This window comes from Leptospira kanakyensis (assembly GCF_004769235.1).
In the GTDB taxonomy this organism is placed as follows: Bacteria; Spirochaetota; Leptospiria; order Leptospirales; family Leptospiraceae; genus Leptospira_A; species Leptospira_A kanakyensis.
Map to the genome: position 1 here is coordinate 57,041 of NZ_RQFG01000016.1, position 115,343 is coordinate 172,383.

Consider the following 115,343-nt stretch of genomic DNA (forward strand, 5'->3'; position numbering starts at 1 on the left):
GAGATATTTTAGGCCTTTTGTTGAAAAAAGAGGCCATAAAATGCTTGCCTGAATCTACATATCAAGATTTCTTGATATGTAGATATCTTGGTTATGGCAGCAGAAACCCTTTTCCAATCTAGGCCTTCCGGCCACTTGCTCGTTGCCTCCAAGGCCATTTCCGATGAAACTCGGATTCGGATCCTCCACATCCTCAGTTTTGGGGCTTTTTCTGTGAATGAAGTGGTGGAAATTCTCGGGATGGGACAATCTCGGATCTCCCGCCATTTAAAAATTCTAACGGAAGCGGGGCTCATTTCCTCGCGTAGAGAAGGAAGTTTGGTTTATAGTTTCCTCCCGGAAGAAGATGAATCCGATCTTAAATTTCCTTTAGAGCTCACCAAACTATTGTTATCATACAAAGAAGATCTACCTTCCAGAGAAAGGGACCAAAAAATGGTACACCAAATTCTGGAAAACAGAGAAAGGAAATCCAAGTCCTTCTTTGATGGGGTCGCAGAAAGTTGGGAAAAATTACAAGAAGAGACACTCCATCCCAAACTGTATAGGTCTTGGATTTTACAAGAACTACCCTTATGTGAAAATATTTTGGATTTGGGTTGTGGACCAGGAGGTCTTATCCCTTTTCTTCTCAACAAATCCAAACATGTGATTGGAGTGGATAACTCCTCCAAGATGATTGAAAATGCATCCTCACATTACGGAAAAAATCCGAGTGTGAGCCTCATCCAAACTCCTATGGAACATTTACCACTAGCAACTCATTCTTGTGATGCGGTTGTTGCATCCATGGTAATGCACCATATTTCCCATCCACCTACTGTACTCGAAGAAGTGGCGAGGGTATTAAAACCAGGTGGGGTTTTGTGTATTGTGGATTTAGCAAAACACAATGCAGAATTTATGCGGGATAATTTTGCTGACCTCTGGCTCGGATTTGAACCAGAATTATTTGAGTCATGGTTATCCAATGCAGGTTTTCGCGTCGGGTCAATGAATGAGATCCAAACAGAATCAAGTTTTAAAATTTTAACTATCAAAGCAACAAAGGAATAAGGAGGACACTATGTCCACAGCAACTGAAACAAAATCGGAAAGATTGCCATTTAAAGTGAAGGATATCTCTCTTGCAGAATGGGGAAGAGAAGAGATCATTTTGGCAGAAAAAGAAATGCCGGGCCTTATGGCTCTACGTAAAGAATTCGGAACTTCTAAACCACTGAAAGGTGCTAGAATTTGCGGATCTCTTCACATGACAATTCAAACAGCGGTTTTAATTGAAACCTTGGCTGCATTAGGTGCTGACATTCGTTGGTCCTCTTGTAACATTTTTTCAACACAAGACCATGCAGCAGCAGCCATTGCAAAAGCAGGAATCCCTGTATTTGCTTGGAAAGGCGAAACAGAAGAAGAATACTGGTGGTGTATTGAACAAACACTATTTTTTGACGGTGGAAAAGGACCAAACATGATCCTTGATGACGGTCATGATCTAACTCACTACATCCATGAAAAATACCCACAACTTCTAGCAGACATCAAAGGTGTTTCTGAAGAAACAACTACAGGTGTGATTGCACTTCATAAAAAATTGAAAGCCGGAACTTTGAAAATCCCTGCAATCAACGTAAATGACTCTGTAACAAAATCAAAATTTGATAACCTTTACGGTTGCCGTGAGTCACTCGCTGACGGAATCAAACGTGCAACAGACGTGATGCTCGCTGGTAAAGTAGCACTTGTTTGTGGATACGGGGATGTAGGAAAAGGTTCTGCTGCTTCTCTTCGTAACTTTGGTGCACGAGTGATCGTAACTGAAATTGATCCAATTTGTGCTCTTCAAGCGGTTATGGAAGGATACCAAGTTCTTCGTGTAGAAGATGTGATTGAGAACGCAGACATCATTGTGACTGCTACTGGAAATGATGATATCATTTCACTCGAACACATGAAAGCGATGAAAGACGGTGCGATCCTTTGTAACATTGGTCACTTCGATACAGAAATTCAAATGTCTCGTTTGAATGCCGAAAAAGATGTAATCAAAAAAGAAATCAAACCACAGGTTGATAAATACACTTTCCCTAATGGAAGATCGATCATCGTTCTTGCAGAAGGCCGATTGGTAAACCTTGGTTGTGCAACTGGTCACCCATCATTTGTAATGTCTAGTTCTTTCACAAACCAAGTTTTGGCTCAAATCGAACTTTACACAACAAAATATGAGTTAGGTGTTTACCGCCTTCCAAAACATTTGGATGAAAAAGTAGCGGCACTTCATTTGGAGCAGTTGGGAGTTCGTTTGACAAAACTCTCTCAAAAACAAGCTGATTATATCAGTGTTCCACTCGAAGGTCCGTACAAACCAGACCACTACCGATACTAAAAAAATCGCCCTTTTTGATAAAATTCAAGAAGGGCAATGGAGTTTCTCATGGCTTATGTTGTAACTGAAATTTGCGTTGATTGTAAATACACGAGTTGTGCAGCAGTTTGCCCGGTGGAAGCTTTTCACGAAGCTCCGGACACTCTGTACATTGATCCAGACACTTGTATTGATTGTAATGCTTGTCAATATGAATGCCCGATTGATGCGATTTTTCCTGACTATGATGTTCCGGAAAAACACAAACCTTCGATTGAAGTGAATGCAAAAGAAGCAACCAAATTCCCGGTCATTGTTACCACTAAACCACCTCTCAAAGGTGCAAAGTGTTCCGATCCGAGTAAATAATTGATTTTAAAGGTATGTGGTCTTTTGGCCATATACTCTTTTCCCTATATACTGATATAATAATATGAAATTTGAATATACCAATCCTTCTGCAAAATCCCTTTTGAAATTAATAAACGAGAGGATTCTCGTTTTAGATGGTGCTATGGGTACCATGATCCAAAGACATTCTTTGGAGGAAGACGATTTTCGTGGAGATCGTTTTAAGGATTGGCCTTGTTCCATTAAAGGAAACAACGACGTCCTTGCCATCACTCGTCCCGATATCATTGAATCTGTCCACTTGGAATATTTGGAAGCCGGTGCCGATATCATTGAAACCAATACCTTTAGTTCGAACATTGTTTCTCAAGCGGACTACCAAATGGAATCGGCAGTCCGTGATTTAAACCTCGCTGCTGTCTCTTGTGCCAAAAATGCCGTAGCCAAATACAAAGAAAAAACAGGGAAAACAGATGTGTTCATTGCGGGTTCGATTGGGCCAACGGTAAAAACGGCCTCCCTTTCGCCAGATGTGAATAATCCCGCATTTCGTGCTGTCACCTTTGATGAGTTAGTTGACTGTTTTTATGAACAAGTATCGGCACTTCTCGATGGTGGTGTGGATTTACTTTTACCTGAAACAAATATTGATACATTAAACTTAAAAGCATGTATTTATGCGATTGAGAAAGTTTTTGAAGAACGTAAAATTAGAATTCCCGTTGTCCTTTCTGTCACCATTACGGATGCTTCGGGGCGAACTCTCTCTGGCCAAACTGGGGAAGCTTTTTATGTTTCCATCAAACATGCTAAGGCACTGGCTGTGGGAATCAATTGTGCGCTTGGTGCTGGTGAGATGCGTCCTTATATCGAGGAACTTTCTCGTGTGGCTGATTGTTACGTATCTTGTTATCCGAATGCGGGTCTTCCGAATGCTTTCGGTGGGTATGACCAAACTCCAGAAGAGTTTGGTGGTTGGATGAAAAATTTTGCCGAAGCAGGTTTCTTAAATATAGTTGGTGGTTGTTGTGGGACCACACCAGCGCATATCCGAGCAGCCAAAGAAGCAGTGTCTACCATCGCTCCTCGTCCTTTAAAAGAACAACCCAAAATCAGTACGTTTGCAGGTCTTGAACCTTTGAAACTTACGAAAGACCAAGGGTTCATCAACGTAGGAGAAAGAAATAACGTCACTGGTTCTCCTAAATTCAAAAAACTCATCTTAGAGGGAAATTTTGAAGAAGCGGTGCAAGTGGCCTTACAACAAGTCCAAGCCGGTGCCAACGTCATTGATATCAACTTTGATGAAGCTCTCCTTGACGGCGAAGCCTCAATGACTAAGTTTTTGAACTTAATTGCAGGGGAACCAGACATTGCACGAGTTCCGTTTATGGTGGATTCTTCCAAGTGGTCTGTATTACTTGCGGGTCTCAAATGCATCCAAGGAAAACCCATTGTCAACTCCATCTCTTTGAAAGAAGGGGAAGAGGCATTTTTGGATCATGCACGCACCATCCAAAGATTCGGAGCCGCAGCGATTGTCATGGCTTTCGACGAACAAGGACAGGCGGCAACCAAAGAAGACAAAGTTCGAATTTGTAAACGTGCTTATGACCTACTTGTTGAAAAATTAGATTTTGATCCAACGGACATTATCTTTGATCCAAACATCCTCACTGTTGCCACAGGAATCGAAGAACATAATAACTATGCGATGGATTTTATTGAAGCCACTCGCGAAATCAAACAAATCTGTCCAGGTGCGAAAGTATCAGGTGGACTCAGTAATATTTCTTTTTCTTTTCGTGGAAACAATCCCGTAAGAGAGGCAATGCACTCCGTATTCTTATACCACGCCATCCAAGCAGGTATGGATATGGCCATTGTCAACGCAGGGATGTTAGAAGTATATGAACAGATCCCAAAAGATCTTTTGGAACTTGTGGAAGATGTCATTCTCAACCGTAGACCAGATGCGACGGAACGGATGATTGAGGCAGCGGCAAGTTTTCATGGAGAAGCCAAGGTCCAAAAGAAGGATGATGTGTGGAGGAGTGGATCTGTAGAAGAGCGCCTAACGCACGCTTTAGTGAAAGGGATTGATGAATTTGTTACCCAAGATACAGAAGAAGCACGCACTAGTTTTGCTAGACCTCTCGAAGTGATCGAAGGGCCACTGATGAATGGAATGAAGGTGGTAGGGGAACTATTTGGTGCCGGAAAGATGTTTCTTCCGCAAGTAGTAAAAAGTGCAAGGGTAATGAAAAAAGCCGTGGCTTACTTACTCCCTTTTATGGAAGAAGAAAAACGAAATCAAAAAGATGAAAGTAAACAAGCCAAGTTCCTCATTGCAACTGTGAAGGGAGATGTCCACGATATTGGAAAAAATATTGTGGGAGTCGTTCTTGCGTGTAACAACTATGAGGTGATTGATCTTGGAGTGATGGTTCCTTGTGAAAAAATTTTAGAAACTGCCAAAAAAGAGAATGTGGCGGCCATTGGTCTATCGGGTCTTATCACACCGTCGCTTGATGAAATGGTGTATGTGGCCAAAGAGATGGAACGCCAAGGATTCCAAGTTCCACTTCTTATTGGTGGGGCCACAACTTCCCCCGCACATACCGCAGTGAAAATTGCCGAGCAGTATTCCAAACCTGTCCTTCATGTGATGGATGCTTCCCGTGTTGTGAATGTGATGAATAGTGCTCTCAATCCACAAACAGCAGTGGATTATGCAAAACAGGTAGTAGAAGAACAATCAAGAATTCGTGAAGAATTTTATTCCAGGGAAAACGAAAGAAATATTTTGCCAATTGAGGATGCAATTAAAAACAAATTTTCTGCGGATTGGGATTCTTATACTCCACCTAAACCAAGTTTTACGGGAGTACAAAAAATTGACGACGTGAGTTTGAAGGATTTACTCTCTTATATTGACTGGTCTCCTTTCTTTTTGGCTTGGGAATTAAAAGGCCGATACCCTCAAATCCTCAAAGACCCAGTGATAGGAAAAGAAGCCACATCTCTTTTTAATGATGCCCAAATCATCTTAAAAGAAATGTTGGAAAATCCAAATCTCAAACCGAGGGCGGTTGTCGGAATGTTCCCTGCTGTTTCTCATGGGGAAGTGGTAGAAATTTTTGAAGATGATTCCAAAACCAAATCTTTGGGAACGTATCCAATGTTACGCCAACAGACAGTGAAAATGACAACCCAACCTAACTATAGTTTGGCTGATTTTGTCGCTCCCCAAGATAAAAAGAAAAATGACTATATTGGATATTTTGCCGTAACGGCCGGTCATGGAATTGAAGAATTGGCAAGAACCTATGAAGCCAAACAAGATGATTACAATGCCATCTTGGTAAAAGCGCTTGCGGATAGGTTTGCAGAAGCGTTTGCGGAATACATGCACCATAGAATGCGAGAAGAATGGGGATTTGGAAGGACTGAAAATCTTTCGAGAGAAGATATGATCCGAGAAAAGTACCGTGGGATTCGTCCAGCTCCTGGTTATCCCGCTTGTCCTGACCATACAGAAAAAAAGAAAATTTGGAAACTATTGGATGTGGAAAAAAATGCAGGCATCCAACTCACCGAATCCTGTGCCATGTGGCCGGCAAGTAGTGTGAGTGGGTATTATTTTTCCCACCCAGAATCTCGTTATTTTGCCATTGGAAAAATCAACGAAGACCAAGTGGTGAATTACGCCAAGGATAAAGAAATGGAAATTTCTGAAGTAGAACGTTGGTTGTCACCAATTCTCAACTATGATCCTTCGCGTAAGTCTAAATCTTAAAAGGGTGTTTCCCATCTTTTAGGAGGATCAAGTGAGTTTCATTCTAAACAACCACAACCATGGATGGAAGTCTGTCGCCAAAGGAACGCTTGGTGATGGGTTTCCTTTTCATTCTAAACTTGCGACTTGGCTAGAAGAATATACAAATATTCCCAAAGAAACGGAACTTGAAATTTTAGAAGTGAGTTGTGGGGAAGCCAATTGTCCAACCGAAGAAACGATGATTGTTTGGAAAAATCATGAATTTCGAATCTCGAGGAAAAAAGAACAGATTTCAAAGATGGATGTAGATTTGTCCTGGAAACGATTTGTCAGCAAAGGATAATCAAAAAGGGAATCCTTTATTTACGTTTGGTTTTGCCCTTTTGCTCTAAAACATTGCTTCCGTTGTCGATTTTTATCCCTTAGTGCGAATCTGCGACAGTCGCATAAATCACATAAACTTGTGTGATAGTAGAATGTTTTATATTTACAATAGTGTAAAATTATATGAATCAATTTGATAACTTTTTAAATCACTTAGTGAATACGATCCAAGGGGATCCCCAAGTCCTTGCGGTTTGTGTGGCTGGTTCATTTATACAAAATGAATTAGATGAGTATTCCGACCTTGATATCGTTTTAGTTGTTGAAGAGAACTCTTTCCAGACGTTCGAAGAAATGAATCAACTAGCAAACTCTCTCGGAAATTTACTCAGCTCATTTACAGGTGAACATGTTGGTGAAAAAAAGTTACTAATCTGTTTGTTTGATTCTCCTTTACTCCACGTTGATTTGAAATTCGTGAGTTTGGCTGATTTTCATTTCAGAGTAGAAAATCCTGTGATAATCTATGATAAATCGAATCTAATTCCTGATGTTTATAAAAATTCGTTACCTCAATGGCCAAAGTTCGATTTCCAATGGGTTGAAGATAGATTTTGGGTCTGGATCCATTATGCAGCCACTAAAATTGGGCGTGGTGAATTGTTTGAAGCTATCGATTTCCTTTCTTTTTTACGCACTAGTGTAATAGGGCCTATGTTTCATATTAAATATGATCAAAATCCAAGAGGTGTTAGAAAACTCGAGTTGATACTTTCTTCTCAGGAACTTAAAAATCTAAAAAAAACTTATCCTTCCTTTGAAAAACATTCAATCATTAAAGCCTTTCAGGATGTATCCAATATGTATGTTTATTTGAGAGATTTATTAATCAGTGATTTAAAACTGAGAAATGAAACAAAAGAAAGAAGCCTCGATTTTTTGTTTTCGTTAAGTAAAGAGATCATTAATGAATAAAATATTATTAGAGGTGATCCCAAGAGATGTTCCAACATTACTTGGTGAAGTAAGTTATGTTAAAAATAATTTTAGTCAAATCTCTGGGATTAATATTCCGGACTTACTAAGATTTGAAACTAGAAGCTGGGTTGCCGCATCAAAGATTCAAGATATTTTTCCAAATGTAATTCCTCACCTACGAGCAATTGACTTTGATTTAGATCATTGTGATCGTATCATTGAATTTCTTCAAAAACATAGTATATCTTCTGTAGTGGTCATCAAGGGAGATCCACCTACGGATATGTCCAGAAAAGTTTACCAGACAACTTCGACCAAACTGATCAAAAAATTAAAAAAAGAAATGAGTTCGCTAAAAGTCTATGCGGCTGTTGACCAATACCGTAGTGGGATCAAAGATGAGTTTGATTACATCGAAATGAAAATAGATGCAGGGGCCGATGGATTTTTAACACAGCCATTTTTTGACTTACGATTGATTGATATTTTTACTGAGAAACTTCGCGGAAAGGAGGTTTACATTGGAATCAGTCCAGTGACCAACGAAAAATCGCAAAGTTATTGGGAATCAAGGAATCGAGCTTATTTTCCGAGGGATTTTCAACTGACAATGGATTGGAATGTAAAATTTGCAAAAGAAGTAATTGGTTATTGTTCTCAATATGATTTTAATACGTATTTGATGCCCATTAGAATTAATATTGAAGTTTATTTAAGTGAAAATGGAATGAAGCTTATTCTTAATTATTATGATTTTTAGGATTTTTTCCTGCACAAGGGATCGTAGCGGAAATCCTTTCCTGAATAGGAAGGTGATCGATACAAAAATGATATTGGAAAGATTGCAGCGGAGAGCCCGGTCGGTGATAAGTCCAAATTTTGGTACTTAAAAAAATTCGATGTGCCCAAAGCAGAAGAGAGAAAAATAAGCCTATGAAAAACCAAATTCAGTTTTTAAAAAACAATCCCAGATATATTTTTTTAATCGATGGTCTAGGTGCCATCCTTTCGGGAGTATTACTTTCTCTCGTTTTACCTTTGTTTGTGGGTTTACTTGGGATGCCAATCAATACCCTTTACATTCTTTCGATTTTACCTTTTGTTTATGCCGTTTATTCTTTGTTATGTTATTTTTTGAATCCTTTTCAATGGAAGTTTTATTTACGTGTGATTGCGGCTGCAAACTTTTTTTACTGTGTCTTCACTATGTTTTATCTAGTTTTGAATTTGGAACAAACCACAGTGATTTGTGAAATCTATTTTGTTTTGGAAATGATTGTTGTGGTGAGTTTAGCCAGCTTTGAATGGAAGTTGACGAAAAGTTAACTAAGAGTTAATCAATTCAATTTGAGTGAGAGGAAGCTGCAACGGGCATATAATACTTGAGACCTAAGTTTCCTTGGATCTCTGGAGCCCAAAGTTCGTCCAAAGTGCGACCAGCTTCTCTTGCGTTGAGCGGAACACGAACCATACCTTCAAAAGTTAAGTTACTATTGGAAATACTGATTCCCGGTGTGATGTAAACTTGTCTTCCTACGAAGTTGGTTCTGGAAGGTTCCTGCGCGCGAATCGATGTATTGAGTCTGCTGTTGATATCGTTATCAAATCTATGTAGTTCTGAAAGTTGTAAAAAAAGTTCCCAACGAGAATTTTTGATAAAAGAAAACAAGTTTCGATTGAGTCTGTATTTGATTCGTACCTTTGACTCGGCAACATCTACATAAGCAGAAGCACCTTGGTTCATTGACATTCCCATACTGAGTCCTAAGTCAAAGGTAAATCCATTTCGGTAATATACATAAGTGACATTGGGTTGGTAAGAAAGGATGGCCGAGTTCATTCTCTCTGGCCTTACATCAAAGTTACCCTCTGGATTGCGGTAAGGATTGGTTGTAGAAAAAGGAATGACCGAAGAAAAAATTTGAATTCCAGCAATGGGATCATCAGATTTGGGAAGTTTGCCATCATTACCAAGTTCCAATTCCTTAGGGAAACGAAACGGAATGAGGATCGCCAAATTACCGTTATGTGAGCCGCCAACTTGGAATAAAGAAGCTTTTGGGTCTGAAAAGGAATAACTCGAAAAGAAGGGCAGACCTTGTGCAAAAAGACTGTAACTCGCGATTGTGACGAGAAGGGTAAGTAATACTGTCTTTTTAAGCATCTAAAAGCATTTCTGCCTGATTTTCCTTAGTTTGGCAATGAAATTTGCTTTCTTCTCACTCTTTTTTTGTTATAAGTTTGATCAATGAATGAAAATGATACCAAGGTTGAACAATTTGGTCCCTGCACCATTCCAAACCCAGCAGGGTATGACTACTGGACGGAAGACAACTCCGTCGTTCTTTTCCAAACGATATTTTCAGGCCCTGCCGACGCTAAAAAAACCGTAGAAACAAGTCCCGTATTCTTTGAACAAGCTGGCCCTAAAGAAAATATCTATTTTCGCCCAGAAGAAGTCACTGCAGGCATTGTGACTTGCGGTGGACTTTGCCCTGGAATCAACGATGTCATCCGTGCTCTAGTGATGGAGCTCCATTACCGGTACAAAGTGCCCCGTATTTTGGGTTTTCCTTTTGGGTATGAAGGTCTGGTAAAAAAATTCGGGCACAGACCAGTGGAACTCACTCCTGATAAGGTGGCCCATATCATGAACTTCGGTGGCTCCATTCTCGGATCTTCTCGAGGGAACCAAAATATTGGAGATATGGTGGATACATTATTCCTCTACGGAGTGAAGATGTTGTTTTGTATTGGTGGGGACGGAACCTTACGCGGGGCCCAGGCCATCCAAGAGGAAGTGAGAAAACGAAAGGAAGATATCGCCATCGTTGGAATTCCCAAAACCATCGATAACGATATCAACTATGTGCAAAAGACTTTTGGATTCTCGACTGCTTTTAGTAAGGCGGTGGAAGCTGTGAACTGCGCTCATGAAGAGGCAAAGGGAGCACCTAGTGGAGTCGGCCTAGTGAAACTCATGGGTCGCCATTCCGGATTTATCGCCGTCAATTCGGCTCTTGCTTCGAAAAATGTAAATTTTGTCCTCATCCCAGAACTTGATTTTGATTTAGAAGGAGACGGTGCCTTTTTAACCGTTCTCAAAGAACGAGTGCAGAAGCGGGGTCACGCCGTTGTGATTTTGGCAGAAGGAGCCGGACAAAAGTTCTTTGAAGACAAAGGCGAAAAAGATCAATCGGGTAACAAGAAGTTGGCGGATATTGGAATTTTTATCAAAGATAAAATTACCGAGTATTTCAAAAAAGAAGGTGTGACTCTGAATCTAAAATACATCGATCCGAGTTATATCATTCGGTCTGTTCCTGCCAATGCCGAAGACTCTGTGTTCTGTGGTTTCCTTGCTCAAAATGCCGTCCATGCTGCTTTTGCTGGCCGGACAGGGTGTGTGGTAGGAATTTGGAACAATGTGTTTACGGTCATGCCGATCTCCCTGGCGATTGCGGAGAGAAAAGTGTTACGTCCCGAAAGGAGTACTCTCTGGCGGGCACTCCTTGCTTCGACAGGACAACCAAATTCAATGAAGGCGAAAGGCTAGAACGTATTGTTAGATTTTTTTAGCCAAAGGAAATGGATTTAAGGTCTAAAGACTAAGATGAAACAAAAGAGGAACATTCTCAAAACAAACCAAAAGTTTGTTTCTTGGATTTTATTTTTCTCTTTTGTCTTTGTTTTTTTCTGTTCTGCAGGAATAGTCAATTGTCCGAAAATTGGTTTTGACAGCGCAAGGAATGATGTAGAAGTTCAGAGTGATTTTACCTTCCCTTGCCATAATCCCTCTGATGGTGAAGAAAATTCAAATCAGACAAATCCTTGTCAGTGTTTAGAAGATTCCAAAAGCCAAGAGGTTTCTAACCAGCTCACACTTTCAAAATTACTACAAATCAGTTTTTATATTTTATTTTATACGCCTTCCGTTGAACCAATTTTGGTTTTATCGGAAAATCAAAAACACTGGAAATCGTTTTTAGTTTTTGAAGCTGATTTCCCGAACCAACAAAAAACCATAAAGTTACTCATTTAAACTCTAGTTTTTTTAAATAGAAAACAAAGGAGTTTAAAAATGAGGACTTATTATATTAATACATTAAGATATACTATTATTTTGTATCATTTACTTGTTTTACCTGTTTTTGCAGAAGGAAATGATAGAATTGATGAAAAAATTTACGCGATTCTGAAGAAACATCCTGAAGTATCACTGAAATTTTTGGAGGCAAAAGAAAAAGAATTTAGATCAAAACATGCTGATGTTTACCCCGATCCAAAAATTGGGTTTGCTTACAGATCTTATCCTTACCGTTCCGGGTTTGATACGGAGCGAACCAAACCGGACACTCCAGGTATGACGGGAAAAGAATATACGATTTCCCAAGAGATTCCATTCCCAGGAAAACTCAATTTAGAAAAACAAATATTGAAATCGGAATCTGAATTGGATTATTGGAGCGGGGTCTGGCTACAAAATGAGTTTATCAAAACATACTTTGAATTGGTGTTATCGCGAACTGCCATAGAAAAGGAATTAGTCGATTTATTTAAGATTGAAAAACAACTTGTTACCAAAGGAAAGTTGGAACAGACACAATACATTGCCGACAAATTTAGTTTATCCAATGCTTTAAAAACAAAAAATACACTGGAAAAAATAAAAGATAGGATCATTGAAAAAAATATTACCGTAAAAGAAATAAAACAATCGTTAGAGTTTTTTGAAAACCACGGTGGCTTTTCCGAAATTAATGAAGAAGAAATCATTCAATACCTTTCTGCAAAAGAAAAGTCTTTCGAAAACGATTTGTCGACTCAATCACTTGCAAAACTTCCTTTGATTCAGTATGCAGAGGTTAATCAGTCGAAAGCCATCCAAGAATCAAAAAAAGATGAAATTTTGCATCTCCCCGATTTTGAAATTTTTGTTAGTTATATGCAGCGCAGGCGGAAACCTTTTCTCTTAGATAGTGGGCCTCTTAACGTTTCTATTATGGACAATCCAGAATTTTCTGGAGATTTGTGGAGTGCTGGTGTTACGGTTCGAGTGCCTGTATGGTCTCTATCAAAAGTAGATGAACTCAATCAATCCAATTCATTTAGAATCGAAAGGTTACAAAAGGAAAAAGAAAGAGAGAAAATCCGTTTAAAGTCTGAATACCAATCAACGTTGGAAACATGGAAAGGAAATCAACTGAGATTGGAAAATTTCAAAAACCACTTACTCCCAACCTTAGAAAAAAATATCAAAACATCTCTCTCTTCTTATTCGAAAGGGGAAGGGGTTCTCGGTGAAAGTTATGAATTCATCACAGATTCTTTGGAGATGCAGTCACAATTACATCAAATCGAGTTTAGACGATGGGTTTCTGTAATAAAACTATTGCAACTAACCAATCATTTGATCCCCGAAGGAGGAGAATATGAAAATTAAGATGAATCGAATTTTAGTCACATGCCTGGTATTTGTTTTCTTTATTATATCCTGTTCGCAAGAGACGCACAACCATAAAGATATTTTTACTTGCCCCATGCATCCACAAATTGAGTTGGATCATCCAGGTGAATGCCCTATTTGCGGAATGCAATTGATTAAGAAAGAAGATCCTATGTTAGAACCGAGCCACGAAAACCATTCGGAAGAAGTTTCTAAAGGATTGAATCTCTCTCTAGGCCAACAGTCGTTAATGAATTTGGATACAATCCGTGTCACAAAAGGTGATATCACTAGGAACATCAATTTAAGTGGGCAGGTAGCTTTTGATCCGGAAATTTTTTCAACAGTTAATGAATATAAATCCGTTGGATCTGAAAATGAATGGGGGAAGATAATTCGAGAAGGGATTCGACTCAAATTCACCAAATTAGGGTTAAGTGATAGTCAGATACAATATATCCTTTCTAAAAATCCAAATTTATTTTTGACAGGCAGGTTTGGAAACACTGCCTTACTGGTATTTCAAATCTATGAAAACGATGTAGATCATTTAAAAGTGGGGAAACTCGTCGAAGTATCGAATGCAGCGGAAACAAACTTTCCTATCAAAGCAAAAATCGTTGCAATTGGAAATTTAATTAATCAAGAGACGAGAACTTTGTCAGTTTGGTGCGAAGTCATAGATCCCAATCACCAATGGAAACCTCAAATGTATGTGCAAGGAAACTTTGGAATTCAAAAAAACAATGTTTTGAGAATTCCAAAGGAATCTATTTTCCCAACTGGCAAATATGATTTGGTATATCTTAAAATAGGAACAAATCAATTTTCGCCAAAAAAAATCAAACTAGGTTTTAACTCTTCGGATTGGGCTGAGGTAACGGAAGGTCTTGAAGAAGATGATGAGATAGTTTCCAAGGCCAATTTTCTTTTGGATTCTGAATCAAAATTAAAGTTAAGTGGAGATAAAAATGATCAGCACAATCATTAAATTTTCAGCAAGCAATCGCTATTTGATCATTTTTATATCACTCTTTTTGGTGGTATTATCACTATTTGCAATGAAAAATATACCTTTGGATGCTCTTCCTGATATGTCAGATACTCAGGTAATCATTTATTCTAAATGGGATAGGAGTCCTGATATTATTGAAGACCAAGTAACATACCCAATCGTAAGATCATTATTAGGTGCTCCCAAAGTAAAAGCAATTCGAGGGTTTTCTGATTTTGGTTATTCTTTTGTTTATGTAATCTTTGAAGATGGGACTGATTTGTATTGGGCAAGGTCTCGGGTAAATGAATATCTATCACAATTACAGACGAATCTTCCCGCCGGTGTTAATTTAAGTTTAGGCCCTGATGCCACTGGTGTGGGTTGGATTTATCAATACGCATTAGTTGATGAGTCAGGTAAAATGGATTTGGCTGAGATTCGATCATTCCAGGATTTTAAATTAAAATATCTTTTTAACTCCATTCCAGGTGTGGCAGAAGTTGCGAGTGTTGGAGGATTTAAAAAACAATACCAAATTCAAATAGACCCTCTCAAACTGCAAATCTTTGGTATTGATATGGACCGTGTCATTGATACCGTTCGAAAATCCAATGATGACGTTGGCGCTAGACTTCTTGAAATTGGCGGTGCGGAGTATATGATTCGTGTTCGTGGGTATGTTCAGTCGAAGGAAGATATTGAACAGATATCACTCGGTGCAAACGAATCAGGAACTCCCGTTTATTTATCGCAAGTGGCAAAGGTAGTCGATGGTCCTGATCTTAGACGTGGTGTGGGTGATTGGAATGGAGAGGGGGATCAAGTATCCGGAATTGTGATTATGAGGCATGGAGAAAATGCCTTAAAAGTCATAGAGTCCATTGAAGCAAAAATTAAATCTATGGAATTTTCTTTGCCAAAAGGATTAAAAATTGTTCCGGTATATGATCGTTCGATCCTGATCAAAGAAACAATTCAATTACTCAAAGAAAAATTGACGGAAGAAATCATCGTTGTTTCACTCATCATTTTGGTTTTTCTTTGGCACATACCTTCTGCCATTGTTCCTATTCTGACAATTCCAATCGCTGTGATCCTTTCTTTTTTACCAATGTATTTGGCAGACATAGGATCGAATTTAATGTCTTTGGCGGGGATCGCACTTTCTATTGGTGTTCTTGTCGATGGAGCCATTGTTGAAGTAGAGAATGCATATAAAAAATTAGAAGAATGGGAGTCTTCCGGGAGAGTTGGTGATTTTCATGCGATTCGATTGGAAGCACTTTTAGAAGTAGGACCATCCGTATTTTTTTCTCTTCTAATCATTGCCGTGGCTTTTTTTCCCATTTTTACCTTGGTTGATCAAGAAGGAAAATTGTTTAGGCCTCTTGCCATTTCAAAAAACCTAACAATGGCAATTGCAGCCCTTCTTGCCATTACTGTCGATCCTGCTTTTCGAATGTTATTTACTAGGATGGATCCATTTACAAAATTCACACCGGTTATAAATTCTATTCTGACACATATTTTTGTTGGTAAATATTATTCAGAAAATAACCATCCCATTAGCAAAAGGTTATATTCTTTCTATGAACCAATTGTTAAAAAAGTTTTAATCTATCCAAAGTTTACCATAATATTCGCGATTGGTTTGTTTGTATTAACAATCCCCGTTTATTTTAAGTTAGGAACTGAATTTTTACCTCCACTCAATGAAGGTTCTATTCTTTATATGCCTACCACTTTACCAGGAATTAGTATCGGTGAGGCGGAAAGGGTTTTAAAACTTATGGACCAAAGGTTGTCTAGTTTCCCCGAAGTAAAATCAGTTTATGGCAAAGCCGGAAGGGCGGATACTTCTACTGATCCTTCCCCAATTTCGATGTTTGAAATTGTCATTACATTGAAACCGGAGAAAGAATGGAGGCCAGGCATTACCAAAGAAGACCTTGTCCGAGAGATGAACGAGAAACTTACGATTCCTGGGTTCTCCAATGCATGGACTCAACCGATTCGAGCGCGTATCGATATGTTATCAACGGGAATTCGAACACCTATAGGGATTAAGATATTAGGCGAAAACCTGGAAGAAATTCAAGAAGTGGGAATCCATATTGAAAATGTACTTAAAAATATAAAGGGTGTGCGTTCCATCTTTGCGGAAAGAACTTCGGGAGGTTATTATATCGATATAAAAATTAAACGTGAGTTAGTAGCCAAATACGGACTCACCGTTGAAGGCATTCAAAAAACGATTCTTTCTGCTTTGGGTGGGGAAACCATTTCTACAACGATTGAAAAAAGAGAAAGGTATTCGATTCAAATTCGTTATCCAAGAGAGTATAGGGATAGTATGGAAATGATCTCAAAGGTTTTGATTCCTATACAGAAAGGTGCACACATTCCTTTAAGTTATCTTGCATCCATTGAATATAATATAGGGCCAACAATGATCCGAGACGAAAATGGGTTTTTAACCGGGTATGTTTATTTAGATACAACAGAAAGTGATTTGCTCGGTTTTGTGGAGAGAATGAAAACGATCGTTGTATCCGAAATTGATTTGCCTAAAGGTATTTTCTTAGAATGGAGTGGGCAATATGAGAATATCATTCGAGTTCGAAACCGAATGTTGATCGTCGTTCCCATCACCTTAATGTTGATTTTCTTTTTATTGTATATAAATACAAAATCAATCATCAAAACGGGAATTGTTTTAACTGCGGTTCCTTTTTCTATGATCGGAGCGTTTTGGCTTCTATTTGTTTTGGATTATCAAATCTCTGTAGCAGTTTGGGTTGGGATTATCGCATTACTTGGGCTAGATGCCGAAACGGGTGTGTTTATGTTAATGTATTTAGATCTTTCTTATGAAAAACATAAAAAATCAAATCGTCTGAAAACAATTGCCGATTTGAAATTAGCCATTATCGAAGGTGCGGTTCATAGAGTTCGTCCAAAAATGATGACAGTGCTTTCTGGATTTATAGGATTGCTACCAATCATGTGGGCCAATGGTTCTGGATCGGATTTGATGAAAAGAATTACAGCTCCTATGGTCGGAGGACTTGCGACAAGTTTTGCCTTAGAACTTGTAGTTTATCCTGCGATCTATTTTCTTTGGAAGAGGGAAGAACTCAACAAAGAAGGTCAGATTTTTTAAAAGTTAAAAGATATTTAAAATTGAAGGCGAAAGGCTGATCGCTCGGATCAGCTATTCTCTACTTTTTTCTGAAACTTGAGGATATTGTCCCTGATCTCTTCTTCTTTTTTATGGAGTTCTTTTAGAAACTCGGTATCCAAAATCATTTCTGGTTTTTTGATGAATTTACTTTCATCATAATTATCAATCTCATACAACAGATCTTCGATATTGGATTCTACTTTCACAAGACTTTGGATGGACTCCACTACCTTTTTGTTAACAAACAAAATTTCTTTGAATCGTAAAATGTAATGTTGGAATCTATTGTCGCGAATCATCGCTTGGCGTTGCATTTCTTTTACGATTTCGCGTTCTTTCAGAACTTCTTTTTTTTCCACAAGGATTTGGTTTTTAAAAATACGAATTAGATTTTCTGTTTCTAATTTATAATTTTCAAAACTACTGTTGTGATTGTTTTGTAAGTCTTCCATTTGTTTGCGAAATTCTTTTTCTCGCAAACGGTCTTGTTCTTTACGAAGTTTGTCAGATGTTTGTAACGCGTTTTTGACACGTGTTTCGATGACAGCATCTAACATGGCTTTGTGCAGTTTGTCCAAACGAAGGAACACTGCAATGGCATATAGAATGCGTTTCATAAAAACTCCTTTATTACTAGTTTAGACGAATAATAAAGAGAGAAAGGTCATCATGTGGCTCTGCTTCTCCCACAAATTCACTCACTTTTTGTAGAATGGCTTGCCTAATCACTTCAGGTGGATCGTTGATATGAGATAAGATAACAGATTCCAATCTTTCTTCTGAAAAAAGTTCTTCTTTCATATTCATGGCTTCTGTGACACCATCTGTATACAATACCAACAAATCACCTGGTAAATACGTCACAGTATGTTCGGAGAACTCACAGTTCCCAATCCCCATTGGTTGACCTTTGCCAGAAAGGTGTTGGATTTTATGGTGTTTTTTGCGATAGATGATTTGTAAATTATGACCTGCAGAAGAATAAGTTAATTCTTTTTTTGTCATATTGATACGTACGAGCATCGCTGTGACAAACATAAGAAAACCAGATTTATCTTGTAAGATTTGGTTGGCGTTGAAGAGAGCTTCGCTTGTGGATGTGGTTTTCGAAACTTCTTGTTGTAATACCGTTTTGGAGAACTCCATAAAAAGTGCGGCAGGAGTTCCTTTTCCCGATACATCCGCAATGATCACGGAAACTTCATCTTTCCCATGAACCACCATATCATAGAAGTCCCCACCAATTTCTCTGGATGCTTGGTAGTATGTATCAAATTCTAAAAGGGAATATTGTTTGGGGATGATAGGCAGGGAATGTTTTTGGATCATCGCAGCTACTTGCATATCACGGTCTATGTTTTTTAAACGTTCACTTTGTATCTTTACTTGTAGGGCAGTGTATGCTTCCCCAACTTGGTTGGTAAGAGTGCGTAGAATCCGAATGTCCATCTCATCAAACCTTGTGCGAGATGTTTTGTCAGACACAACTAGAGAACCTAACCATTCTTTGTTTTTTAGAATGGGGAAAAGGATCATACTGTGTTGGAATAAACCTTTGTGAGTGAGTTGGATCCCCTGCGGTGAATTGGCTGTAATGATTTTGTATCCTTTGAACATCCAATCTGCTTTGTCTGCAAATAATAAAACTTCTACATCTTCGTCATGGATTTGGTCAGAAAACCCTTTGGATTTTGATCTAGGGAGGCCTCTTTTTTCAATCTTTTCAAAGTTAAGCGAAACCCGGTCCACTTGCAAAACTTCGGAAATGGTTTTGACTGCTAGATCCATAAATTCATCAGAACTTTGGATGTTGGCAAGGGCTTGAGAAATTTTAAATAAACCATTCAGTTCGTTTGCTCGTAAGTTAAGACTATCAATGAGAAGTCGATTTTTTACGGCAATGGCTGCTAGGTTAGAAAGATATTTTAAGATTTTGATATCGTTATTATTGAAATCACGATTGTCGAGGGAATTTACCGCTTCGAGTACACCTTGTACTTCGCCTTGGGCAATCATGGGAACACAAAGTAGGTTTCTTGTGACATATCCTACTTTTTGATCGATGGCTTTAAAAATCCGAGGGTCATTCGTTGCATCGTTCACAATTTCTGGTTTGAGAGTTTCGAGAACCATTCCTGCAATCCCTTTTCCCCTAGGAACTGTTAGGTGAGCAAGTGATTCTTCTTTTAAACCACTGGTTGTATTAAAAACTAACTGATCATTTTCTTTATCATAAAGGAGTAGGGAGGAACCTTCTGTCTGTAGAACATCCCGGGTGATTCCCATAATTTCACTGAGGAGTGTGTCCAAATCTTCGTGCGAATTGATTCGGCTAGTAATGTCTGAAATCAGACCTAATGTCAGTAGTTTAGTAGGCATCCGAATCTATCCTTGTTCGATCAAACTTCCAATCCCTTGGTTCGTCAATATTTCAATTAAGACGGAATGAGCAACTCGTCCGTCAATGATGTGGGCTCTTTTGACTCCGGAGTCAATGGCTCGCAAACAACACTCTACTTTTGGTATCATGCCACCTGAGATCTGTCCAGTTTTTATATGTCCATGGATGTCTGCTTTTTTGAGACCTGTTACCAACTTTCCATCAATGAGAATGCCTGGAGTGTCTGTGAGTAAAATGAGTTTATCTGCATGGAGTGCTTCGGCAATGGCACCAGCCATAGTGTCCGCATTGATATTTAGAGTTTGTCCATCTTTTGACATGGCTACTGGTGAGATGATCGGGATAAAACCTTCACGTTGTAAGGTGAGTAAAATATTGGGATCCACTTCTGTCACTTCGCCCACAAGACCTAAGTCTACTTTTTGAACTTTACCATCTTCTCCTTCCACTTCCATCAGATACTTTTCAGCGATGGCAAGCCCCCCATCCTTTCCTGATAGACCAACTGGTTTTCCACCTTTTTCTTGGATGAGAGAAACAATTTGTTTGTTCACTTTTCCTGTAAGAACCATCTCCACCACTTCCATGGTAGCTTCATCAGTGACCCTATGGCCACGAATGAACTGGGTATTGAGGTTGAGAGACTTGATCAGAGCATTGATTTCCGGTCCACCACCGTGAACCACAACAGGATTGATTCCCAAATATTTAAGTAGTACAATATCTTCAGCAAAAGATGCTTTTAATTCTTCTTCCACCATGGCAGCGCCGCCATATTTGATGACAATGGTTTTCCCAGAATATTTGATCAAATACGGAAGAGCTTCCAAGATATGATTGATTTTTTCAGAATGGTGGTTCATAAAAGTCCTCATTTATGATAATGAAATTTAAAGCCGCCGCAGTGCAAGTCACAAGTACAGCAAGAATCTCAAATAACCTAACTAAGTGTAGGCAACTTGTAGAAGAGGCAGCGAGAGCCGGTGCCAAAGTCATTGGCCTTCCCGAAAACTTTTCCTTTATGGGGAGTGAATCGGAGAAAAAAAATCTTCTGGGTCAAATCGAAAAAGAGACAAATGCCTTTTTACAAGAAACCTCAAAAGACCTAGGAATTTTTCTACTTGGAGGAGGTTTCCCCACAAAGGCACCTACAGGAAAGGTGTACAATACCGCTGTCATTACAAATCCCAATGGAGAAGAAGTATTTCGTTATCATAAGGCCCATCTCTTCAATGCAGTTGTCGGAGACGGATTCAATTATAGCGAATCCAATTCCACAGAAAGTGGAGGTAAGGTTCCTGATGTAGTTCCAACTGAATATGGAAAAATTTCTTCTGCAATTTGTTACGATATCCGATTCCCAGAACTCTTTCGTTCTTTGTCAGAGAAGGGAGTGGAACTTTGTTTTTTGCCAGCAGCTTTTACCGTTCCTACGGGCGAAGCCCATTGGCATGTATTACTTCGGGCAAGAGCCATTGAAAATTTTATGTATGTAATCGCACCAGGGCAAACAGGAACCCATGACCCACATGGAAACCGCAAAACTTTTGGCCATTCCCTCATCATTTCTCCTTGGGGAGAAATTTTAGATGAGATAGACAAAGAAGAAGGATTTGTTATCGCTGAAATCGACTTACAAAAGTTAAGCGAAATTCGAAACCAACTCCCCAGTTTAAACCATCGTCTATTCTAGAAAAATGATTTCTTTGTCGAAGAAACCTTTTTCATAAGAATGAAATCTTTCATAACTTTCTCTGCTGCTTTTTGTTTTTCCATGTGTACAAAATGTCCGCATTCAGAAAATAAAACCGCTTTGACATGAGGAGTGGTTCTCTCGAGTTCCATCACATGTTTGCCTGGAATGATAGGATCCTCTTCTCCTCGCATAATTAGAGTGGGAACTTGGTTTCCAAAAACAATGGGCCGAATGTCAGTTCTGTCTAACATTTCTAGGATCATTAAAATTTGTCTTGGATTCAAACATTCAAATTGAGGGTTATAGTCTTTTAGGAATTGTTTGATGTCTTCACGAGCATGGAAGGCAGAAGAATCATACACTCCATAAGAAAATCCAATTTGTAAGGCTTTGGGAAGGGACTTACCCAACTTAAATCCAAAGTCAAAAAAACTCCCCAGGTTGGCCCTAAGTCCCACCACCCCAATTTTCAAAATTCCAGGAACGGGCCCATGGACAAAAGGAGCGATGGAGATCACTTGTTTGATCCTTTGTGGAAATAAAGAAGCAATCGCAAGCACCGCCATCCCACCAGTGGAATGACCCACAAGTGTGATGTCTTTTTCACCAGCAGAGGCCCAAATTCCTTGTGCTTGTGTTTCTAAAAAATCTTGGAGGGTAAGTCCTTTTTTTTGATCAAAAATTTCTGCTGGATAATGACCCACTAAGTCTAGTTCGATGACATCTCCTAATTGGCGAAAAAAAGGAATGTTGAGACCCCAATACCCCGCAGCAGAACACCAACCACCAATTAGAACAATCGTTTCTTTGGCTTTGGAATTGAGAGACTTGTGTTTAACGTATGTTAGTCTATGATTTTTCCAATTATAAATTTGTCTTTCTGACATAAGATCCTCTAGTCTTCAATGATACGAGGGAAAGATCCCAAAATTCTTGTGACCACTTCGTAGTTGATGGTTCCTGTCCAAGCCGCATGGTCGTCTGCCGAAATCATTTCATTTCCTGACTTACCCAAAATTACTACATCGTCTCCCAGTTTTGCATCAGGGATATGAGTGATATCAAGCATAGTCATATTCATACAAATCCGACCTAATATTTTTGCCCTTTCCCCACGAATGAGCATATACCCCTGATTCGAAAGTTTCCGATCTAGCCCTTCATAATATCCGACGGGTACAACTGCCAATTTTGTATCGTGTGTGGTTTTATAAGTGGATCCATACCCAATAAAAGTACCTTGGTTTAGGTTTTGGATGTGTTGGATTTGAGTTTTCCAACTGAGGGCCGGTTTTAACATCCCCACATCTTTTTTCATGAGTGAAAGTGAGAGTTTGGTTTCAAGACTTGGCCAAAGCCCATAAAGAGATATTCCTACACGAACCAAATCCATCCTTGCTTCCGAAAATAACATGGCCGATGCAGAGGAAGCACAGTGACAAATAAGATCGATGAACCCGTGTTTAGCGAATGTATCTATGGTTTCTTGAAACCTACTGAGTTGTAACATAGAGTAACTATGTTCTGTAAAATCTTCTGTGCTAGCAAAGTGAGTGGCAATTCCCGCGAGTGGGAGTTTTTTTTCAAAAATTTCTTTGGCTAAAACTTCAGCAGTGTTTGTTGGAATTCCTAAACGAGACATTCCCGTATCGACTTTCAAATGGATTTTGGGAGTGGGAGAAAGTTTGGATAAAATTTCGATTTCTTCGATCCGAGAGACCATCACCCAAAAGTTTTCGTCTGCCAAAGATTCCTTTCTTTCTTTTAGATCGGGAATACTTCCCATGATGAGGATGGTGGCTTTTGGGAATACACGTCGGATGGACAAAGCTTCTTCTAAAGAGTTGACTCCTAAATAGTCGGCACCGGCATCAAGGGCGATGGAGGCCGTGGCAAGGAGCCCGTGCCCATAGGCATTGGATTTGATGATGGCGGTAAACTTGGTTTTTGGCCCAATCAGTTTGCGAAATAGGGCGATATTATGGCTAAACGCCGAACGAGAGAGGTAAATCCGAGAAGAGAGCACTGTCCCATTTTTTTTTACTTTTCTCTTCTGTCGCTTCAGATATTTCTATTTTTGAATGCTCTCCCAACACACTGAACTTCCGTCTTTCCCTCCTTTTGATTCTTGGAAAGGGATCTCCCAGTATTTCCCCGTACAGAACGATTCTGTTTGGTTGAATTATTGTGGAACCACACCTGTTTCCACTTATGCCATCCAGATGATGAATCTCTACTTCCAGGAATATGCAAGGTTTGGGATTTTTGCCCCGAGTTTTGCGGAACCGGCAATCAAATCTGCCATCCGCGGATACATTGCAGAAATTTTACATTGTGATCCATCAGAGATAGGAATTGTGCATAACACTAGTGAGGGGATCAATCTTTACTCCCATAGCATCCAAATCCCAAAAGGAAAACGAATCCTTGTTTTAGAAAACGAATATCCAAGTAACGTGTATCCTTGGGAACATTGGAAAGAAAAAGGTGTGGGATTAGATTTTATCCCCGTCGGCAAAACTCCCGATGAATTTTTAACGAACCTCAAAAACGAATTGGAAAAAGGAGATGTGTATATCCTTAGCCTATCGCCTGTTCATTGGTGTACGGGAGTAGTTTTTGATATGGAAGCCGTTTCCAAACTTTGTGAAACTCATTCCACAAAACTAGTGATTGACGGAAGCCAAGCGGTAGGTCATATCCCTTTGGATTTTGGAAAACTGAAAGTTGCTTTTTGTGCCTTTGCCGCGTGGAAGTGGTTACTTGGTCCGTTGGGTTTGGGCGTTGTGTATTTATCCAAAGAAGAATCCAAAGGATTCAAACTGATCTTCAAAGGCCAAGCCAGTGTGGTGAATGATTCCAGTTATTTTCCATATCGGGATGAATGGAAACCCGCCGCCGACCAATTTGAACAAAGTACAATCAACTTCAATGATTGGATTTATTTTTATGCATCTCTAAAGATGTTGTCGACTCTTGGTTTCTCTCGGGTGAGGGAACGGATTTACCAAGTGGCGGGGATGTTTAAGGATGCCCTTCACGATCTTGGTTTTACTTTAGAATCGGATGCATTTCCCAATGTCAAAACGGGAATCCTTGCCATCACAGGCCATAAAGATCCTTCCAAGTTCCAACCGGAAGCCATTCAGGCCTTTTTAAAACAAAGAAAAATTACAGCTGCGGTGCGACTGGGACGACTCCGAATGGCTCCTCATATTGCGATTGAAGAAGAACATGTGGCCCGAGTGAAAGAAACCTTAAAAGAATACCTAAGTCAAAGTTAGGTGGAAGGGTTTATTCGATTCCTATATGGTTACTAAAATTTCTAAACTGATTGTGACTGCTTTTCCGGTTGTGCTTCTTTTGGTTTCCGCCATTGGATTTGTGTTTCCTGAAAAAATCATTTGGTTTAAAGGTCCTTGGATCACTTATAGCCTCGGTGCCATTATGCTTGGGATGGGACTCACGCTGGAAGCAGAGGATTTTATCCGGATTTTAAAACAACCAAAGCCGATTCTTATTGGAACTATATTGCAATATACGATTATGCCAATACTTGGATATTCTCTAGGGTTTTTGTTCCAACTCCCCGAGGCCTATGCTGTTGGCCTCATCCTTGTTTCTTGTTGTCCTGGTGGGACCGCATCCAATGTGATTACATTTTTGTCCAAAGCGGACGTCCCTCTCAGCGTAACCTTAACATCTGTCTCAACAATCCTAGGAATCCTCGTGACTCCCTTTCTCATTTCTGTTCTCATTGGCAGTCGTTTGGAAATTGATAGGTGGGGTCTTGTATTAACTACCTTCCAAGTGATCTTAGTCCCTGTTGGATTGGGATTATTTTTGAAATCAATTTTCCCAAAACTCACAAAGGAGATTCAAGATTTTTTTCCCGTACTTTCTGTACTGTTGATTGCGATGATTGTTGCTTCGATCATTGCCAGTGGGAAAGATACCATCCTCCATTCGGACTTCCGTATCTTTTTTGCGGTCATCCTTTTACACTTAGGTGGGTTTGGACTGGGTGGGATGTTTAGCTGGTATCTGACAAAAAATGCAAAAACGTCCAAAACCATTTCGATTGAAGTCGGGATGCAAAATTCAGGGCTCGGGGCAGTGCTTGCGAGGACACATTTTCTCGATCCGAGCACCGCAATTCCTAGTGCTTTATCGAGTTTGACCCATTCCCTTTTGGGGAGTTTGTTTGCGACCTATTTCAGAAGGGAATTAAAAAAACCAGCTATTGTCGATTGACTATATATGGGGTCGGTACGTCATGGCATAAATTATGAGAGAAATCATAAAACTAACCTGTGTCCCATGTGCGATTCCTGGGCGGTCAAATTACTTCCAGACTAAAAACAAGAAGACAAAGTCGGAAAAACTTGTGACTAAAAAATATTGCAAATTTTGCAAATCTCATACGGATCACAAGGAATCCAAAGTCTAAGGATTAAGATGCCGAAACCAGCTGCAAAATCTTCATCAGCAGAGAAGGGAGTGGACAAAAAGTTCATCGAAGAGGTGCGTGAGCTCCTCCAAGAGAAAAAAGAATCCCTCCTGATCAAACTCAACCAGTGGGAAGACACCAGTTCTCCTTCTGGCTTGAAAGAGATGGGAGATATTGCAGACATTGCATCCGAACTCAATTCAGAAGCCCTAACTTCTGTGTTGACTGAAAACGAAATTGAAACTCTGCGCGAGATTGAACTGGCGCTAGAAAAAATAGAAAACGGAACCTATGGGATCTGCGAAGGAACGAAGAAAAAAATTCCAATCGCAAGACTCAAAGCCATTCCGTGGACAAGATTTACTGTAGAATTTGCAGAGCAAATGGCTAAAAGCCGTAACCGTGCTGGTGGATACCGTATGGATTCATTATCTGCTTATCCTGCGACTGGAATGGACGTGGATTCTCTCGATTAAGAGAAAATCCCTTATTCTTTAGAAACAAGATCCCAATTCAAATCCACACAGTCCGAATTCTCCCGATTCCCTTAAATTTACAATTGATTCACTGAGCTTAAGCTCTAAACTCCTTCTATCGTGAGTTTTCTAGGCCGCTTTCGTTCTTTACCCATTTCCGATCTCCTTTTCTTTTTTTTCTGTACCTTCTCTGTTTGGAGCCTCCATCGGTATGTGGAACCAGTTCCTGGTAACCATTTCTATCCTTCCTTTCTTTTGCAATTTGCCTTTGGATTTTTTCCACAAATGTACCAGAGAAAATGGGGAAGGATTTTTACAGCTCTTGGAGTTTTTACTTTTTTACGTCTGCCTTATCTTTCCGGTCTTCCCATGGTTGGTTCCTACCAGCTTGTTGGTTTGTTTCTCGGATCCATTCTGGGGATCTGGACGAGAGAGTTCATCCTTGTCCTTCTTGGGAGGAATGAAACAGCCCTCCCCAAACAATCGGAACAAATCCTTAGGGATTGGATGATTCGTAATCCCACTGGGAAATCCAATCTCCCCATTTGGTATTCGACCTATTTTGGGTTTATTTTCTTTCTTTGTCTTTTAACAGTACTTTGTCTTTTCCAATACCAAGGTCTAGGGCTTGTGACTGGACTTGGAATCCAAGAGTATTTGTATTTTCCTTCTCTTTCTTCTAGAGAAGCTATGGGACTTTCTTGTAAAATCCTAGTTCCCACTTCGTTTGTGATTTTATATCTATTTTCCGAAGAACGGTCTATGCCAACTCCGTCTAAGGATAGTTTGTCGGAACAACTCCGGTTCGGATTGTTTTTAGGATTGGGAATCAATTTACTTGTGATGAGCATCCAATCCATTTGGAGTTTGGATTTTTTTTCAGAAGGAACTTTAGAAAGTGTGAAGGTTGGGCGTAGTACTGGACTTTTTCAAGATTCTGGATCGGCTTCTTGGATTCTTCCTGTATTGTCTCTACTTTGGATTTCCAAACTCATTCAGAATTGGCGTAAGTCCAAGGAAAGGTTCAGTTTGGTTCTGGCGGTCCTTTCTTTTTTATTTGTGACTTGGTTAGGACTGAGACAGGGAAAGGCATTTTGGGTGGTTTGGAGCATTTCGATAACCATTGGACTCATCCATCTAACCACTGATTTGTGGATCATTTCAATCACTAAAAAAAGAATCACTCGTATGGGTTTGTATTTACTCATTCCAATTTTGGGTTTTTTGACTTTATACGGCTTGAGTTTTATACAAAAAGATTGGGATCTCATTGCCTTATCAAAACGTTTTATGGATGCGGTTCCCGTTTGGAGAAAGGAACCTTATTTAGCTTTCGAAAAAATGGATCTGACTCGTGCAGAACTTTTGACCATTTGTATGGAAGGGATCAAAACCAATTTGTGGCTTGGGAATGGAATAGGATCTTTTCCACTAGCTCTCCTTGATCCATTTCGGGTAGGAACCAAAACTTCGATTGCTATGATTGATTTCCCACCTAACTTCTTTTTGTGGTTGGTTTATGATTTAGGGATTTTAGGGAGTTTTGTTTTTTTCTTTTTTATCTCTCTCTTTTTATGGGAGAGGGGACTTTGGAAACAATGTTTACTCCTTGTTTTGCCCTTTTTATTCGGGGTTCAAATCCAAAACTCAGATGGGGCTTTCCTTTGTTTTTATTTAGTTTTACTCGGAGAAAAAGGAACGGGATTTTCCGCTACTTTTGATAAGTTTAGAAAAACTATTTGGTTTTCTCCCTTACTCCTTATCCTTTCCTTGGGCCTTCCTTTAAATTACGCATTGTTTTATTCGCAGAGGTACTGGGATTTAGGAATTGGATCTGAATTTCGGAAAAACCAATTACGAGAATACCAAGTAGCAGCGACTCTTCCTCCAAGATCACCTAACTTTGAATATGAGTTTCATGGAAAGGTTTGGGAATGGAAACTTTCTGAATTTGGATCGGCAAGGTCAGGGCGAATTTTTTTAGAAACCACAGACAAAAGTCCAGTTGTAGAAGTATTGTTTTTGAATTCTGATAAAAATATCATTAAACAAGAGTTATTTGAAGAAACAAAGTATGGATATTCCTGGTCTGGAGAATGTCCAAAGGGTGCATCCTTTCTCCGATTAAAATCTAGATCTAGGTTAGAATTTCGATTGCCCCGATCTCAGTTTGATGGGAACAACCGAATCCAATTTTAATACCTTTTTTAAATTTAAACTAACCTTCGGATGTATAAATCCTTAGTAATTTTGGCGACGGTTTTCCCGTCTTCACCAACCACTTCGGTTTCATAGGTTCGAATGGTTTTTTTCTCTTTTTTCAAAAGTTCTTTTAAGTTTGCAAACTCACTATCTGGAATATGGAAGGTAGCGGTGACAGTTCCTTCTCCGGGTTTCACAAAATCAATTTTTGCTCCCTTATCCCAAACCATATAATCTTTACCCAAATTCATCATCAGTAAAAACATAAAAAACGGATCACACATAGAATAAAGAGATCCTCCGAAATGAGTCCCCACATAATTTGTGTTTGATAAAATGAGTGGCATAGAAACTACCATTGTATTTTGATCCACAAGTTTCGGTAAGATGTTGGCACCTTCATAAGGTTTGAACATTCGGAATGCCTGTTCAAACCCATAAGTTTGTTCTAAAAATTGCCATAAAGGATGTACTTTGTATTCCAGAAGGATTTCTCTGTGTCTCATAAATCCAGTTGAAAACAATAGAACGATTGGTCTACTATTTATTCTATTGGTTTTTGATCCAAAAAAACTGATTCACTGTCGTATTCCTGACTACATAGTTTTGTTATGGTAGGATAGTCGATTTTCCCGTTGGGTAATCTGGGCATGGAATGATTTGTTAGAACTAATTTTGGGATATGGCTTTCTGGTAAATCCTTTCGCATCCGAATGAGAACCTCCTCGGGTGTTAGGTTTGTCGAACCAAAAACACCAATTGTATCTCCTGATTCACCTGAAATACAAACACAAACAAATTCACCTGGTAAAGACAAACCAAGGATTTCTGATTCGATCCTGTCTAATGAAACTCGTTTCCCTTTATGTTTGATGATTCGGTCTTTTCTCCCTAAAAGATACCATCCCAGTTCTGAACCATTACCTAAATCATTTGTCGCATAAAATTCGTTTGGTGGTATCCTGAATTTGACCCAACCGTTTTCTTCCAAAAGGAAAAACTGATTTGATAAATAAGGGCTACGGATCTGGAGTTCTGATTCCTCGATTCCTTCTTCTTGAAAGAATTTTGTTTCTACATCATTTAAAATCTGAAACCGATTTTGGCGGAGTGGGTCGCGGTAACCGATGGCACCGGTTTCAGTGGATCCATAAATTTCCAAAACAGAAATCCCTCCTTTGTCTCGAAGGGTTCGTGCTAAAGGAACGGGAAATTTCATTCCAGAAACGATGGCATTTTTGGGGAGAGGGGAATGGGCATCCACTGCTTTTTGCAACTGGGGTGCGGATGTGATCCAGAGATAGGTTTCTTTACTGGGTTTTTCGATATGAATCGGAATACCCAGTCGTTTGGGAATCAAATACCCCCACAAAAGGCCGTAGAGATGGCAGAAGGGCACAGAAACAAACACTCCCGCTTTCTTTGTTCCTTGGAAAAGGGACTGGACTAAGTTATCTTTTGTCCAAAAGGAAATTTCGGATTCGATTTCAGACCATTCCTTCCAAACCATTTTTGGGACTCCTGTTGACCCTGAGGTCACGAGGCAAAAAGACTTTTTGGAATCTAAGACAGGGAGTGGGTATTTATGGAGATGGTTTTCTAAGACGGTTCCTTTCCAGAGTGGATCGACTAGGATGGGTTGGTTCGATTCTAAATCGAGTTCAAAGTTTCCAGATAGAAAATACTCGGAGTCAGCAAAACGAAGGACAGAAGCCATAAAACAAAAAATCCTCCCCCCAGGATTTGGAGGAAGGATTTCTTTTAAGGTAGGCCTATCTATTTTTAAGCGGCTTGTTGTTTTCCTAGTCTTTTCTTCATTAAGAACCCAAGAGCAGCTCCTATGACGATCAAACTTGCAGATACCTCTAAAGCATTTTTCTGAACTGCTTTGATGAGGTAGGCAGAAAACCCATTGTCAACATAGAAGTCACTCACTCGGACTACGTAGGATGGACGGTTGGGAGCTGGGATTTGGTCTACATGTAGATACCAATCTTTATGAGCCACACCGTTTGAGTTCATCCAAGCGTTGAAGAAAATGTAACCAGAAGTAGACGGTTTGCGAATGTCGGCACCTTCTGTTGGGTGGTTAAAAATTCCCGGAACAATGATGGCCCATGGGAATCCTTTGCTGTCTAGGAAAGAATCTTTACCAGCACTGTTTGTGAAGTAACCAGGACGATAGATTTGTCTAAACACTCCATCTGTCTTTTGGTTGATGGCAAGGAAATAATTCAAATGCCCACCCACTAGGTTTTTGGTTTGGTTCAAATCCACTGGTTCTTCAAATGTAATGGTAATATTTGCTGTCACACCACGAACAAAGTCATTGATAGTGAATGTAGTTCCAGCACTTGGAGCGTTTTTACTTCCAAATAATGTTTTGTCAGAACTTGGAAGGATAAGAACTCCACGTTTAAGTTGTGCAGATGTTAAAGTTCCACCAGTACAGTCTCCTGTAGCGTTAGCAGTATACTTGGGTGCAGCAGCACAACCATTCCATGGGTTTCCAGTTCCGTTTACATAACTTACTTGAACGGTTGCATTGGTTGGAACATTCAATGAAAGTCTAAGTTCATGATTGTATCCAGCACCTTTTGCAACGTGGGTATATGTTCCACGAATCACCTTAACTTTGTTTGCTGGTGTTTTGTCCATCTCAGTAGTAAACACTGTTGAGTGGTCGTTTAGGTCTGCATCACCTGCAGAAGGAAACATGTCTTCAAATGCGATTGTGTATCTACCAGAACGTGCAGTGGTAGCAAGACTTGGATCTTCTGGGAATTCATCATAAATATTGGCAATTCCGTCGCAATCAGTATCAACTGCTTGCACACAACCATTCACTGGTTGGAAGTTTGTTGTGTCTACATTGACAACAGGAGCAACCACTACAGTTCCTGAACCGCCAGCAGCAGGTTGTTGCACCGGAGCTGTTCCATTCAGTTCCACCACTTCTCCAGTGGTTGGATTCACACCAATCACACTGATTTCTACAGTTGTGACAGTCGGAGGAACACTAATGGGAATGGTTACCGATCCGTTGGAGTCAGTAGTTCCTACGCCAACCACATTCGGTTGTCCCGTAGTTGTTGTTTCTGTCACAGTGACTGGTGCGTTAGCCACAGGGCCTGATTCATTTCCAACCACAACAGTGACAGGAACAGTCACATTGGTTTCAAAATTAAAATTACCACCATTGGTTTGGTCTACAACCACAACTGTTGTTTCATTCACAACCGTAGTTGGTGTAGGAGCCGGAGTTGTGACAACCGGTGCCGGAGTTGGCTCTGGAGTTGTTGTAGTTTCCGGCGTAGTTGTTGTTGGTTCTGGTGACGTTGTCGAAGTTTGGTCTCCGCTTGTAGCACCATCGGTTGGTGTGGTTTCCGCCGGAGCCGTGATTTGGCTTGGGTCTGTGGTTTCGAGTCCCACTACTGTAAAGGTGCCTTCGCCTTTGCTTGTTTCCGTTGTTTGTGCGGTTCCATCACCGAGTCCCAAAAATGGGAGAAGTAATAAACCTTTCTTTTTATTGGAGCAATCCAATAAAACAAGGGGAATTGTTAAAAGAACTAACCATCGTTTCATGTTGAGATATCCTACCTGTATAGGGAATTGAACGACAAAATATGAAAAAAAGCAACGGCGATTTAAAATAATTTAGGGAAATCCATTGGATTTTTTGGGGAATGTACGAACAGAGTTTAAAAAAAATGAACAAATTGCCCGCAAAATCAGACATAAAGGCATTTTTATATTCTAGGATTCTTTTTTTGCTACGTGAGCCACTGCATTCCCAAATACAAAATTTTGGAACCGTACATTCTGAAACCCAACTTCTTTTAAAATTTCTGCGAGGGTCTCTTGGTCTGGGTAGGCTTTAGATGAATGAGGGAGGTAATCAAACATCTCATTCTCCTTTCCATAGAGTAAATACCCGAATATAGGCACTATTTTGAAAAAGTAAAAATCAGCGAAGTATTTCAAGAATTTGGGTCGCACTCGTCCCACATCCAAATTCACAAACACTCCATCTTTCTTTAGCACTCGTTTGATCTCATTTAAACATTTTTTGATATCGGATACGTTACGAAGGCCAAAACCCATTGTTACCAGATCAAAACTCCCATCGGCAAACTGGCTAAGGTTCATGGCATCTCCCAGAAGGAGTTTCACCCTGGGGTTTTCCGGAATCTTGTGGATGGCAAAAGACAACATCTTTTCCGAAAAATCGAGACCTACTACCTGTTCTAGGTTTGGATCTTGGGAAAGGCGTAGCGTAATGTCTCCTGTCCCACAGCAAAGGTCCAGGGCGGATTTGGCCAAAGGAACACTCTTTTTGGCCTCTCTGACCACCCAATCCTTCCAAATTCTGTGTAAGAAAAAACTATTCCAGTCGTTGAACCTATCGTAGGCTCTGGCAATTCCATCAAAATTCGTTCTTACATATTCCGGTTTCTTTTCTTGGGATGGCAGTTGGTATTGGTTCATAGAGGTCGATACATCCATGAATTGGACATTTTCAATTCCCGCAATTTTGATTTTTATTCTTCTTTTTTGTTTTTCACTCACATCCTTCTATTTTTTCTTTCGAATCGTTCTTGGACTTAAAAAATTAGAAGGAAAACAATTTCGGTCGGAAGTTTTTCCGAAAGAGCCAACAGAACAAGAATTGGAATTATTTTTTTCTCCACTGGAAAGAACCATCCAATGGTTGCCGACACTCGCATCTCTTGCCATGCTTCTCGGATTACTTGGAACGGTGATTGGAATTAATTCTGCCTTTGGTGCAATGGAAGCCCAAGGGAAAGTGAGTTTAGAAGTACTCGCAGGTGGAATCAAAGATGCACTGAACACAACAATTGCCGGTCTTTTGGTTGCGATTCCCTCTTTGTACTTTCATAGATTTGCAGAAAACAAAATCCGCCACATTTCGGAACTACTAGTCAAAGATTTTTCGAATCCACAATGAAACTTCGTAAATCTAGTTCTTATTCTTCCATTGACATTAGTAGTTTGATAGATGTACTTTTTATCCTACTCATCTTTTTAATGTTAGCAGTTCGGTTTACAGAGACAACTTCAACCTTACAACTTGACCTTCCTAAAACCAAAACGGAATCCATTGGAGAGGAATCACCTAAGTTTAAAATCCAAATCAACCAATTAGGAATTGTTTATATTGATGGGAAGGAAACCACAAAAGAATCTCTAACAAATCTAATTACGGAAAACGAAGATGGAAAATCTAGGATTGTTTTAGAAGTGGACCAAAAGGTGGAGTTTGGGGTTTTTGTTTTGGTAACAGATTTATTAAAATCGAAAGGGTATCAAAAAATAGACATTGTCACTCAAAAGGATTAGAGGTTTGTAATAAATCGATTAAAAATTTATATTTTTTGTTTTGAACTTTTTGTTCTAATATTTTTTTTCCTTTGTCTTCTGTTTGAATTGCGTTTAAAACTTCCGTTAGTTGGCCAAAGTTTTGTATCCTAATCAATTTTAAAATTTCCTTTTTTAGTTCAGGAGAGGAAAAATTCAAAAAACTTTGAACAATTTCTGCTTCCGATTCTTCTTGTTTAGCCGTTTGAATGATTTCGTTTGTATGGATAGGTCCTAGTTTTGATTTTTGTTTTAAACTTTCAGGAACTTCTTGTAACCGTGTCAATGGAATCTCAAAAGAAAATTCAGAACCAGCTCCCACAGAACTTTTTACGTGTATGGTTCCTCCTAAAAATTCAACTAGTTGTTGGCAGATGGAAAGACCAAGTCCTGTTCCTTCTTTATAAGAACTTCCTTGTTCTGTTTGTTGGAAAGCTTCAAAAATAGAATGTAATTGGTCACCTGGAATTCCAATTCCAGAATCTTTTACAATGAATCTAACTGTATCAAAAGATTGTTCTGGGTTACTTTCTATTTTGATTTCTAAACTGACAGAACCTTGGTTTGTAAACTTTAAGGCATTCCCAAGTAAATTAACAAGAATTTGGCGAATTTTCTGTAAATCGGCTTCATAAAAAGAGGAAGATATATTTTCAGCTCCAATGAGTTCTAAACTAATTGATTTTTCAGAAAAACGATAAGAAAACATAGAGAACAAAGTGTCCCAAAGTTGGACAAGGGAAAATTGTTCTCTTGATTCTGTCATCTTACCTGCTTCAATTTTTGCTAAATCCAAAATATCATTGATCATACCGAGTAAGTGCACTCCATTATCATAAAGAGAATTAACATACCCTTTTAAATGGCCCGGAAGGATTGGATCTTTTTCTAAAATTTGCGAAAATCCAATCACAGCATGGAGGGGAGTTCTTAGTTCATGTGTGATTTTTGAGAAAAAAACCGATTTTGAGCGGTTTGCTTTGATGGCAGCTTCCACTGCTTTCTGGAGTCTTTTGTTTTGGAGTTGGATTTTTTGCGAGTAGTCGTTTAACTTGTCTTCTGCGATTTTACGATCAGTAATATCGAATACAGTGGATTTACTAATGATAAAGTTCCCATCTTTGTCAAAAGTGGCAGTAGAATTTAAACTAATAAAAAATGTAGTTTTGTCTTTTCTCACAAACTCCAATTCAACACCAGTTAAATTTTCGTTAGGAAAAGAATTGGTTATGAGTCTGTATTTGTCTTGGCTACTTTCTGTCATTAAATCATTAAATTTAAAATTCCCAACAACTTCTTCTCTGGCATAACCTAACCAGTCTAATTCTGTATCATTGATAGAAACAATGATATTGTCTTTGTCGAGTGAATGATACCCACACGGAGCATTGTTATATAGATCCAAAATCCTTTCATAGGATTTCATCAAATTTTCTTCGGCAATTTTACGATTGGTGATATCATTCCCAATGGATAATACTTCGTAAGGGTATCCAAATTCATTTTTTAAAATTCGGTTGGACCAAGTAACGGTTCTTTTGTCACTTTCTCCAATAAAAACATCATACTCTTGGCGGATATTTTGTTCTGGTCTATGAAAGATATTCCATAATCGAGATTTTACTTCGTTAGATTTTTCTAATGGGATTTGAAATAAATCTAATACCACATCTTTACCTTCTGCTAGGTCCTTTGTGGTTTGAAAAAATTCTTCCGCATAGGGATTGATGGAATGGATTTTAAAATCAGGACTCCAACGAATGATGATGGAGTTTGCTGTATCGTAGATATCTTGGTATTGTTTTTCTTTTTCTCTGATGGTACGTTCAATTTCCTCAGAGTTACTTAAATTTTTTCTGAAAAGGATTAACCTAAGTTTTTTTTCCCTTAAATAGGCATGATAATAATAGTAAGTGAGTAATAACAATCCAAAGGTGAAGAGGGTTATTACGATTCCAGTGATCATTTAATTTCCAAAAGTAACATTGTCATGTCATCGGCAACTTTGCCACCAGAAAAACTCAAAACTTCCTTTTGAACAGATTCCAAAAACTCCTGAGAGGAAAGATGAATCCTGGATTCAATCAGCGTTTGAAATTTTTGATCTCCTAAATATTCTTCTTTATCATTAGGAACTTCAAACATTCCATCAGAAAATAAAAACAATCGATCTCCCGCCTTTAAAAAAATATCTTCATTTTCTGTATTGAGTTGGTCGGGAAACATCATCAGACAAAATCCTTTGGTTCCTAGTTTGATTATGTTTTTATCTCGGAGTAGGAACATATTATGATGTCCGGCCATGGAGTAGGAGAGCAAATTTTCTTCAGCTTTGTATCTTAAATAAATGGCACTAATGAAATGTGTACTGATGAGAGGGGTGAGGGTGTTGTGAATCCAAAATAGGCTTTCACTTGGTGACAAAAAGGATTTGTCCATGGTTTTGAATGTGATGATGGCCATTAGGGAAACCATGGCCGCTGCAATTCCATGCCCTGTTACATCTCCAAATAAAATATCCAAATCACCAGAAGGTAACAGATCGTAGGTGATGAGGTCACCTCCTACAAGTTCCATAGGTTTGTAAGAGGTATAAATTTGGTAAAGAGGCGAGGGAGGGAACTGGAATGTAACTAAATTTTCTTGGTTGGATTTTGCTAGTTCCAAATCTTTCTGGATGGCTTGCAAAAGATCGATCCTTTCTTTCTCTAAGGTTTTGATTTTGATATGAGTCCTTATCCTGGCAAGGATTTCTGATTCTTGAAAAGGTTTCGTAATGTAATCAACAGCTCCTGTTTCCAAACCTTTGACAATGTCACTAGTTTCGTTGAGTGCAGATAAAAAAAGGATGGGAGTGTTTTTTGACCTATCTGTAGCAAGCAGTCGTTTTGCGACATCAAGACCACTGAGCCCCGGTAACAAAATATCAAGTAAAATTAAATCAAAATCTAAGGCTTCTGCGAGTTCTAAAGCATATTCACCATCATAGGCAACCGCCACTTCATACCCTTGGCCAAGTAAAATATGAGTAATAATTTCAATATTTGTTTCGTTATCATCAACAACCAAAATTTTTGCTGCTTGTTTTGTCTGCACAATTCATGAAGGATTGAGAGTAAAAAACATTTGGCAAGAGATTTTTGGTATCGTTTGATTCTAAGAGACAAGAGAAATGAAAAAGATCATCCATATTGATATGGACGCATTTTATGCTTCTGTAGAACAAAGAGACTTTCCGGAAATGCGTGGAAAACCAGTAGTTGTTGGTGGATCTCCGCATTCACGGGGAGTCGTATGCGCCGCCAGTTATGAAGCAAGAAAATTTGGAGTTCGTTCTGCCATTCCTTGTTTCCAAGCATTTAAACTTTGTCCGGAAGCCATTTTCACTCCACCCCGATTTGAAGTTTATAAATCGATCTCAAAAGAAATTCGTTCTATATTCTTAGAGTATACTGATTTGGTAGAACCTTTGTCACTAGATGAAGCTTATTTGGATGTAACTTCGAATAAATTAGAAATTCCATTAGCAAGCACTATCGCCAAAGAAATTAGGAAAAAAATCTTTGAGAACACTGGGCTTACTTGTTCTGCAGGAGTCGCTCAAAATAAATTTTTAGCCAAAATGGCTTCCGAAAAAAATAAACCTAACGGACTTTATGTGGTTCTCCCTGGTGAGGAAGAAAAGTTTTTAAACGATATCCCCTTATATAACTTTCATGGGATTGGGAAAAAAACTTTTGAACGTTTATCCCAATTAGGATTTACCAAGGGGTCAGATCTCCGAAAGGCAGAGGAGTCCTATCTTGTCAGAGAGTTTGGAAAAATGGGAGCTGTGTTTTACCGCATGGCACGGGGAGTGGATGATCGGGAAGTGATTCCATTTCGTGATCCCAAATCCATTGGAGTGGAAACAACCTTTTCTCATGATTCAGAAGATTTTGCTTATTTACTGCTCACATTAGAAAATTTGTCCAAGGAATTAGAAATGCGGATGGGTCGTAAAAACAAACAAGGAAAAACACTGACCTTAAAAATCAAATTTGAAGATTTTACTGTAAAACAAAAATCTATTTCATCCGAATCTGTTTTCTACTTGGCAGACAATCTTTTCCAACAATCCTCGAATCTATTGGCCACAGTATGGAAGGAAAATATCGAACCATCTAGGAAAATCAGACTTCTTGGGATTTCTGTGACCAACTTTTCTACAGATACAATCAGTAAGGACCAACCTTCACTCTTCGGTTAAACTATGTTAGATAATGAAAATGATTTAGAATCTCTCGGACCATTAAAGGTACTTCGCGTCAAAGGAGACCCTGACGCACCAACAGTTGTGTTGTTTCATGGTTATGGGGCAAGTGCCTTTGATTTATATCCCATTCACGAAGTTTTAGTCACAGACCAAAAATTCAATTGGGTTTTCCCACATGGACATTTGAGTGTTCCACTGATGCCAGGTTATTCCGGTCGTGCTTGGTTTCCGATTGATATGGCAGCCTTGGAAGAAGCAATCCGTAAAAATGATTTTAGAAATTTCGCAGATAAAGACCCCGAAGGTATGGATGTCGCTAGACAAGCCGCTTATTTGATGTTAGATGCTATTGGAGTGCCCTGGAACCAACTTATTTTAGGTGGGTTTTCACAAGGTGCCATGCTTGCGACAGACCTCACTCTCCGAAAAGAGGAACTTTCTAAGGGGCTTATGATTCTTTCCGGCGCTTTAGTGAATGAATCTTTATGGAAAGAATTGGCTCCGAAAAAATCGCTTTTACGTTTTTTTCAATCACATGGTGAGTTTGATCCTATACTTGGTTATGCGAATGCTAAAAAACTCGAAAAATTACTTCGTAGTTCTGGACTTCTTGGTGAATTTATAGCTTTTAATGGTGGCCATGAAATCCCAGCACCCGTCATCCAAGGTGTCAGTCGATATTTGAATAGTTTATCGTAAATTTTTTATCAGATAGAATCCAGTTTGGATCTGTCTAATCAAACGGGTGGTTGTGATGAAACATTTTTTTCTTGTTTTCCTTTGTGTTGGTTTATGGCAAGGGGCTTCTGCCCAAGGGTTCGATCATAAACATAGTGTCTGGGACTCGATTCTTAAAAAGAATGTAAAAAACGGATTTGTTTCTTATAAAGGAATTCAGTCGGAAGAAGGTTCCTTTAAACAATATTTAGAATCTCTTTCGAAAGTGACCGAGGCCCAATACCAAGGTTTTAACGAAAAAGAAAAAATTAGTTTTTTAATCAACGCATACAATGCCTTCACAGTAAAACTCATTTTGGACCATTATCCGATTGAGAGTATTACAGAAATTGGATCTCCGTTTTCTAAAATCAATTTAGCAAGGGGCATCCCTTGGAAAAAAGAATTTTATTCTCTACTTGGGAAATCCAGACATCTTGATTGGATCGAACATGAAAAGTTAAGAAAGGATTTTAACGAACCAAGAATCCATTTTGCCATTGTTTGTGCCTCCATTGGTTGTCCTAACTTAGCTTCGGAAGCATACACAGCGGTTAATTTAGAAAAACAACTGCAATCAGCCAAACTCGGATTCTTAAAAAATCCAAAAAAGAACTCTTACGATAAAACAACGAACACTTTGTACTTAAGTAAAATCTTCAATTGGTTCCAAACAGATTTTACTAAAAAAACCACTCTCATTCAATATTTGCAAGATGGGTTTGAAGAAACAATCAAACCAGATGCAAAAATTGTGTATAATGAATACAACTGGGATCTAAACGAATTAAAATAGAAAATTGATTCAAAGTAGGGGAGTTTGGTTTTTCCTACTTTGGTGATTTTAAAATAGAACGCACAATAAAGTTTTTATCGATTTAAAAATGCTTAAACTAACTCAAATTCGTAAGTGATTTTTGCGGTTTTTTCAAGTGTTTTGGCAACAGAACAATACTTTTCTAAACTAAGATCAATCGCACGTTTTACTTGTTCTTCTTTAAATTCACCCGCGATTTTAAACTTCAAATGGATGTTTTTAAAGAGATTGGCTTCTTCTACTTTTTCTCTATCAGCATCTACTTCTACGGAATAGTCTTTCACTTCGATTCTATGTTTAGCTAAAATCATCAGAACATCAATGCTACTGCATCCAGCAAGTCCCATAATCAAAAGTTCCATGGGTCTTGGACCAGAATTTTTTCCACCAATTTCAGGGGAGGCATCGATACGAATGGAATTACCAGATTCATTCTTTGCTTCTAAAACGTAAGGAGATTCGATTCGATTCAGTTTGATATTCATAAGTATAAAATAGGCGGGTGCGAGAACCCGCCAAGTGTAAAAATTACTTATTTGGTTGTGGAGTGTAACGTAAATAAGGTTTGATGGTTTTAAATCCTTTTGGGAATTTTTTCTTCGCATCTTCATCAGAAACAGAAGGAACGATGATTGTGTCTTCGCCGTCTTTCCAGTTCGCAGGAGTAGCAACGCTAAACTGAGAAGTGAGTTGTAAAGAGTCAATCACACGTAAAAGTTCGTCAAAGTTTCTTCCAGTAGACGCAGGGTAAGTAAGAGTTAACTTTACTTTTTTGTCAGGTCCGACAACAAATACAGAACGAACCGTAGTGGTTTCACTTGCGTTAGGGTGGATCATATCATAAAGATTAGATACTTTACGGTCCGCATCAGCAATGATAGGATAATTGACTGTTGTACCTTGAGTTTCGTTGATATCAGAGATCCAACCTTTGTGGCTGTCCACAGGATCAACAGAAAGTGCGATCACTTTCACATTTCGTTTTTCGAACTCTGGTTTGATTTTTGCTACATATCCGAGTTCTGTTGTACAAACTGGAGTGTAGTCTTTCGGGTGAGAAAATAAAATCCCCCATCCTTGTCCTAAAAATTCATGAAAGTCAATTTTGCCTTCAGAGGTTTCCGCTTGGAAATTCGGTGCTTCGTCGCCTAAACGTAGTGCCATGGTTTTTCTCCTGTAAGATCAGTTATTCCAATTCTAAAATTCTTGTCCAAAAAGGCAAGAATTTGTTATACTTTATTGGATGAAATTTCCATTTTATTGAAATATTTCGCAGATTTCTTACTTTTTAGTCCGCGTAAAGGCCCCATCCCAGTCCGGATCCGGTGGAGTTTCGAGGTAGTACTGGCATCTTTCCCAAAGGAGTTTGCAGGCTTCGTCACCGTTTGTGGTGAGAAGGGTGTAGAATTTTTTACCTGCTTCCTCAAACTTGCGGTTCAAATAGGAGAAAAGGGCGGATTCATAAGCCTCAACGAATTGCTGGTCTTCCTCGTTTTCTTCTCCTTTTTTCGCACGAACTTCGTAGAGAGTGACTGGTTTTGTTTTTCCCTTTACTCGCACAATGTCTAGTTTCCTTGTGAAAAAATGATCTTTGATTTCATCCTGAACAAACTCAGAAACCAAAATACAAACTCCATAATCTTTTCCAGCGGCTTCGAGTCTTGCAGCCAAGTTGACTGTATCACCCATCATGGTGTATGATGCCAATGCATCGGTTCCCATAAATCCCACTTTCGCATAACCCATATTAAGCCCTATTCGGAACTTCATCGTATGTGCTTCTGGGATGTATTTATTTTCTTCTTTCCATTCTTTTTTTAGAACTTCTAGTTTATCCCGCATTTCTACACTCGCAGAAACTGCTTTTAAACAATGATTTTCTACATCGAGTGGGGCATTAAAAACGCCGACAATCGCATCCCCAATGTATTTGTCCAAAACCCCATCATGGTGTTTGAGGATGATGGTCATGGCTGATAAGTATTCGTTTAATAAATTCGCGAGTTCTTTTGAATTTAGTTTTTCTGAGATGGCACTAAAACCTGCGATATCGGAAAAAAATGCAGTGATGATTTTTTCACTTCCTTGTTTTAGTTTTTCTAAATCTTTGAGTGCTTCTCCCACAACCACTGGGTCCACCATACTTCCAAGAACCCCGCGCATTTTTTCACGATCTTTTAAACCCGAAACCATTTGGTTGAGTGCAACAGTTAGGTTCCCAAATTCATCATTGCCGCCATCGTCAAAATGAACATGGAGATTCCCTTGGCCCACATCTTCGGCACTTCTGATGATCTTTCTAATTTTTTGAACCACAACACCGGAGATAAAAATCGCAAATACAATTGCCACGAGACAGATCGTAATGGCAGTGAATACAATTTGATTTCGATTGTCTTTGATCGCACGAATCCCGTCTGTTCTATCGACTAAGGTGCGGATGAGGCCAGAAAAGTTATCACGTAACACTAAGTTTGGAACATTCTCTGATTCCAAAAGATGAGTCCCATCTAACTTCCACATAATTTCTTCGGATTCACTTCGGGAATGGCCAAAACTTCCATCCGGGAAAAGTTTTTTCAATTCTTTTGTTGGGGTTTCTTGTTCAGCAGAACTAATCCATTTACGAATGGCCCTCCAACGATTCCTTTGTGTTTCTCTGGCATCTGGATCTTGGTAATAACGTTCGTATTCGGTGGGATCTGTTTTGAATTTCATCAAAATCCAATCTTCCAAAGTTACATCTCGTAAACTTCGTAAAGCCTCAATTTTTTCCCAGTTTTCTGCTGCAATTGGATAGTTTGTGGTTACTTCATCAAAGATTTTATCTCTTTCATCAATGAGTTCGTTATATGATTTATAAAAACTTGTGAAGAGTTTGTCCTTAGCCGGTGGGATAGGCGGTTTTGCGTTTTTTAAAGTTTGAATCCGTTCTCGTAGTTTTGGAATGAGAATGTTTAGCTCATTGGTGATACGATAATCTTCCTTAATGACTTCTCGATAATCCCCTAAGCTAGATTTAACACTACTTAGGTTAAATGCTCTTTTTGTCGAATTCTGATGACGGAATAGGGGAGAGTGGAGGGCTTGGATTTCTCTCTCTTGCCATTCGTAAACATATTGTTTTTCGTTTTCATCTAAAGAGGAAATATCATCCGAAAGACGTTGGAAAGATTCCACAAGACTTTCTTCCATTTGATCAAACTGATCAATTTTTGCCAAAGGAGAAGTGTTGTCTATGATTTGTGTATCAAAAGAAGCAAGAGAGGTTTCTCCTTGGATCATGGCAGAAAGAGGAAAGGTTTGGATTCTAAAGAGTTGAGTGTCAAGACCCAGTTCTTCTAGTTTTCTTTTTTTGGAATCAGCATAGAACTTGGCAATGAAAAGATCCAATTGTGATTTATGATTTCGAATTTCTTTTTTTAGATTTTTAACATTGGTGTCCCAACTGGCTTTTTCCTCTGGGTTTTCAGGAGGAGTTTGTTTTTGGGCTTCTAAATATTTTTCTTCTCCCAAAACATAAGAAGAGGCAAGGTGAACCAGAGTGTTCCATTCTCTTTCACTGATGTTTCTGTTGGATGCTTCCCGAAGTTGTTGGCGTATTTCTTTTTCTAAAACATCTACATCATCTTTTGTGAGATAAACGGAAAAAAAAGTATCTACTTTCTTAACTACTTTGGATGTTCCGAGCGATCCAAATAAATTGGTTTGGAATCCAAATACCGAAACAGTTTTCTTTTTTGTAACAACTTTGGCAGTTCTGTATTTTTTTAATTCAACACGTTGCCTTTCGATTCTTAACTTAAATTCTTCAATTCGGATTAAGTTTTGCGATATATTCTCAATCTCCATAACCAAACTAGCGATAAAGTTTTTGGAAACGGCTGCTTGTTTTTCATAACTTTCGGACAGGATTGCCGTTTGTTGGCGGACAGTGATGATGGAAAGTAATAGGATGGTTAGGGCAATTAGGGTGCCCGTAAACCAAGCAAGTTTGGCTCTAATTCCTTCGGAAAGAATTTTCCAGACTAAAGTGAGTCCAGATCGGATCATTTTGAAGAATTCCATAGGGATGGATGAAACATGGAACTATGAGTTTCCAAGGCAAGGTTTTTTGTATTTCATTTTGTACTTTGTTAGGCGAAAAAGGATTTGATTTTGACCTTGGATGGTTCTTTCAATTTTGCTTGCTATTTTCCTATGTATCGGTATGGTTTTTGTAGCAAATGTCCATCAATCGTTTTGATTTACTCGCCATCGGGGGCGGTCCTGCCGCACAAAAAGCTGCTATCCAAGCAAGCAAAATGGGAAAAAAAGCAGCCATCATTGAAAAAGACCCTTACTTGGGTGGTGGTTGTGTTCATTACGGAACCATCCCTTCCAAATCTTTACAAGAAACAAGCCGCTTCTACCGGAACTTAAAGTTGTCCAAACTTCATGGACTCCAATCTCCGCAAACGGCAACACTCACTTTGCAAGAGCTTATGTTTCGCGCATCCACAGTCATTGAAAAAGAAGAGGATGTGACTCGAGAACAAATGATTGAAAATCGTGTGACAACCCTAACTGGTTGGGGACAAATCATCGATGCCCATCATGTAGAAGTGACAGACTCTGCTGGTAGAAAAAAAGTCTACGAAACAGAAAATATCCTAATTGCTACAGGGAGTAGTCCACGTAGACCCGCAAACGAAAACATTCCTTTTGAAGATGGATTGGTTTATGATAGCGATGGGCTCTTTGCCATGAAAAAGATGCCTACCTCTCTCGCAGTGGTGGGAGCAGGGATCATTGGTTCCGAATATGCTACTATTTTTTCTCATATTGGAGTGCAAGTTCATCTCTTTGATTCGCAGAGCCGGATTCTTGGATTTTTGGATGAAGACGTATCCAATGAAATGACTCGGATCATGCAACAATCAGGGATATCCATCCATGTTGATTCTTCGATTACAAATTATAAAAAACTTCCCAATGAAGATGGGTATGAACTCACAACTAACAAAGGTGAAGTGGTTCGTGTCAACCAGGTTCTAATTTCTCGGGGTCGATTGGGGAATGTTGACAATTTAGGATTAGAATCTGTTGGAATCATTCCCAATGACAGAAAACAAATTTTAGTGAACGAAAACTACCAAACCAATGTTTCCAATATTTATGCCTGTGGTGATGTGATTGGATTCCCCAGTTTGGCCTCCGTGTCTATGTACCAAGGTGCCTATGTCGCAAAGCATATGTTTGGTCATCCATCAGTTCCAGTGGATGCAGAAGAATTTCCTATTGGAATTTATACATTACCAGAAATCGCAACCATTGGACCTACAGAAGAAGCACTCAAAGCTCGAGGGGTTTCTTATGGAGTGGGTATGGCAAAGTTTGATACCATCACTCGTGCCCAAATCAGTGGAGACCAAGTAGGACTTTTAAAAATCCTTTTTGACAAACAATCCAGACGAGTTTTGGGTGTTCACATCATTTCGGACAAGGCAACGGAACTCATTGCCCTTGGACAGTGTGTGGTAAATCTCAAGGCACCCATTGAGTACTTCACCGAACACATTTTTAATTACCCAACAATGATTGGGGCTTATAAAAATGCCGCGAATGACGCCCTTTTAAGAGAAAAATAATCTTGGTTTCCATGAGAATCTGACCTATCCCGGTTGTTTACTTTTATAGAGAGGAACGGGATTTTACTTGTCAGAGACTCGGTTTTACCAACACATACAAGATTGTGTCAGACAAAGCTGTCTCTATGAGTCAAATTTATGAAAGAAGCCATAAACGTATTTATGACTTCCTCTACAAGTACACTCAAAATGCGGACACGGCGATGGATTTGATGCAAGATAGCTTCTTAAGTTTCCATAAGCACTACGGCGATGCCGGTCTCTCGGAAGAGAAGTCCGTCATGGTTTTATATACGATTGCTCGCAATTTGTCGATTAATTATGCTAAAAAGTTTTCTACCACAAGAGAGATTGTTTCTGATGAAATCGAATTTCATAGCCACAATCCTAAATTGGAAACAAAAGCCGAATATCAGGACTTAGAAGACAGGCTCTATTCTTTTTTAGTGGAGTTGTCGGAAGAGGAACGTTCTGCTCTGTTACTTAAAAATGTGGAAGGATTTCAGCTGGTGCAAATCGCTGAAGTTTTGGGTGTTTCGGTTTCTACGGCTTCTCGTTTGGTCATTAGGGCCACGGAGAAGGTGTTAGCAATTGCTAAGAGAGAGAATCTGGTACCGGATTAAATCAATGAACGAATTTGATAAGCAACATACAATCGCTAAATGGGAAGAACTCTTACGAAAACCTTCAAAGGTGACTGAGTCCAGAGAATTTCCATCTTGGGAAGTTGTCTCCAAACGAAACATCCAATTCGAGTACAATCCTAAGTCAGTTTCCAATTCCAATGTAGTATCTTTTTTTCGCAAACCATTAGGCCTTGCTGTTGTGGGGGGATCTGTTCTCTCGCTTGCTGCTACAATATTTTTGTTTTTTTTACTGAATCCAAATTCCTCAAAAACAAACGGAACCGATCTAGCAAATGTATCTAATGCTAAATCATCGAAAGAAATCAGTTCTCCTCTAAAAGTCATCGTTTCTTCTATTAAAGGAAAGGTTTCTGTCCTCCCCGAAGGAAGTTCTAATCCAGTGCCACTCGTCAAAAGTTATCAATTGGCTTCGGGGGACGTTGTCATTACCGAAGGATCCGCACAGATTGATTTGGATTTTGAAACAGGATCTTGGATGCGAATCACTCCAAATTCAGAAGTGGTTATCGACTTAATTGAAAAAACAAACGAAGCCCAATCACAAAAGTTTTCTGTTAAAAAAGGCAAGTTATTTGCCTCTGTTTCGAAACTATCGAAAGACAGCCAATTTGTTGTCCAAGCCGGCGAGCACCTTACGCAAGTTAGAGGGACTGTTTTTAGTGTCCAATTTGATGGAACCACTGAGTTGGTTGCTGTAAGAGAAGGTTCTGTTGCCGTAGGAGATTTAGTTCTATCAGCAAAACAACAAACGGCTGTCAAACTAGGGGAACCGGTGGCCGCTACTGCCTCACCAGTCAATTCGAAAGAAGAAAAGGAACTCAAAGCCTTCCAAACCCAAACTGTCCTTGCTCGTGAGTCAAAACTGTATGAAGAACATGCAAGATTAGAACTAGTACGATTGGAAGATGGAACCGAATACAGAGGTGTGATCCTTGGACAATCAGAAACTCATCTCCACTTCAAAGGATTGGAAGGACTTATCGAAATCCCGATCCAAAAGATTTTAGAAACAGAAAAAATCCGTTAATCTTTATAAGTTTTTGACAATTTTGTCTTTTTCTGAGAAGGTCTTCCCTAACACCCTAGGGGAATACCTTAAAAGAAATCATGTCTCAGAATCACAAAAAAACCTTTCGCTTTCACTATCTTATCGATAAAGAATTCCAGTTAAAGTTTTTAGCTCATTATTCTCTTTTGTTTATCTCTGGAGTTCTTGTGACTTTAGGTTTTCTTTATTGGTTGAATCAATCTAAATACGATGGTGGTGCAGTATTTCGACTCCGCCAAGATGCACAAACTGTGTTTTGGAAAGTGGAAAATGAAGATGCAGATCCAGGCGAAGCGAAAGAGAAATTTGTGCCTCGTGAAATTTACCTACCTAACTACGACCATCAATTGAATATGTATACCATTCAATTTGATGCAGTGGTCACACTGTCTGTATTGTATTTACTTTTAATCACAGTGTTTTCTGTTTTTAAATCTCATAAAATGGCAGGTCCTGTTTTTAGTATCAAACGTTCCTTACAAAGGATGGCATCTGGCGAACCCATTGAAACCATTCGCATTCGTAAGGGAGATGAATTTCAGGAACTTGTGGAAGTGCTGAATGAAGTCATCCAAAAACGAGTTGCTGATAGCGGGAAGAAGTAAGCATAATTTAACTATGTCGCATTGCCCCGGAAGAGCCCCCGCCCTGATTGGGTGGTGGAGGTGGGCCTTGTGGGCTTTCTTTCCCAAAAACTACACCTAGCAGAATTCTCCCAATCTTTCAATCCGGTCTCTAGATCCTCCATTTTTTCTTCTTATTTGTTCGTGTTTTGCACTTGGATTCTTATCACAATCCACTTTGTGAATTCTATTCTTTCTTTTGGAAAACCAACCAACCCAAGTAACTCATTGGTAGATAAGCACCAACTAAGTCTAGGGCAATAAACCAAAGGGGAGAAGGTAACATCAGAATGTTGATGGTTCCACCAATAAGGAAAAAAATTCCAACTACAAATGAAGAAAGTAGAGCATGAGAGGTCACAAACCGAGAAACAAATCCAGACCCAACCAAGGTGCCGAGTGCATGGGCCAAAAATGGAAATAGAAAATGTTTGGGTTCGAATCGATGGATGGATGCTTTTAAACCTTCCATTGTGGTAACATCAGCTCCTTCTGGGGGCGGAATGATTTTCCCACTAACCATGATGATTCCCATATTCACGATACTTCCTAAGACGATACCAAGTAAAACAAAAACTATAATTTTCAAAACCTTGATCATTGACTTACCCTTGTAATGGATTAGAGAAAGACTTGATTTTATACTAAACGACATTCTTTGTAAATCTAGTTTTTGCGATTTGAATTCTGAATCAGCAAAATAAGTAGTTACCATTTTATTGCATACAACAGAAAAAATAATAAAAATTTATAAAGTAATAACAAGCGCTACATTTCAATTATTGCATCTCCATCTATTTTATATCAAAAACAACTAAAAAAGTGCGCAATGTTTTTGACACTGAATTTTAAATTTCATTGACCAGGTGAATTATATAATTTCAAACTAATCATAGTTTGCTGACTATAACGTCGCCTCCGTTAGGTTGTACGTCGTATTTGAAGCATTCAAAATTAATTTATTTAAGGGTTATATGAGAATAATTAAAGTTTTGTTTATCGTAGGTGCATTGGCTTTGGTTTTAAATTGTGAGAAAAAAAAAGAAACAGCATGCGCTGAAGATATCGTTTGTTCCTATCTACTAGTAAATTCTACTGTAAAAGGTAATATAAACATTACTGCTTCAACAGGTGCACTGAGCAATGCAACAAATTATAATGTCGCAGTGTATAGTGCTGCTAATTGTGAAGGAACGGCAGCAACATCTACCCAATTCAGTAACACTGGGCTTCAAAGTACTTATCTAATGGGGTTTCCGTCAAATACGCAATATTCTGTCAGGGCATTCACTAACAATAATAGCTTGTCTATTTGTTCTTCTTCATTTTCTTTCAACATTGATAAGCAAACCTATAACTGCCAAATCGGTTCCACTGCTATCACTTGTAATTAAGTTATAGGTCGTAAAAATTGATAAGGAGAACGGCATCCATTTTCTATTGATGAATTCATTTGAAAGGAGATACGTTTCCCTTTAAGATTAAGTATCGGATGGTTTAGTTCTTTAGAAGATCTTGATTCATCCGATACCGTTTTGCCACCGATCGTAGCGGAAATCCTTTCGCATCGCGAAAGATTGGAGCGTAGAGCGGGATCGCTTTTCGCCAAAAATTTTCACTCTTAGATCCAATTGGCGAGGCACATCCGAATCCATCCGGCGGTTGTTTCTTTGTAGATTATTTTGATTTGAGATACTATCTATTTTGAGGCAATATGTAACTTCCCATAATTGATCTTATGTCGCATAACAGATGATACGCTATTGTATAGAAAGGCACATCGGTAACACTTTAGATCACATCCTCAAGATAACTTTCCTAAGCAATTGTTTCATAATCATGATCTACAAAAAAATAGATGAGTTTCGATCCAGATGGACCAGGATTTTCACTACAATGGATGGTTTATGGAACTACGAAATTTAAAGTTGCTACCTGTGCCATATGTAACTTCATTTCGTTCCGCAGGTTTTTTTCTTAATGTCTTCACATAAATAAGAACCTACCAGTCGTTCGGCGTCACATTGGAATTTGGCTGCTGCTTTTGTCTCGGAAGAACCCGAGACACCGGATGCGGACTCTGCGCAATAAGTATACGACTGGTACACCACTAGAGAACATGCTAAATAATCCAAATCTGCCCGTTCACAAGCTTCATAGGAAGAGCTGGTCTTGGAACAATGGGATAGGAAAAGGACGGGAATGAGTAGAAATAATATCGAAAGGCGCACTGTCCGTTAGACAGATAGGAGGCGGTTTTAGTTTTAGCTTTTTCTCGAGTCTTTGCGATTAAAGTTTGGTATTGTATTTTTGCATGATTTGGTTTCTTTCAATGTATCGAATCTTCCCAAACCCGGAGGCCTTCTTTTCCATTGTTGGAAGCCCGGGATCATTTTTTAAAACCAAAAGGTAACTTCGATCGCGAATAATTAGAGGTTCTAGTTTGGTGATCCCAAACTCACCAAAAAGAGTTCTCAATTCTTCGATTGTGACTCCCTCTTCCGTTGCAAATAAGTATTCACCTTCTTTGAACATAGAGCCCTTTTCTTGTATCGGTTTCATTGGTTGGTTTTGTTTTGGTTCACCAAACAAGGTGCAGCCTGTGGTTAAGGCTGCAATCAGGATCCCGCAAATACCAATCTTATTGTAAAACAGCGGTAACTCCAGTGACTTGTTTGAGGTGTTTGATGGATGCATTAGCATTGATGGCTTTGCCATATCTTGTGGTTCCAGTCAGCGCAGTTTCAGTCACCCCACCTTCGATGAGCTTCGTGATCACATCTTGGTAGGTAAAACTTTGGTTATAGGAACGAATGAGGGCCGCAACTCCGGCTGCGTTTGGAGTTGCCATGGAAGTTCCGTTTAGATTGGTATATGCATTGTTTGTAGGTTTCCATGTGTAAATAGAGATTTCAGTAGCCAATGCGCCACCATTATTAACGCTACCATCGGATGTAAATCTATATCCAACTGAACATGTTGAAGATCCGGCGCACTGTTTTAAAATTGCAGACTCTGTGCTACGGAAAGAATATTCACTTGAATCCCTTCTACAAAATTTATCCATATACACGCCACGCAAACTATCAAATAATGATATTGCCGTTCCCCCTCCAGTAAATGGGTTACCAGCGGTCGGTGAATGATACATTTCAGTGTAATCATAACAAGTAGTTGAATCATACCCTTCACCGTCAGAAATCAACACTTGGTGCAGCAATACGTTTGTCGCAGCACTATCAATAGTAAAGTTTTTATAAACAACTCGGTTTGAAAAAGCTGGCATTGCTGTTGGATTTGCATAAGGAGCCGTAAAATTCCAACCAATCACTGAACAATCGTTAGGAAGATATAATCCGGATAGAGTCAAAGGACTTCCACTGATGGAAAAAGAACATGTATGATAGGTAAAAGGATTTCCACTGACACCAACGTTCACCCAATCATTTGCATAGGAGGTAGGAGTCTCTGCTACTGTTGTTTCAACCCCATATCCACTATAGATATTAGTTCCTGGAGCTCCAAAATCAGCAGAGCGGCTAGCAACGGTTGCATTACTATCATAGTTTGAAAAATTTGCGAGCGCATGCTTTTGGTCAAGGGCAGAGATACAAATTAAATTCAAATTTGTGTTTTCACAAGGATAAGCAGCTCCGTCAGTGTTTAGATTTTTACCATCATTTCCTGCAGCAACGACTACTAAAACATCATTGGTTCTGGCAAACTCGATTGCAGAGTTAATTGTGGAACTATAACTAGAACCGCCGAGACTCATATTGATGACTTTGGCACCGTTACGAACTGCAAAGTAGATTCCATTGGCGATATTATCGTTGGTTCCCCCGCCGAGTCCAAGAACGCGGACAGCCATGATTTTTGCCGATTGACAAACACCTGAAATTCCAACGTTATTATTTCCTACTGCTCCAATCGTCATAGCAACATGGGTTCCATGACCTTCTTCATCACGAGGGTTGTTGTCCCCGCTGGCAAAATCATAACCGTGGTTAGGGCATCCACCACCAATGGCGGTTCCATTTTGGTTCACACAGCCGCCGGATCCATTCCACATATTGCCAACTAAATCTTCATGAGTGTAAGTCACACCAGTATCCAGAACTGCTACTATTGTATTATTGCAACTAGTCGTCACATCCCAGGCACCGAGAACATTCATATCTTTACCAGATGTTCCCGGATTGCTTGAATTTGCCGTATAACTTGGAGAAGTTATTGCCTGGCCTGAATTGTTGTGTCCCCAAAGTTGAGGAAACCCCGGATCATTTGGTGCGGAAGCCTGTTTATAATATAAATACCTAGGTTCTACGGACTCAACATTCGGATCTTTTTTGATCCTAGCTAAACCTTGTTCCATTGTTTCCGATTCAGCTAATTTTGCTGTAGTAAAATGACCTTTTAAGTTTATTACCCCAGTGTTAGCTGCTAACTTAGAAGTTTGGTGGACAAGCTCCGAATCAGGGACTTGTTTTTTAAAAGTAATGACTACTTCGCCAGGAAGATAAGGTAGTTTCTCCCCTGATTTGGATTTAGAACCTAGTGCGTCAAAATTGAATGTTGACTGATTCAATTTCCAGATTGGTTCAGAAATCAGGATATTTGTAACAACTAACATCGTTACTACGATCAGAGTTTTTGAGAGCGTTTTTTTGTTAAAATTCATATGATTCAATCCTTTCCTATGTGCTCGGAACATTTACTGCTGAAGTTTGAGCTGAAGGGGTTCCTCCAGTCGTGTTGTATTTACCGTAGGAATATACTTTGAAATACCAGTTCCCAAAGTTTGGTACAGAGATAACCTTAGAATTTGGAGTTGTACCCCCAGCGTTAGGAACATCGGCACAAATTACTGAGGTTCCATTGTGAACTGCTGTAAATCCAGATGTTTGGCTATAACAAACTTTGTAACCTCCATCCGTATCATTGGCAGTCTTTTCATTGGTAGCAGTCCAACTTACTAAAACATCTGCGCCTGTTTTCCCAGTACCAGATACATTTAGGTCAGCACTTGATGCCGCACCATTATTTCCATTTGTTGTGGCAACACGTACCACTGCAGCCCTTGCTCCAGTGGCAGAAGGGGCAAACTGGATAGTAAATGTTCCAGAAGCACCAGCTGCAAGTGTCGCACCAGCACTAAATGCACTGATTGTAAAGTCACCCGTGTGACCACTGGGTTTAGAAAGAGTTATCCCTGTCATAGTAGCAGTTCCCGTATTACTAATGGTTACGGTTTTTGTAGAAGAAGTTAAGGTAGGCCATACAACACCGAAAGTTGGAATCGATCCACCTGAGGTAAAACTACTCGAGTTATGCGATATCGAGATTGTAGGAACGGGTTTAGGTGTTCCAGTACCTGTTGCTGTAAATAAGAAAGCAGATGCTCCATCGTATGCGACGGCGATATTGGATGTTTTTGAACCAGTGCTTGATGGGGAAAACTGAATCGTAAACGTAGCGCTGGCATTGGCAGCAATAGTTGCAGGGAATCCTGCAAGATTCAATACGAATTGTGAATCACTGCTAGTTACAGCGGGGCTATCTAAAGTTGCAGTAGCACTCCCTGTATTGGAAACTGTAAATGTCACGGCACTTCCCGAAGAATCTACTTCAACAGAGCCTAAACCATAGCTACCATTAGATGAAATGTCAGTAGCTCCAACAGAAACTGCCAATCGAGGAGCAGCCGGTCCAGCTGTCCCTGTTAGGTTCATTTGAAAAGAACCTACGGCGGCATCGCTGGATTGAATCTTGATAGTGGCTGTTTTTACTCCGGTCGTTGTCGGTTTAAAATTTAAGGTAAATGTAACAGAGGCACCTGCTTCTAATGTTGACTTTGATGGTTGAGTGATCGAAAATTGTGCTGCATCGGTCCCAGAAAGAACCACAATATTTGGCGATCCAGGTAATGAAATAGAAGCAGTTCCGCTATTTTTAATCGTAACGGTTCCCGTTTTACCAGCAGCCGTGTTAATGGGTTCAGAACCTAAATCTAGCGTGGCACCGCTTTCTCGGCTAACGCCATTGTAAACGATTTCCAATTTGGGAGCTGGGACGTCACCACCGCCACCGCCCATTCCGAGAAGAGCAAAAGCAGCGCCACCGCCCCCTCCACCACCGCCAGGGCAACCAATGGATGTTAAAGATATAAGTGTTAATAATATTAGAAAATTTAGTTTTTGATTCATGGGTAAAGAACGCATATTTTTTTACCTACGCTAAAACTGAATCCAATTCTTTCAATCGTACCGCAGGTTTTTTATTTCTGGAAAACCGCTAAAAGTGTTTTTGTTAGCTTTTTAGAACGTTAATTCCGGTTTTACGGAATTTTTTTTAAAAAATCGTGGACCAAGATCAAAAAAAATGACCTAACGCGAGTTTGCAGTCCGCTCTTAGTCCTCTTCGGGAGGGCTTACCACACCATTTTTAGGGATTTCCTTGCGGTGACGAATGTCATCTTCACACTCCAAATGCCTGTAAGACGAGAGAGATGGAATTATTTTGTCCGTAATTTCGCTATGATCGAGATCGTATTCCCAGTATTTGGTGAGGTTCCCTTGCCAATCATAAGGAACTATTTTTTGAAAAACAAACTCACGATCGGCGATCCCCTGCACATGGTGGATTTCTAATTTTAGATTCCCTCTAAAAAAATGAGGAATGGGAAAAAAATACAAACATCCAACCAGTAAGGTTTCTTCCTTGTACTTTGTTTTTGTAGAAAGAGGTAAAAAGAAAGGTTCTTTTGATTCTGCAAGTGGGAGAGGATGAATTCTTAATGATTGTTTGGTGCTTCCAGACAAGTTTTCAAAAGCTAAAGTGACGGAAATTTCCTCCACAAGCCCAATGGTTTTATCCTTACCACGAACCAATCTTAAAACCAAATAACTTTCTCTATCAGAGAGAGATGTGGGAGAGAATGCGGGATCCTTTCTATCATTTTGTTTCAGATATATACAATGGACGCAGAAAAGAAGGATAAAGGCAAAAATTGGTTTCGATTCTTTTCCCGAAGTTCTGGATTGCGTTTTGATTCGAACCATGTTAAAATCAACTATGGTATATTACTTAATTCTCACAACCATTCCTGTAGCCATCATATCCGGTTTTTGTATCCATTGGTATACATTGCAGGGAGAAGCAAATCCTCTCAAACGACTCGAACACTCACGTGGGATTTATCTGGGTTTTTCCTTTCAAATTTTACTTTTTGCTTGGTTGTTATTCCAATTGGGACATGCCAGATTTTCCTATCCGCTCTATGCCATAGGATTTTCTTTTTTAGGAGATTGGTTTAATCTCCAATTCCCTATTGCCAAAAAACAAATGGAGGATCCAGTTCTTGGCGGAATCTTCAGTTTTGCCATTGCCCAAGTTTTCTTTTTGTTATCATTTTGGAAATTGGTCAGTTGGAATGAAATCTACACTGGAATTTTGCCTTACGCGATTACAGGAACTTTACTCGTCCTACCAGCCGTTATCTTCTATTTTAGAGTTTATAACCCAAATCGATCAAAATGGGTGATGGTTTCTGCGTTTATCTATGGCCTTGTTCTTTGTTTTTTTGTTTCTCTCTGCATTAACGCCTATTTCACGTTTGGTGGAGTTTGGATTTATTTAGCCATTGGAGCAGGATTTTTCCTACTTTCTGATGCCGTGATGGGAGAAACAACGATCAATGGAACCAGACACCCAAAATGGGAATTCCAAGTTCCTTGGGTCACCTACCTAATTGCACAAAGTTTTTTACTCGTAGGTTTCTTTTTAGTTTCTCATACAAGGCATCTAGGTTAATTTAAAAATTTCACTTAGATACATTCGGTAAATCATTGTTTGGTGCAAACACTTTAGCCTGTTCCCAAGCAATGATCATTCGTTTCCGGTGCGGATCCCACCTGTAACCACCAAATAAACCTGAGGTTTGGATCACGCGGTGGCAAGGGATGAGGTAAGCGATAGGATTTTTACCGATAGCTGTCCCTACTGCTCTCCCAGCAGATGTTTGTCCAATCGAAGTCGCAATGTCTCCATAGGTACAAAGTGTACCTAAAGGGATTTTTAATAAGGATCTCCATACTTTGAGTTGGAATTCGGTTCCATATACATATAGGGGAATCGGTGATTCGGGAATGACAAGTCGCTGGAAATAATCCTTTAGTTTTTGATGGTAAGCAGATTCACCTTCCTTCCAAACGGCAAAGGGGAATTCCGCTTTGGTTTCTAAAATTCCCTTTTCACCTGAATCTAAAAATTGAAGGGATTGGATTCCTCTTTCGGAGGAAACAAGAAGGATATCGCCAAAAAGAGAAGGAAATACTTCGTATTGTAAAACAAGTCCTTCCCCTCCTCGTTTGTATTCACCTGGTGTCATGGCTTCTAATTTGACAAATAAATCATGAAGTCGACCCGTTCCCGAAAGTCCAAGAGAATAAGTTGTGTCTAAAACTGACGATTCTTTTAACAATCGTTTGGCGTGTGTAACCGTTACGAACTGCAAAAATTCTTTTGGTGAAACTCCGGCCCAAGTTCGAAATACCTTTTGAAAATGAAATGGACTCAAAGAAACTCGTTCTGCTAGAGAATCCAAACTAGGTTGGTCTTCAAAATGTTCCAAAACATATTCGATGGAATTTTTTATGATTTCGTAATGTTTATGATTTTCATCCACAAAATAGATCTTAATTGATTTTACCAGGGCTGAAAACCCGATTCTTGCGATTTCTGAAAATAAACTACAATTTGTTTGATTTTTTTTTAAGAGATCCAACCCTCTTCTTTAAGAAGAAAAGTGTCAAAATCCTTGGATCCATTTCCCGTACTCACCGCCTTACAATCCATTGTTGATTCCATCCAAAAAAACCCAGTGACAATTTTGGATGCCCCACCAGGGACCGGAAAAACAACAGCTCTCCCTACAGAACTTCTAAAGGCAGGTGTCACTTCGGGAAAAAAAATCTGTATCTTAGAACCAAGACGGATTGCAGCAAAAAATGCCGCCAAACGAATCAGCCAATCTTTAAAAGAAGAAGTGGGCGGCAGTGTTGGTTACCGGGTTCGATTTGATACAAAAATCAGCAACGATACAAAAATTGAGTTTGTGACCGATGGAATTTTAACAAAGATTTTGTTAGCAGATCCAGAACTCAAAGAGTATGGACTGATTGTTTTTGATGAATTCCATGAAAGAAAACTGGATTCTGATCTTTGTTTTGCACTCACACGTCGCACCCAAGAAGTTTTTCGAAACGATTTAAAACTTCTCATCATGAGTGCCACTTTAGAAGGACAAAATTTTGAATCCATTGGCATCCTGTCAAAACCCATCCAAGTCAGTGCAAGCACTCATCCCTTAGAAATTTTTCATATGGGAGATTCTTCCAAAAAACTAAAAGAAAGACTTCTCGATCTTGTCCCTAAAGCCGTAGAACAAACCGAAGGTGATATTTTAGTATTTTTATCTGGAAAAAAAGAAATCCAAGATTTAAAATATGGATTGGAATCTATCCTAACGATCCAATCAAATGCCGTCGTACTCGGTTTGTTTGGTGATATGGAACTGGCCCAACAAGAACAAATTTTTTTACCACATCCACAAAACAAAAAAAAGGTCATTTTATCCACAAATATCGCAGAATCATCGGTCACCATTCCTGGAGTCAGAGTTGTTTTTGATACAGGATATCACAAACATGCGGTTTTTGATTCGGAAGCGGGACTGTCTCACTTAATCAAAGATCGAATTAGTCTCAGTAGCGCCAAACAACGTGCAGGGCGAGCAGCCAGAGAAGGGAAAGGATTGGTTTACAGACTTTGGTCCAAAGAGGAAGAAAGTTCTTTTTTAGACAGAACCAAACCTGAAATTTTGGAAGGTGATATTGATCGTTTGGTCTTAGAAGTTAAGTCTTGGGGAGAAGAGGTTGATCAGTTACCTTTTTTAGACCCACCAAACAAAGGTTCGGTAATTAGAAGTACCAACCGTTTGCAACTTTTAGGATGTTTGGACCAAAATTCAAACCTGACAAACATAGGAAAGGAATGTTTACGTTACCCTCTTCCCATTCGGCTGGGAAAAATTTTAGCAATTCTGCCAAAAGACAAAGAAACTCTAATTGCCGATATAGTCGCGTTAGTTGGGAAAGAAAGTTCAGGAACAGAAAGCAAACTTTTCCCGGAAGAAACCCAACCAAAAAATTTCCCATACGAATTACGCGTGGTTTATGATCAAATTTTACGAATTTACAAGGAAAAAACAGATTTTTCGAGCACTGTATCTGGCAAGGATCGGTTGTTTTATCTCAGTTCTGGGTTCCCGGACCGGATTGCCAAAGCCAAAGTTTTAAATGGAAAAGACTTTAAACTTTCGAATGGAAAACAAGGAATCCTAAATACAACATCCCTTCAAATTCCAGAATTCATTTTAGTTTTGGACACTTTCTCTTTTGGTTCTGATCTTTTGATTACCAATTTTTTACCAATCGAAGAAAAACAAATTGAGAAGTTTTTTTCCAACCAAATCCAAACCAAAGTAGTTTCCGAAACACGAACCAACCAAAGGGGGGAATCCTTTTTTGTTGTCAAAGAAGAACGTTCACTCGGCGAGTTGGTTTTAGAATCCAAAGAAACCAACTCGCCCAATCCAACGATACTCCGTTTGGCGCTTGCAGAATATATAACCAAGTCTTCTTTAGAAGAGGAATGGAAAAAAGATCCAGAATTAATCAATTTTTACCATCGAGTTCAATTTTTAGAACGAAATGGTGTTTTAGATACCAATACCGATTTTAGTCATTTAAAACAAATCGCAGAAGATTGGCTTTTTCCTTTTATCAATTTTGATTCTGGGAAACTTTCCCTTGATAAACTCCCCTATTTGGAAGCATTCAAAGCCTATGTGGGATATGAAAAAATGAATGTTATCGATTCCTTTGCCCCCAGATCCATTCAAGTTCCCTCTGGTTCAAAAATTTCTTTAAATTATGATGGGAATGAACCTGAGTTACATGTCAAATTACAAGAGTTATTTGGTCTTAAATCTTTACCAAAACTCGCCGATGGTAAGGTGAGTATCCTCATCCATTTACTTTCTCCAGCACGTAGGCCAGTACAAATCACCAAAGATTTAGAAAGTTTTTGGAATCATGGTTATCATGAAGTCAAAAAAGAATTAAAAGGAAGATATCCAAGACACCCTTGGCCTGATAAACCTTGGGAAGCCACCGCAACCAAACATTTAAATCACAACAAACGTTCGTAAGTGGACACCCAACCCTTTTTGTTCACAAAAAATTTAGTCTTACATTGAGGACAAAGATAATCTCCGGCCAATTTCCACCTAAGGAGAGATTGGCATTCAGGGCAATGGACGGTTTTTTCTTCTGATTTGGGTGTGAGTTCGTTTGCGGGTGTTTCACTGAGGATTTGTGATTCTAGATAGTGAATGCACTCGGATTCTGTAGGAAAAAAATGAAACCCTAACGGCAAATTTTCGGTAAGAGAACCTTTCCACCCAAATCCAGCCACTTTTGAGCCTGTTTCTTTGCAACGTTCGGTAATCTTTCTTAGAAACTCCCAACCGACCTCTGTGACTTCTTCCACTTCCGAAAAATCAAGGCAAAAAAGAGAGGGGGAAAGAGTTTCCTCCTTCAATTTTAGATAAAGTTCTGAGCCGATTTCCGCAGAAAATGTTCCCGCTAGGCGGAAAAGAAGTGATTTCAAACAGGTTTTTCCTCTTTTCTATTCTTCGGAAAAGATTCTGTATTTACAAGGAATTTTGTTCCTAATACCCTTATTTATCAGATATGAAATCGATACCTAGACGATACTGGGTTTTACCAGTCGACATACTCTTTATGTTTTTGTCGTATTTTCTCGCACATCTTGTGCGATTCGAGAATGTACGATTTTTAGATAGTTATCCTGACTTTTGGGTCTGTGCGACTATCGTCGTAGTTTCGCGGAGTGTCGTATTTTTATTCTCAGGGATTTACAGATCCCTTTGGTCTTACGCATCCTTACATGACCTACTTTCTATCATCAAAGCCACTGTCCTTTCTTCTCTTGTTTCCACTTTGGCACTTCTTTTTTATAACCGGTTCTACCAACTCTCGCGGATGGTTCCGATTCTTGACACTCTCATCTTACTTGGATTTTTATGTTTACGAAGTTTGAGTTGGAGGATGTTACGAGAACAGATCTTTAGTTCTGACAAATCCAAAGGCGGAATTCCTGTCCTACTTGTAGGTGCGGGGAAATTGGGAAGTTCCTTCTTAACAGAAATTAGACGAAATGTGGATTTGGATTATTCACCGATTGGATTTTTGGATGATAACCTTTCCAAAAAAGGTGGATACATCCAAGGAATTCCCATCCTCGGATCCACAGATGAAATTGGTAAAATTTTAACTCGTTTCGGCGTGAAAAAAGTAATTATGACTGTACCACAACCGGATGGACGAGTGGTCAGCAAACTTATGAAAGAATGTGAAGGTGCAGGAGTGGATTTTAAAATCCTTCCTACCTTTGGTGAATATTTATCTGGCAAACCAAACATCACACAACTTAGGGAAGTACAAGTGGAAGACCTTTTGGGTAGACCCACTGTGGATTTAGAAATTGAATCCATTCGTTCTTATTTGGAAAAAAAAGTTATTCTTGTTACAGGTGCTGGTGGTTCTATCGGTTCCGAAATTTGTAGACAAGTGGCACTTTTTAAACCAAGTGTCCTTGTGATTTTAGACGCCGCCGAAACTCCGTTATACGAAATTGATTATGAACTTAGAAAAAATTTTTCTGATTTAAACATAGACATCCGACCCGTCATTGCTGACGTCAAAAACTTGTCCCGTATTTCGGCAATTTTTGAAGAACACCGCCCTTCGGTTGTTTTCCATTCTGCTGCTTACAAACACGTTCCGATGATGGAAATCAATCCCTCAGAAGCCGTTCTCAACAATGTGATGGGCACAAAGAATGTAGCGGATGTTTGTCGGTTGATTGGAGTAGAACGTTTTGTTTTGATCTCTACGGACAAAGCAGTGAACCCTGTGAATGTGATGGGAGCTTCTAAACGAGCTGCGGAAATTTATCTGCAACATATCTCTCAAAATTCAAGGACTAAGTTTATTACCGTACGATTTGGGAACGTACTCGGATCCAATGGAAGTGTAATCCCACGTTTTCGTGAACAAATCAAAAGAGGTGGCCCAGTTACAGTCACCCATCCCGAAGTCATTCGTTATTTTATGACTATTCCGGAAGCCACCCAACTAGTGTTACAGGCTGGAAGTATGGGAGAACACGGAGAAATTTTCCTTTTGGATATGGGAGAACCTGTAAGAATTCTTTCCCTTGCCGAAGAGATGATTCGTCTTTCCGGATACACCCCTCACAAAGACATAGCCATTGAATTTTCTGGGCTTCGTCCTGGTGAAAAGTTATACGAAGAACTCCTTCTCAACCAAGAAGGAATCAAAAAAACACACCATCCAAAAATCCGAATTGCGGCACCTTTGGAAAACTACAACCTACTTCTCTTTCAAAACAAACTCAACAGGTTGTTTTCTCTTGCCAAAGCCAATAAAAATAGAGAGGTTTTTGGTGCCTTCAAAGATATCATTCCCGAATATAAAGTCCACGACGAATACATCGAGTGGGAAACATCACATGGTAAAAGGAATTTATGAGCGAAAAACTCACCCAGGAAGAAATCACAACATTACGTGAGTTTAAAAGGGATTTGTTCAATCTCTATTGGGAACGGTTCGGAGTGTTTTACATTCATGTTATGCCCCATCCAAAATTGGAAATTGGGAAACGTGGATTACTCAATGCTGAAAAAGAATCGGGCATCGTACTTGTGTTTGGTGACAAAGCGGTAAAAGTTTTAGACAGTAAACCAGATTATTTATTTGCAGAACTACAATTTGGATCGGCTTGGGAACCAACTATGATTCCTTGGGATGCTGTATTTCGTATTTATGATAAGTTTCAAAATTCAGCAACACAACTCAGGTTTTTGCAAGTGGAAACAGTTCCTAGTGTAGAAGAAAATATTTCTAAACCTAAGGTCACAAAACCAGAAGTGACAGGGGATGGAAATGTAATCCGAGTTGATTTTGGAGGGAAACGAAACGAATGAATTTTTTTACCATCACTCGGGGTGATCTCGACGGTTTTTTTGGTCTCATGGTGGACAACCTCATCCAACTTTTGGTTCTCTCCGCTCTCTGTATTGGAGTTTGTGGGTTCCCACTCCTTTTTGTTACTTCTGTAGTCCTTCCCGGTGCAGCAGTTTCTTTACTCGTAGGAAATGTTTTTTATGCATGGCAAGCCTGGAAACTAGGTCAAAAAACTCACCGAACAGATGTTACCGCAATCCCCTACGGAATCAATACAGTATCTCTTTTTGCTTTTGTTTTTTTTGTTATGTTTCCCACCTATCAGGCTACAGGTGACTATGTAGCAGCTTGGAAAGCAGGACTTCTTGTATCTTTTGTTTCCGGTTGTATCGAAGTGATCGGTTCTTTTGTGGCTGCAAAAATCCGCAAATACACACCCAGAGCCGCTCTACTTTCTGCTTTGGCGGGAATTGCCATCACCTTCATTTCGATGGATTTTTTACTTCGGACCTTTGAAAGACCAATCGTCGCCTTCATTCCGCTAGGTATTATCCTTTTACAATACTTTGGGAAAGTCAGATTTCCTTTTGGGATTCCGGGAGGTCTTCTTTCGGTAATCCTCGGAATTTTGTTGTCCTATCTTTCTTCGTTTTGGGGAGATCCTATTTACAAACCAGGAGCCATTGAAAGTGGATTACAAACTCTTGGGATTTATTTTCCTCAAATTTCCATCAGTCCTCTGCTTGATACTCTAACCTACGCCAATATCAAAGCCTACTTTTCTATCATCCTACCTATGGGAATTTTTAATGTCATAGGATCCTTACAAAATATTGAATCTGCAGAAGCATCTGGAGATAGTTTTGATACCAAAACTTCGCTCCTTGTGAATGGACTAGGGACCCTTGCAGGAACCGCTTTTGGTTCACCTTTCCCTACTACAATCTATATTGGTCACCCCGGTTGGAAGGCTCTTGGAGCTAAACATAGTTATTCGGTGCTTTCTGGAATTTTTATGACCGTTGTCAGTTTGTTTGGCCTAATGGGTCTCATCCAAGCTTTGATTCCCGTAGAAGCAGGAATGGCCATTGTCCTTTGGATTGGAATTGTGATTACAAGCCAGGCCTTCCAAGCAATACCCAAACACCACTCGCCAGCAGTTGTTGTTGGTCTTTTGCCAGCCTTTGCCGGTTGGGCAGTGCTCATCATTCAGAATGTATTTATCTTTTTGGATGGGAAATTACAGACCACTTTACAAGAATTAGGTGTAAAACAAGTAGTTCATTTTTCTTTATCAGATATCCCTCCTCATTTGCCTTTCCTGCCTTATGCACTCTCTGGAGTTTTAGCATTATCACAAGGTTTTCTCATCACCTCGATGGTGTGGTCGGCAATGGTTGTATTTATTTTAGAAAGAGAATGGTTGAAAGCTTCCCTTTGGGCAGTGATTGCTGCTGTACTTTCGATGGTGGGTTGGATCCATGCTTATGAATTACAAGGGAACGCCATTCTGAACCGATTCACTGAACTTGCAAGTTTGGATTTCCCTATTGCTTATCTTTCTCTGGCGGTTTTATTTTTATTGATACAGCTTCTCAATAATCCAAAACAAAATCCCGACAAATTCGGGCATTAATTTGCTTGTAATCTAAGACTCAAACAAGTACAGTTTTAGTCTAACAAACAGGTTCCATGTGAACCTTAAGGAGAACAATTTCCTATGACTTGGATCAAACGAATCGGTTTTTTCCTGTTAACCAATATTTTGATTATGACTACCATCTCTATCGTAACCACATTGCTTGGTTCGATGGGATTTAGCATCCGTGCCTATGGTTTGGATCTAACTAGACTCATTGTATTCTGTTTAATGTGGGGTATGGCGGGGTCTTTCATCTCGCTTTTACTTTCTAAAATGATGGCGAAGTGGTCGATGGGTGTAAAAGTCATCGATCCCAAAAATGCTTCTGCGCCGGAAATGGATGTGTATCGCCGCGTGCAATCACTCGCACAAAGAGCTCACCTTCCTATGCCTGAAGTAGGAATTTACGATTCACCAGAAGTGAATGCGTTTGCTACTGGCCCAAGTAAATCCAGTTCGCTTGTTGCTGTTTCTACGGGATTATTAAATCGTATGAATGCTCAGGAGTTAGAAGGTGTGCTTGCACATGAATTATCACACGTAGCCAACGGAGACATGGTAACACTGACTCTCATTCAAGGTGTTGTGAACTCATTTGCTATGTTCATCTCTCGAATCATTGCATACATTGCGTCCAACGCAGTGAAAGAAGAAATGGCGCATATCGTAAGAATTGCTGTGACTATCCTTCTTGACATTGTGTTCTCAATTCTTGGTTCTATGGCAGTGGCTTATTTTTCACGCCAAAGAGAGTTCCGTGCGGACGCTGGTGGTGCGAAACTTGCGGGAAGAGAGTCTATGATTTCTGCTTTGGAATCACTCCGCCAAATGGTAGATATGCCAGAGGATCCAAGAGGAGAAGCTCTTGCTTCCTTTAAGATCTCTTCTAACAAAGGTGGATTCCTTTCTCTATTTGCAACCCACCCTGCTTTAGAAGAAAGAATTTTAGCTCTAAAACAAATGAGATAAAATCTTCTAACAAAAGACTAACAAAGTAGAAAGGTCGGCAAATGAGCCGGCCTTTTTTTATTGCAAAGCCCTAGTCTTCCTTGGTTTCATCCTATTATGTCCATTGTTAAATCTAAGATTCGAACCATTCCCGACTACCCAAAACCCGGGATCCTTTTTCGCGATATTACTTCCCTTCTCATCGACCCAGAAGGATTCCAACTCACCATTGGAATGTTTGTAGAACGATACCAAAATGCTAAATTAAATAAAATTGCTGCCATTGATGCTAGAGGTTTTATCCCTGGAGCCGCACTTGCCTTCCAACTCGGAGTGGGATTTGTTCCCATTCGTAAAAAAGGAAAACTACCAGGAACCACTATCTCTGAATCTTATGCTTTGGAATACGGTGTGGATCATGTAGAAATCCATACAGATGCCATTAACCCTGGTGAACGTGTTTTGATTATGGACGATTTGATTGCTACTGGAGGTACTTTGGAGGCTTCGATCAAACTGGTTCAAAACCTAAAAGGAGTCATTCATGAATGTGCCACAATCATTGACTTACCAGATTTAGGTGGGGCAAAACGAATCAAAGATACTTACGGAATTGATGTATTTTCTATTTGCGAATTTGAAGGACATTAAATAGAAATTTACTTTTTCTTAAAAAACAAAGAGTTCTGTTTAGGTTATAGATTTCCAATCAGAATTCTTTGTTTTATCCACACGAATGCTCACCTCATTTCCCAGGAAATTCCACCGGACGACAAATAGTTTCTTTAGAATGTGAATTCCACGTCCACTTGTGACTAACTTTCTATCAGAATCAATAGGGCTCGGGATGAGTCTTGGATTAAAACCTTTCCCACTATCAATCACATACACATCAATGTACTTACGTGATTCAAATACATGAACTGTGATGATATCATCCTCTCTTTTCCCTCCATGTTCCAAGGCATTGTCTAAAGTTTCATCTACAAGGATCTGAAACCAAAAACTATCCATAATATTTTTCCAATTCCTTTTTTCATACAATCTCCAAAGGTTTTCTTTGATAAGTCTGGAATTGGTTCTCGTTGCAAGGATTTGGTCTTCAAAGATTTTGTTTGATCTTTCAAAGATAAAAGAAAATGGATGTGTTAGGTAATCTTCTGTAAAAGAATAATGGAATAAAAAAACTACAAAACATGAAAGAAAAAGTAGATTCACAAATAGGAAAAAGTGTAAAAAATATTTTGTTGTGAGAGGGATGATATTTGGAACAAAACAAAGAACAATAAACAATACACAAGTAAAGAAGGTGGCCAAATAAATAAATTCCATAAATCTTTGGATGGCAGGAAAATTATACCTGAGTTTGGCAATGACAAGGTAGGAAAAAGTAATGACAGCTAACACAAAATAGGTGTTATAATAATATTTTAACAGAATGAGACTTGCCTGAGGGAAAACTTCATTGAGTAACCCCAGGTCCACAAACAACAACATAATCCCCATTCCCAAAACAAAGGAACAAATCACAACAAGTCTCGGGAAATTACGAAAGAAGGTTGGGAACTGTAAACCAAAGTATAACAAAACAAAGGATAAAAAAACTAAATAGGTAGAGATGGAATGCGCTTGGTTTAAGATTTGATTTTCCAAGAACAAAGTATCAGAAAGTATCGTCAAATCTCCGATACAGAAAAAAGCCGCGAGGATTGAAAAACTTGTTTTCATTCTTGTCCGAGGATTCTTTCTAAATGAAACAATACCGGCAATCAGTGAAAAAAAGGCGGTAACTCCGAATATGATGGATTCAAACAAACTCATGCAAAAACAAAAAAAAATTCTCTCCTCCCCTTTCCTCTTTGCGAGTACTATTTTGTTTTTTACGAGTTTATTCTTAAGCCCAGTTTACACGCAAGAAAACAGACAATCCATCGACGAAATCAAGAAATCTGTAGTCCAAATCCGAGTATTTTCACAAGCCAAAGACCCCTTCTCACCCTGGATCTCCTCAGGAATTTCTGCCTCGACTGGTTCAGGTTTTTTGATTTCTAAAAACCGCATCCTCACCAATGCCCATGTTGTCTCCAACGCAAAATTTATGGAGGCTCAAAGGAACAACCAGACGGAATGGTATGAATTAAAAGTTTTGTTCATTGCACATGATTGTGATTTGGCGCTTCTAGAAGTTCCTGATCCCGAATTTTATGAAGACAGTAATTTTTTAGAACTAGGAAATTTGCCGGAACTGGCAAGCCCAGTTGATATCATCGGATATCCCATTGGTGGTAGCAAAATATCCGTTAGCCGAGGAATTGTTTCACGGATTGAACAATCAACGTATGCACATTCCCAAATCGATAGCCATTTGGTGGTGCAAGTGGATGCTGCCATCAATCCAGGAAACTCTGGTGGGCCTGCACTCCAAAATGGGAAGGTGGTAGGTGTTGCCTTCCAAGCCTCGACCAAAGGTGAAAATATTGGTTACATCATCCCCACAGGTGTGATCCAACATTTTCTAAAGGATATCGAAGACGGAACTTACCACGGATATGTTGAATTGGGAATCCAAACCCAACCCTCCTATTCTGAATCCCATAGAAAGTTTTATGAAATTCCTCCGTCTATTGAAGGGGTTTTTGTCACAAAAGTTTTAAAAGCAGGTTCTGCCGATGGATTTCTAAAACCGGGTGATTATTTAACAGCCATAGATGGAAGAAAAATTGGTCGTAATGGAAATCTACTAGAAGTTAGTTCCATTGATTTTTTAGAACTAGTAGATAATAAGTTTGCTGGTGATGAGATTCAGTTCGATCTCATTCGAAATAAGAAAAAAATAAATGTAAAATTCCCAGCTAAAAAGATGCCACAGATGGAAAACCAAAGATCGCGATATGGAATCAATTACGATTATGTTTTGTTTGGTTTGGTGGCCTTGTGTTTCAAACTGTCAACAGAGACCTTCTAGAAACTTGGAGTAAAAATGGACAAACACAAGGAGGAAGCCTTCTTGTGTATCGGTTTTATGATGCCACAACACTTTCTGATGGAGCTACCGAAGATGTTGTTTTGTATCGCAAACTCCCTCACCCTAATAATTCCAATGCCGATTTTTATCTGAATATGGTCGTGGAATCTTTGAACGGTAACAAGGTAAAAAATCTGGCTCATATGAAAGAACTACTTGGTTCTTCGAAAGAAAAAACCATAAGAATCCAATTTTATGGAATTCAACTTCCAATGATTTTGGATAAAGAAGAGTCCGAACGGGCCGACCTTGAAATCAAAAACACATACCACCTAACAGGAAATTAAAATTATGTTCGTTTCGACTCTAAAAAATCGATTTACCTGGATTTTCTTTATATTTTTGACCGGTTCTCTATTCGGAAAGTCAGTTCCTGTAGGAATGACAGATCCTTCCATCCTTCAAATCAAAGCCACGGTTCAATATCCAAATTTTCTCCAACCATGGAGGTTTAAAAATCCCGAGGTTCGTCATTCCACGGGGATTTATATTGGGGACAATCGTATCCTCGTTCCCGCACAAGCAGTCTATTTTTACACAAACATTGAGGTCAAAAAACCTGAGGCATTAAAACTTTATACAGCGGAATTGGAACGTATGGATCCTGATTTAGGCCTCGCAATTTTAAAGTTAAACGACCCGAATGCTTCGAAAGATTTAAAACCTGTTATTTTTCCAAACGAATTGTTTTTACCAGGAACAGGTCTTGTGATGGAAAGTAAGGACCAAAAGAACTTAGAAGAAAAAAAAATCAGAATGATCCGTTTAGATATGGATTCGTATTCTAGTGGTTATGTGGAGCTTCCCTATATCGAAATCCAATCCGAAGAAAAAATAGATGGTATCGGCGAACTCATCGTAGACTCCACCGCAAGGATTCCCCAAGGAATTTTGTATCAATTCAAAGAAACTGGTACCGGGAAAGTCATTCCTTCGTTTTCTATTAAACACTTTATCGAAGGAAAATCTTTTCCTTTTAAAGGATTTAGATTCAAACCATTAACAGACAGTGCCACAAGGAACTACTATGGATTGAAAAAAGATGATTTAGGAGTGTTAGTGGCAGAAATTTATCCCGGATCTTCGGCTGACGGAATTCTACAATTGGAAGATGTATTACTCGAAGTTTCGAATTCTAAAATTGATCCCAAGGGATATTTTGACCACCCCAAGTTCGGGAAACTCAATTTATCGTATTTGTTTCATAATACGAGTGATACGGATTCTCCCTCGGTGAAAAAAATCAAAGTAAAAGTTTTTCGGAACAAAAAACCCGTTTCTCTGGAAATGGATTTAAAACCGTTACCAGAGTCTTCCATTCGCATTCCTTATGGGAACTCTAGATTTCAAACGCCCAGATACTTAATGTTAGCTGGTATAGTTTTTCAGGAACTTTCTGAAATGTATCTAACAGAACATGGGAACCAGTGGAGAAATCGAGTAAACAAGGAACTTCTTTATCTAAACGATTTTTATCGGATCAAAAGGGATGTTAACGAAGGAAAAGTTGTATTTTTATCACAAGTTTTACCACTTTCAGGAAACAAGGCCTACCATACAGCCCATCAAATGATTCTAAAAACGGTCAATGGAACCCAAATCCAATCGTTAAATCAATTACAGGAATTGGTAAAAAACGCAGAAACACCTTACATTCATTTTGTGATGAGCGATGGGTTTGAACTCATCTTTAAAAAAGAGGAAATTCAAACCCTAAATGCGGAAGCAAAACAAAGTTTTCAAATCCAGAAGGATTCTAATTTTTAGAATCCAACAATTCCTATTTGATAACCTAATTGTTTTGAGATAAGCACTACCTTCACGAGAAATAGAACTAAAATGAAAAGAGTTAATAAAATGTATTCTTTTTTGTGAACCGTTTTGTCTTCGTTAACAAGTAACAACAAAACGGGAATTGATAAAGTAAACATTCGGGATACGTTTTCATAAACAGACCAAAAATGGTAATACCCGGCTGTCCCTACCATAAACATAATTAACAAAAAAGAAATCCGGAACTCCCAACCTTTTTTTAACTGACCCGTAAAAGGCAAAAACAAACCTAAAAAGAATAAAACTACCAAAGGAAATCTTGAAAATAATCGTGCTAAATCCTTCCAATGGTTTCCAGTCGCAAGAGAAGCCCAAATGGATTCCATATAAGAAATTAATCCTTCGAATGGTAATATAAAATCTGTTAAACGACCAGGCCTCCAGTTCGGGAACCGATATGCCAGATACAGGTGCCAACAAACTGGGATGATCAGGACAGATCCCACAACGAGAATCCTTTTCCAATCTTTTCTAAAAACAGAGGTTAGCCCCAAAGGAAATAACAAAAACAAAGCCGGTTCTTTGGTGAGGATTGCCAAACTAGAAAGTAAAATAAAAGGAATATAGTTTTCCTTTACATAATAATAGTATGCAATGACAAGAATAGACACCATTACCGTGTCACTCACAAGAACATAATAACTGCCCAAAGCGAAGGGACTAATTAAATACAAGATGGCATAAGGTTTAGTATCTTCGTTTAATAGTTTACGTAAGTAAAAATAGGAAACTAAAGTAAGGACAATGTTCCAAAAATACATTCCAAATATCGCGGTAGGTTTTCCAAAAAAACCAAAAATTGCGATTAACAAGGGATAGCCGATACGTGGTGCCCGATAGGATTCATCAAATCCCTTTGGCCAATTCAAATTAAATTCAGAAAGTGGTCTTGAAAAATAATAAAATATTTGTCCATCATAACCAGAACCCAAATCACCTTTTTCTCCTTTGAATAAAACTGCTTTTTTTGGTGTTTCCGCCTGGTTTTGTAACGCAAATTCATATCCAAAGTTTACCATCGAACTTGGGTTCCATTCATACTTCTTCCAATAACCTAAAGTGGAAACCCCCCAGATAAAAACGAATAACATTACTGTGGCCCACTGTTTTGAATTCAAATATACAAAGATGGGGAAAATACGTTTTTGGAACATTGTGTTCACTCCCATTACGGATTAAATTTTGAAATTTGTGGTTCTAGAGACTTGGAAAAAATAAAGTTATAAAAATCTGCACCTTCGTACGTTAGATGGTGTGGGTCAAAAAAATAACGAAAATCACTCACTGCTTCGGTATGATCAATGAGTGTTTGTCCTCTTGGTTCTAAATGAGATTTTAAGTTGGTTATCCAATCCTTTCTCCAATTCGAATTTTTATAAATTTCAAATTCAATTGGGTTTTCAGGACTTAGAATTAAAACAAAAGGAATTTTATTTTGATAAAAATAATCAGAGATACTAAGGATTCGATTAAATTCCCACCAAGGTTCAAAGGGAGCGGTGTTGACATTCCTTTTAGCTTCACGAACTAAATGCAAACGCATAAGCTCAAGCCTCGTTCCTGCATCCCGAATCATTCTCTCAGAATAGTCTTCTTTAAAATCAGAAACAGTTTTTGTCACCAAACGGGTGTCATCCCAATAACTACCGCGCGAATAAGATTTATTTTCTAAGCTAGAAGTTCTACAGAAAAAATGGGACAACCGAACACCGACCGATTCATCTCGTCCATAACGGATGAGGTTGACTTCTTTTGCAGAAGATAATTCGGATAAAACTTTGATTTGGACAATAGACCAAACTAAAGAAGATTGGATGAGAGAAGTCCATTCCAAATCGTTCCATCCAGAACGGACAAAAGTTTTTTCTATTTCAAAAATTGGTTTATCCAATGAATTAGAATCTTTGAAAAAACGAAATAGGAGCTTAGTATTTGATTTTTGGAAAAACAAAGATTCTTTTGGTTTTTTTTCGGAACAAACTAAAGTTGCTGATTCTTTTGTCCACCCCTTCGACCAAATCCCTTCAAGTGGTTTTTCACCTTGGTAAAGATGGTATTTTCTTCCACTTCTGAAGTGGTTATCAATATAAACCTCTATTGGATCCCAAAAGAACACCCGAAACCGACTCACATAAAACAAGGATTTGGCGGCAAGTTTGGAAAGTGTTTTCCTAGGTAATTCTTTCCAATGATCCAATAAATAAGCTACTGGATAAATGGTTTTAGCAGGGTAACGTTCACCGAATTGTGTGACCCAAATTTTTTCATTAAATTTAAGTTTATCGTTTTCTAGATCTTGGTATTCCCATTGAAGATCAGCAAAATTAAGTAGATACACCACTAACTGTGGATGGGAATCCAAAAGATCTTTTTTATAATAATCTAAATCCGTTGGCGCCATTGCCACATGGGAGAAAAAATGATACTTGGTGACTGGATTTTCTTTTTGATTGAGCCTGTCAGGTAATACTGAGTATAGAGCCACCGAACTTCCGGTGATGATAGTTCTATGTTTGTCTTCAGATGACTGTAATTCCTTGGTTTTGAAAATGAAGTTATACCAAGGAGAAGAGTCCCACTCTGTTTCGTTCGGAAAGAAAAAATAAAGTTTAGAAAAAATAATGCGATCTAATAAAATTATACCACCAAACAAAGCACAAGTGATGATAAAAACTTTCCATTTCAGTCCGAAACGGGATTTTTTTAAGGGTATTCTGGACTCAGTTTCCATTTTCGTAACAAAAGTTTTTTTGCAAAACTAATGGCAAGTTTCAAAACTTTTTTATTAAAACTACTATTAGAAAAGATATAACGAATTGGCAATTCTTTGATAGAACCATCATTCTTTGCGACAATAGACAAAGCTTCCATATGAAAATCAAAAGCAACTGATTCCAAAGGGTAATCTGCTATTTTTTGAACCATTGGTTTGGAATACCTTCTGTAACCACTTGTGCAATCACGAAGATTAGCCCCAAAAAGGTTAAAAACACCTTTGGATAAACAATAGTTCATAACTTTAGCAGCAGTCCAAGAAATCAACTTTCGATACAACGGAACATTCACAGTTGAAGTTCTAGATCCAATCACTAAGTCACAATTTGGGAAAGACTGGAACTCTTTCAGATAACCAGCGTCATGCGACAAACCGGCATCCATTGTGATCACCCAGTCATAACCTTTTTCCACCGCATACTTCATTCCATCTTGAATCCCACCAGGGATATGAGTATTTTTTTCGTGGCGGATGACATGTAGTCTCTTCCCAAATTCTTTTTGTAATTTGGCCAAGATGGTTGGTGTCGCATCTTTACTTGCATCATCCGTAACAGAAACGTCAGCAAACACAATGGCACCCCGAACCACTTCTTCAATGGTTTCGGCTTCATTGTATGCAGGGATGATGACTAAGGTTTTTCCAGACATTCTACTTTCCAGAGATATTGAATACGTCTTTGTTTGCTTCAATCCACTTAAGAAGTCTTGTCACACCTTCTTTTGGTAGAATTTTAGGATTGAATCCGAATTTTTTTGCTTCTTTGATGTCGCAAATAAAATAACGCATGTCACCTGGTCTTTCGACTTCAAAAAGAATTTCTTGTTTTTTACCAAGAATTTCTCCAATGAGATGGATACATTCTAAAAGAGAAATTTTATGTGGGCTTGCCCCACCAATATTATACACACCAGGAATTGGGTTTTTAAAAAATTCTAAATAAGACTTTGCACCGTCTTCTGCATGTAAGATGTCTCTTGTTTGTTTTCCTGTTCCAAAAATTCGGAGTGGTAATCCAAATACGGAACGAATGGCAAAGTTTGCCACCCAACCATGATCCTCGCCACCAAACTGACGTTCGCCGTAGATTCCTGTAAAACGGAAACTAGCAGCTTTTATGCCATACATATCTGTATAAGATCTTACATAATGTTCCGCACTCATTTTTGACGCATGGAGTGGGGAAATTTGACCCACCATTGTTGGTTGTTCCACAGAAATTTCAACTGGATTTCTTTCGTAAGAAGTTTTTCCTTCCGTCAAAGTATCGTTAATTGAGTTTCCATATACATGGATGGAAGATGTATTCACAACAGGAATTTTGTGTTTTCTTGCCGCTTCCATAACGTTAAAAGTTCCAATTACGTTGGTTGAAAAATCAAGTTCTGGATCTTCCCAAGAAATAGTCATCGCAGGCTGTGCAGCGGTGTGGATGATATAATCACAATCAGCAGAACGATCCATTAGATGTTCTAAATTTCGAATGTCACCTTTCACCATAGTGACACCAATTGATTTTAAATAATTCCAGTTATAATCACGAGTGGCATCACTTCCATAACCAGTTCGTTTTAATTCATATTTTGTCATGTTGTCAAAACTAACAACATCCCAACCTTCTTTACGAAATAATTCACAAACATGGGATCCTAAAAATCCGCATCCGCCTGTTACCAATACTTTATTCGCCATCGCGATCTTCTCCTAGGTAAAACTTTTTAGATAAAATTAATTTCATTATATGGATGGAATCAGTGATCATATCACGTAATCTGTATTCCACCTGCCCTACTGGTTTGAAGTAAGATACTGGAATTTCAATACAACGCATATGAGACCGAACAATATCAATCATAAGTTCTACGATGAACTTTCTATCTTGAGTATGTAATTGTGGTTTGACTCGTTCGTAAGACTCTCGCCAAACAGAAAAAAATTGACAATCCACATCGGTAAATCGTGGTTCTTGGCCCCACCAAAACACCTCAACCAATTTTCCCATCAGTAAGTTTACCAAACGATAGAGTGGTTTGAGGTTTGATCCTTGTTCGATCATCTGTCTTGTGGTGCGAGTACCAATCACCATATCCGAATCTTTCATATACTCGAGAAGTTTAGGGAAATCTTTCGAACGAAAAGATCCGTCCGGGGAAACGACAACAATGATATCACCTGTTGTGTATTCGATTCCCCTTCTCACTTGTTCCCCAAGTTTTGTGGGATCACCATCACCTGGGAAAGTATAGGTTTTGACTTTTTCTTTTTTACTAAGAGCTAAAGTTTCGTCAGTGGATTCGTTATCGATGACTATGATTTCATTGAATTTATCTTTGAAGTCAACAATCACATCAGTGATGGACCTTTCATTATTGTTAGTTGGAATGACAAGACTTGTTTTGAATTTATGGAACAAATCATTTCTTACTTCATACACTGCATGATAGTAGTCTTGCATGGAATTGATATTGAAGTAATCACAACTAAGAGTGGTTGCATAAACTCCCGATTTGGATTCTTTTGCCATCTTATCAATCACGTCCGTGATTTCGATGACACCAGACTTAGGAGAAGCAGGTGTTTTTTTAAAAAACTCAAAATACTCGGGGGTAAAATAATAACTCCCTAGTCCCAAAAGTTCATTGGGAGGGTTTTCCGGTTTTTCAACCAAGTTTACAATTTTATCATTTTCTAATACTACGGAATAATTCTTTCGAATCCTTGAAAGTAAGGATGTTTTTACAATCCCAATGGACGCGGCCATATTTGGATGTTTTTTTAAAACTTTTAGAAACTCATCGTGGTCGGTGCGGTAATAAAACTCATCTCCAAGGATAGTGAGAAATGGTTCGCGAATGGTTTTTTCTAAACTGGCGACATCGGATGCCAGGCCTTTTTTTGTCCAATCCACAGGTTCGATGACTACTTTGGGAATTGCCAAACGGATATGGTCAATCTCTGCAATGATCTGTTCTTTGAGGTGACCTACCAGAACATAAACCTTCTCAATTCCAAAGGTTTTGACCATCAGTTCCACATTGCGGTGGAGGATGGACTTTCCTTCGATGACGAAGAGAGGTTTTGGAATGAAGCTGGTTCGGGGATATGCTCGGGTTCCTTTTCCGGCAGCCGCAATGACCCCAATTCTGATCTTTTTCAATGTAAAAGGAAAGTCCCTGAAACGAACCCCTGGGTCAATTAGAAAAGGATCGTTTCCACCGGTAGAATTGGAAACCTGCACCGGTTTTGTAGCCTTGGAAGGGCTCCCAAACGTGCTTAGAAGGATTCCAGGACTTCTCAGGATCTTTTCCCCCGAGTCCATTCAAATGGAAGCCCCAAATCCCTTCCTTAGTCATCTGCAGGGCGTCAAAATGGACGGCCACAGGGGTTCCGGCACTATGTTCGAGAACATTGGGTAGAGAAACCAGTTTGATGGTTCCCAGTAGGGATTCCGAAATCTGAAAGCCATTCTTGGAATTTTGGGTGAAGCGGAAAGACAAATGCTCACAATCAAAACGGCGAAGGAGGGCCATTTTTTTACCCCAACTGTCTGTCGCTCGGATTTGGCAAGCCTCGGGAACAAGGACGAGCTCTTCCCCTTCCTTTGTGACCTTTCCCACAAAAATGGCCTCTTCCCAACCCCTTGAATTTTGATACCGTAGCTCTTGGGCGTTGTAAAAAGACTTTCCCTTTTCTGTGAAGATCTCTATTCCTAATATTAGATAGCCGTTCTCCGTAGCCAACTGGTCGGAAAAATAGAGGCCATCCGTTGACTTGGCGAAGTTTGGATCCGTCCAAATAAATGTCAGGGAAAAAAGGCCCACTGCCAGGAATTTATGCATTTAAAAAAATTAATCCTTTTTCCTCTTCTTTTCATAACATCATTCACTGCTGATTGCAATCTCCTAAATTTAGAAAAAGAAAAAAATAACGATTTGGTTATGTTACTGGGAGCCTATGCCCTACTAGCAAACAATTGTACGAATGGTGCTGGGATTTGGGCGAGAGATTTAACGACGAATTCCAGTGTTTGTGTTACAGTAGATTTGGTTGTATCTGGAACCAATGTTGAAGTTTATAAAGAAAGATCTTTATCTCTAAATTATGATCTGGCAAAGTTCGGTCGTGATTTTGATTCCATTACATTCCCAAAATTAATTTCCACTTTCGGAGTCCCAAGCGATATAGATGGGAATGGAAAAGTAAAAATCCTGGTAATGGACATTCGAGACGGAGCAACAGCAAACAGTGCTTATGTGGCAGGATACTTTGATCCCATCAACTACTTTCCCGATAATTTTTTATCAAGACTTCGTTCCAACTATGCTGAAGTTTTGTATTTAGATGGAAAAGAACTCATCGCAGCTCTTAATTTTGACACCAATGCTTTTGCATCCACAGCCGCACATGAATTCCAACATTTATTAAGATATCCCAGAATGCGAGCCGCAAACCAATCCGACGAACTTTGGATCAACGAAGGAACAAGCGAAGTAGCAAGTGATATCGCAGGGTACGGACCACAAAACAGTCGTATGGATTGTTATTCAGGAGTGAATGATTCTCGTTGTTCCGATGGGATCAATGGAGTTTCCTTACTTGACTGGGATAATACAAGTAATGATGTACTCAAACAATATTCTTTTGCTTATGTTTATATGCGTTATCTTTATGATATTTCAGGAACAAACGATACTCAAAGACAAAATTTTTTCAAAGAAACTGTGATTGGAGAATCGGGTACAAGGGCCAATAGTACCGGGAATTTAATCAATTTATTTAGAAATACTACCTATGCTCCCAATTTTGATGCCTCTCTATTGGGAAACCAGAACTCCGATGTTTTCTTTCGCACTTTTGCTTTACTCAGCGCCCAAAGTTTTCAAATTGCCAATCTAACTTCTGTCGAACAGGTCACGAGTGATGGAGCTTCTCCCACGACCATCAACTTAGCAACAGCACTCACAAGGTATCCATTATCTACGACTCTTTCACGAATTGTTACCAATCCCGTCACACCAACAACGGCACGAAGTACAATCAAACAAGGATCTACCAATTTTTATACTCCGTCCACGGGGACTCCTTCCATTTCAGCAGGTTCTTCTAGAAAAAATTATGGAAGGGTGACAACCGCAACCACCAAAGGAATTTTCTTTTGGGCAGATTCCCCTTCTGGTTTGAATGCCAATGTCAAGTATGTGCAAACGAACAAAGAAGGGACTACCCCCACTATTCCCAAACAACCTCGTTCTTTAAAATCTGTGATTGAATCTTCTACTGGGCCAATCCCCATCTGTGGGATAGAGTTTATAGACGATGGCGTTCGTACTTTCGAAAGTATTCCAATAGAATAGCACGCATCAAACTACGATAACAATCTTTGGCAACGTGACCACCGTCAGCGAACGCATTACACGTATAAGATGGTTCGTTTTTAAGTTTCAAAATCGAAAAGTTTTTACTAGCAGTGAGTGCATCAATTTCTTTTTCCCAAGTTTTCACTAAAACTTCTTTTTCCATGAGTGCCTCAAAATCAGGAGAGGAAAGTGGCCAAATGATGATGGTTTTGATTTTTTCAGTCTGTAAACGATCCAAAATTTTTTCATAAAACCCAAATTGCATAGGGCTACGAACATAAGAGGCAAACAACCAATCCAAAGTTCTATGGCTTGTCATTTGTAGGGAATTAGAATCTTTCTCCATATAATTATCAATAGGTGAAAGACCATTCCCGTTGTGCGAAAGAATATAGTCATAAGTTGCCTGATGCATTTCAAAGGCATTTTCTAAATATGGATTTTTATAATTTCTCCACATTTGGTCTAGGTAAGGTTTATAAGTCCCTACTGCAAAAAGTTTGCGCCCTAAATAAAACGAAACATGGTCTTTTCCAAACAAACTGAGATTTGACAAAACATAGGATAAATCAAAACTATAAGTTAGATTTGAACTTTTAAATACTGAGTTTTGGTTAAACTGATTTGGGTCAGTTTCCATAACAACCAAATCGGGTTTGATCCCCGCATCCAAAACCTTTGTCAGTTGGAAATCATAATAGGCAGGTGTTGTCACTGCGGAAGAAAGATTATAAATATCCCAATCCGGATAAAAAGAAACTAGTTCATCGTGATCAAAATAAAGGAGGCGTGAAGATCCCAAAATCAACATGATTTTTTTGGTTTTTGGTGTGTTCACTCCCGGTTTTTCTGAGATTAGTTTTTCTAAAAAAGCAGATTTGGCCTTATAATTAACTGCCGTTAAATCAATTTTCGTAATTGTCTGGATATAAGGAATTCGAAATATCGCATCAACAACAAACAAAAACAATAAAAGGATAACAGGGTAAAATAGGAACCGCGCCTTGGACATATCTGAAAGGAGAAAGGAAACGGATTTAATTGTAAAGCGAATTGAAGAGCCTCCCCCGAGGTTTCTTTCGAGGGAGTAAAAATATTAAGCGACTTGGATGCGAGCGAGTTTACGTTTCTTTTTTAAATTGACAAACCAGTCATCAGCGTTTCTGACATGGCTTACTAATTTTTTTACGTATTCTCTGTTTTCTGGGTTCAGAATCTCACGTGCTTCTTGGATGATTTCTTCCACTGTTTTCACATGGAAGGTAAAATAACTAGTAAAGAGCTCGTAATACTCTCTATCTGTATTTTCCCAGTCCTTTGACTGTATGTCAGTGTAAAATTCAGATAACTGTGGTATGTCGATCTCAGGTGTCGCATCAAAATGATTGTTCATCATTGCGATACGGTCAGTTATATCAGTTAATTTCTGGAAATAAGTTTCCAATTCGGGATATTCCATCTTCCAGCCCTCCTTAACAACCCTTACTTTTACCAGGATTTTAGAAAGGCCTTAGAGATCAAGATTTTTTAAAAAATTTAGTGATATCCGGATTTTGTTTTAGAAAGTCTTTTAAGTGTAAAGCTTGCCCATCCCAGGCCTCTTTGGCACCTTCTAGCCAAACATCTGAACCTTCCCCATCAGGGAATCCTCCGTTAACAATTGTTAATTGAGAAGAGTTTGGACCTTTGGATTCAAATAATAATTGTAAATAAATAGCACCTGCGGGATCTGCAGGATGGTCTTTCCATTCCATTACCAATTCTTTTAATGGTTCGATCTTTTTATAGATTCCATGAGTGGTGAAATCACCTTCTAATCCCAATTTCCAAGTCCATGAAAAGTCACCGCCAACCTTTGGCCTACCCCTTACCTCATCTGCCAACCAATGTACTAACACTTCGTAGACGGTAACACCCGACCACAATCGTTCTATTGGTTCATCAAAGGTAAATACAGACTGGGTTTCTCTCATAGACAGAGTAGTAAAAACTAGGGTTTGCCTTGGCAAGATGTTTTTTGGAGGGAACTACCGGAGGGATTCCCCACCAGTAGTCAGGTTTAGTACGAATTTAGAGAACCAGATTGTTTGGCCTAACATATACAGACTGAATCACACTGATGTTTCGCATCTGGAAGGCAGCTGCACAATAAGCCAAATAGTATCTCCATTTTCTAATGAAGGTTTCACTATAACCTTGGTTTCTTACCTCTGTCAAATTTTCTTCAAATGCTTTTAACCAAAGTCTAAGTGTCTTCGCATAACTCATACCCATATCTTCCAAATGAAATAAATACATATCTCCTGTACGATTGATAGCTTGGTTCATACGACCAATGGATGGCAAAAGGGAACCGGGGAAAATATGTTTCTGAATGAAATCAATTCCATTTTTGAACGAAGTAAACCTAGAGTCAGGACAAGTAATGACTTGTAAGGCCATAATCCCGTCTTTTGTCAAAAGGTCTTGGCATTTCTGAAAGAAGGTTTCATAAAATGCATCCCCTACCGCTTCTAACATTTCGACGGAAACAATTTTGGTAAATTGTCCTTCGATCTTTCGATAATCCTGGATACGAATTTCGATTTTGTCAGAAAGACCTTCCTTTGCGATCCTTTCTTTAGCATAAACATATTGTTCTTCAGAAAGGGTAACAGTCGTCACACGGCATCCATAGTTTTTTGCCGCATGAATGGATAAAAATCCCCAACCACTTCCAATCTCTAAAAGATGATCACCTGAATTTAATTTTAACTTTTGGCAAAGTTTGTCCACTTTTCTTGTTTGGGCTTCTTCTAAACTATCTTCCAAAGATTCAAAATAGGCAGAACTATAAGTCATAGACGGATCAAGAAACAATTTATAAAATTTGTTTCCTAAATCATAATGTTCTATGATATTTTTTTTACTTCCTGTGAGTGTGTTTTTCCTCAAAAAATGCAGGAATTTATTGCCTAAATTGAATAAATCCAGATGGAAAAGTTTTTTCTTAGCACCAGATAGACTTGGACTCTCATCCACATTCAATATAAACCAAGAAATTACGTTTTCTATGGAATCAGTTTCCCAATCTCCCGTTAAATAGGATTCGGAAAAACCAATATCACCATATAACACTGATTTCTTGAAGAAAACAGGGTCTTTTACATGAATCAGTGCCGAATGAAACTTTGGATCTACAGTTGCATTTGGATCACCTAAGGTAATTTGATCTCCATCGGGAAGGATCATTCTAAGGGATCCTCTTTTCATGGAACTCATGGCTTTCAAAAATATTTTCCTGTAAATCGGAAATTGTTCTAAAGTAGACTTGTTCTTTAATTCGGTAAAAAGTTTTGAATCAATCGTGTCTTGTAAGAGGGACTGGTTCTGTGATTTTTCCAAGGGGAACTCCTGTTTGTTTCTCTAAGTTTTGGTGTTTCGAAATGTATGGAATTTTTTTGATCCATAGCTTGAAGGCTTGCCAATGAATCAACGTTATTATTTTGACGGTGATGAATGGGAATTGGGTAAAAAGTTTTAATAAGTATTTTGATTGGAATGGAATTTTTTTTCCAAGAAAGGAAGTGGTTAAAATTCTTTTTCCATTTTCGTAAGAGTCGACACCAATCTGCAATTGATTGTTGGGTAAGTTCAATCGGAACTCAAATTCAGAATCCAAACTGATAAAAGGTGAGACATAAAAGTTTTTTGGTTCTCTGATATAAACTTCTGGATCCGCAATGGTTCCTTTGGCTTTTTTAAAATAACCTACATAGGGTTTGATTTCACCGAAAGTATTCCCGACTTCTGCGATCGATACAAGTGGATTCCCTTCCTTATCATAACAAAAATAAAAACTTACCGGATTAAACACATAACCTAGCACACGAAGGTTTGTGAGAAGAAATATCTTTCCAATATTTTTAACCCCGGAGGCTTCTAGAAAAGACTTAACGTTTTCATAAACTGTTCCTTTTTCAAATTGGATATGGTCCTTATCATAAAAGGAAAACAAATTGAAACGATTCCGAGAAAACCAAAAACTTTCGTGGGACAACTGGTCTATTTCTGAGAGATCCAAATAAAAATTAAAAATCCGGTATTGGAATTTGTTTGGTTTCGGAGCCGTCCGTGTATGGAACACGTCCGCCTCGTACATACAAGAGTTTAAGTCCATGGATCCCTTTTCAGAATGTCACGGGAAACATTCACTGCAGATAAAAATCCATCTTCATGAAATCCATATCGGAAGTAAGCACCCGCGTAATAAATAGGCCCATTTTGGTTTAATTCAAACAAACGGTTTTGCCCAAGAGAGGCCTCAACAGAAAAAAGTGGGTGTTCATAATCAATTTTTTGAATGATTTTGTCTTTTGCCACGCGGCCTGGGTCATTGATGGTCACAAAATAATTTTGTTTTTTAGAAACATTTTGCAAACGATTCATCCAATAAATCGTGTAGGGATTTTGTTTTCCGGATTCATCTTCTACAATTTTATAATTCCAACTCGACCAACAAGATGATACATTTGGCATATCACTCGCATCCGTATGTAAGGTGGCTGTATTGTGTTGGTATTTGTAAAGAGGAAGGAGTTCGTTTTCCAATTTTGTCGGATTCCCAAGTAATTTCGCAGAAATATGGCCATGAGTGGCAAGTAAAACCTTATCAAAGATTTCCTTTTTTCCTTCACCAAATACAAGTTCCACCTTACCGTCACTCGTACGGTTCACTTGTTTGACGGGAGTATTCAGACGGAATTTTTCTTTGATGGGGGGAATGATTCTTTTGATATATTCATGAGAACCACCATCCACCGTATACCATTGGTGTTGGGTGTTCAGTCCCAAAAATCCATGGTTATAAAAAAACCGAATGAGTGACTTGGCTGGAAATTCCAACATCAGATCGGGAGGAGTCGACCAAACCGCAGAACTCATAGGAATTAAATAAAAATTTAGGATGTCTTTCCCATATCCAAAGGCCTCCATATACTGGCCTAAATTCCAAGTATCATATTTGGGATCGTCTAAAATTTTGGGAGCCGTTTTGTTGAACCGGTCAATCTCGAGTAACATCTTCAAATACCGAGGTCGAAACAGATTTTTTTTCTGAGCGAACAATCCAGAAAGTCCAGACCCACAAAACTCTAATTTGGTGGGATCATGTTGCACACTAAAAGACATATCCGATTTTTTTGTAGGAACGTTTAATGTTTGGAAAAGTCTAAGTAAGTTTGGGTAGGTTACGTGGTTGAATACAATGAATCCTGTATCAATTGGTATCTTTACGCCATCTTCTTCTACCATTACCGTATTGGTATGTCCGCCGATGTAGTTGGCATTGTCAAAAATGGTTAAATCAAAATTGTTTTTTAAAAAGTATGCGGAACCGAGACCGGCGATTCCTGTACCGACGATGGCTAATTTTTCTTTCACTTGTTTCCCTTTCGGTCATTAGACCGTTAGAGAAAGAGTTGGTTCATTTGAAGATGGACTTCTTCCGCTTTCTTTTGTGCAGTTTGTCCGAAATTATCTTCCAAAGAACTGAGAGTGATCCCCCGAGAAGAATTGATGAGAGAACGATTTCCGGAAGCTTGGATGATGGATTCTAAGTCCCCACCTTGTGCTCCGAATCCGGGGATAAGAAAATACAATTCAGGGTGGCGATTGCGTAAGGATTGAATTTCGGATGGATGGGTTCCCCCAACGACAAGTCCTACTTGGTCTGGATACTCCTTTCCAAGTTTTGCCATTTGGTCACTCACCTCTTCATACAAATAAAGATCCTTACCCAAAAGTTTTTGTTTTTGGAAATCTTCTGAACTTGGATTTGATGTGAGTCCGAGTACAAAAATATACCCACCTAGGTCGAGGTATGGAACCAGACTGTCTCGCCCCATATACGGATTGACGGTGAGGGCATCCACACCCAAGGTTTCAAAAAAATACTTAGCATATTCTTTGGAAGTATTGGCAAGGTCACCACGTTTGGCATCCATCACAATGGGAACTAACGGAGAAACTTCCCTCATCAACCGAACCATATACTCTAAAGCAAAATATCCCTCTGCCCCCAACCTTTCAAAAAAAGCAACATTGGGTTTCCAAGCCGCTGCATAAGAATGTGTGTAACGAATGATGGTTTCTGTAAAATGGACAAGAGGTGCTTTCGAATCCAAACTTACCTTCGGTAACTTTTCCAATTCAGGATCGAGACCAATACAAAGAAGAGATTTTAAGGTATCTCGTCTGAATTCGAATTTTTGAATGAAGTTGGATTTGAAATTCACTTAGGTTCCTTAAATTGGATCTTCTGTTTTCTTTTTTCTAATTCGCTATCGATATCTCGTTTTTTATAGCGACCATATATATGTCCAGGGATCACAGTGAGTGCAGTGATCGGATTTGCCACGACATCACCAATTGCACCTCCCACATAAGTAGAGTAAGCTGGAGTAAGTAACTCATAAGAGGACTCTAATTGTTCTTTATCATTTTTTTCCGCAAAATAATTGAGAGCGTCATCAGAAGCCCTCGCTTCATGATACAAAGAACCAACCACTGGGATGGCATACATAGTAGCATAAAGAGTTCTTTTTTCTCTTTGTGCAAAATCCTTGGCATGACCCCCTTCATGAATCACGACCGCTGGTAAATCAGAGTACACATTGATCGTGTTGGTAAAAGAATTGTAATGGTCTCCTCCAACGGTTCCTGCAAGCAGACGGCCAGGTAGAAAGGTATAAGCAAGTAGAGAAATAGATCCAAAAAAGTAACGAATGACCGGATTGATATTTTTATTTTTAGGGAGTCGTTTCCATTCCGAAAGTGGTGCGTATTGGTTGAAACGAACTTTCACATCCCGTAAATTATTTTCTTTGATATAACGAATCAAATACTCTTTTGTTTCTTTTGAAATGTGATGGTTGTCTGCTTTTAGATTCCAAAGAACCAACTTGGAAGGAAGAGAAAAAATCCAATTCCCCGTTTGGTCTAAAATCCAAACTGGTTCCCCTTCTTCAAATTGTGGATCATCTTCGGTAAATTCGGGACTAGGAAGGTATGGATTTCCATAATTGTATGGTTTTTCCAATGAATAACAATTTGTGAAACAAAAACTAAGGCCAAGGATTAATACAAAGGAAAAAAATTTCATAAACTTTCCATGATTTCCTTGAGTTTGGGGTCAACTGGTTCTTGTTTTGCTGGCGTTTTTTTCTGTTTTACCGGCGGTGGTTCCGGTTCTGAAAATTTATCCACAGGAGAACTACCGTTATAACTAGAAAGAATTTCCAAACGAGTAAAAAACTCTGTTAAAGAATTTCTACCCAATTGGTTCAATTGGTCTTCCCTGTTCCCACGAAATCCATTATAAGGAACATACCAAACCAAAGGAACAAGGGTCAGAATACTTCCCGTCAAATAACAATTCGTAACATGAGAGTCAATTTCATCATAATAAGAAAACTCTTCTTCTGATTGGCCTTGGATTTGTATCCTCGCTTTCATCCGCACAAAGGTTAGATTCTTTGAACACCTGTCCAAAGAAACCAATTGGTATTCATCGATCAAAATTTTTCCACCGCGACCAATTAACAAAGGAAAACGATCCCCTCGGATAGAAAGTTCTTTTCGAATCAAATAAGACAAAGGGCCGTATTCATTCGGGAGTGCTTCTGGATCTGCAAAATACCCATCGTAAACACCCATCTTCATTCGGTTTTCTTCTTTGACTTTGACCTCTATATGATCCATTTTTTTGACAAACTCAAAAGAGGACTCTTTTGGGAACGGTCTATACACTCGGAGAGAAACCCCACATCCCCATACAAAAAGAGAAATCAAAGTGGGAATGATCAAATGAAACCTTAGTTTAAAAAACATAAGTGTACCCAAAGTATAAATTCGAAATGGCATAAACTCGCGCAGAACGATTATCAAGTCCATCCGATTCATAAAAAGCTGAACTTAAATAATAATCCCTCACACCAGAAACAAAAGAATCTTCATTCAAAGCACGAATTCCTGGAGCGGATGATTCGTTGGCCCTCCAAACGTATTGCACCATATGTAATCCTAAATGAAACTTATGGTGTTGCCAAGGTTGCCAATTGGCCTGGGCTAAAAGATCCAATCCAACAATGGAAGTCTCTAGTGGTTTCTCAGAGAACAACGAATATGCTTCGTTACCGGCAACAGCACCTTCTCCAAACCGAATGGCACCCCCACTTCCGGTCATTATATCCCTTCGATAATTTAAACGGCCCAGTGGAGTCACAAACATTTCCCCACCTAAATCATAAGAAACTCCGTCGCCAATTTTATGATAAAATCGAAACCCCGCACTTGGTGCTAAATACTGCATCGAATCTCGCATGACGCCCGTTTGGTTTAAAGATTGGGAAGCAAATACGGAATTTGTCTGAAAGGAACCAGTTCTGAGTCCGAAGTCCCAACTATAACCAGTGTTTCTGGAAGAATCTTCGTAGATTTTTACAACTAATTTATGTTCTGCGCTACGCAATCGATCGCTATGATAAGAGGAAAGTAAACCTTCCACGTACCCTAAGGAAAGATAATTGTTTGTTGTCTGGAATTGGAAGTATACATATTCCAATCCCCATTTTGCAGATTTATGTTTATAAGCCACTCTTGGAGAAAACGAACCAGAACCCTGGTTTTTTTCCCATTCATACGCATAAGGCAAAGATCGAATATTTTGATAACCAATCGACGAACGAGGGAAATACGGTGTGCCAGCCTGAAAGGCAACCCTTCCATTGTCATCTGCCCAAGTATCTCCCGGAGCAAAAAAACCACCTTGGCTCATCGCACGAATCCCCACTTCCCAAGTGCCCTGGTGGAACTCTAAAGAACCGTTATTCGTGGCAGGAACATTCGAAGTGATCGGATAAAGCGGCTCGCGGTTGCGGTCACGGAATTGGTCCTCACGGATTTTTTTTATCTGATGACGAAGTTCCGCTGCTTTTTTTGGATACCCGCGTGCCTCATAAGATTCCGCCTCTAATTCCAACTTTGTTGCTTTGGTTTCCCCAGCCAAAAGAGGATTAGGTCTTATGGCAAAGGATACTAAAATTAAAAAATAGAGAACTGGAATCCGTTTCACAAAGTTTTAACCTTTTCGTTTGATATAGGCTTTTGCAAACTCAGGAAGTACAAATGCTGCTTTGTGAATTTCTGGGCTATAGTATTTGAGTCCTTTAGGGACACGTTTCGGATCTGGTGTTACCGAATATGGATCAATCGCATTCGATAAAAAAGTAAACCCAATGATTCCAGAAGGATAAGTAGGAATGGTTGTATAATAATAACCATACTCAGGAAAAATTTTAGGAATAAAATCAAAAAGTGATGAGATCACATCTCCATGATACCAAAAAGATTCTGCTTGAGTTGCGATAATTCCCGTAGGTTTTAGTGCACTTGCCATATCTCTGAAAAACGGTTCTTTAAATAAAACTTCTGCAGGGCCCACAGGATCACTGGAATCCACAAGGATCACATCAAATCGACCTTTGTTGTCGCGTGCAAATTTTGCTCCGTCATCATAATGATGGATGACTTTGGGATCTTTCATTGCATCTGCACATTCAGGAAAGTATTTATAACTAATATCTACAACTGCTTTGTCAATCTCGCATAACACAACTTCTTTGACTGACGGGTGTTTTAAAACTTCGCGGACAGTTCCCCCATCCCCACCACCAATGACCAAAACTGATTCTGGATTGGGATGACTCATCATCGGGATATGGGCAATCATTTCATGATAAGAATGTTCATCTTTGTTAGTAACCATCGTTACACCATCAAGTGTAAACATTCGGCCAAAGGATTGTGTTTCAAAAATATCGATTTTTTGGAACGGAGATTGTAGGCTTTCGATTGTTTTTGTTACCCGGTAACTCACAGCGCGGCCTTTTTCTAATTCCAATTTTTCGGTATACCAAATCTCCATTAATTTCTCCTAAGGTTTCTCTCTTTAAACCAGATTTGATTTGTGAATAAGAAGGTGTAGTTTTTTTTAAAGTTTCTTTGTTTGTTGGCAATTAAAAATTCAACTTGGCGGGAACTGGGTGTTTCGGTTCCATTGCCTTGTATGCAGAAATATTCCCGTGTTTTTTACCTGCTTGGTTTTTTATCCATGCCTCTTTTCATTTTGTTGCTCGTTTTCGGTTATGTCAAAATCAACGAAATGGCAAGTGAAGAAATCCACTGGGGTCACAACAAATCCTTTGCCTTTGGCCAAGCCTCTCGCGAAGGAAAACTCATCCTGCTTTCCATCACCAAATCTCGTTGTGAGATGTTACAAGGATTGGAATGTGGAGAAGGCAAACCAGACCTCGGAGCCTATGTTTTGCTGAACTACACCCCCCGCGACCAAGAGTTCCAAACCTTGATTTTGGATGACCGGTTTGTTTCCTTAAAAACAGATCCCATCCCCCAATACTTTTTACTCAATTCTTCCGGGGAAATCCGCCATATGTCTGCACAACTTCCCAGCGTAGAAGAAATGCAAAAACTCCCTAAAAAAGAATGATCTTTTTTAAATCCTAACTAAAATACTCTTGCAAGTTCCTTTCTTTTCTATACCCTATGGGGTATGCACCTTGCGGAGGATTTATGTTAGGACTCACTGTTCACAGAAAAAAAAATTTTGAAGAGACCATCACCGACACAACCGAAGCCCTAAAAAAAGAAGGATTTGGGGTTCTTACCACCATCGACGTCAAAAACACCCTCAAAGAAAAGATTGGAGTTGATTTCAAACGTTACACGATCCTTGGAGCATGTAACCCAGGTTTTGCGCACAAAGCCCTGCAAACCGCTGACGAAATTGGACTACTACTCCCCTGCAATGTGGTTGTCACCGAAGAAAAAAACGGGGAAACCAAAGTCTCCATCTTTGACCCAATGACCATGACAAAACTCGTCCAGAACCCAGAGTTAGAAAAAATTGCGAAAGAAGTACAAGAAAAACTAATCCAAGTCATCCACCACTTACACGAATGAATTAGATTTTTTTTAAAAAACAGTGGGCGCCTCGCCAATGGATTTTTGTTTCCACATTCTATCCATTAGGCGACCCCGCTTTCCGCTCCAATCTTTCTGGAAGGATTTTTGATATCCAATATGATTCTCCAACCAGAAAGGATTTCCGCTATAATCGGTGGCGCTTTGATCACATTAAGTTCTGTTACAAATAATTCTTAGTATGAATTGGATTCCTTCTCCTTCCCTATTTCTGACGGCGATGAACCTGTATCACTAGAATCAGATAAAGAAAATTGATAGATATCTTTCATTATTTTTAACCGATTTTCTATTGTTAGGTCACAAACTTTCATCTTAAAAAACAAATTAGGTTCATCAAACCGGTATATACTTTCCCACTTGGTTTCGTAAATTCTCTCCCATTGTGTTTGGTATTTCTCCGACTGATAGAGAAGGTATAAAAGACAATGCTCCTCTTTCCCAATTGGATAGTTTAAATACAAACTACCCAATGATTTTTTCGGAACTACTTGAGAACTAATGGAAATACCAAAAAGAGAAAACTCTCTTTTGATACTTTCTTCACCGATCCAAACTTGGTTCCTTCCCCATCCATAAATCAAAGTGATGTAGAGAATAAAACTAGAGAAAAAAATAAAAACAATCCCCCAAAGAATCTGCGAGAAGGAAGGAAACTTCTTTGCTGGTGCTAATCTTAAAAAATAATACACCAAACAAATCCCATAAAGAAATATAATTCCAGATCCAAAAAGATAAAGAAAACTCGGAACAGGCATCCAGTCCCATTCGGATTGGATTTTCCTTCCCGAACTTCTAAGATTGAACTCACTTAATTTTGATGGTTCCTGCTGTATTTTTTTTGGGATTTCAGAAATAGATCTGATGATAGGAAGATTCATTAACGTAACCAGAGCTTTCAATTTTTGATTTTGACTCATCGAATCTAACGATCCAAGCTCTAACTCAAAACCATAGGAAGTGATTAAACTGATATGTTTGGTTTCGGAATCAGATTTTGATTGGGTGTCATCTTCTTCTGCAACAAAAGCAGAGTTTGGGAGTAGAATTAAAAACTGAAATTCGGAAAAAGGGATTTTGAAATTCGTAGATTCTTTTGTGATCGAAACTTCTTTAGAAACCCCATCCAAAAAAATAGAAGTTTTTTCCGTTCCGAGCGGCGTGAGTAAACCCACAGTAAACCAAAAGATCCCACTCACAAACATAATAAAAGGATGATTGAATGTAGGATCCTCCACAGGTTTTTTTCCAAGAAGGCCAGGAAGACTGAAAAGTACAAATATAGACCCAACCAAAAGAAGAAGGATTTTGATCGCAATGAAGGCAAAAGAAACGCCCCCTGCCTCAATCTGAATCCCGTTGTTTAGAATGGCAAAATCCATACTTTATTATCTGTTATGCGAATACATACAAGCGTCGATTCCTCTCGAAGGATTTTCGATCACTTACAAAATGCCGGTGGGTTTTGTTTTGGATTTTTAATCCGAGTATAACAAATTGTCGATCCTTCGGTAGTCATCCCAAAAAGATTCAATGTTCCGCCTACAGGATACTGCGCTTTGGATGCAGGACCTTCTTTCCAATCAATGTTATAATTTCCTTCGTTTTGTTTGATGAGTATCCCCTTCACAACAGAACTTGTTTTTTTATAACAAGATTTAATATCCCGGTTGTTGTTAATGATAAGCCAAGCACTAGGATTTGGCGCCGGATCAGTTACACAATTGGATGTAAGAACCCAAGTTCCTTCCAGAAGGGTTTTATCATCAATTGCGCCCGTTTTATCCCCCGACTGACAGTAAAATACAGAGGCAGAAACTGCCATTGCAATGATTAAACTAATTTTTTTCATCACGAACTCCTAGTGTCGAAATAAGATATTTCTACAAGAGGATAGTAAAGACTAGAAAAAGAAAATTCTGTCAAACTTTATTGTACGGGTTTAAATTTAATTCGGAATTGGGAACGGGCCCGAAGAATGATGTTCATGATACAAATTTGAATCACACAAAACAAAGGTAATTCGTCACCTAACTGTTTTCTTACACCAAAGAATATTTTTTTAGTGGGTGCTGTTTTTCGTGGAAATATACAAAAACATCTTTTATATTGTTTTCTTAACTGATACAAATTATAATCATCAGACAAAATCATTTTCGATATGAACTCAAACAAATTTAAAAAACTGATACTTTTTATTTTTTTCTGCTTAATTTCGAAAGGTATATCCGCAGAAGACAATGAACGGAAAAAAACACAAATCCTCTTTACTCCTTGGATCATTCAATCGGATAACGGATACCAACATAGAAAAACTCCAAGTTCATTCAACCTACAGATTCTTTATTCGCCATTTAAAAATATTTATTTAGGAATGATATATGGGATTGGGAGAGGTAAAGAAGAGTCTTATGGGCAGTACTATTCCAACCCCAATAGGGCCAATGCCATTTACGAATTTTCGCGAACCAAACAGGGTGAGACTTTTGCCTTCAACATCCAATACTATCTAACAACTTCCATCTTTGCTAGTGTGAATTTAGGTTTAGAAAAAGGATTCACAGTAAAAAGAGAAAATTATACCAACTATTCTCAGAATCATATCAATTTTGAACCTTATACACACACCACTTCCTTCTCTGACAGAGTTTTTAGTTCGATTGGACTCGGTTACAAAACAGAAATTTGGAACCACTTTTTATTCGCTTTGGAACTTCAATGTGGATACATTGAAGCGGGAAAAATAAACCACAATATTTTGTTTAATCCGAATTACTACGAAGGATCGTTACCCAAACAATACCAAGATTTCATCTTAAGTCAGAGTTTAAACTATTCGTATCCTCAAAATACAACTTTTACGCAAGTCTTGATTTCTGCTGGACTGACATTCTAATTTGATCATTCAATGGCTGTGTAAACCTAGGGCAGAAAAACAGATCTTTACCCTATATAAAACCAATTCTTAAACTTTTTGAACCAGGAGAATCAAATGAGAAAATTAATTATGTGGAACGTGATCACCATAGATGGATATTTTGAAGGTGAAAAAAGTTGGGATCTTAGTTTTCACGGACAAGTTTACGGAAAAGAACTGGAAGAATTCAGCCTCGTCCAATTGAACGGAGCCGACTGCCTCGTGTTTGGTGCCACTACATACAAAGGTATGGCTGATTATTGGACAAATGCAAACGAAGACGAAGGAGAAGTTGCCAAGTATATGAATAGAATCCAAAAACTTGTCTGTTCCCGAACTCTCCAAACGGCAAACTGGAACCATTCAGTGATTGTCAAAGATGCTGTCTCTGAAATTCAGAAAAGAAAACAAGAAGGCAATGGAGATATGTTTGTATTCGGCAGTGGGAACCTTTCGGAAGCCCTACTCAAAGCAAATCTATTTGATGAAATTCGTTTGTGTGTAGCTCCCGTATTTTTAGGGAAGGGAAAACTTCTATTCCCAAAAGGAATCCCAGAGAAGAATTTAAATCTCATCGAAACTCGAGCGCTCACCACAGGCGGAGTCATCCTTCGGTATGGATTTCAAAATTAGGGATATGAAATCCATCCTCTCACTCCTTACATTGGTTTCCTCTTTATTCCTATCCTCTAATTGCATTGATGAAGAAAGGGAAAGTCGTAAAAGAGGTCAAAATCTATTCATCGGTTCTCTTGTGATGGCCGGGTTTTTCAAACCTAACTATTGTTCTGCTCCAGAGATCCTTCTGGAAGAAGGTAAGGTTTACAATATCACCTTAGAACCGGGGAAAAGATTTTGGTTCGACTATGCAATTAGATCAACTTTATCGAAACGTAAATTCAGGTACCACTCTTGCTTACCATTCTAAATCCTGCTCAATCATAGCTGACCAAAGCGAAGCAACGCCAAATTCCTCTCTCCCGACAGAAATCATCTACGAACACGAATCCTTCCGTTCAAAATCAATCAGTGAACTAAGCTTCTATTTAGTGTTTAAGGCAGGAAATCCAAATGTATCAATACGTTTTGAGTTATTTTAATATCGAACGAGTATCAAACCAGACAATGTAGCTTCCGGGCGCCTCGCCAATGGGTACCTGTTCTCATATATTTTTCATTAGGCGATCCCGCTGTCCGCTCCAATCTTTCTCTTTGCGAAAGGATTTCCGCTACCATCGGTGGCGTGGGGAATTGATTATGGACTCGATTAATCTTAAATTTTAATTACTAGCACTCATTGAATTAACTTGACGTATTCCAAAATTCTACCAAAATCTAGTTGTGGTAGATTATAGGAAATATATTTCTTTTGATAACGAAGTGCGAGGAGGCAAACCTTGTATTCGCGGGATGAGAATTACCGTTTATGACATTCTAGAATATCTAGCCTCTGGTATGGAATACCATGAAATACTACAAGAGTTTCCCTACCTCACCAAAGAAGATATATTAGCTAGTTTAGCCTTTGCTGCTGATCAGAATAAATCAATTCTAGTAGCATAATGCTTTTATTCGATGCAAACCTTTCACCAAATTTAATTGCACATTTAGCTGACATTTTTCCAAATTCGGAACATGTTTTTTCACTTGGGATAGAATCTTCCGATGAAGTCATCTGGAAAATAGCGTTTGAAAAAAATCTAATCATTGTAACCAAAGATAATGATTTTCATAAAATTTTAGACAAAAAGGGATTCCCGCCAAAAATCATACAAATAAAAAGAGGGAATTGCAATACTTCTTCCATCGTTTCGTTACTAAAAGAAAACAGTTCTACGATCAAAGCATTTACTAAAAATCCAGAAGCAGGAATTCTATTTTTAGTCTAAAGGTATCGACTACTCCTCCCCCTTTCCACTCTCCGCTTGTTTCCGAAACACTTCCAAAATCGCACAAAACAAAATCACTCCGCCACCTAACCAAAGTCTATCGGGTGGCACTTCACCTAAAAAATACCAGGCCGCCAAACTTCCGTAAATCGGACTGAGAGTAGACAAAGTTCCCGCCGTGGTCACAGACAAATTCGATAAACTGCGAATCCAAATGGTATGAGCAAGCGAAGTAAACACACCGGCAAGAACCACTTGGAATACCAGGTATTTGGGTTCGGCGAGCATCACAAAGAGGCCATCGGCAAAGGGTAGGAGGACAATGCTTGTGGCAATCAGTTGGGTGAAAAGGATCTGCGCACTCGGATAATGGACATGCATTTCTTTGGTGAGTAGATTCCGAATGGCATAAAGAACTGCTGAGACCACACCCCAAACCACTCCTTGGAACATTTGGTTGTCCCAAGAGAGGTCAGGCACAATGAGAAAAAGTCCAAAAAAAGAAAAGAGGGCCAGAAAGAAAGCAAACGGTTCCGGCCTTTTCCCACCAAACATTGGTTCTAAGATCGCAGAAAATACGGGATAGGTGAAAAGTGACAACATCCCGACAGCCACAGTCGAAACTTGGATGGAATGAAAATACGTGACCCAGTGCAGGGCAAATAAAATTCCAATTCCAAACACAAAGGCAAAGTCTTTAAAACTCCGGTAAGATACCGACTTACCACGAAGCCAAAAGAAAAGACCAAGTAAGATAACGGAAAACAAAGCGCGACCAGAAATGATCGTAACTGCGGGGAAAGGAAGGAGTTTGGCAAACAAAGTGACGTTCCCCATAATGAGGATCGTCAAATTGAGTTCCAATACAGATCGTAGAAACGAAGGAGAAGAAGACTTCACTTCTTACTTAAGATTCTACCCCCAGAAATTTGGCGATGGATTTTCTGTCTTTTTCCAAACTATGTTTGTGAATTTCTTCAATGGCTTTTTCCACAATGGGAGAAACAAAAAGAAGACTAGAAACCACATCTACATCATAAGAACGTTTGGATTCTGAACCATCCGCTTCATATTTACTTTTTCCTTTGATCACAAATACATTGTCCTTCCCTGGCGGGGAAATTTTGAATTCGTGGGTGTTGGTAGTAATGTCAAAAGTAGATTCTTCCAAAAGGGAAAGGTCGTTCAGCGCAGCCGAAAGTACAGCAGGCATTGATCCTTCCAAACTTACCTTTCGTTTTTGGCGGATGGTATTCCCCTCTTTTGTTTCTTCTAGTAGAGTAACATTTTTTAAATCAGGGAACTGATCCAAATGTTTGTATCTCTCCTCTCTTGCATGAAGGAGTTTATCAAGGGAAACGGGGAATGTATGTGTTACTTGGTATTTCACTATTTTTTCTTACCTTTTTTCTTAGCAGGTTTAGATTTTTTTGCCGCTTTTTTGACGGCTTTTTTCACTGCCTTTTTAACTGCTTTCTTCGCCGACTTCTTGTTTGCTGGTTTAGAAGTTTTTTTAGGAGAAGGTTTTGCCTTTGCTGTTTTTGGTTTTGGTGCCGGTTTGGACACTTTTGGTTTTGATGATGATTTTGTAGAACGATTCACTTGTTCCATCAGTTCCTCATCTTCCCAATAAAAAACTTGGTCGGCCGGTGTGGACTGTTCCATTGCCAAGGCTTGTGCCTCAAGAAGTGAGTTATTGGACTCGTTAAAGTTTGCTAACTTTTGAAATAACAAATTGATTTTTGGATCTTGGAATTTGTTACGAATGGTTGCATAAAAATTACGAGCATCTTCCCCTTCTCGGATGGCAAGTTCCAATGCTTTTCTTTCATCTGCTTTGACTTCTTCGTTTTTGTTTCGATCCAAACGATCCATGACCTTTTGGATGGTCGATGAATGGAACTTCTCAATTTCGGAAAGTTGTTTTAGGTTGGGGAGTTCTTTCCCTTCTGCACCTTTATAAATTTCTTTGATGAATTTAATGTGCTCATCACCATCTAACGCAAGTTGGCTGAACAATTCTCTGATTTGACCTTCAGGTAGACTTTCTGAGAGTTTAAGATAAAAGTTAAAACATTGAACCTCATGTTCAATGGCAGCGGCAACTGCTTCGATAAAGGATGTTTTTTTTAGTGATTTCATAATCCCATTCCCTGGTTATTCAAAACCATAGATACGATACTCGCGACTTATAAGTGAATCAAGTATTTTTCACTGAACGAACATCCAACTCTTCCAACTTTGTGGCAGAGTAAATGAGCACTTGGGCAATATAATAGGTGATCATAATTCCCATGGAAGCCGTGAATCTGTCCATTTCCGGTTTTAGAAACATAGAATATGCGATTAAAGAATCGGAAAGAATAAAGACCAATGCACCGAGAAGGCCAAGATAAAATGGTTTGGACACAGAATTTCTGGCAGCCGCTCGCCAACCCATGAGACAAATCGCAGAAATATAAACTCCTACCGGAATGAGAAGTGATCCAAGTTTAGGTACCAAAACCAAAAAGAAGGAACTACCAAAAAGTAAAAACGGCACCGCTAGGATGGGTTTGATTTTGGAATCCAAAGTGAAGGCATAGGAATAAATCAATTGTGCAATCAGAAAGGAACCAAGTCCAAACACAAAAAATCCTTCTTTGGGGAGAGCAAGAAAACTATCACCAAAAAGAGAAAACACAAGACCCACAGCCACCAATTTCCCACGTTTTTCCAAACTCGGGAAGTAACGAAACAACGCTACGATGAGAATGAGGATCGGGATGATTTTTGATGGGAGATAAAAAACATCCTGTTTTGTGATCGTAGCGATCGCAAAAAGATGCACAATAGAATAGAGAACAAACAAAACAATTTCTTTAGCCATATTTCTTACTTTACAGGGAGATCATTCTCGAGATTTCATCAGATGAAAGCCCGAGTGATCAGCCTATGAAACAAACACGACCCTTGTCCATCCTTTTCTTAATCTGTCTCTTATGGAGCCAAAGTTTGTCCGCAAGAGAAGTCCCCTCTGGTGGCGAAATGTTAATTGATTTGATAGTGGCAAGGCCCATGGGCCTCGCTGGTACCGTTCTCGGAACCGCCGCATTCATCGTTGCTACCCCTTTCACACTGCTATCAGGAACATTTATACAATCAGGGAAACGTCTAGTCGTTTATCCGGCAAAATTCACCTTCACACGTGCGTTAGGTGACTTTCCTGGATACATGGAAGATTACCAAATCGTAGAGGAATAAATTGAACGAATTTTTATTTTCAGACTTCGCTGAAGTTTCCACTGAGGATTGGAAAAACCAAATCCTCAAAGACCTAAAAGGGAACCCTTGGGACAAAGTCACTTGGGAAACAGAAGAAGGTTTCAAAATCGAACCCTTCTACCGCAAAGAAGATATCACTGACCTCCCCCGAGTTTACAAACGAACCAATGGTTGGTTGGTCACAGAAACCGTAACTTCCGAATCCGAACTTTCTGATCTTTCCAAAAAAGGGGCCGATGCTGTGGTTCTTGTGGGGAATGGGCAAACTGGAAAACCATCCGGATTAAAAATCACTTCCTCTGGAGATTTAGAAAGATTGGCGGGCCTTACGGGGAATCTCCCTCTCGTCGTTTCTCTCGGGAACCAAACTGCCAGTTTTTCCGACTCTCTGAAAAAACTCACACTTTCGCATAACATCGTACTCGGTGACTTTGACCCTTACGGCTCTGCTCTAAAAGATGGGGAACTAGGAATCGAAGAAAACACAATTGGTAAAACTTTCTCTTCGCTTGCGGGAACCAAAGGGTTTGCCGGTGTTGGAATCCATAGTTACTTTTTGCGTGATGCCGGTGCCTCTATTGGCCAAGAACTAACTTATTCTCTTTCTTGGGGTGTAGATTACTTAAACCGCCATCTTGATGCCGGTGTCGGAATCGAAGATGCTGCCGCAAACATTTGGTTTTGGATGGGAATTGGTTCCGACTACTTCACGGAAATTGCAAAATTTCGTGCATTCCGTATCCTCTGGACAGAAATCTTAAATGCTTACAAACCAGGACTTGGAGAATCACTCCCAGCACTCATCGTAGCAAGGACATCCAATTTCCAATTCACGGCTTACGACCCTTATGTGAATATGTTACGAGGAACCACTGCGGCGATGTCTGCGGTGATGGGTGGAGCTGATTTTGTTTCTGTATTGCCGTTTGATTCCGAATACTCCGCACAACAAGAGTTAGGCAAACGAATCGCTAGAAATTCACAACTCCTTCTTCGTTATGAGTCATACCTTGATAAGGTGGAAGACCCAGCAGCCGGATCTTATTATTTAGAAGTCCTCACTAAAAAATTAGCGGAATCTGCCTGGGCAAAATTCCAGGGCCTGGAGAAAGATGGTGGTTTTGGAGAGGCCTTAAAAAAAGGTTCCATCCAAAAAGACATCAGTGATCGGGCTGACAAAAAAAGAAACTCTCTCGCTACGAAAAAAGAAATTTTACTCGGAACAAACCAATACCCTCTCCCTTCCGAAAGACATCCCGAACTAAAAACTTCCTTGGAAGAAACAAACGGCCAAATCAATCCGAAAAAACAAACAACCTATGCTTCTCTAGTCTCAGTTCGTCTTTCTTACGAATTTGACAAATGGAGAAATCTTACAGATGCCCATGTGGCAGCAGGTAAAAAACTTCCTAAAATATTTTTACTCACCATTGGCGATCTAACCATGCGAAAAGCTCGCGCTGGTTTTAGTTCCAATTTCCTCGGTTGCCTTGGGTATGAAATTGTTGACAACTTAGGAATTGTTTCTGTCAAAGAAGGAGTTGCGAAGGCAAAAGAACAGGGATGCGAAATCGTTGTCCTTTGTTCGTCTGACGAAGAGTATGCGACCTACCTTCCTGAATTTGTCTCGGAAATGAAATCCCAACTCGCCAATTCTTGGAAACTACTTGCAGGATATCCAAAAGATCTCATCTCCCAAGCGGAATCACTCGGAATCGACGACTTCATCCATATGAAACGAAACATCGTGGAATTTATGGAAAAAGCCCAAACCAAATGGATCGGGAAATAAAATGAACAAACCTAATTTTGCAAATACCCCTCTTTCTTTCAGTTCAGGGAAACCAGATCCAAAATCCATTTCCCTTTGGCAAACGGCAGAAGGCATTTCCATACAGTCTCGTTATGCGAAGGCTGATTTGGAAGGGATGGAACATCTAAATTATGCTGCAGGGATTCCTCCTTACCTACGTGGCCCTTATTCCACGATGTATGTGAACAAACCTTGGACTGTGCGCCAATATGCAGGGTTCTCCACTGCCGAAGAATCCAATGCCTTTTATCGTAGAAACTTAGCTGCCGGGCAGAAAGGACTATCTGTTGCCTTTGACCTTGCCACCCACCGTGGTTACGACTCTGACCATGACCGTGTGGTAGGCGACGTGGGGAAAGCCGGTGTGGCCATCGATTCGGTTCTCGATATGAAAATCCTCTTCGACCAAATCCCTCTGGACCAAATGTCTGTTTCCATGACCATGAATGGAGCGGTGATTCCAGTGCTTGCCTTCTACATTGTGGCGGCAGAAGAACAAGGAGTTTCCAAAGACAAACTTTCCGGTACCATCCAAAATGATATTTTGAAAGAGTTTATGGTGCGGAATACTTACATTTACCCACCCAAACATTCCATGAAAATCATTGCTGATATCTTTGGTTATACTTCCAAGTACATGCCTAAGTTTAACTCCATTTCCATTTCTGGATACCATATGCAAGAAGCGGGTGCCACTGCTGATTTGGAACTTGCTTACACACTTGCTGATGGATGGGAATACATCAAAACAGGAATTGCTTCTGGGCTTTCCGTGGATGAGTTTGCTCCTCGCCTATCTTTTTTCTGGGCGATTGGAATGAATCATTTTATGGAGATCGCAAAGATGCGGGCGGGAAGGCTTCTTTGGGCAAAGATCGTCAACCAGTTCCAACCCAAATCCACAAAGTCATTGGCTCTACGAACTCACTGCCAAACATCGGGTTGGTCTCTCACCGAACAAGACCCTTTCAACAACGTAGGAAGGACTTGTATCGAAGCAATGGCCGCAGCCCTAGGCCATACGCAGTCCTTACATACAAATGCCCTGGATGAAGCCATTGCCCTACCTACTGACTTCTCAGCAAGGATTGCACGAAATACACAGATTTATCTCCAAGAAGAAACCAATATCCACCGAGTCATCGACCCTTGGGGTGGTTCTTTCTATGTAGAAAAACTCACAAATGATTTAGTCCAAAAAGCTTGGGCCCTCATCACCGAAGTACAAAAGCTAGGTGGAATGGCAGAAGCCATCGAAACAGGAATTCCTAAGATGCGAATCGAAGAAGCATCTGCCAGAAAACAAGCCCGTATCGATTCTGGAAAGGATGTGATTGTGGGAGTGAACCGGTTCCGTTTGGATAAGGAAGCTCCTCTTGATATTTTAGACATTGATAATACTGCGGTTCGTATTGCCCAAATCAAACGTTTGGAACAAATGAAAAAAGATCGGGATAGTTCTGCCGTAGAAGCTGCGTTAAACGCAATTACCAAATGTGCAGAAACCGGTGAAGGGAACCTTCTCGAACTCGCAGTGGATGCTGCACGAAAGAGAGCCTCTCTCGGTGAAATTTCTTATGCCATGGAAAAAGTATTTGGGAGGTACAAAGCTGTGATTCGTTCTATCTCTGGAGTGTATTCCTCTGAAATTTCCGAAGACAAAGGGTATATCGAAGCAAGAGACCTTGCGGATGAATTTGCAAAATTAGAAGGCCGCCGTCCACGGATCATGGTTGCCAAAATGGGACAAGATGGCCACGACCGTGGTGCCAAAGTGATCTCCACTAGTTTTGCGGATATGGGCTTTGACGTTGATATCGGGCCTTTATTCCAAACACCTGCTGAAGTCGCCAAACAAGTGGTAGAGAATGATTGTCATATTTTGGGAGTATCATCTCTTGCTGCCGGTCACAAAACTCTAGTCCCACAAGTGATTGAAGAGTTAAAAAAACTCGGAGCAGAAGATGTACTCGTGGTTGTGGGTGGGGTGATTCCTGCGCAGGATTATGACTTCCTCTACAAATCGGGTGCTACAGCGATTTTTGGACCAGGGACTGTGATTTCAGAAGCTGCCAAACAAATTCTGAACATCCTTCTCGGCGAAAGAAGAGCCGCTTAAATTCCAAACAATACAGGACTGGGAAACCGTTCCACCAAACACCGATTTGTCTAAACAACAATCGGTGTTTTTTCGGATGATACACCAATAGAAATTCAAACGATATGGAAACACCGAACGAGGACATTGGCAAAAAGGAAAAGGGTGCAGAAGGTGCGAATCCAAAATCGGCACTTTCCGTAAACCCAGGTGTCGCCGATGCCCCTGCGATTTCTCCTTACATTCGTGACCAAAGAAAAACCCTAAGCCGTAAGGAAATCTCAGCGGAAGAACTAGCAGCCGGCATTCTTTCGGGAAACCGCACCCACCTCTCCAAAGCCATCACACTTGTGGAAAGTAATTTAGAACTCCATAATGACAAAGCGCAGGCCGTCCTAGAGCTTGTGATGCCAAAGATGGGAAATTCCATCCGCATCGGAATTACAGGTGTTCCTGGTGTTGGTAAGTCTACCTTTATCGAAAGTTTTGGAAGTTACCTTCTGGAACAAAATCACAAACTCGCTGTCCTTGCCATTGATCCCAGTAGCCAAAGAACCAAAGGTTCTATCCTTGGTGACAAAACAAGGATGGAAATTCTTTCCAAATCAGAAAATGCATTCATTCGTCCATCACCTAGCAGTGGTTCTTTGGGAGGAGTTGCTAGAAAAACCCGCGAATCCATGTATCTCTGTGAAGCAGCCGGATTTGATACTATCATCATCGAAACTGTGGGTGTCGGACAATCCGAAACCCAAGTCCATTCCATGGTGGACTTTTTTTTACTACTGATGCTTGCCGGCGCGGGAGATGAACTCCAAGGGATCAAACGTGGGATTATGGAAATGGCGGATCTCATTGCCATCAATAAGGCAGATGGACAAAATGAACCTTTTGCGATGCGTGCGCGGGTTGAATACGAATCGGCCTTACATCTTTTTCCTGCACCTGAATCCAAATGGACACCTAGGGCCACCACTTGCAGTGGGATCGGTGGAAAAGGAATCGATGAAATTTGGAAGTTGGTTTTAGATTATATTTCTACCACAAAATCAAACGGACATTATGCGAAGAATAGAGAGAACCAAACCCGTATGTGGTTTGAAGAAACTCTTAGAGAAGTGGTACTAGAACAATTTTTTATGCGTCCAGGCAAAAAAGAATCCATCATGGAATCGGAAAAAAAGCTGATGGCGGGCCAATCCACTCTCTTAAAAGAAATCAAACATCTAACAGGCAAATAAAAAAACACCACCGAGGGGTCACTCACGATGGCGCTTGCACGGGCAAATAGATTGTCAAATGGAAATCGTTCGCTAGTACCAATCAAAGAATAGGAAAGACTGGTATCCAAAGATATATTCTAGCGGGGCTTTAGGGAATTGTCTATCTACCAAATGGTATAAAAAATTACAAAATCCAATTCATCAGAAACACGAGAGCAAAGTACACACCGAACCATAGTACAAACCTGAGTTTGACCCAAAAGATAGAGATCCAATCAACGGACTCAGTTCGCGTTTGTATGTATTTGGGTGAGTCGATCCTAGTATGATATCTGAAATCCTAGGGTTTGTCCATTTACCAGATGGTATAATTGTGCGAAACAAACCTTTCAAAAAATTCCGAATTGGCGGGCTTTTTTCACCATCTGCACTCTGGTGTTGACTTGGAGTTTTTTATAGATCGTTTTGATCTGTTGGCGCACCGTACCCACGGTAGTTCCAAAAAGAGAGGCAATTTGGTAGGGACTATCCCCTTCTACGATCAGTTCTAAGATTTGTCTTTCTCTGGGAGTGAGAACTTCAACACCAACACTAGAAGGATCAGATAAAACTTGGGGTTTACGAAAACTTAACAACACTTTTGCGGCGATAGAAGGTGAGATCACACTCCCCCCATCAAGTATAGTTTGGATGGTATCATGCAGGGAGTCTAATTCTGATTTCCAAATATAACCGGAAGCCCCATTCCTAAGGGCAGAAAAGATAGCGTCATCTGTTTGTAAGGAAGAAATCACAAGGCTCTTTCTAGACTCAGTTGTATGATAGGTTTTGAGGACATCGATCCCACTCATCCCAGGAAGGCCAATGTCTAAAATCAGAAGGTCCCATTCTTTGGGCGTATCCTCTGCCCAAAACGCTTCAGCGGAATTCCAAGTTTTTAACTGGAGAGATGGATTCTCTTCTAAGACACCACAGAGAGAATGTAAAAAATCCACATTGTCTTCGATGATACCAATGGAAATGGTTTTCATAAATCAAAAACTCCTAGGGGAAGTTTCATATCTATTTGATAGGGGAATTCTGTGATTTTGATTTCCCCACCCAAAGTTTTGATTCGTTGGTATAATCCGCGTTCGCCGATTCCAAGGATAAAAACGTTTTCCTCTTGTTGGTTTTGAGTTTTAGATTTTTTTTCTGGGTTCTCTATGCCCTTTGGTTCTGTAAAAAATCGAAATTGTAAATGATCCAACATACGTTCGATCTTCCAAGTGGAGATCCCTTCTCCATACCGTAAGTCATTCGTTGTAATCTCTTTAAAAATCTGAAGGATATGGTGTGCCATTTCTGGATCTTTAATTTTAATGATAGGATCTTCAGCGGAGCCTACCCACTCTAAGTTAACATTCCGACCTGCTAGTTTGTATCTTTTTTTAATGGATAATTTCAAACCGTCTAACAACGATTCCTGAAACAATTCTCTTTGGTCTTCTTCTTGGACTTGAGTCCGTAAAGATTGGAGTGCAGACTCAGATAGTTGTTTTAATTTCTGTAATTGGATTTCGGTGATTTCCTTTGGAGTTTTTTCAAGTTTTTGCGTTAGTATCACCAAATCTGTCAGTTGTGAACCCAAACTATCGTGGATGTCTTGGAAAAAAGTTCTTCGTTTTTCTTCTAACAACATCCCGCGATAAGCCGCAATGTATCTGGTTCGAAACCACCAATGGTTCAAAAAGAAAGCCACTAAAAACAAAGGGAAAATGGTCGACATCTCTCGCCATGTTTCGAGTGGAATCACCGTTTGGTTGGCAAAATAAACCCTGATGATGTATATCAAAAGAACCACTGACCATTCCAAAATGTACTGCCAAACAAGGCCTGGATAAAAGAAAGAAGAGGTAGCAAGTAAAGCTGTGATGGTTAACCAATTTCTGGGATCAAAATAAGGAATGGAAGGATCATGAAAACCTGTTTCAATCTCCACCAAAACCAAAAGGAAAAAAGTCAATCGGACAATGATAGGGGCAAATCCAAAGAACCTTCTAAAAAAAAAGGAAGTCGAAACTAGGATGACACTGAGAACAAGTTGGATAGCAGATAAAATACAATTGGTTTGGTCTGGGGCATTCCATTCCAAATACACACTTTGGATGTAAGCCAAACAATACGCAAACCCCAAGAAATAAAGTTTACTAATAATTTCTGAATAAACAGCGAGGAGAGAAATCGGTTCGAGAGGGATCCCACGAAAAAAACCAGATAACCTTTGAAACATATAAGTTCTACCAAATCACCAAACGTTTGCGGGAAGTAGAAAAATACAGATTATACTTCTAATCGACCAATATGTTCTAATAAAAGTTTTTCGTCATCGAGAAACAACTGATTGAATTCGAGTCCTACTTCGTAGAAGGCACCTTCTCCGAATTCTTCCAAACGAACCACCTTTGCTTTTGGGTACAAAACGTACTTAACATCAGGAAAACGTAATTCTAATTCCAATCTCGTGCCAAGAGGCATGGGTTCTTTCGTTCGGAATAAAAGTCCACCTTCAGAAATATCTTGAGATTCTCCTTCTCCCTTGTCTTTGGGTAAAAACTGTGCGGAGCCTGCTCCCGATTGGATCACTCGGTATGTGAGATGGACTTTTTCGGAGATTCGTTTGTAAATTCGGCGTTCGCTGGACATGTAAGCAAGAGAACACCGAATTCAAAGTTTGGGCAAGTTTAAATTTATGCCCTAGAATCAGTAAGTTTTGAGGTCAGCCCTCTAAATCCTCCGGCCGGATTTCATAATCAGGACGGAAAGCTCCCTCAATTTTTTCACGGAGGCGGTCAATGTATCCAAACACTGCTGGCACCACAATGAGCGTGATGAGAGTGGAAAGGACAAGTCCCCCAATGATCGCAATCCCCATGGCTGTTCTTGACTTAGAAGCCTCACCAATTCCGAGAGCAATTGGCAAAGTTCCTGCAATCATCGCAAGGGATGTCATTAGGATAGGACGGAGCCGTTTGGATCCAGCGTCAAAGATGGCTTCATCTCTTGTCATTCCATGTTCTTTCATGGCAAGCATAGCATGATCCACAAGTAGGATGGAGTTTTTGGCAACAAGTCCCATAAGTAGGATGAGTCCAATCATACTGAATAAATTCAACATCTCTCCAGTCATAGCAAGAGCAAAGAATGCTCCCGAAATGGCAGGAGGGATCGCGAATAAAATCGTAATCGGAGTGATAAAGGATTCATACAATGAAGCTAACACTAGATAGATGAAGATAAGCGCCATTCCAAAAGCAAGGATGATGTTTTGTAAAAGTTCCTTAAAATCCTCCGATTGGCCCACAAAGGAATAGCTGATTCCCGGCGGCGGCGGAAGTTTTTCTTTCAGAATCTTTGTTGCTGCCTCAGAAGCAGAAGCTATCGCGCCACCCGGTGCAAGGTTTGCATTGATTGGAACCACTCGGGATCTGTCTTCTCGGATGATCCTTGCCGGAGAACTACTTTCTTTTCCATCAGCAATGGCGCTGAGTGGAATGAGTCGGTTTTGGATGTTTGGCACTCGAGTTTCATAGAAAGACTTACGTAAGTTTCTTTGGTCTTCTTTCAAACGAAGCCTTACATCATACTCAATTCCATTTTCCAAATACTTAGCCACTTCCCCACCTTCAATATGGTATCGAAGTTCAGCACCCATAACACCAGCGACCACACCCACGGTTTGCATTTTCGCACGGTTTGGCACCACTTGGAATTCTGGTTTTCCTGTGCGGTAAGTTGTGTCCACGTCCGTAAGGTCAGGAATTTTTCGGAGCTCTTCCATAACTTTAAAGGAATACGCTTCCAGGTCTTTTAGATTCTCACCCTTTAGGTTTAAGTTGAATGGGTATTGAACCCCACCACCAATCGCCGAATAGTCGTTCACTTTCGGTCTTGCTTGAGGGTATTGTTTTAAAAATTCACGAACCTGGTCTTTGACATCTCCTGTCGTACGGTTTCTATATTCAGAAGGGAGAAGCGCTACACCGATGGTAGCAATATTGGATTCTCCATCACTGTTACCAACAACGGTTGCGAGGAGATCCATCTCAGGCACAAATTGGATGATGGCATTTTGAATGTCTTCAACAACTTCTGTGGTTCCTTGTAAGGAAGTTCCCGGAGCCATCTCTACGTTCACCATAAACTCACCTTGGTCGTTCGCTGGCAAGAAGGTCTTTTTCACAAAAGCAAGTGAGAAAATACTAGTTACTAATGTGAGGAAGGTTAATAGAATGACTGCCCATGGTTTTTTTAGGGCAAAGTTCATGATAATTCCGTACATTCTGTCCAGAAAGTCTTGGAATTTATCAAAGTTACGTAATACAATGTTTTTCTTTTTATGGATGTCGGTTTTTCCTGCAAAGTAAGCAGATAACATTGGCGCCACTGTCAGACCATCAAAAAGAGAAATGATCATCGCAAAAACAACGGTAAATCCAAACTGTTTGAAAAACTGACCGACAATCCCCGATAAAAATCCAATCGGAAGGAATACGGCAATGACTGTTAAGGATGTTCCAATGACAGCAAGAGTTACTTCTTCTGTTCCTTTCCTTGCCGCAACAATGACAGATTCCCCTTCTTCTAATTTCCTGAAGATATTTTCCCTGACCACAATGGCATCATCCACAAGGAGTCCTACAGCAAGGGAAAGTGCAAGAAGAGTCATTACGTTCATGGTAAAACCCATGGCATACATAATGATAAAGGCACCTAACATTGAGTTTGGTAAAGCCATACCCGTGATGAGGGTGGAACGAATGTTCCCGAGGAAGAGATACACAACAATAACAGCAAGTAAAATCCCAAGAATGATGGCAATGGTAACGTCTTCAATATTGGCACGAATCCATTTGGATCCATCGCGGATGAGAATGACCTTAGGAGCACCTTTTAAGTCTTTGATCTGTGCGTTGATGGAATCAATTTTTCCAAGAATTCCATCGGCAACTTCAACCGTATTGGCGCCGGATTGTTTGTAAACATCCAGAAAGAGAGCTTTCTTTTGAACTCTTTCTTTTTTGGGAGGTTCATATTTAAAAAGTAGTTTCCCAATGACCGATGGTTCTTCGTGTTCTTCGGTTTTGATAGGAGCATACAACATACCCACCGTTTGGCGGTCTTGTAAAGTATCCTTAACTTGGCCTAAATCCCGGACAAGCACTCCCCGTCCAAATTCACCGCCGAAGGAAACCACTGTGTTTTCAATTTGAGATAAGGATTCGTATTTAGCAACGGTACGAAAAGATGTTTCTTTATCGCCACCTTCTACCTTTCCGGCAGGGATATTGACACCTGAGTTTTTGATTTGGTTTCCAATTGCAAGGGCTGGGACTTGGTAAGAATTGATTTTGTTACGATCCAGTTCGATGTGGATTTCCCGACGAGAACCCCCAATGATTTTTACAGCACCTACGTTGTTGACCTGTTCTAATTTGGTTTTGATTTTTTCCTTTGCCAAATCATAAAGTTCCCCTTCCGGTAAGTCCGCAAAAAGAGAAATCCTCATGATGGGTTGGTCGGATGGGTCAAACCTTTGCACCAGTGGCTCTTTGGAGGATTCAGGAAAGAGTGGTTTCACACGGGCCGTTTTGTCCCGAACTTGTTGTTCGGCATATTTGATGTCTGTCGTGAGGTTGAATTCCGCGAACACCATCGAGATCCCTTCTTGGTTTCTGGATGTGATCCGTTTCAAACCTGAGATGGAACTGAGTTCCTCTTCCAAAGGTTTGGAAATGGACGTTTCTATTTCCTCAGGCCCTGCCCCAGGATACACAGTCGAAACCACGACAAAGGGAATGTTGATGTCGGGGAAAAGGTCGACACCGATTCGTTTCAGTGAGATGAATCCCGTGATCACCATAATGATGACCAATGACGAGATGAAAATGGGTCGTTTGATCGAAAAGGAAGCTATACTCATAAAACTCTTTCTCTATTTGAGCAATTTATATTCTTGAAGGCACGCAATACCGGAGCTCTCTCTGTAAGTAGACAGCAATGTTGACTTACTATTCAAGATTTTTGTGCGATTTTCAAATTTTTCTTCTACAAAACTATCTGGACAAACATCACTCAATAAAAGAACAGAATCAAAATCTGTCCATTCTTTCCATCGATATTTATTATCATTACGCACCATTCCCTGTTTATAGGTCTTCAGTTTCATGGCAAGATCGAAATCCGAGGCAAGCACACGACCTTTAGAACCATATTTTTCTTCAAAATGGAAGGCATTGATTAGGATGTATTTTTTCTCAGATGATATCTGTTCGGCGATTTCTCTCGCTGGTTGGAAATCACTGGCATTCATCCCACGGTAACAAAACATTTTGTTCTCAAAAAAATTCCCAGAAAGAATCCCTTGCGAATATAAAGAATTCGAAAACACAAAAACAGATGTGAGTAGAAATACGGAAACAGAAGTGATCCTTTCTATTTTTGTCTCAGCTAACTCATACAAACGCAATATCCATAGAAAACTCACAAGCCCAATCGCTGGGATGAACTGCAATACATGCCTTGGTTGTTTGTTTCCCGTAGTGAGTTCTAAAATCAGAAGTTCGAGAAAAAGAACAAGAGTTCCCGCAAGGAGTGGATCCTTTAGTTTGTTTTGGAATTTGGTACCTCTTCTAAATACAAAATAAAGAAGAGAAAGAATAGAAAATATAATGAGAGTGCGGAATCCCCAAATAAAATCAAAAACTCCAGGAACAGAGGGATCGAGTCCCGGTTCCGTCCAAAGGGTTAAGAAAAAACTTCTAGTGTATGCATTTACGATCATTTGGGCATCGATGAGAGCATTCACCCGATCAGGATTCATAAATAACCAAAGAAAAGCAGGAAATATTGCATAAACCCAGAGAACTACGGCTGTTTTTGGAAATACTTTTTTGATTTCATCGCGTTTGCGGAAAAAATATACAGAGAGATCCACAAACAAAACAAAGGTGATTCCAAACATAAATTGTTTGAATCCTTTTTGGTTGAGATTGATTTTTGTGACCACTCGTAGCACTGGTAAAGAAAATACCATGAGCACCACAAAAATTAGATAAACTAAACGCAGTCCCCTCGCATAATGTTTTAACAAATAAAACAAGGCATCTTTGTATAACCCTGGAGATCTTACTAGTTCATAGGCAAAACATGCCATAAAAAATAAAATCCCGTATGGGTATTTGGTAAAATAAAACCCAAAGAGAGAAAAGAAAACCAACCACTTTGTCCCAGAATCAATTTCTCTTTCGCGATTGTCCACATCATACAACCGGAAGATGGCATAAACGGAAAACAAAAGAAAAAACATAGACTGTGTTTCTAACATCGAAGAAAGAGAATATGCTGGCACTTCTCCTGTTTGGATGGTGAGGATTAAGATCAGACCCGAAAGAATCCCCGACCAAAGTATTGACTTTGTTATGCGAAAAACAATATAAACTAAAGCGGGATAAACTAAAATTAAAAATAAAAGCCCTAAAAAAGAATCGCGATAGGTTTCGTAAGCATCGATCGGTAAATAAAGTGTAATAAAAGTTAGGATATAACGAAGGGGTGGCCAGGTAGGACTTTCCAAAAAAGGGACGATCCCCTTAAACCAATGCCCCGTACGAAAATCGACATACTGGTCGAGCACTTGGTTCAGTCTGATATTTTCATCCCAAGATAAAAAATCTTTGTTGGGACAGAGATTGAGAAATGTCTCCCAAGATTTCGTAGCATAGAACACTACCAAAGAAACACCTAAAACGATAAAAATGAGCCCAAAAAAACTGGGAAGAATGTCTTTTGCCTTCATACCAACCTTTGGAATCATTCTTTCTTTAGGGTGGACTGAGAGGCAACCGAAGTTCTTTTTCTGCAATTTTTCTCTTTGATTGTTGTCCAAGGTAAAGAATTCTGTCCGTTAGAAGGTTCCTAAAATGCAAGATTTCGTAGACCTTGGGGAAAAGATCATATTCCTCGTTATGTTATTTGCGAGTATTCTCGCAATTGCCGTATTTATTGAAAGGTTGATTGTTTATAAACGTAATTTTAACAAAGAATCAGAGTCGCTTCTGGATTCACTCACTCTTCTCATCCGCCACAGAGACCTAAAAGGCACTGAGAAATTATTAGAGTCCCACCCCATGGAAAATTCCTATTCTAGGTTCATCCATTTTGTTTTAGAACGGGAAAAGGAAAATCACAAGGGACTTATGGAGCTCATGGAAGGAAAAATTCTCAAAGAACGTTTGAGTCTGGAAGAAAGACTTCCTATCTTAAACACTCTTGGAAATAACGCACCCTTCATTGGTCTTTTGGGAACGGTTCTTGGTGTGATCAAAGCTTTTTATGGACTGGGAACACTTGGTAATTCGGGAGCCGAAGTGGTGATGCGTAGTATCTCCACTGCCCTACTAGCAACTGCTGCGGGTTTAGCTGTTGCCATTCCTGTGGTGATTGCAAATAACTACTTCACTCGCAAAATGAAACTAATCCTTGGACATTTGGAAATCCTTTCCAAAGAAATCCATGCCAGTTTTGTCACGAGTGGAAAACACAACCAATCTTCCAGTTCGACACCTAACATTCATCACTGATAAGATCATATAATATGAAATCATTTACATTATCTTTGCAATACAAACTGAGAAGGTTTGGACTTTTTCGAGCCAGTCTTTTTGCCTCAGTTGGGTTGCATGTATTTTGTTATTTGATATATTTTATACTCACACTGCCAAGTAATGCAGCCTTCCAAGAAACTTCGATAGAAGATATGGATGTTTCTTTTGAAGAAATTCCTCCAGAACTTTTGGGTGGGACTTCGAGCCCCGCTCCTGTTGAAAAACAAGAGTGGGTGGAAGGATCAAACAAAGAAGCGGAAGAAAAACCAGATAATTCTGATTTGAATCCCAACCAACTTTCTGGCAATGGAACCGATAAAGATGGGTATTTATTTTCCTTCAATGGAGATCGACCTCCCACTCCCATCATTGATTTTGATTTGAAAGCCTATTTTCCGGAAGCAGCAAAAGCAGCCAATATCAGTCAAAGGACTGTGATTGTGATGGTGCAAGTGGATGAACACGGTGTCCTCCAAGGTGTGAAAGTTGTTTCAGGAAGAGCGGGTTATGGATTTGATGAGGCTGCCATTCGCATCATCCAAAGAGCGCGGTTTTCTCCCGGATATGACAAAGGAAAACCAACAAGGATGGCACATAGACTCCCGATCAGTTTTGATTTAGAAGAGGATTGATATGTTACGGAAAACCAAACATCGAATTGCGATTGGAACCATTTTTATCTTGGTTTCTATTATGATCGCTGGATTCCAATCTAAACCCATAACCGGAAAAACAGAATCCAAATCCTCTGCTAGAAAACCAGGCCTTATCCCCGATCCATTTGAATTATACCAAAGTATTCCACCGTTTCGCTCCGAACTGGTAAGTTCTGATTTACCTACTAGTTTTGATTTTACTTCAGAATTTCCAACTCCCGCAGACCAAGGCACTTACAAAGATAATGTTGGTTATACAGTAGGTTATGGACTTATATCCTATTTAGAGGCGAAAAAAAAAGGGATCCGTAATCTTTCCTCATTAGGGCCGACTTCCGCGAATGGCCAAAAACAATTGTACTCTCCTAATTTTATTTATAACCAATTAAATAGTGGAAAAGACCAAGCAGTTTCCCTTTTGGATGGTCTGGTGCTCGCTGAAAGCAGAGGTTCTGTTACTTTACAACAAATGAACGAATCCTCTTCTAGTTTTAGAACTAGGCCAAAAGCAGACATCGTTGAAGTAGGACGAAAAGCCAGACTTCATAGGATTTACCGAATTGAACCACATGATCTAACTTCCATCAAACTAGCATTAGCCGAAAAAAGACCAGTTCTCATTGGATATTTAGTTTATGAAAATTTTAGAGATCCAAAACCAGATTCCGTTTTTGAAACGGGAGCCGGTGAAATTTTAGGTGCTCAGTCTTTGGTGATTCTCGGTTTTAACGATAAAAAGAAAGCATTTAAAGTTTGGAATTCCTGGGGTACCACTTGGGGTTACCAAGGGTATTTATGGATATCATACGACACTTTCCCCATGTATACAAAATCAGCCTATGTTGCTGATTCAGAAACGGAAAACGAACTCCTAACACAGAATAAACTAAACGATGCATTAGAATCTTTGGAATACGGAGAACACAACCTTTTCCCGCCAAAGGAGGTTTTTGCTTCTCGGGGTGATTTTTCGGATCGGATTCGAATCAGCTGGTCTAGAGAAAAACGTGCCATTGGGTACGAAGTGTACAGGAAACGTAAAATCGATAATAAATACCAACTGGTTGGACTTTCTAAACAGGCTTTTTTTGAAGACTTTGGAATTCAAAAGAATGTTGCATATAATTATCGTGTGGCAAGTTTAGATGAAAACTTTTTGTCAAAGGCATCCCTTGATTCAAATGATGGTTATGCAGTTGAACCAACAAAACCTGCGGGAATTTTGCCTGTAACAAATCTTCATGCTGTTGTTGCACCAACCAACGATCGAATTTTATTGGAATGGGATCCACAGCCGATCTCCACAACTTATGCTGTTTATAAATGGAATCCCACAGCGAGGATTTTCCGATTTTTAGGTAAAACTGAAAAAACAACCTATATTGATTTAAAAGCCAGCCGAAATGGTGACAGCGAAATTTACCAAGTCACTCCAGAAAGAAACCAACTCATTGGTGAATCTAGTTATTATGTTTCGGCCCATTTGGATCCTTCTGAAGTTTTAAAACCGAGACCAAAAAATCTAACGGCTTCGAAGGGACTTTATGCGGGGGCTACCATTTTACAATGGGAAGGTTCTCCGAGTGCTGTCTCCTACCACATCTTTCGGAAAACCAATGGGGGCTGGAAACAAATTGCAAAAACAACTGACCTTCAATTCAAAGACGATAACTCTAATGAAAAAGAATCGTTTTATGCAGTGGCTTCTGAATTTGAAGGAGAATTGTTTAGCCTTCCCTCGGAACCAGATATTGGATATCCTTCTCTCGTAGCAGGAAGGTCGTTAGGAATCAAATCTCCAGAACTGAATGTATCAGAAAACCGAAAGACAAGCGAATTTATATTCACTTGGAATGTGATCCCCAAAGTAACATCATACAAAATTTACATGCGTAAAAAAAATGATTCTGAGTGGAGTCTTGTCAAAGAAACATCTGATACAAATTTCAAATTACAGAACCTAACAAAAAACCAATTTTATTTTTTTGCCATCCAATCCGTTTCTAAAGGAATTGGTGAAAGTTTATTTTCGAAACCAGTGACATCTGTCATTTCAGATACAGTAGTGGATTTAAAAAAAGTAAAAACTTTTGGCGAATCCGCCATACAGAAGTTTATTGGTCCTTGGACAGCAATGTATTGGGACGGAAAAAATAAAGTAAAACCAGTTCGTTTGTCCATTGAAGCAGAAGATGTAGAAGGAAACATCATCATGAAGTGGAATGAAAATGAAATATTCAGAGGCAAAAATATCGTGGATTCCGATCTTCTCGAAGAAAAAGGGAAATGGAAAATCAAACTTTCACCTAACTATGAATCCTTATCAGGTGAATTTGAAGATAAAGTATTAGTTCCGGAGAAAAGCCAACTTTCTTTTATTCGCGAATGAAACAAAAACTCTGAACAGGTTTTCTCTTATGCTTTTTGTTTCTCCTCTGCTTTAAACTTCTCTAAAAATGTATCTGGAAGTTTCCAAGGCCTGTTCTTTTCAAAATCAAAGAACAGAGCCGAAAATATTGCCGCGCAAACAAGAGCTCCATCAGAAACACGAAACATGTTTTGAATGACCTTACCCTTGATTTTCGACATATCTCTAAATCCTGTCTCAATGCGTACGGAGTCCGGATGGTGGAGCGGTTTGTGGTAAGATAACTCAGCCTTTACCATCACTGGGCCTACTTTTTTTTCACGCATTTCCTGGATGGAGAACCCTTCCTTTTCGAGGGCTTGGATTCGGGCTTCGTCAAAATAGGATTGGTATACGCCGTTATTGACATGGCCATTGGCGTCCATGTGCGACCAGAGGATGGGGATTTCGGTGGTGTGGGGCATGGGGATAGGTTTTTGCAGACCGTTCTGTCTGTAAATCAAAAAACAGACAGAACGGTTCGTAAGTATTGACATCCCCCACCTCCATCCCACCCTTATCTCATGAAAGGATCCCCACGGCACCGTATCCTCGAAATCGCCAAAAAACGATTCTACCAACAAGGATACTACCACACCGGCATCAACCAACTCATACGTGAATCGGGTACTGCCAAAGCCTCCTTCTACGACCATTTCCCATCCAAACGGGATTTAGGCATCCGAGTCATCCAAGCGTACGGCGCCGATGTTCTGGTTTGGTTTCGCCAAATCCTGAGGGAATCACCTACGCCTGATGATTTCATAGCACAACTTTCTCAAGCGGTTCTAATCCAAATGAATGAGGATGGTTCTTATTACCAAGGTTGCCCTATCGCTATTTTTTCTTGTCAATTCCCGGTCGGCGAACAACCATTTAGCGACGAATTCAAATCAATAGCATTCCGATGGGAATCACTTTTTGCAATGTATATTGCAAGATGGCAATCAAGTGGTTTGTTAGAAGAAAAATTAGATCCTATGGAAATCGCGAGAGACTTGATAAATCTTTACGAAGGGGCTCTCATCAACTGGAGGATTTCTTTGAATGAGGTATATATAAAACGAATGTTAGCTCAGATGAAACAAACTTTTGATCTTGGGACTAAAAAATAGTCCCACTTTCACAGTTTTTGCGACAAGTTTTTTCTAATCCCAAACAACTTCCCACAATGGCAGACAAATCAATATTACTATATTCAGGACTATTCGTGGAAATTTTATAAAACGCATCATTACGTAAAAAACAATCTCCTTCGATCGTTGAACATTTGTTACGCTCATAACAGGCAGAACGAAATGAAAACGGTGACCCACATTGGACAAACAAAAATAATGAACTAAAAACAATTAGTAATTTCATAACGAAACGGTTTCGTTTTCAAATCCCGTTCTGCCAAGAGAAGAGATTTTCTTTAATCCACCCGATTGGTTTTCGAATTTTACTTTACCTTTGATTGTAATGGGAACATCAAATAGAACTTCCCCAACCACAACCAACTCTTCACAATAAAGAAGAGATGGGTATTCCAAAAATAAAGAATCAAACTGATGAATTTTTTTATAATAAGTCTCATCCAATTGTACCAAAATTTCACCAAGGCCGGAAGTTTTTCTTTCCTTTGTCATTGTGAGCGAATAGTCAGAGTTGAGAATATAAGCATCTGAACGGCGTATCAAATAATCCTCAGTTTTTTTCACAGGGGCAAACCGATCTCTAGGTATAATAATCCCTTTGAATTTAGGAAAATTTCCCACTGCACTTCCCATTGCGGTTTCCAACTGGATGACAGACCTTCCATCCACTTGTTTGGGATTCACAATGAGAGATAAAGAAAAGTTCCCTTTACTAAATCTTTCTTTTAAGGCACGAAGATTGATCCAAAGATTGTTGGTGGAAAAAGTTCTA

107 protein-coding genes and 1 pseudogene (1 of these 108 cut by a window edge) are annotated in these 115,343 nt (G+C 39.4%); 54 read left to right on the top strand and 54 right to left on the bottom strand.

Annotation, left to right across the window (positions count from 1 at the left end):
* The first annotated feature begins 93 nt into the window (after positions 1 to 93).
* The 8 genes from EHQ16_RS11430 (at position 94) to EHQ16_RS11465 (ending at position 9,125) form a co-directional block, all read left to right on the top strand.
* A complete protein-coding gene (locus EHQ16_RS11430) occupies positions 94 to 1,056 on the top strand; it encodes an ArsR/SmtB family transcription factor (protein WP_135632035.1) in 963 nt (320 codons plus the stop codon).
* 10 nt (positions 1,057 to 1,066) lie between these two features.
* A complete protein-coding gene (ahcY, locus tag EHQ16_RS11435; protein ID WP_135601109.1) occupies positions 1,067 to 2,386 on the top strand; it encodes an adenosylhomocysteinase in 1,320 nt (439 codons plus the stop codon).
* A 48-nt stretch (positions 2,387 to 2,434) separates the two neighbouring features.
* A complete protein-coding gene (locus EHQ16_RS11440) occupies positions 2,435 to 2,734 on the top strand; it encodes a ferredoxin family protein (RefSeq protein ID WP_100745059.1) in 300 nt (99 codons plus the stop codon).
* A 64-nt stretch (positions 2,735 to 2,798) separates the two neighbouring features.
* Positions 2,799 to 6,515, top strand: a complete 3,717-nt coding sequence (metH, locus tag EHQ16_RS11445; RefSeq protein ID WP_135632034.1) for a methionine synthase — start codon at positions 2,799 to 2,801, stop codon at positions 6,513 to 6,515.
* 31 nt (positions 6,516 to 6,546) lie between these two features.
* Entirely contained in the window at positions 6,547 to 6,840 is a 294-nt protein-coding gene (locus EHQ16_RS11450) for a hypothetical protein (RefSeq protein ID WP_135632033.1), read from the top strand.
* 164 nt (positions 6,841 to 7,004) lie between these two features.
* The gene (locus tag EHQ16_RS11455) at positions 7,005 to 7,796 is read left to right on the top strand and encodes an aminoglycoside 6-adenylyltransferase (RefSeq protein WP_135632032.1); all 792 of its coding nucleotides are present in this window, start codon (positions 7,005 to 7,007) and stop codon (positions 7,794 to 7,796) included.
* Positions 7,789 to 8,559 carry a methylenetetrahydrofolate reductase gene (locus EHQ16_RS11460; protein WP_135632031.1) on the top strand — a complete coding sequence of 257 codons (771 nt, stop codon included), beginning with the start codon at positions 7,789 to 7,791 and terminating at the stop codon, positions 8,557 to 8,559. The genes EHQ16_RS11455 and EHQ16_RS11460 overlap by 8 nt, the downstream gene beginning before the upstream one ends.
* 173 nt (positions 8,560 to 8,732) lie before the next feature.
* Positions 8,733 to 9,125, top strand: coding sequence for a hypothetical protein (locus EHQ16_RS11465; protein ID WP_135632030.1), 393 nt, complete (start codon positions 8,733 to 8,735; stop codon positions 9,123 to 9,125).
* Positions 9,126 to 9,141: 16 nt separating this feature from the next.
* On the opposite strand, the gene EHQ16_RS11470 is transcribed toward EHQ16_RS11465, so the two are convergent.
* Positions 9,142 to 9,963, bottom strand: a complete 822-nt coding sequence (locus EHQ16_RS11470) for a hypothetical protein (protein ID WP_135632029.1) — start codon at positions 9,961 to 9,963, stop codon at positions 9,142 to 9,144.
* Positions 9,964 to 10,047: 84 nt separating this feature from the next.
* Between EHQ16_RS11470 and EHQ16_RS11475 the strand changes: the two genes are divergently transcribed.
* The 5 genes from EHQ16_RS11475 to EHQ16_RS11495 are packed head-to-tail and all read left to right on the top strand — an operon-like array spanning position 10,048 to position 17,405.
* Positions 10,048 to 11,355, top strand: a complete 1,308-nt coding sequence (locus EHQ16_RS11475; protein WP_135632028.1) for an ATP-dependent 6-phosphofructokinase — start codon at positions 10,048 to 10,050, stop codon at positions 11,353 to 11,355.
* A 57-nt stretch (positions 11,356 to 11,412) separates the two neighbouring features.
* The gene (locus EHQ16_RS11480; protein ID WP_135632027.1) at positions 11,413 to 11,841 is read left to right on the top strand and encodes a hypothetical protein; all 429 of its coding nucleotides are present in this window, start codon (positions 11,413 to 11,415) and stop codon (positions 11,839 to 11,841) included.
* Between the two features lie 39 nt (positions 11,842 to 11,880).
* Entirely contained in the window at positions 11,881 to 13,242 is a 1,362-nt protein-coding gene (locus EHQ16_RS11485; RefSeq protein ID WP_135632026.1) for a TolC family protein, read from the top strand.
* Positions 13,232 to 14,236, top strand: coding sequence for a heavy metal-binding domain-containing protein (locus EHQ16_RS11490; protein ID WP_208742286.1), 1,005 nt, complete (start codon positions 13,232 to 13,234; stop codon positions 14,234 to 14,236). The genes EHQ16_RS11485 and EHQ16_RS11490 overlap by 11 nt, the downstream gene beginning before the upstream one ends.
* Positions 14,217 to 17,405 (top strand): efflux RND transporter permease subunit, encoded by a 3,189-nt coding sequence (locus EHQ16_RS11495; protein ID WP_135632025.1) that lies wholly within the window; start codon positions 14,217 to 14,219, stop codon positions 17,403 to 17,405. Before EHQ16_RS11490 ends, EHQ16_RS11495 begins: the two co-directional genes overlap by 20 nt.
* Before the next feature lie 47 nt (positions 17,406 to 17,452).
* Here the strand turns inward: EHQ16_RS11495 and EHQ16_RS11500 are convergent, their stop codons facing one another.
* The 3 genes from EHQ16_RS11500 to argB are packed head-to-tail and all read right to left on the bottom strand — an operon-like array spanning position 17,453 to position 20,690.
* Entirely contained in the window at positions 17,453 to 18,043 is a 591-nt protein-coding gene (locus EHQ16_RS11500) for a hypothetical protein (protein ID WP_135632024.1), read from the bottom strand.
* A gap of 16 nt (positions 18,044 to 18,059) precedes the next feature.
* Positions 18,060 to 19,805 carry a SpoIIE family protein phosphatase gene (locus EHQ16_RS11505; protein WP_135632023.1) on the bottom strand — a complete coding sequence of 582 codons (1,746 nt, stop codon included), beginning with the start codon at positions 19,803 to 19,805 and terminating at the stop codon, positions 18,060 to 18,062.
* A gap of 6 nt (positions 19,806 to 19,811) precedes the next feature.
* Complete coding sequence (argB, locus tag EHQ16_RS11510; protein ID WP_135632022.1) at positions 19,812 to 20,690, bottom strand: acetylglutamate kinase; 879 nt, start codon at positions 20,688 to 20,690, stop codon at positions 19,812 to 19,814.
* A 20-nt stretch (positions 20,691 to 20,710) separates the two neighbouring features.
* Here argB and EHQ16_RS11515 point away from each other — a divergent pair, with 20 nt between their 5' ends.
* Positions 20,711 to 21,520: a carbon-nitrogen hydrolase family protein gene (locus tag EHQ16_RS11515; RefSeq protein WP_135632021.1), complete on the top strand. Its 810-nt coding sequence runs from the start codon at positions 20,711 to 20,713 to the stop codon at positions 21,518 to 21,520.
* On the opposite strand, the gene EHQ16_RS11520 is transcribed toward EHQ16_RS11515, so the two are convergent.
* Complete coding sequence (locus tag EHQ16_RS11520) at positions 21,517 to 22,410, bottom strand: alpha/beta fold hydrolase (RefSeq protein WP_135632020.1); 894 nt, start codon at positions 22,408 to 22,410, stop codon at positions 21,517 to 21,519. The two genes, EHQ16_RS11515 and EHQ16_RS11520, sit on opposite strands and share 4 nt — an antisense overlap.
* Positions 22,411 to 22,418: 8 nt before the next feature.
* On the bottom strand, positions 22,419 to 23,549 hold the full coding sequence (gene alr, locus EHQ16_RS11525; RefSeq protein ID WP_135632019.1) for an alanine racemase: 1,131 nt from the start codon (positions 23,547 to 23,549) through the stop codon (positions 22,419 to 22,421).
* A gap of 55 nt (positions 23,550 to 23,604) precedes the next feature.
* Between alr and EHQ16_RS11530 the strand changes: the two genes are divergently transcribed.
* The 5 genes from EHQ16_RS11530 to EHQ16_RS11550 all read left to right on the top strand — a co-directional run bounded on the left by EHQ16_RS11530 (position 23,605) and on the right by EHQ16_RS11550 (position 28,648).
* The gene (locus tag EHQ16_RS11530) at positions 23,605 to 24,807 is read left to right on the top strand and encodes an aminotransferase class V-fold PLP-dependent enzyme (RefSeq protein ID WP_135632018.1); all 1,203 of its coding nucleotides are present in this window, start codon (positions 23,605 to 23,607) and stop codon (positions 24,805 to 24,807) included.
* 25 nt (positions 24,808 to 24,832) lie between these two features.
* Positions 24,833 to 25,777, top strand: a complete 945-nt coding sequence (locus tag EHQ16_RS11535; protein WP_135632017.1) for a bile acid:sodium symporter family protein — start codon at positions 24,833 to 24,835, stop codon at positions 25,775 to 25,777.
* Positions 25,778 to 25,811: 34 nt separating this feature from the next.
* Positions 25,812 to 25,973 carry a 50S ribosomal protein L33 gene (gene rpmG / locus EHQ16_RS11540; protein WP_081431684.1) on the top strand — a complete coding sequence of 54 codons (162 nt, stop codon included), beginning with the start codon at positions 25,812 to 25,814 and terminating at the stop codon, positions 25,971 to 25,973.
* 8 nt (positions 25,974 to 25,981) lie between these two features.
* Complete coding sequence (locus EHQ16_RS11545) at positions 25,982 to 26,449, top strand: TraR/DksA family transcriptional regulator (RefSeq protein ID WP_135578051.1); 468 nt, start codon at positions 25,982 to 25,984, stop codon at positions 26,447 to 26,449.
* Between the two features lie 213 nt (positions 26,450 to 26,662).
* Positions 26,663 to 28,648 (top strand): hypothetical protein, encoded by a 1,986-nt coding sequence (locus EHQ16_RS11550; protein WP_135632016.1) that lies wholly within the window; start codon positions 26,663 to 26,665, stop codon positions 28,646 to 28,648.
* Between the two features lie 14 nt (positions 28,649 to 28,662).
* Here the strand turns inward: EHQ16_RS11550 and EHQ16_RS11555 are convergent, their stop codons facing one another.
* The 4 genes from EHQ16_RS11555 to EHQ16_RS11570 all read right to left on the bottom strand — a co-directional run bounded on the left by EHQ16_RS11555 (position 28,663) and on the right by EHQ16_RS11570 (position 33,139).
* Complete coding sequence (locus tag EHQ16_RS11555; RefSeq protein ID WP_135632015.1) at positions 28,663 to 29,157, bottom strand: DUF4442 domain-containing protein; 495 nt, start codon at positions 29,155 to 29,157, stop codon at positions 28,663 to 28,665.
* Between the two features lie 38 nt (positions 29,158 to 29,195).
* Positions 29,196 to 30,368 carry an AMP-binding protein gene (locus EHQ16_RS11560; protein ID WP_135632014.1) on the bottom strand — a complete coding sequence of 391 codons (1,173 nt, stop codon included), beginning with the start codon at positions 30,366 to 30,368 and terminating at the stop codon, positions 29,196 to 29,198.
* A 65-nt stretch (positions 30,369 to 30,433) separates the two neighbouring features.
* Positions 30,434 to 32,236 carry an LruC domain-containing protein gene (locus EHQ16_RS11565; RefSeq protein ID WP_135632013.1) on the bottom strand — a complete coding sequence of 601 codons (1,803 nt, stop codon included), beginning with the start codon at positions 32,234 to 32,236 and terminating at the stop codon, positions 30,434 to 30,436.
* Between the two features lie 171 nt (positions 32,237 to 32,407).
* Positions 32,408 to 33,139 carry a ubiquinone/menaquinone biosynthesis methyltransferase gene (locus EHQ16_RS11570; protein ID WP_135632012.1) on the bottom strand — a complete coding sequence of 244 codons (732 nt, stop codon included), beginning with the start codon at positions 33,137 to 33,139 and terminating at the stop codon, positions 32,408 to 32,410.
* Between the two features lie 16 nt (positions 33,140 to 33,155).
* Here EHQ16_RS11570 and EHQ16_RS11575 point away from each other — a divergent pair, with 16 nt between their 5' ends.
* Positions 33,156 to 33,620: a MotA/TolQ/ExbB proton channel family protein gene (locus EHQ16_RS11575; protein ID WP_208742287.1), complete on the top strand. Its 465-nt coding sequence runs from the start codon at positions 33,156 to 33,158 to the stop codon at positions 33,618 to 33,620.
* Positions 33,617 to 34,012 carry an ExbD/TolR family protein gene (locus tag EHQ16_RS11580; protein WP_135632011.1) on the top strand — a complete coding sequence of 132 codons (396 nt, stop codon included), beginning with the start codon at positions 33,617 to 33,619 and terminating at the stop codon, positions 34,010 to 34,012. Before EHQ16_RS11575 ends, EHQ16_RS11580 begins: the two co-directional genes overlap by 4 nt.
* On the opposite strand, the gene EHQ16_RS11585 is transcribed toward EHQ16_RS11580, so the two are convergent.
* Together EHQ16_RS11585 and EHQ16_RS11590 are read right to left on the bottom strand one after the other, a co-directional pair.
* The gene (locus tag EHQ16_RS11585; protein WP_135632010.1) at positions 33,996 to 35,996 is read right to left on the bottom strand and encodes a PAS domain-containing sensor histidine kinase; all 2,001 of its coding nucleotides are present in this window, start codon (positions 35,994 to 35,996) and stop codon (positions 33,996 to 33,998) included. The genes EHQ16_RS11580 and EHQ16_RS11585 overlap by 17 nt on opposite strands.
* Positions 35,993 to 37,126, bottom strand: a complete 1,134-nt coding sequence (locus tag EHQ16_RS11590; protein WP_208742288.1) for a PP2C family protein-serine/threonine phosphatase — start codon at positions 37,124 to 37,126, stop codon at positions 35,993 to 35,995. Before EHQ16_RS11590 ends, EHQ16_RS11585 begins: the two co-directional genes overlap by 4 nt.
* 76 nt (positions 37,127 to 37,202) lie before the next feature.
* Here EHQ16_RS11590 and dinB point away from each other — a divergent pair, with 76 nt between their 5' ends.
* Genes dinB through EHQ16_RS11605 form a run of 3 tightly spaced genes read left to right on the top strand, consistent with a single transcriptional unit; the run spans position 37,203 to position 39,798 of the window.
* On the top strand, positions 37,203 to 38,279 hold the full coding sequence (dinB, locus tag EHQ16_RS11595) for a DNA polymerase IV (protein WP_135632008.1): 1,077 nt from the start codon (positions 37,203 to 37,205) through the stop codon (positions 38,277 to 38,279).
* A gap of 3 nt (positions 38,280 to 38,282) precedes the next feature.
* On the top strand, positions 38,283 to 38,984 hold the full coding sequence (locus EHQ16_RS11600) for an alpha/beta hydrolase (protein WP_135632007.1): 702 nt from the start codon (positions 38,283 to 38,285) through the stop codon (positions 38,982 to 38,984).
* A gap of 55 nt (positions 38,985 to 39,039) precedes the next feature.
* Entirely contained in the window at positions 39,040 to 39,798 is a 759-nt protein-coding gene (locus tag EHQ16_RS11605) for a DUF547 domain-containing protein (RefSeq protein ID WP_135632006.1), read from the top strand.
* A 92-nt stretch (positions 39,799 to 39,890) separates the two neighbouring features.
* Here the strand turns inward: EHQ16_RS11605 and EHQ16_RS11610 are convergent, their stop codons facing one another.
* From EHQ16_RS11610 to EHQ16_RS11620, 3 genes are all read right to left on the bottom strand, one after another.
* The gene (locus EHQ16_RS11610) at positions 39,891 to 40,304 is read right to left on the bottom strand and encodes an OsmC family protein (protein WP_135632005.1); all 414 of its coding nucleotides are present in this window, start codon (positions 40,302 to 40,304) and stop codon (positions 39,891 to 39,893) included.
* Between the two features lie 43 nt (positions 40,305 to 40,347).
* Entirely contained in the window at positions 40,348 to 40,983 is a 636-nt protein-coding gene (locus EHQ16_RS11615; RefSeq protein WP_135601081.1) for a peroxiredoxin, read from the bottom strand.
* 117 nt (positions 40,984 to 41,100) lie between these two features.
* Positions 41,101 to 43,872 (bottom strand): adenylate/guanylate cyclase domain-containing protein, encoded by a 2,772-nt coding sequence (locus tag EHQ16_RS11620; RefSeq protein WP_135632004.1) that lies wholly within the window; start codon positions 43,870 to 43,872, stop codon positions 41,101 to 41,103.
* 173 nt (positions 43,873 to 44,045) lie between these two features.
* On the opposite strand from EHQ16_RS11620, the gene sthA reads away from it, so the two are divergent.
* The 4 genes from sthA to EHQ16_RS11640 all read left to right on the top strand — a co-directional run bounded on the left by sthA (position 44,046) and on the right by EHQ16_RS11640 (position 47,749).
* Positions 44,046 to 45,449: a Si-specific NAD(P)(+) transhydrogenase gene (sthA, locus tag EHQ16_RS11625; RefSeq protein WP_135632003.1), complete on the top strand. Its 1,404-nt coding sequence runs from the start codon at positions 44,046 to 44,048 to the stop codon at positions 45,447 to 45,449.
* Between the two features lie 125 nt (positions 45,450 to 45,574).
* Positions 45,575 to 46,072, top strand: a complete 498-nt coding sequence (locus EHQ16_RS11630) for an RNA polymerase sigma factor (protein ID WP_135632002.1) — start codon at positions 45,575 to 45,577, stop codon at positions 46,070 to 46,072.
* 4 nt (positions 46,073 to 46,076) lie between these two features.
* Positions 46,077 to 47,123: a FecR domain-containing protein gene (locus EHQ16_RS11635; RefSeq protein WP_135632001.1), complete on the top strand. Its 1,047-nt coding sequence runs from the start codon at positions 46,077 to 46,079 to the stop codon at positions 47,121 to 47,123.
* An 80-nt stretch (positions 47,124 to 47,203) separates the two neighbouring features.
* Complete coding sequence (locus EHQ16_RS11640; RefSeq protein ID WP_135632000.1) at positions 47,204 to 47,749, top strand: hypothetical protein; 546 nt, start codon at positions 47,204 to 47,206, stop codon at positions 47,747 to 47,749.
* Between the two features lie 205 nt (positions 47,750 to 47,954).
* On the opposite strand, the gene EHQ16_RS11645 is transcribed toward EHQ16_RS11640, so the two are convergent.
* Positions 47,955 to 48,368, bottom strand: coding sequence for a hypothetical protein (locus EHQ16_RS11645; protein ID WP_135631999.1), 414 nt, complete (start codon positions 48,366 to 48,368; stop codon positions 47,955 to 47,957).
* A gap of 373 nt (positions 48,369 to 48,741) precedes the next feature.
* Between EHQ16_RS11645 and EHQ16_RS11650 the strand changes: the two genes are divergently transcribed.
* The gene (locus EHQ16_RS11650; protein WP_135631998.1) at positions 48,742 to 49,161 is read left to right on the top strand and encodes a hypothetical protein; all 420 of its coding nucleotides are present in this window, start codon (positions 48,742 to 48,744) and stop codon (positions 49,159 to 49,161) included.
* A gap of 895 nt (positions 49,162 to 50,056) precedes the next feature.
* On the opposite strand, the gene EHQ16_RS11660 is transcribed toward EHQ16_RS11650, so the two are convergent.
* The 4 genes from EHQ16_RS11660 to EHQ16_RS11675 all read right to left on the bottom strand — a co-directional run bounded on the left by EHQ16_RS11660 (position 50,057) and on the right by EHQ16_RS11675 (position 54,828).
* Positions 50,057 to 50,329, bottom strand: coding sequence for a hypothetical protein (locus EHQ16_RS11660; protein ID WP_244242054.1), 273 nt, complete (start codon positions 50,327 to 50,329; stop codon positions 50,057 to 50,059).
* 79 nt (positions 50,330 to 50,408) lie between these two features.
* A complete protein-coding gene (locus EHQ16_RS11665; RefSeq protein WP_135631996.1) occupies positions 50,409 to 52,448 on the bottom strand; it encodes a S8 family serine peptidase in 2,040 nt (679 codons plus the stop codon).
* 16 nt (positions 52,449 to 52,464) lie between these two features.
* Positions 52,465 to 53,988, bottom strand: coding sequence for a choice-of-anchor D domain-containing protein (locus tag EHQ16_RS11670; protein ID WP_244242055.1), 1,524 nt, complete (start codon positions 53,986 to 53,988; stop codon positions 52,465 to 52,467).
* A 189-nt stretch (positions 53,989 to 54,177) separates the two neighbouring features.
* On the bottom strand, positions 54,178 to 54,828 hold the full coding sequence (locus EHQ16_RS11675) for a hypothetical protein (RefSeq protein ID WP_244242056.1): 651 nt from the start codon (positions 54,826 to 54,828) through the stop codon (positions 54,178 to 54,180).
* On the opposite strand from EHQ16_RS11675, the gene EHQ16_RS11680 reads away from it, so the two are divergent.
* On the top strand, positions 54,827 to 55,579 hold the full coding sequence (locus EHQ16_RS11680; RefSeq protein WP_135632070.1) for a lysoplasmalogenase family protein: 753 nt from the start codon (positions 54,827 to 54,829) through the stop codon (positions 55,577 to 55,579). The two genes, EHQ16_RS11675 and EHQ16_RS11680, sit on opposite strands and share 2 nt — an antisense overlap.
* A 10-nt stretch (positions 55,580 to 55,589) precedes the next feature.
* Here the strand turns inward: EHQ16_RS11680 and EHQ16_RS11685 are convergent, their stop codons facing one another.
* Positions 55,590 to 56,453 (bottom strand): methylated-DNA--[protein]-cysteine S-methyltransferase, encoded by an 864-nt coding sequence (locus EHQ16_RS11685; protein ID WP_208742291.1) that lies wholly within the window; start codon positions 56,451 to 56,453, stop codon positions 55,590 to 55,592.
* Positions 56,454 to 56,573: 120 nt separating this feature from the next.
* Here EHQ16_RS11685 and hrpB point away from each other — a divergent pair, with 120 nt between their 5' ends.
* Entirely contained in the window at positions 56,574 to 59,039 is a 2,466-nt protein-coding gene (hrpB, locus tag EHQ16_RS11690; RefSeq protein ID WP_135631994.1) for an ATP-dependent helicase HrpB, read from the top strand.
* On the opposite strand, the gene EHQ16_RS11695 is transcribed toward hrpB, so the two are convergent.
* A complete protein-coding gene (locus EHQ16_RS11695) occupies positions 59,021 to 59,500 on the bottom strand; it encodes a hypothetical protein (protein WP_135631993.1) in 480 nt (159 codons plus the stop codon). The two genes, hrpB and EHQ16_RS11695, sit on opposite strands and share 19 nt — an antisense overlap.
* A gap of 83 nt (positions 59,501 to 59,583) precedes the next feature.
* On the opposite strand from EHQ16_RS11695, the gene EHQ16_RS11700 reads away from it, so the two are divergent.
* The 5 genes from EHQ16_RS11700 (at position 59,584) to EHQ16_RS11720 (ending at position 65,143) form a co-directional block, all read left to right on the top strand.
* Positions 59,584 to 61,467 (top strand): polysaccharide biosynthesis protein, encoded by a 1,884-nt coding sequence (locus EHQ16_RS11700; RefSeq protein ID WP_208742289.1) that lies wholly within the window; start codon positions 59,584 to 59,586, stop codon positions 61,465 to 61,467.
* Complete coding sequence (locus EHQ16_RS11705; protein ID WP_135631992.1) at positions 61,464 to 61,922, top strand: ClpXP protease specificity-enhancing factor SspB; 459 nt, start codon at positions 61,464 to 61,466, stop codon at positions 61,920 to 61,922. Before EHQ16_RS11700 ends, EHQ16_RS11705 begins: the two co-directional genes overlap by 4 nt.
* Positions 61,919 to 63,538, top strand: coding sequence for an NCS2 family permease (locus tag EHQ16_RS11710; RefSeq protein ID WP_135631991.1), 1,620 nt, complete (start codon positions 61,919 to 61,921; stop codon positions 63,536 to 63,538). Before EHQ16_RS11705 ends, EHQ16_RS11710 begins: the two co-directional genes overlap by 4 nt.
* Before the next feature lie 84 nt (positions 63,539 to 63,622).
* Complete coding sequence (gene htpX, locus EHQ16_RS11715) at positions 63,623 to 64,513, top strand: protease HtpX (protein WP_135631990.1); 891 nt, start codon at positions 63,623 to 63,625, stop codon at positions 64,511 to 64,513.
* 96 nt (positions 64,514 to 64,609) lie between these two features.
* Positions 64,610 to 65,143, top strand: a complete 534-nt coding sequence (locus EHQ16_RS11720; RefSeq protein ID WP_135631989.1) for an adenine phosphoribosyltransferase — start codon at positions 64,610 to 64,612, stop codon at positions 65,141 to 65,143.
* A gap of 39 nt (positions 65,144 to 65,182) precedes the next feature.
* Here the strand turns inward: EHQ16_RS11720 and EHQ16_RS11725 are convergent, their stop codons facing one another.
* A complete protein-coding gene (locus tag EHQ16_RS11725) occupies positions 65,183 to 66,220 on the bottom strand; it encodes an ATP-binding protein (RefSeq protein ID WP_135631988.1) in 1,038 nt (345 codons plus the stop codon).
* 31 nt (positions 66,221 to 66,251) lie between these two features.
* Between EHQ16_RS11725 and EHQ16_RS11730 the strand changes: the two are divergent.
* Together EHQ16_RS11730 and EHQ16_RS11735 are read left to right on the top strand one after the other, a co-directional pair.
* Positions 66,252 to 67,804, top strand: a pseudogene (locus tag EHQ16_RS11730) (S1C family serine protease).
* Between the two features lie 4 nt (positions 67,805 to 67,808).
* On the top strand, positions 67,809 to 69,284 hold the full coding sequence (locus EHQ16_RS11735; RefSeq protein ID WP_167482659.1) for a PDZ domain-containing protein: 1,476 nt from the start codon (positions 67,809 to 67,811) through the stop codon (positions 69,282 to 69,284).
* Here the strand turns inward: EHQ16_RS11735 and EHQ16_RS11740 are convergent.
* From EHQ16_RS11740 to EHQ16_RS11765, 6 genes are read right to left on the bottom strand one after another with little or no spacing between them, the layout of a single operon-like run.
* A complete protein-coding gene (locus EHQ16_RS11740; protein WP_135631986.1) occupies positions 69,281 to 70,504 on the bottom strand; it encodes an AZOBR_p60025 family cell surface glycopolymer formation protein in 1,224 nt (407 codons plus the stop codon). The two genes, EHQ16_RS11735 and EHQ16_RS11740, sit on opposite strands and share 4 nt — an antisense overlap.
* Positions 70,505 to 70,518: 14 nt before the next feature.
* Positions 70,519 to 72,081 (bottom strand): hypothetical protein, encoded by a 1,563-nt coding sequence (locus tag EHQ16_RS11745; protein ID WP_244242057.1) that lies wholly within the window; start codon positions 72,079 to 72,081, stop codon positions 70,519 to 70,521.
* Positions 72,054 to 72,776: a glycosyltransferase gene (locus EHQ16_RS11750; RefSeq protein ID WP_135631985.1), complete on the bottom strand. Its 723-nt coding sequence runs from the start codon at positions 72,774 to 72,776 to the stop codon at positions 72,054 to 72,056. The genes EHQ16_RS11745 and EHQ16_RS11750 overlap by 28 nt, the downstream gene beginning before the upstream one ends.
* A 1-nt stretch (position 72,777) precedes the next feature.
* Positions 72,778 to 73,818, bottom strand: coding sequence for an NAD-dependent epimerase/dehydratase family protein (locus EHQ16_RS11755; protein ID WP_135631984.1), 1,041 nt, complete (start codon positions 73,816 to 73,818; stop codon positions 72,778 to 72,780).
* A complete protein-coding gene (locus tag EHQ16_RS11760) occupies positions 73,808 to 75,283 on the bottom strand; it encodes a nucleotidyltransferase family protein (protein ID WP_135631983.1) in 1,476 nt (491 codons plus the stop codon). Before EHQ16_RS11760 ends, EHQ16_RS11755 begins: the two co-directional genes overlap by 11 nt.
* Positions 75,284 to 75,317: 34 nt before the next feature.
* Positions 75,318 to 75,965, bottom strand: coding sequence for a hypothetical protein (locus EHQ16_RS11765; RefSeq protein ID WP_135631982.1), 648 nt, complete (start codon positions 75,963 to 75,965; stop codon positions 75,318 to 75,320).
* Between EHQ16_RS11765 and EHQ16_RS11770 the strand changes: the two genes are divergently transcribed.
* Positions 75,960 to 77,480 (top strand): peptidase MA family protein, encoded by a 1,521-nt coding sequence (locus tag EHQ16_RS11770; protein WP_244242058.1) that lies wholly within the window; start codon positions 75,960 to 75,962, stop codon positions 77,478 to 77,480. The two genes, EHQ16_RS11765 and EHQ16_RS11770, sit on opposite strands and share 6 nt — an antisense overlap.
* Here EHQ16_RS11770 and EHQ16_RS11775 read toward each other — a convergent pair.
* From EHQ16_RS11775 to speE, 11 genes are all read right to left on the bottom strand, one after another.
* A complete protein-coding gene (locus EHQ16_RS11775; protein WP_135631981.1) occupies positions 77,434 to 78,495 on the bottom strand; it encodes a DUF1574 domain-containing protein in 1,062 nt (353 codons plus the stop codon). The two genes, EHQ16_RS11770 and EHQ16_RS11775, sit on opposite strands and share 47 nt — an antisense overlap.
* Positions 78,496 to 78,579: 84 nt before the next feature.
* On the bottom strand, positions 78,580 to 78,942 hold the full coding sequence (locus EHQ16_RS11780; protein ID WP_135631980.1) for a PLU-1-like domain protein: 363 nt from the start codon (positions 78,940 to 78,942) through the stop codon (positions 78,580 to 78,582).
* A gap of 58 nt (positions 78,943 to 79,000) precedes the next feature.
* Positions 79,001 to 79,456, bottom strand: coding sequence for an SRPBCC family protein (locus tag EHQ16_RS11785; protein WP_135631979.1), 456 nt, complete (start codon positions 79,454 to 79,456; stop codon positions 79,001 to 79,003).
* 97 nt (positions 79,457 to 79,553) lie between these two features.
* Positions 79,554 to 80,867, bottom strand: coding sequence for an SAM-dependent methyltransferase (locus tag EHQ16_RS11790; RefSeq protein ID WP_135631978.1), 1,314 nt, complete (start codon positions 80,865 to 80,867; stop codon positions 79,554 to 79,556).
* Positions 80,824 to 81,624 (bottom strand): DUF1365 domain-containing protein, encoded by an 801-nt coding sequence (locus tag EHQ16_RS11795; protein ID WP_135632066.1) that lies wholly within the window; start codon positions 81,622 to 81,624, stop codon positions 80,824 to 80,826. Before EHQ16_RS11795 ends, EHQ16_RS11790 begins: the two co-directional genes overlap by 44 nt.
* 8 nt (positions 81,625 to 81,632) lie before the next feature.
* Positions 81,633 to 82,904, bottom strand: coding sequence for an NAD(P)/FAD-dependent oxidoreductase (locus EHQ16_RS11800; protein WP_135631977.1), 1,272 nt, complete (start codon positions 82,902 to 82,904; stop codon positions 81,633 to 81,635).
* A gap of 26 nt (positions 82,905 to 82,930) precedes the next feature.
* Positions 82,931 to 83,758, bottom strand: a complete 828-nt coding sequence (gene pyrF, locus EHQ16_RS11805; RefSeq protein ID WP_135631976.1) for an orotidine-5'-phosphate decarboxylase — start codon at positions 83,756 to 83,758, stop codon at positions 82,931 to 82,933.
* A complete protein-coding gene (locus tag EHQ16_RS11810; RefSeq protein WP_135631975.1) occupies positions 83,755 to 84,624 on the bottom strand; it encodes a hypothetical protein in 870 nt (289 codons plus the stop codon). Before EHQ16_RS11810 ends, pyrF begins: the two co-directional genes overlap by 4 nt.
* Positions 84,621 to 85,352 (bottom strand): hypothetical protein, encoded by a 732-nt coding sequence (locus EHQ16_RS11815; protein WP_135631974.1) that lies wholly within the window; start codon positions 85,350 to 85,352, stop codon positions 84,621 to 84,623. The genes EHQ16_RS11810 and EHQ16_RS11815 overlap by 4 nt, the downstream gene beginning before the upstream one ends.
* Positions 85,342 to 86,595 (bottom strand): hypothetical protein, encoded by a 1,254-nt coding sequence (locus EHQ16_RS11820; RefSeq protein WP_135631973.1) that lies wholly within the window; start codon positions 86,593 to 86,595, stop codon positions 85,342 to 85,344. The genes EHQ16_RS11815 and EHQ16_RS11820 overlap by 11 nt, the downstream gene beginning before the upstream one ends.
* Positions 86,596 to 86,601: 6 nt before the next feature.
* Entirely contained in the window at positions 86,602 to 87,447 is an 846-nt protein-coding gene (speE, locus tag EHQ16_RS11825) for a polyamine aminopropyltransferase (protein WP_004787861.1), read from the bottom strand.
* 141 nt (positions 87,448 to 87,588) lie between these two features.
* On the opposite strand from speE, the gene EHQ16_RS11830 reads away from it, so the two are divergent.
* On the top strand, positions 87,589 to 88,029 hold the full coding sequence (locus EHQ16_RS11830) for a hypothetical protein (RefSeq protein WP_135631972.1): 441 nt from the start codon (positions 87,589 to 87,591) through the stop codon (positions 88,027 to 88,029).
* An 83-nt stretch (positions 88,030 to 88,112) separates the two neighbouring features.
* Positions 88,113 to 88,502 (top strand): DUF302 domain-containing protein, encoded by a 390-nt coding sequence (locus EHQ16_RS11835; RefSeq protein WP_135631971.1) that lies wholly within the window; start codon positions 88,113 to 88,115, stop codon positions 88,500 to 88,502.
* 197 nt (positions 88,503 to 88,699) lie between these two features.
* Here EHQ16_RS11835 and EHQ16_RS11840 read toward each other — a convergent pair whose 3' ends face one another.
* Both EHQ16_RS11840 and EHQ16_RS11845 read right to left on the bottom strand, forming a co-directional pair.
* Positions 88,700 to 89,905, bottom strand: a complete 1,206-nt coding sequence (locus EHQ16_RS11840; RefSeq protein ID WP_135631970.1) for a hypothetical protein — start codon at positions 89,903 to 89,905, stop codon at positions 88,700 to 88,702.
* 59 nt (positions 89,906 to 89,964) lie between these two features.
* Positions 89,965 to 90,375: a hypothetical protein gene (locus EHQ16_RS11845; RefSeq protein ID WP_135631969.1), complete on the bottom strand. Its 411-nt coding sequence runs from the start codon at positions 90,373 to 90,375 to the stop codon at positions 89,965 to 89,967.
* A gap of 309 nt (positions 90,376 to 90,684) precedes the next feature.
* Here EHQ16_RS11845 and EHQ16_RS11850 point away from each other — a divergent pair, with 309 nt between their 5' ends.
* The 5 genes from EHQ16_RS11850 (at position 90,685) to EHQ16_RS11870 (ending at position 93,329) form a co-directional block, all read left to right on the top strand.
* Complete coding sequence (locus tag EHQ16_RS11850; RefSeq protein ID WP_135631968.1) at positions 90,685 to 91,419, top strand: hypothetical protein; 735 nt, start codon at positions 90,685 to 90,687, stop codon at positions 91,417 to 91,419.
* A gap of 96 nt (positions 91,420 to 91,515) precedes the next feature.
* The gene (locus EHQ16_RS11855; RefSeq protein ID WP_135631967.1) at positions 91,516 to 92,073 is read left to right on the top strand and encodes a dihydrofolate reductase family protein; all 558 of its coding nucleotides are present in this window, start codon (positions 91,516 to 91,518) and stop codon (positions 92,071 to 92,073) included.
* Positions 92,074 to 92,306: 233 nt separating this feature from the next.
* Positions 92,307 to 92,540: a hypothetical protein gene (locus tag EHQ16_RS11860; RefSeq protein ID WP_135631966.1), complete on the top strand. Its 234-nt coding sequence runs from the start codon at positions 92,307 to 92,309 to the stop codon at positions 92,538 to 92,540.
* Between the two features lie 241 nt (positions 92,541 to 92,781).
* Entirely contained in the window at positions 92,782 to 93,003 is a 222-nt protein-coding gene (locus EHQ16_RS11865) for a DUF433 domain-containing protein (protein WP_135631965.1), read from the top strand.
* Positions 93,003 to 93,329, top strand: a complete 327-nt coding sequence (locus tag EHQ16_RS11870) for a DUF5615 family PIN-like protein (protein ID WP_208742290.1) — start codon at positions 93,003 to 93,005, stop codon at positions 93,327 to 93,329. The genes EHQ16_RS11865 and EHQ16_RS11870 overlap by 1 nt, the downstream gene beginning before the upstream one ends.
* Positions 93,330 to 93,338: 9 nt before the next feature.
* Here the strand turns inward: EHQ16_RS11870 and EHQ16_RS11875 are convergent, their stop codons facing one another.
* The 4 genes from EHQ16_RS11875 to EHQ16_RS11890 are packed head-to-tail and all read right to left on the bottom strand — an operon-like array spanning position 93,339 to position 96,198.
* Positions 93,339 to 94,181 (bottom strand): DMT family transporter, encoded by an 843-nt coding sequence (locus EHQ16_RS11875; protein WP_341867432.1) that lies wholly within the window; start codon positions 94,179 to 94,181, stop codon positions 93,339 to 93,341.
* Between the two features lie 55 nt (positions 94,182 to 94,236).
* The gene (locus EHQ16_RS11880) at positions 94,237 to 94,719 is read right to left on the bottom strand and encodes a DUF2505 family protein (protein WP_135631963.1); all 483 of its coding nucleotides are present in this window, start codon (positions 94,717 to 94,719) and stop codon (positions 94,237 to 94,239) included.
* Positions 94,719 to 95,471 carry a ferritin-like domain-containing protein gene (locus EHQ16_RS11885; RefSeq protein WP_135631962.1) on the bottom strand — a complete coding sequence of 251 codons (753 nt, stop codon included), beginning with the start codon at positions 95,469 to 95,471 and terminating at the stop codon, positions 94,719 to 94,721. Before EHQ16_RS11885 ends, EHQ16_RS11880 begins: the two co-directional genes overlap by 1 nt.
* A gap of 58 nt (positions 95,472 to 95,529) precedes the next feature.
* The gene (locus tag EHQ16_RS11890) at positions 95,530 to 96,198 is read right to left on the bottom strand and encodes a lysoplasmalogenase (RefSeq protein ID WP_135601038.1); all 669 of its coding nucleotides are present in this window, start codon (positions 96,196 to 96,198) and stop codon (positions 95,530 to 95,532) included.
* A 65-nt stretch (positions 96,199 to 96,263) separates the two neighbouring features.
* Here EHQ16_RS11890 and EHQ16_RS11895 point away from each other — a divergent pair, with 65 nt between their 5' ends.
* The 4 genes from EHQ16_RS11895 to meaB all read left to right on the top strand — a co-directional run bounded on the left by EHQ16_RS11895 (position 96,264) and on the right by meaB (position 101,745).
* Positions 96,264 to 96,572 (top strand): hypothetical protein, encoded by a 309-nt coding sequence (locus EHQ16_RS11895; protein WP_244242059.1) that lies wholly within the window; start codon positions 96,264 to 96,266, stop codon positions 96,570 to 96,572.
* A gap of 1 nt (position 96,573) precedes the next feature.
* A complete protein-coding gene (locus tag EHQ16_RS11900; RefSeq protein WP_135631961.1) occupies positions 96,574 to 98,385 on the top strand; it encodes a methylmalonyl-CoA mutase family protein in 1,812 nt (603 codons plus the stop codon).
* Between the two features lies 1 nt (position 98,386).
* Positions 98,387 to 100,525, top strand: a complete 2,139-nt coding sequence (scpA, locus tag EHQ16_RS11905) for a methylmalonyl-CoA mutase (protein ID WP_135631960.1) — start codon at positions 98,387 to 98,389, stop codon at positions 100,523 to 100,525.
* Positions 100,526 to 100,629: 104 nt separating this feature from the next.
* Positions 100,630 to 101,745, top strand: coding sequence for a methylmalonyl Co-A mutase-associated GTPase MeaB (meaB, locus tag EHQ16_RS11910; RefSeq protein ID WP_135631959.1), 1,116 nt, complete (start codon positions 100,630 to 100,632; stop codon positions 101,743 to 101,745).
* Positions 101,746 to 102,116: 371 nt separating this feature from the next.
* Here meaB and EHQ16_RS11915 read toward each other — a convergent pair whose 3' ends face one another.
* The 5 genes from EHQ16_RS11915 to EHQ16_RS11935 form a co-directional block, all read right to left on the bottom strand.
* Positions 102,117 to 102,758 carry a response regulator transcription factor gene (locus EHQ16_RS11915; protein ID WP_135631958.1) on the bottom strand — a complete coding sequence of 214 codons (642 nt, stop codon included), beginning with the start codon at positions 102,756 to 102,758 and terminating at the stop codon, positions 102,117 to 102,119.
* A complete protein-coding gene (locus EHQ16_RS11920) occupies positions 102,755 to 103,999 on the bottom strand; it encodes a sensor histidine kinase (RefSeq protein ID WP_135631957.1) in 1,245 nt (414 codons plus the stop codon). The genes EHQ16_RS11915 and EHQ16_RS11920 overlap by 4 nt, the downstream gene beginning before the upstream one ends.
* Positions 104,000 to 104,049: 50 nt before the next feature.
* Positions 104,050 to 104,412, bottom strand: coding sequence for a PilZ domain-containing protein (locus EHQ16_RS11925; RefSeq protein ID WP_135631956.1), 363 nt, complete (start codon positions 104,410 to 104,412; stop codon positions 104,050 to 104,052).
* A gap of 73 nt (positions 104,413 to 104,485) precedes the next feature.
* Positions 104,486 to 107,689 carry an efflux RND transporter permease subunit gene (locus EHQ16_RS11930; protein WP_135631955.1) on the bottom strand — a complete coding sequence of 1,068 codons (3,204 nt, stop codon included), beginning with the start codon at positions 107,687 to 107,689 and terminating at the stop codon, positions 104,486 to 104,488.
* 12 nt (positions 107,690 to 107,701) lie between these two features.
* Positions 107,702 to 109,582: a hypothetical protein gene (locus EHQ16_RS11935; RefSeq protein WP_135631954.1), complete on the bottom strand. Its 1,881-nt coding sequence runs from the start codon at positions 109,580 to 109,582 to the stop codon at positions 107,702 to 107,704.
* A 106-nt stretch (positions 109,583 to 109,688) separates the two neighbouring features.
* Here EHQ16_RS11935 and EHQ16_RS11940 point away from each other — a divergent pair, with 106 nt between their 5' ends.
* The 3 genes from EHQ16_RS11940 to EHQ16_RS11950 are packed head-to-tail and all read left to right on the top strand — an operon-like array spanning position 109,689 to position 113,417.
* Entirely contained in the window at positions 109,689 to 110,348 is a 660-nt protein-coding gene (locus EHQ16_RS11940) for a MotA/TolQ/ExbB proton channel family protein (RefSeq protein WP_135631953.1), read from the top strand.
* 14 nt (positions 110,349 to 110,362) lie between these two features.
* Positions 110,363 to 111,004: an energy transducer TonB gene (locus EHQ16_RS11945; protein ID WP_135631952.1), complete on the top strand. Its 642-nt coding sequence runs from the start codon at positions 110,363 to 110,365 to the stop codon at positions 111,002 to 111,004.
* Position 111,005: 1 nt separating this feature from the next.
* Entirely contained in the window at positions 111,006 to 113,417 is a 2,412-nt protein-coding gene (locus EHQ16_RS11950; RefSeq protein ID WP_135631951.1) for a fibronectin type III domain-containing protein, read from the top strand.
* A gap of 26 nt (positions 113,418 to 113,443) precedes the next feature.
* Here the strand turns inward: EHQ16_RS11950 and EHQ16_RS11955 are convergent, their stop codons facing one another.
* On the bottom strand, positions 113,444 to 113,860 hold the full coding sequence (locus tag EHQ16_RS11955) for an acyl-CoA thioesterase (protein ID WP_135631950.1): 417 nt from the start codon (positions 113,858 to 113,860) through the stop codon (positions 113,444 to 113,446).
* A 99-nt stretch (positions 113,861 to 113,959) separates the two neighbouring features.
* On the opposite strand from EHQ16_RS11955, the gene EHQ16_RS11960 reads away from it, so the two are divergent.
* On the top strand, positions 113,960 to 114,550 hold the full coding sequence (locus EHQ16_RS11960) for a TetR/AcrR family transcriptional regulator (protein WP_135631949.1): 591 nt from the start codon (positions 113,960 to 113,962) through the stop codon (positions 114,548 to 114,550).
* On the opposite strand, the gene EHQ16_RS11965 is transcribed toward EHQ16_RS11960, so the two are convergent.
* Both EHQ16_RS11965 and EHQ16_RS11970 read right to left on the bottom strand, forming a co-directional pair.
* On the bottom strand, positions 114,540 to 114,797 hold the full coding sequence (locus EHQ16_RS11965; protein WP_135631948.1) for an LA_0364 family Cys-rich lipoprotein: 258 nt from the start codon (positions 114,795 to 114,797) through the stop codon (positions 114,540 to 114,542). The two genes, EHQ16_RS11960 and EHQ16_RS11965, sit on opposite strands and share 11 nt — an antisense overlap.
* Positions 114,794 to 115,343, bottom strand: partial view of a UTP--glucose-1-phosphate uridylyltransferase gene (locus EHQ16_RS11970; RefSeq protein ID WP_135631947.1) — the 3' portion only. The gene runs 863 nt beyond the window's last position; the window shows 550 of its 1,413 coding nt (coding positions 864-1,413); its start codon lies beyond the right edge, outside the window — the gene reads right to left on this strand; its stop codon occupies positions 114,794 to 114,796. The genes EHQ16_RS11965 and EHQ16_RS11970 overlap by 4 nt, the downstream gene beginning before the upstream one ends.

Excerpts from the sequence above, each read along its gene's own strand:
- EHQ16_RS11600 (WP_135632007.1), top strand. The coding sequence starts at position 38,283 with ATGTTAGATAATGAAAATGATTTAGAATCTCTCGGACCATTAAAGGTA.
- EHQ16_RS11475 (WP_135632028.1), top strand. The coding sequence starts at position 10,048 with ATGAATGAAAATGATACCAAGGTTGAACAATTTGGTCCCTGCACCATT.
- EHQ16_RS11710 (WP_135631991.1), top strand. The coding sequence starts at position 61,919 with ATGAATTTTTTTACCATCACTCGGGGTGATCTCGACGGTTTTTTTGGT.
- EHQ16_RS11780 (WP_135631980.1), bottom strand. The coding sequence starts at position 78,942 with ATGGAATATCCCGAATTGGAAACTTATTTCCAGAAATTAACTGATATA.
- EHQ16_RS11705 (WP_135631992.1), top strand. The coding sequence starts at position 61,464 with ATGAGCGAAAAACTCACCCAGGAAGAAATCACAACATTACGTGAGTTT.
- metH (WP_135632034.1), top strand. The coding sequence starts at position 2,799 with ATGAAATTTGAATATACCAATCCTTCTGCAAAATCCCTTTTGAAATTA.
- EHQ16_RS11785 (WP_135631979.1), bottom strand. The coding sequence starts at position 79,456 with ATGAGAGAAACCCAGTCTGTATTTACCTTTGATGAACCAATAGAACGA.
- EHQ16_RS11960 (WP_135631949.1), top strand. The coding sequence starts at position 113,960 with ATGAAAGGATCCCCACGGCACCGTATCCTCGAAATCGCCAAAAAACGA.
- EHQ16_RS11530 (WP_135632018.1), top strand. The coding sequence starts at position 23,605 with ATGCTCTCCCAACACACTGAACTTCCGTCTTTCCCTCCTTTTGATTCT.
- htpX (WP_135631990.1), top strand. The coding sequence starts at position 63,623 with ATGACTTGGATCAAACGAATCGGTTTTTTCCTGTTAACCAATATTTTG.
- EHQ16_RS11795 (WP_135632066.1), bottom strand. The coding sequence starts at position 81,624 with ATGTACGAGGCGGACGTGTTCCATACACGGACGGCTCCGAAACCAAAC.
- EHQ16_RS11580 (WP_135632011.1), top strand. The coding sequence starts at position 33,617 with ATGAAACTTCGTAAATCTAGTTCTTATTCTTCCATTGACATTAGTAGT.
- EHQ16_RS11460 (WP_135632031.1), top strand. The coding sequence starts at position 7,789 with ATGAATAAAATATTATTAGAGGTGATCCCAAGAGATGTTCCAACATTA.
- sthA (WP_135632003.1), top strand. The coding sequence starts at position 44,046 with ATGTCCATCAATCGTTTTGATTTACTCGCCATCGGGGGCGGTCCTGCC.
- EHQ16_RS11745 (WP_244242057.1), bottom strand. The coding sequence starts at position 72,081 with ATGGAAACTGAGTCCAGAATACCCTTAAAAAAATCCCGTTTCGGACTG.
- EHQ16_RS11515 (WP_135632021.1), top strand. The coding sequence starts at position 20,711 with ATGAAATTTAAAGCCGCCGCAGTGCAAGTCACAAGTACAGCAAGAATC.
- EHQ16_RS11465 (WP_135632030.1), top strand. The coding sequence starts at position 8,733 with ATGAAAAACCAAATTCAGTTTTTAAAAAACAATCCCAGATATATTTTT.
- EHQ16_RS11850 (WP_135631968.1), top strand. The coding sequence starts at position 90,685 with ATGAACTCAAACAAATTTAAAAAACTGATACTTTTTATTTTTTTCTGC.
- EHQ16_RS11930 (WP_135631955.1), bottom strand. The coding sequence starts at position 107,689 with ATGAGTATAGCTTCCTTTTCGATCAAACGACCCATTTTCATCTCGTCA.
- EHQ16_RS11455 (WP_135632032.1), top strand. The coding sequence starts at position 7,005 with ATGAATCAATTTGATAACTTTTTAAATCACTTAGTGAATACGATCCAA.
- EHQ16_RS11620 (WP_135632004.1), bottom strand. The coding sequence starts at position 43,872 with ATGATCCGATCTGGACTCACTTTAGTCTGGAAAATTCTTTCCGAAGGA.
- EHQ16_RS11840 (WP_135631970.1), bottom strand. The coding sequence starts at position 89,905 with ATGGATTTTGCCATTCTAAACAACGGGATTCAGATTGAGGCAGGGGGC.
- EHQ16_RS11765 (WP_135631982.1), bottom strand. The coding sequence starts at position 75,965 with ATGCATAAATTCCTGGCAGTGGGCCTTTTTTCCCTGACATTTATTTGG.
- EHQ16_RS11755 (WP_135631984.1), bottom strand. The coding sequence starts at position 73,818 with ATGGCGAATAAAGTATTGGTAACAGGCGGATGCGGATTTTTAGGATCC.
- EHQ16_RS11605 (WP_135632006.1), top strand. The coding sequence starts at position 39,040 with ATGAAACATTTTTTTCTTGTTTTCCTTTGTGTTGGTTTATGGCAAGGG.
- EHQ16_RS11925 (WP_135631956.1), bottom strand. The coding sequence starts at position 104,412 with ATGTCCAGCGAACGCCGAATTTACAAACGAATCTCCGAAAAAGTCCAT.
- EHQ16_RS11915 (WP_135631958.1), bottom strand. The coding sequence starts at position 102,758 with ATGAAAACCATTTCCATTGGTATCATCGAAGACAATGTGGATTTTTTA.
- EHQ16_RS11650 (WP_135631998.1), top strand. The coding sequence starts at position 48,742 with ATGAGAATAATTAAAGTTTTGTTTATCGTAGGTGCATTGGCTTTGGTT.
- EHQ16_RS11610 (WP_135632005.1), bottom strand. The coding sequence starts at position 40,304 with ATGAATATCAAACTGAATCGAATCGAATCTCCTTACGTTTTAGAAGCA.
- EHQ16_RS11830 (WP_135631972.1), top strand. The coding sequence starts at position 87,589 with ATGCAGAAATATTCCCGTGTTTTTTACCTGCTTGGTTTTTTATCCATG.
- EHQ16_RS11770 (WP_244242058.1), top strand. The coding sequence starts at position 75,960 with ATGCATTTAAAAAAATTAATCCTTTTTCCTCTTCTTTTCATAACATCA.
- EHQ16_RS11495 (WP_135632025.1), top strand. The coding sequence starts at position 14,217 with ATGATCAGCACAATCATTAAATTTTCAGCAAGCAATCGCTATTTGATC.
- EHQ16_RS11885 (WP_135631962.1), bottom strand. The coding sequence starts at position 95,471 with ATGAAATCACTAAAAAAAACATCCTTTATCGAAGCAGTTGCCGCTGCC.
- EHQ16_RS11665 (WP_135631996.1), bottom strand. The coding sequence starts at position 52,448 with ATGAATTTTAACAAAAAAACGCTCTCAAAAACTCTGATCGTAGTAACG.
- EHQ16_RS11935 (WP_135631954.1), bottom strand. The coding sequence starts at position 109,582 with ATGATTCCAAAGGTTGGTATGAAGGCAAAAGACATTCTTCCCAGTTTT.
- EHQ16_RS11855 (WP_135631967.1), top strand. The coding sequence starts at position 91,516 with ATGAGAAAATTAATTATGTGGAACGTGATCACCATAGATGGATATTTT.
- EHQ16_RS11500 (WP_135632024.1), bottom strand. The coding sequence starts at position 18,043 with ATGAAACGCATTCTATATGCCATTGCAGTGTTCCTTCGTTTGGACAAA.
- EHQ16_RS11555 (WP_135632015.1), bottom strand. The coding sequence starts at position 29,157 with ATGAGACACAGAGAAATCCTTCTGGAATACAAAGTACATCCTTTATGG.
- EHQ16_RS11520 (WP_135632020.1), bottom strand. The coding sequence starts at position 22,410 with ATGTCAGAAAGACAAATTTATAATTGGAAAAATCATAGACTAACATAC.
- EHQ16_RS11545 (WP_135578051.1), top strand. The coding sequence starts at position 25,982 with ATGCCGAAACCAGCTGCAAAATCTTCATCAGCAGAGAAGGGAGTGGAC.
- EHQ16_RS11965 (WP_135631948.1), bottom strand. The coding sequence starts at position 114,797 with ATGAAATTACTAATTGTTTTTAGTTCATTATTTTTGTTTGTCCAATGT.
- EHQ16_RS11615 (WP_135601081.1), bottom strand. The coding sequence starts at position 40,983 with ATGGCACTACGTTTAGGCGACGAAGCACCGAATTTCCAAGCGGAAACC.
- EHQ16_RS11810 (WP_135631975.1), bottom strand. The coding sequence starts at position 84,624 with ATGAAATTTTTTTCCTTTGTATTAATCCTTGGCCTTAGTTTTTGTTTC.
- meaB (WP_135631959.1), top strand. The coding sequence starts at position 100,630 with ATGGAAACACCGAACGAGGACATTGGCAAAAAGGAAAAGGGTGCAGAA.
- EHQ16_RS11490 (WP_208742286.1), top strand. The coding sequence starts at position 13,232 with ATGAAAATTAAGATGAATCGAATTTTAGTCACATGCCTGGTATTTGTT.
- EHQ16_RS11860 (WP_135631966.1), top strand. The coding sequence starts at position 92,307 with ATGCAATTAGATCAACTTTATCGAAACGTAAATTCAGGTACCACTCTT.
- EHQ16_RS11895 (WP_244242059.1), top strand. The coding sequence starts at position 96,264 with ATGAAACAAACACGACCCTTGTCCATCCTTTTCTTAATCTGTCTCTTA.
- EHQ16_RS11570 (WP_135632012.1), bottom strand. The coding sequence starts at position 33,139 with ATGAACCAATACCAACTGCCATCCCAAGAAAAGAAACCGGAATATGTA.
- scpA (WP_135631960.1), top strand. The coding sequence starts at position 98,387 with ATGAACAAACCTAATTTTGCAAATACCCCTCTTTCTTTCAGTTCAGGG.
- EHQ16_RS11680 (WP_135632070.1), top strand. The coding sequence starts at position 54,827 with ATGTTAAAATCAACTATGGTATATTACTTAATTCTCACAACCATTCCT.
- EHQ16_RS11560 (WP_135632014.1), bottom strand. The coding sequence starts at position 30,368 with ATGGCTTCTGTCCTTCGTTTTGCTGACTCCGAGTATTTTCTATCTGGA.
- EHQ16_RS11485 (WP_135632026.1), top strand. The coding sequence starts at position 11,881 with ATGAGGACTTATTATATTAATACATTAAGATATACTATTATTTTGTAT.
- EHQ16_RS11700 (WP_208742289.1), top strand. The coding sequence starts at position 59,584 with ATGAAATCGATACCTAGACGATACTGGGTTTTACCAGTCGACATACTC.
- EHQ16_RS11535 (WP_135632017.1), top strand. The coding sequence starts at position 24,833 with ATGGTTACTAAAATTTCTAAACTGATTGTGACTGCTTTTCCGGTTGTG.
- EHQ16_RS11640 (WP_135632000.1), top strand. The coding sequence starts at position 47,204 with ATGTCTCAGAATCACAAAAAAACCTTTCGCTTTCACTATCTTATCGAT.
- EHQ16_RS11740 (WP_135631986.1), bottom strand. The coding sequence starts at position 70,504 with ATGTTCCAAAAACGTATTTTCCCCATCTTTGTATATTTGAATTCAAAA.
- EHQ16_RS11815 (WP_135631974.1), bottom strand. The coding sequence starts at position 85,352 with ATGTTTTTTAAACTAAGGTTTCATTTGATCATTCCCACTTTGATTTCT.
- EHQ16_RS11575 (WP_208742287.1), top strand. The coding sequence starts at position 33,156 with ATGAATTGGACATTTTCAATTCCCGCAATTTTGATTTTTATTCTTCTT.
- EHQ16_RS11635 (WP_135632001.1), top strand. The coding sequence starts at position 46,077 with ATGAACGAATTTGATAAGCAACATACAATCGCTAAATGGGAAGAACTC.
- EHQ16_RS11955 (WP_135631950.1), bottom strand. The coding sequence starts at position 113,860 with ATGCCCCACACCACCGAAATCCCCATCCTCTGGTCGCACATGGACGCC.
- speE (WP_004787861.1), bottom strand. The coding sequence starts at position 87,447 with ATGGAGATTTGGTATACCGAAAAATTGGAATTAGAAAAAGGCCGCGCT.
- EHQ16_RS11890 (WP_135601038.1), bottom strand. The coding sequence starts at position 96,198 with ATGGCTAAAGAAATTGTTTTGTTTGTTCTCTATTCTATTGTGCATCTT.
- rpmG (WP_081431684.1), top strand. The coding sequence starts at position 25,812 with ATGAGAGAAATCATAAAACTAACCTGTGTCCCATGTGCGATTCCTGGG.
- EHQ16_RS11735 (WP_167482659.1), top strand. The coding sequence starts at position 67,809 with ATGTTCGTTTCGACTCTAAAAAATCGATTTACCTGGATTTTCTTTATA.
- EHQ16_RS11725 (WP_135631988.1), bottom strand. The coding sequence starts at position 66,220 with ATGAAAACAAGTTTTTCAATCCTCGCGGCTTTTTTCTGTATCGGAGAT.
- ahcY (WP_135601109.1), top strand. The coding sequence starts at position 1,067 with ATGTCCACAGCAACTGAAACAAAATCGGAAAGATTGCCATTTAAAGTG.
- EHQ16_RS11775 (WP_135631981.1), bottom strand. The coding sequence starts at position 78,495 with ATGTCCAAGGCGCGGTTCCTATTTTACCCTGTTATCCTTTTATTGTTT.
- EHQ16_RS11870 (WP_208742290.1), top strand. The coding sequence starts at position 93,003 with ATGCTTTTATTCGATGCAAACCTTTCACCAAATTTAATTGCACATTTA.
- EHQ16_RS11950 (WP_135631951.1), top strand. The coding sequence starts at position 111,006 with ATGTTACGGAAAACCAAACATCGAATTGCGATTGGAACCATTTTTATC.
- EHQ16_RS11630 (WP_135632002.1), top strand. The coding sequence starts at position 45,575 with ATGAGTCAAATTTATGAAAGAAGCCATAAACGTATTTATGACTTCCTC.
- EHQ16_RS11720 (WP_135631989.1), top strand. The coding sequence starts at position 64,610 with ATGTCCATTGTTAAATCTAAGATTCGAACCATTCCCGACTACCCAAAA.
- EHQ16_RS11750 (WP_135631985.1), bottom strand. The coding sequence starts at position 72,776 with ATGTCTGGAAAAACCTTAGTCATCATCCCTGCATACAATGAAGCCGAA.
- argB (WP_135632022.1), bottom strand. The coding sequence starts at position 20,690 with ATGAACCACCATTCTGAAAAAATCAATCATATCTTGGAAGCTCTTCCG.
- EHQ16_RS11675 (WP_244242056.1), bottom strand. The coding sequence starts at position 54,828 with ATGGTTCGAATCAAAACGCAATCCAGAACTTCGGGAAAAGAATCGAAA.
- EHQ16_RS11585 (WP_135632010.1), bottom strand. The coding sequence starts at position 35,996 with ATGATCACTGGAATCGTAATAACCCTCTTCACCTTTGGATTGTTATTA.
- EHQ16_RS11505 (WP_135632023.1), bottom strand. The coding sequence starts at position 19,805 with ATGCCTACTAAACTACTGACATTAGGTCTGATTTCAGACATTACTAGC.
- EHQ16_RS11645 (WP_135631999.1), bottom strand. The coding sequence starts at position 48,368 with ATGATCAAGGTTTTGAAAATTATAGTTTTTGTTTTACTTGGTATCGTC.
- EHQ16_RS11835 (WP_135631971.1), top strand. The coding sequence starts at position 88,113 with ATGTTAGGACTCACTGTTCACAGAAAAAAAAATTTTGAAGAGACCATC.
- EHQ16_RS11565 (WP_135632013.1), bottom strand. The coding sequence starts at position 32,236 with ATGAAACGATGGTTAGTTCTTTTAACAATTCCCCTTGTTTTATTGGAT.
- EHQ16_RS11470 (WP_135632029.1), bottom strand. The coding sequence starts at position 9,963 with ATGCTTAAAAAGACAGTATTACTTACCCTTCTCGTCACAATCGCGAGT.
- EHQ16_RS11670 (WP_244242055.1), bottom strand. The coding sequence starts at position 53,988 with ATGCGTTCTTTACCCATGAATCAAAAACTAAATTTTCTAATATTATTA.
- EHQ16_RS11945 (WP_135631952.1), top strand. The coding sequence starts at position 110,363 with ATGAAATCATTTACATTATCTTTGCAATACAAACTGAGAAGGTTTGGA.
- EHQ16_RS11920 (WP_135631957.1), bottom strand. The coding sequence starts at position 103,999 with ATGTTTCAAAGGTTATCTGGTTTTTTTCGTGGGATCCCTCTCGAACCG.
- EHQ16_RS11430 (WP_135632035.1), top strand. The coding sequence starts at position 94 with ATGGCAGCAGAAACCCTTTTCCAATCTAGGCCTTCCGGCCACTTGCTC.
- dinB (WP_135632008.1), top strand. The coding sequence starts at position 37,203 with ATGAAAAAGATCATCCATATTGATATGGACGCATTTTATGCTTCTGTA.
- EHQ16_RS11940 (WP_135631953.1), top strand. The coding sequence starts at position 109,689 with ATGCAAGATTTCGTAGACCTTGGGGAAAAGATCATATTCCTCGTTATG.
- EHQ16_RS11660 (WP_244242054.1), bottom strand. The coding sequence starts at position 50,329 with ATGAAACCGATACAAGAAAAGGGCTCTATGTTCAAAGAAGGTGAATAC.
- EHQ16_RS11845 (WP_135631969.1), bottom strand. The coding sequence starts at position 90,375 with ATGAAAAAAATTAGTTTAATCATTGCAATGGCAGTTTCTGCCTCTGTA.
- EHQ16_RS11440 (WP_100745059.1), top strand. The coding sequence starts at position 2,435 with ATGGCTTATGTTGTAACTGAAATTTGCGTTGATTGTAAATACACGAGT.
- EHQ16_RS11480 (WP_135632027.1), top strand. The coding sequence starts at position 11,413 with ATGAAACAAAAGAGGAACATTCTCAAAACAAACCAAAAGTTTGTTTCT.